This window comes from Kitasatospora sp. NPDC114501 (genome assembly GCF_055633695.1).
This window is the reverse complement of sequence record NZ_JBVKDS010000024.1, coordinates 1-90,007: the sequence shown is the minus strand read 5'-3', so window position 1 is coordinate 90,007 and position 90,007 is coordinate 1. Positions and strand designations below refer to the sequence as shown.

Annotated in this window: 77 protein-coding genes; 39 read left to right on the top strand and 38 right to left on the bottom strand. The window is 74.3% G+C overall.

Features of this window, described 5'->3' with window-relative positions; all coding sequences use genetic code 11:
- Nucleotides 1-530: 530 nt before the first annotated feature.
- A complete protein-coding gene (locus ACZ7RU_RS34510) occupies nucleotides 531-980 on the top strand; it encodes a PTS sugar transporter subunit IIA (protein WP_470344937.1) in 450 nt (149 codons plus the stop codon).
- Between the two features lie 96 nt (nucleotides 981-1,076).
- Nucleotides 1,077-2,747 carry a phosphoenolpyruvate--protein phosphotransferase gene (gene ptsP / locus ACZ7RU_RS34505; RefSeq protein ID WP_470344936.1) on the top strand — a complete coding sequence of 557 codons (1,671 nt, stop codon included), beginning with the start codon at nucleotides 1,077-1,079 and terminating at the stop codon, nucleotides 2,745-2,747.
- A 63-nt stretch (nucleotides 2,748-2,810) separates the two neighbouring features.
- Here ptsP and ACZ7RU_RS34500 read toward each other — a convergent pair whose 3' ends face one another.
- The 3 genes from ACZ7RU_RS34500 to ACZ7RU_RS34490 all read right to left on the bottom strand — a co-directional run bounded on the left by ACZ7RU_RS34500 (nucleotide 2,811) and on the right by ACZ7RU_RS34490 (nucleotide 6,482).
- On the bottom strand, nucleotides 2,811-4,829 hold the full coding sequence (locus ACZ7RU_RS34500) for an acetoacetate--CoA ligase (RefSeq protein ID WP_470344935.1): 2,019 nt from the start codon (nucleotides 4,827-4,829) through the stop codon (nucleotides 2,811-2,813).
- Between the two features lie 129 nt (nucleotides 4,830-4,958).
- Nucleotides 4,959-5,525, bottom strand: a complete 567-nt coding sequence (locus tag ACZ7RU_RS34495) for an NUDIX domain-containing protein (protein WP_470344934.1) — start codon at nucleotides 5,523-5,525, stop codon at nucleotides 4,959-4,961.
- A 51-nt stretch (nucleotides 5,526-5,576) separates the two neighbouring features.
- Nucleotides 5,577-6,482, bottom strand: coding sequence for an NUDIX hydrolase (locus tag ACZ7RU_RS34490; protein WP_470344933.1), 906 nt, complete (start codon nucleotides 6,480-6,482; stop codon nucleotides 5,577-5,579).
- Nucleotides 6,483-6,656: 174 nt separating this feature from the next.
- On the opposite strand from ACZ7RU_RS34490, the gene mmuM reads away from it, so the two are divergent.
- From mmuM to ACZ7RU_RS34465, 5 genes are all read left to right on the top strand, one after another.
- Nucleotides 6,657-7,610 (top strand): homocysteine S-methyltransferase, encoded by a 954-nt coding sequence (mmuM, locus tag ACZ7RU_RS34485; RefSeq protein ID WP_470344932.1) that lies wholly within the window; start codon nucleotides 6,657-6,659, stop codon nucleotides 7,608-7,610.
- Nucleotides 7,611-7,851: 241 nt separating this feature from the next.
- Nucleotides 7,852-8,616, top strand: a complete 765-nt coding sequence (locus ACZ7RU_RS34480) for an IclR family transcriptional regulator (protein WP_470344931.1) — start codon at nucleotides 7,852-7,854, stop codon at nucleotides 8,614-8,616.
- Between the two features lie 325 nt (nucleotides 8,617-8,941).
- The gene (locus ACZ7RU_RS34475) at nucleotides 8,942-9,661 is read left to right on the top strand and encodes an MIP/aquaporin family protein (RefSeq protein WP_470344930.1); all 720 of its coding nucleotides are present in this window, start codon (nucleotides 8,942-8,944) and stop codon (nucleotides 9,659-9,661) included.
- Between the two features lie 97 nt (nucleotides 9,662-9,758).
- Nucleotides 9,759-11,279, top strand: a complete 1,521-nt coding sequence (glpK, locus tag ACZ7RU_RS34470; protein ID WP_470344929.1) for a glycerol kinase GlpK — start codon at nucleotides 9,759-9,761, stop codon at nucleotides 11,277-11,279.
- 173 nt (nucleotides 11,280-11,452) lie between these two features.
- A complete protein-coding gene (locus tag ACZ7RU_RS34465) occupies nucleotides 11,453-13,045 on the top strand; it encodes a glycerol-3-phosphate dehydrogenase/oxidase (protein WP_470344928.1) in 1,593 nt (530 codons plus the stop codon).
- Nucleotides 13,046-13,253: 208 nt separating this feature from the next.
- On the opposite strand, the gene ACZ7RU_RS34460 is transcribed toward ACZ7RU_RS34465, so the two are convergent.
- A complete protein-coding gene (locus ACZ7RU_RS34460; RefSeq protein ID WP_470344927.1) occupies nucleotides 13,254-14,648 on the bottom strand; it encodes a GntT/GntP/DsdX family permease in 1,395 nt (464 codons plus the stop codon).
- Nucleotides 14,645-15,199, bottom strand: coding sequence for a gluconokinase (locus ACZ7RU_RS34455; RefSeq protein ID WP_470344926.1), 555 nt, complete (start codon nucleotides 15,197-15,199; stop codon nucleotides 14,645-14,647). The genes ACZ7RU_RS34460 and ACZ7RU_RS34455 overlap by 4 nt, the downstream gene beginning before the upstream one ends.
- A gap of 170 nt (nucleotides 15,200-15,369) precedes the next feature.
- On the opposite strand from ACZ7RU_RS34455, the gene ACZ7RU_RS34450 reads away from it, so the two are divergent.
- Nucleotides 15,370-16,065, top strand: coding sequence for a FadR/GntR family transcriptional regulator (locus ACZ7RU_RS34450; RefSeq protein WP_470344925.1), 696 nt, complete (start codon nucleotides 15,370-15,372; stop codon nucleotides 16,063-16,065).
- A gap of 207 nt (nucleotides 16,066-16,272) precedes the next feature.
- A complete protein-coding gene (locus ACZ7RU_RS34445) occupies nucleotides 16,273-16,749 on the top strand; it encodes a hypothetical protein (protein ID WP_470344924.1) in 477 nt (158 codons plus the stop codon).
- Nucleotides 16,750-16,769: 20 nt separating this feature from the next.
- Here ACZ7RU_RS34445 and ACZ7RU_RS34440 read toward each other — a convergent pair whose 3' ends face one another.
- The 4 genes from ACZ7RU_RS34440 to ACZ7RU_RS34425 all read right to left on the bottom strand — a co-directional run bounded on the left by ACZ7RU_RS34440 (nucleotide 16,770) and on the right by ACZ7RU_RS34425 (nucleotide 24,768).
- On the bottom strand, nucleotides 16,770-17,549 hold the full coding sequence (locus tag ACZ7RU_RS34440) for a metallophosphoesterase (protein ID WP_470344923.1): 780 nt from the start codon (nucleotides 17,547-17,549) through the stop codon (nucleotides 16,770-16,772).
- Between the two features lie 19 nt (nucleotides 17,550-17,568).
- The gene (locus ACZ7RU_RS34435) at nucleotides 17,569-22,131 is read right to left on the bottom strand and encodes a hypothetical protein (RefSeq protein ID WP_470344922.1); all 4,563 of its coding nucleotides are present in this window, start codon (nucleotides 22,129-22,131) and stop codon (nucleotides 17,569-17,571) included.
- A 118-nt stretch (nucleotides 22,132-22,249) separates the two neighbouring features.
- Nucleotides 22,250-23,125 (bottom strand): hypothetical protein, encoded by an 876-nt coding sequence (locus ACZ7RU_RS34430; RefSeq protein WP_470344921.1) that lies wholly within the window; start codon nucleotides 23,123-23,125, stop codon nucleotides 22,250-22,252.
- A 104-nt stretch (nucleotides 23,126-23,229) separates the two neighbouring features.
- On the bottom strand, nucleotides 23,230-24,768 hold the full coding sequence (locus ACZ7RU_RS34425; protein WP_470344920.1) for a hypothetical protein: 1,539 nt from the start codon (nucleotides 24,766-24,768) through the stop codon (nucleotides 23,230-23,232).
- Between the two features lie 185 nt (nucleotides 24,769-24,953).
- On the opposite strand from ACZ7RU_RS34425, the gene ACZ7RU_RS34420 reads away from it, so the two are divergent.
- The 5 genes from ACZ7RU_RS34420 (at nucleotide 24,954) to ACZ7RU_RS34400 (ending at nucleotide 29,336) form a co-directional block, all read left to right on the top strand.
- Complete coding sequence (locus tag ACZ7RU_RS34420) at nucleotides 24,954-26,024, top strand: IPT/TIG domain-containing protein (protein ID WP_470344919.1); 1,071 nt, start codon at nucleotides 24,954-24,956, stop codon at nucleotides 26,022-26,024.
- Between the two features lie 260 nt (nucleotides 26,025-26,284).
- The gene (locus ACZ7RU_RS34415; protein ID WP_470344918.1) at nucleotides 26,285-26,809 is read left to right on the top strand and encodes a hypothetical protein; all 525 of its coding nucleotides are present in this window, start codon (nucleotides 26,285-26,287) and stop codon (nucleotides 26,807-26,809) included.
- Nucleotides 26,810-27,003: 194 nt separating this feature from the next.
- Complete coding sequence (locus tag ACZ7RU_RS34410; protein ID WP_470344917.1) at nucleotides 27,004-27,780, top strand: LamB/YcsF family protein; 777 nt, start codon at nucleotides 27,004-27,006, stop codon at nucleotides 27,778-27,780.
- Nucleotides 27,777-28,460, top strand: coding sequence for a 5-oxoprolinase subunit PxpB (gene pxpB / locus ACZ7RU_RS34405; protein WP_470344916.1), 684 nt, complete (start codon nucleotides 27,777-27,779; stop codon nucleotides 28,458-28,460). Before ACZ7RU_RS34410 ends, pxpB begins: the two co-directional genes overlap by 4 nt.
- A gap of 12 nt (nucleotides 28,461-28,472) precedes the next feature.
- Nucleotides 28,473-29,336, top strand: a complete 864-nt coding sequence (locus ACZ7RU_RS34400; protein WP_470344915.1) for a 5-oxoprolinase subunit C family protein — start codon at nucleotides 28,473-28,475, stop codon at nucleotides 29,334-29,336.
- Nucleotides 29,337-29,356: 20 nt separating this feature from the next.
- Here the strand turns inward: ACZ7RU_RS34400 and ACZ7RU_RS34395 are convergent, their stop codons facing one another.
- Nucleotides 29,357-30,280, bottom strand: coding sequence for an aminoglycoside phosphotransferase family protein (locus tag ACZ7RU_RS34395; RefSeq protein WP_470344914.1), 924 nt, complete (start codon nucleotides 30,278-30,280; stop codon nucleotides 29,357-29,359).
- A 101-nt stretch (nucleotides 30,281-30,381) separates the two neighbouring features.
- Nucleotides 30,382-31,152, bottom strand: a complete 771-nt coding sequence (locus ACZ7RU_RS34390; RefSeq protein ID WP_470344913.1) for an alpha/beta fold hydrolase — start codon at nucleotides 31,150-31,152, stop codon at nucleotides 30,382-30,384.
- 168 nt (nucleotides 31,153-31,320) lie between these two features.
- Between ACZ7RU_RS34390 and ACZ7RU_RS34385 the strand changes: the two genes are divergently transcribed.
- A complete protein-coding gene (locus ACZ7RU_RS34385) occupies nucleotides 31,321-31,854 on the top strand; it encodes a PadR family transcriptional regulator (RefSeq protein ID WP_470344912.1) in 534 nt (177 codons plus the stop codon).
- Nucleotides 31,855-31,994: 140 nt separating this feature from the next.
- Here the strand turns inward: ACZ7RU_RS34385 and ACZ7RU_RS34380 are convergent, their stop codons facing one another.
- Nucleotides 31,995-32,600 (bottom strand): DUF4396 domain-containing protein, encoded by a 606-nt coding sequence (locus tag ACZ7RU_RS34380; RefSeq protein WP_470344911.1) that lies wholly within the window; start codon nucleotides 32,598-32,600, stop codon nucleotides 31,995-31,997.
- A gap of 145 nt (nucleotides 32,601-32,745) precedes the next feature.
- On the opposite strand from ACZ7RU_RS34380, the gene ACZ7RU_RS34375 reads away from it, so the two are divergent.
- Both ACZ7RU_RS34375 and ACZ7RU_RS34370 read left to right on the top strand, forming a co-directional pair.
- Nucleotides 32,746-33,441, top strand: coding sequence for a class I SAM-dependent methyltransferase (locus ACZ7RU_RS34375; RefSeq protein WP_470344910.1), 696 nt, complete (start codon nucleotides 32,746-32,748; stop codon nucleotides 33,439-33,441).
- 229 nt (nucleotides 33,442-33,670) lie between these two features.
- Complete coding sequence (locus tag ACZ7RU_RS34370; protein WP_470344909.1) at nucleotides 33,671-34,516, top strand: undecaprenyl-diphosphate phosphatase; 846 nt, start codon at nucleotides 33,671-33,673, stop codon at nucleotides 34,514-34,516.
- Nucleotides 34,517-34,639: 123 nt separating this feature from the next.
- Here ACZ7RU_RS34370 and ACZ7RU_RS34365 read toward each other — a convergent pair whose 3' ends face one another.
- Nucleotides 34,640-36,151 (bottom strand): HEAT repeat domain-containing protein, encoded by a 1,512-nt coding sequence (locus ACZ7RU_RS34365; protein ID WP_470344908.1) that lies wholly within the window; start codon nucleotides 36,149-36,151, stop codon nucleotides 34,640-34,642.
- Nucleotides 36,152-36,439: 288 nt separating this feature from the next.
- Between ACZ7RU_RS34365 and ACZ7RU_RS34360 the strand changes: the two genes are divergently transcribed.
- Entirely contained in the window at nucleotides 36,440-37,021 is a 582-nt protein-coding gene (locus ACZ7RU_RS34360; RefSeq protein WP_470344907.1) for a hypothetical protein, read from the top strand.
- Between the two features lie 38 nt (nucleotides 37,022-37,059).
- Here ACZ7RU_RS34360 and ACZ7RU_RS34355 read toward each other — a convergent pair whose 3' ends face one another.
- Nucleotides 37,060-38,541: a DNA-binding protein NsdB gene (locus ACZ7RU_RS34355; protein ID WP_470344906.1), complete on the bottom strand. Its 1,482-nt coding sequence runs from the start codon at nucleotides 38,539-38,541 to the stop codon at nucleotides 37,060-37,062.
- Nucleotides 38,542-39,292: 751 nt separating this feature from the next.
- Between ACZ7RU_RS34355 and ACZ7RU_RS34350 the strand changes: the two genes are divergently transcribed.
- Nucleotides 39,293-40,288 carry an aminoglycoside phosphotransferase family protein gene (locus ACZ7RU_RS34350; RefSeq protein WP_470344939.1) on the top strand — a complete coding sequence of 332 codons (996 nt, stop codon included), beginning with the start codon at nucleotides 39,293-39,295 and terminating at the stop codon, nucleotides 40,286-40,288.
- A 36-nt stretch (nucleotides 40,289-40,324) separates the two neighbouring features.
- Here the strand turns inward: ACZ7RU_RS34350 and ACZ7RU_RS34345 are convergent, their stop codons facing one another.
- The 4 genes from ACZ7RU_RS34345 to ACZ7RU_RS34330 all read right to left on the bottom strand — a co-directional run bounded on the left by ACZ7RU_RS34345 (nucleotide 40,325) and on the right by ACZ7RU_RS34330 (nucleotide 43,659).
- The gene (locus ACZ7RU_RS34345) at nucleotides 40,325-41,770 is read right to left on the bottom strand and encodes an acyl-CoA dehydrogenase family protein (RefSeq protein ID WP_470344905.1); all 1,446 of its coding nucleotides are present in this window, start codon (nucleotides 41,768-41,770) and stop codon (nucleotides 40,325-40,327) included.
- Between the two features lie 168 nt (nucleotides 41,771-41,938).
- Nucleotides 41,939-42,022 (bottom strand): putative leader peptide, encoded by an 84-nt coding sequence (locus ACZ7RU_RS34340; protein WP_350526312.1) that lies wholly within the window; start codon nucleotides 42,020-42,022, stop codon nucleotides 41,939-41,941.
- A 95-nt stretch (nucleotides 42,023-42,117) separates the two neighbouring features.
- Nucleotides 42,118-42,612, bottom strand: coding sequence for a hypothetical protein (locus tag ACZ7RU_RS34335; protein ID WP_030288620.1), 495 nt, complete (start codon nucleotides 42,610-42,612; stop codon nucleotides 42,118-42,120).
- 783 nt (nucleotides 42,613-43,395) lie between these two features.
- Complete coding sequence (locus ACZ7RU_RS34330; protein ID WP_470344904.1) at nucleotides 43,396-43,659, bottom strand: DUF397 domain-containing protein; 264 nt, start codon at nucleotides 43,657-43,659, stop codon at nucleotides 43,396-43,398.
- 380 nt (nucleotides 43,660-44,039) lie between these two features.
- On the opposite strand from ACZ7RU_RS34330, the gene ACZ7RU_RS34325 reads away from it, so the two are divergent.
- The gene (locus ACZ7RU_RS34325) at nucleotides 44,040-44,579 is read left to right on the top strand and encodes a PTS-dependent dihydroxyacetone kinase phosphotransferase subunit DhaM (protein WP_470344903.1); all 540 of its coding nucleotides are present in this window, start codon (nucleotides 44,040-44,042) and stop codon (nucleotides 44,577-44,579) included.
- Nucleotides 44,580-44,680: 101 nt separating this feature from the next.
- Here the strand turns inward: ACZ7RU_RS34325 and ACZ7RU_RS34320 are convergent, their stop codons facing one another.
- The 3 genes from ACZ7RU_RS34320 to ACZ7RU_RS34310 form a co-directional block, all read right to left on the bottom strand.
- Complete coding sequence (locus ACZ7RU_RS34320; RefSeq protein WP_470344902.1) at nucleotides 44,681-45,169, bottom strand: NUDIX hydrolase; 489 nt, start codon at nucleotides 45,167-45,169, stop codon at nucleotides 44,681-44,683.
- Nucleotides 45,170-45,180: 11 nt separating this feature from the next.
- On the bottom strand, nucleotides 45,181-45,732 hold the full coding sequence (locus tag ACZ7RU_RS34315; RefSeq protein ID WP_470344901.1) for a sugar transferase: 552 nt from the start codon (nucleotides 45,730-45,732) through the stop codon (nucleotides 45,181-45,183).
- 290 nt (nucleotides 45,733-46,022) lie between these two features.
- Nucleotides 46,023-46,295 (bottom strand): hypothetical protein, encoded by a 273-nt coding sequence (locus ACZ7RU_RS34310; protein ID WP_387759770.1) that lies wholly within the window; start codon nucleotides 46,293-46,295, stop codon nucleotides 46,023-46,025.
- A 406-nt stretch (nucleotides 46,296-46,701) separates the two neighbouring features.
- Between ACZ7RU_RS34310 and ACZ7RU_RS34305 the strand changes: the two genes are divergently transcribed.
- The gene (locus tag ACZ7RU_RS34305) at nucleotides 46,702-47,931 is read left to right on the top strand and encodes a polysaccharide deacetylase family protein (RefSeq protein ID WP_470344900.1); all 1,230 of its coding nucleotides are present in this window, start codon (nucleotides 46,702-46,704) and stop codon (nucleotides 47,929-47,931) included.
- A gap of 1,022 nt (nucleotides 47,932-48,953) precedes the next feature.
- On the opposite strand, the gene ACZ7RU_RS34300 is transcribed toward ACZ7RU_RS34305, so the two are convergent.
- The gene (locus tag ACZ7RU_RS34300; protein WP_470344899.1) at nucleotides 48,954-49,724 is read right to left on the bottom strand and encodes a glutamate racemase; all 771 of its coding nucleotides are present in this window, start codon (nucleotides 49,722-49,724) and stop codon (nucleotides 48,954-48,956) included.
- Nucleotides 49,725-49,781: 57 nt separating this feature from the next.
- On the opposite strand from ACZ7RU_RS34300, the gene ACZ7RU_RS34295 reads away from it, so the two are divergent.
- Both ACZ7RU_RS34295 and ACZ7RU_RS34290 read left to right on the top strand, forming a co-directional pair.
- Nucleotides 49,782-50,930, top strand: coding sequence for a glycosyltransferase (locus ACZ7RU_RS34295; protein WP_470344898.1), 1,149 nt, complete (start codon nucleotides 49,782-49,784; stop codon nucleotides 50,928-50,930).
- 43 nt (nucleotides 50,931-50,973) lie between these two features.
- A complete protein-coding gene (locus ACZ7RU_RS34290) occupies nucleotides 50,974-51,723 on the top strand; it encodes an SAM-dependent methyltransferase (protein WP_470344897.1) in 750 nt (249 codons plus the stop codon).
- 37 nt (nucleotides 51,724-51,760) lie between these two features.
- Here ACZ7RU_RS34290 and ACZ7RU_RS34285 read toward each other — a convergent pair whose 3' ends face one another.
- The 3 genes from ACZ7RU_RS34285 to ACZ7RU_RS34275 form a co-directional block, all read right to left on the bottom strand.
- The gene (locus ACZ7RU_RS34285) at nucleotides 51,761-52,636 is read right to left on the bottom strand and encodes an alpha/beta fold hydrolase (RefSeq protein ID WP_470344896.1); all 876 of its coding nucleotides are present in this window, start codon (nucleotides 52,634-52,636) and stop codon (nucleotides 51,761-51,763) included.
- 115 nt (nucleotides 52,637-52,751) lie between these two features.
- Nucleotides 52,752-53,426 (bottom strand): thiol:disulfide interchange protein DsbA/DsbL, encoded by a 675-nt coding sequence (locus ACZ7RU_RS34280; RefSeq protein ID WP_470344895.1) that lies wholly within the window; start codon nucleotides 53,424-53,426, stop codon nucleotides 52,752-52,754.
- A gap of 129 nt (nucleotides 53,427-53,555) precedes the next feature.
- Nucleotides 53,556-54,482, bottom strand: a complete 927-nt coding sequence (locus tag ACZ7RU_RS34275) for a glycosyltransferase family 4 protein (protein ID WP_470344894.1) — start codon at nucleotides 54,480-54,482, stop codon at nucleotides 53,556-53,558.
- Between the two features lie 798 nt (nucleotides 54,483-55,280).
- Here ACZ7RU_RS34275 and mscL point away from each other — a divergent pair.
- From mscL to ACZ7RU_RS34255, 4 genes are all read left to right on the top strand, one after another.
- Entirely contained in the window at nucleotides 55,281-55,727 is a 447-nt protein-coding gene (mscL, locus tag ACZ7RU_RS34270) for a large conductance mechanosensitive channel protein MscL (protein WP_470344893.1), read from the top strand.
- Between the two features lie 395 nt (nucleotides 55,728-56,122).
- On the top strand, nucleotides 56,123-56,905 hold the full coding sequence (locus ACZ7RU_RS34265; RefSeq protein ID WP_470344892.1) for a DUF6643 family protein: 783 nt from the start codon (nucleotides 56,123-56,125) through the stop codon (nucleotides 56,903-56,905).
- Between the two features lie 199 nt (nucleotides 56,906-57,104).
- Complete coding sequence (locus ACZ7RU_RS34260) at nucleotides 57,105-57,980, top strand: MOSC domain-containing protein (protein WP_470344891.1); 876 nt, start codon at nucleotides 57,105-57,107, stop codon at nucleotides 57,978-57,980.
- A gap of 354 nt (nucleotides 57,981-58,334) precedes the next feature.
- Nucleotides 58,335-60,827, top strand: a complete 2,493-nt coding sequence (locus ACZ7RU_RS34255; protein WP_470344890.1) for a right-handed parallel beta-helix repeat-containing protein — start codon at nucleotides 58,335-58,337, stop codon at nucleotides 60,825-60,827.
- Between the two features lie 43 nt (nucleotides 60,828-60,870).
- On the opposite strand, the gene ACZ7RU_RS34250 is transcribed toward ACZ7RU_RS34255, so the two are convergent.
- Nucleotides 60,871-61,989, bottom strand: coding sequence for a PLP-dependent cysteine synthase family protein (locus ACZ7RU_RS34250; protein WP_470344889.1), 1,119 nt, complete (start codon nucleotides 61,987-61,989; stop codon nucleotides 60,871-60,873).
- A gap of 100 nt (nucleotides 61,990-62,089) precedes the next feature.
- Nucleotides 62,090-63,370, bottom strand: coding sequence for an ROK family protein (locus ACZ7RU_RS34245; RefSeq protein ID WP_470344888.1), 1,281 nt, complete (start codon nucleotides 63,368-63,370; stop codon nucleotides 62,090-62,092).
- A 17-nt stretch (nucleotides 63,371-63,387) separates the two neighbouring features.
- Between ACZ7RU_RS34245 and ACZ7RU_RS34240 the strand changes: the two genes are divergently transcribed.
- Entirely contained in the window at nucleotides 63,388-64,752 is a 1,365-nt protein-coding gene (locus tag ACZ7RU_RS34240; RefSeq protein ID WP_470344887.1) for an MFS transporter, read from the top strand.
- Between the two features lie 115 nt (nucleotides 64,753-64,867).
- Nucleotides 64,868-65,443, top strand: a complete 576-nt coding sequence (locus ACZ7RU_RS34235; protein ID WP_470344886.1) for a HutD/Ves family protein — start codon at nucleotides 64,868-64,870, stop codon at nucleotides 65,441-65,443.
- Nucleotides 65,444-65,563: 120 nt separating this feature from the next.
- Here the strand turns inward: ACZ7RU_RS34235 and ACZ7RU_RS34230 are convergent, their stop codons facing one another.
- Complete coding sequence (locus ACZ7RU_RS34230; RefSeq protein ID WP_470344938.1) at nucleotides 65,564-66,454, bottom strand: esterase/lipase family protein; 891 nt, start codon at nucleotides 66,452-66,454, stop codon at nucleotides 65,564-65,566.
- A gap of 218 nt (nucleotides 66,455-66,672) precedes the next feature.
- Here ACZ7RU_RS34230 and ACZ7RU_RS34225 point away from each other — a divergent pair, with 218 nt between their 5' ends.
- Nucleotides 66,673-68,007: a PucR family transcriptional regulator gene (locus tag ACZ7RU_RS34225; RefSeq protein ID WP_470344885.1), complete on the top strand. Its 1,335-nt coding sequence runs from the start codon at nucleotides 66,673-66,675 to the stop codon at nucleotides 68,005-68,007.
- A gap of 143 nt (nucleotides 68,008-68,150) precedes the next feature.
- Here the strand turns inward: ACZ7RU_RS34225 and ACZ7RU_RS34220 are convergent, their stop codons facing one another.
- Nucleotides 68,151-68,906, bottom strand: coding sequence for an acyltransferase (locus tag ACZ7RU_RS34220; protein ID WP_470344884.1), 756 nt, complete (start codon nucleotides 68,904-68,906; stop codon nucleotides 68,151-68,153).
- A 106-nt stretch (nucleotides 68,907-69,012) separates the two neighbouring features.
- Here ACZ7RU_RS34220 and ACZ7RU_RS34215 point away from each other — a divergent pair, with 106 nt between their 5' ends.
- Entirely contained in the window at nucleotides 69,013-69,819 is an 807-nt protein-coding gene (locus tag ACZ7RU_RS34215) for a maleylpyruvate isomerase N-terminal domain-containing protein (protein ID WP_470344883.1), read from the top strand.
- Between the two features lie 196 nt (nucleotides 69,820-70,015).
- Here ACZ7RU_RS34215 and ACZ7RU_RS34210 read toward each other — a convergent pair whose 3' ends face one another.
- Nucleotides 70,016-70,789: an enoyl-CoA hydratase family protein gene (locus tag ACZ7RU_RS34210; RefSeq protein WP_470344882.1), complete on the bottom strand. Its 774-nt coding sequence runs from the start codon at nucleotides 70,787-70,789 to the stop codon at nucleotides 70,016-70,018.
- 226 nt (nucleotides 70,790-71,015) lie between these two features.
- Here ACZ7RU_RS34210 and ACZ7RU_RS34205 point away from each other — a divergent pair, with 226 nt between their 5' ends.
- From ACZ7RU_RS34205 to ACZ7RU_RS34195, 3 genes are all read left to right on the top strand, one after another.
- Nucleotides 71,016-71,825: an ATP-grasp domain-containing protein gene (locus tag ACZ7RU_RS34205; protein ID WP_470344881.1), complete on the top strand. Its 810-nt coding sequence runs from the start codon at nucleotides 71,016-71,018 to the stop codon at nucleotides 71,823-71,825.
- A gap of 63 nt (nucleotides 71,826-71,888) precedes the next feature.
- Nucleotides 71,889-72,293, top strand: a complete 405-nt coding sequence (locus ACZ7RU_RS34200) for a RidA family protein (RefSeq protein ID WP_470344880.1) — start codon at nucleotides 71,889-71,891, stop codon at nucleotides 72,291-72,293.
- Nucleotides 72,294-72,576: 283 nt separating this feature from the next.
- Entirely contained in the window at nucleotides 72,577-74,880 is a 2,304-nt protein-coding gene (locus ACZ7RU_RS34195; protein ID WP_470344879.1) for a glycosyl hydrolase family 18 protein, read from the top strand.
- A gap of 69 nt (nucleotides 74,881-74,949) precedes the next feature.
- On the opposite strand, the gene ACZ7RU_RS34190 is transcribed toward ACZ7RU_RS34195, so the two are convergent.
- Entirely contained in the window at nucleotides 74,950-76,206 is a 1,257-nt protein-coding gene (locus ACZ7RU_RS34190) for a geranylgeranyl reductase family protein (RefSeq protein WP_470344878.1), read from the bottom strand.
- A 240-nt stretch (nucleotides 76,207-76,446) separates the two neighbouring features.
- Between ACZ7RU_RS34190 and ACZ7RU_RS34185 the strand changes: the two genes are divergently transcribed.
- The gene (locus ACZ7RU_RS34185) at nucleotides 76,447-77,811 is read left to right on the top strand and encodes a M20/M25/M40 family metallo-hydrolase (RefSeq protein ID WP_470344877.1); all 1,365 of its coding nucleotides are present in this window, start codon (nucleotides 76,447-76,449) and stop codon (nucleotides 77,809-77,811) included.
- Here ACZ7RU_RS34185 and ACZ7RU_RS34180 read toward each other — a convergent pair.
- Together ACZ7RU_RS34180 and ACZ7RU_RS34175 are read right to left on the bottom strand one after the other, a co-directional pair.
- The gene (locus tag ACZ7RU_RS34180; RefSeq protein ID WP_470344876.1) at nucleotides 77,787-78,647 is read right to left on the bottom strand and encodes a DUF4184 family protein; all 861 of its coding nucleotides are present in this window, start codon (nucleotides 78,645-78,647) and stop codon (nucleotides 77,787-77,789) included. The genes ACZ7RU_RS34185 and ACZ7RU_RS34180 overlap by 25 nt on opposite strands.
- 167 nt (nucleotides 78,648-78,814) lie before the next feature.
- A complete protein-coding gene (locus ACZ7RU_RS34175) occupies nucleotides 78,815-79,882 on the bottom strand; it encodes an NUDIX hydrolase (RefSeq protein ID WP_470344875.1) in 1,068 nt (355 codons plus the stop codon).
- 428 nt (nucleotides 79,883-80,310) lie between these two features.
- Between ACZ7RU_RS34175 and ACZ7RU_RS34170 the strand changes: the two genes are divergently transcribed.
- On the top strand, nucleotides 80,311-81,225 hold the full coding sequence (locus tag ACZ7RU_RS34170; RefSeq protein ID WP_470344874.1) for a PfkB family carbohydrate kinase: 915 nt from the start codon (nucleotides 80,311-80,313) through the stop codon (nucleotides 81,223-81,225).
- Between the two features lie 123 nt (nucleotides 81,226-81,348).
- On the opposite strand, the gene ACZ7RU_RS34165 is transcribed toward ACZ7RU_RS34170, so the two are convergent.
- The 5 genes from ACZ7RU_RS34165 to ACZ7RU_RS34145 all read right to left on the bottom strand — a co-directional run bounded on the left by ACZ7RU_RS34165 (nucleotide 81,349) and on the right by ACZ7RU_RS34145 (nucleotide 86,565).
- Entirely contained in the window at nucleotides 81,349-82,218 is an 870-nt protein-coding gene (locus tag ACZ7RU_RS34165; protein ID WP_470344873.1) for a C40 family peptidase, read from the bottom strand.
- A gap of 299 nt (nucleotides 82,219-82,517) precedes the next feature.
- On the bottom strand, nucleotides 82,518-83,936 hold the full coding sequence (locus tag ACZ7RU_RS34160) for an acyl-CoA synthetase (protein WP_470344872.1): 1,419 nt from the start codon (nucleotides 83,934-83,936) through the stop codon (nucleotides 82,518-82,520).
- A 232-nt stretch (nucleotides 83,937-84,168) separates the two neighbouring features.
- Nucleotides 84,169-85,131, bottom strand: a complete 963-nt coding sequence (locus tag ACZ7RU_RS34155) for an electron transfer flavoprotein subunit alpha/FixB family protein (protein WP_470344871.1) — start codon at nucleotides 85,129-85,131, stop codon at nucleotides 84,169-84,171.
- A gap of 45 nt (nucleotides 85,132-85,176) precedes the next feature.
- Nucleotides 85,177-85,962, bottom strand: a complete 786-nt coding sequence (locus ACZ7RU_RS34150) for an electron transfer flavoprotein subunit beta/FixA family protein (protein WP_470344870.1) — start codon at nucleotides 85,960-85,962, stop codon at nucleotides 85,177-85,179.
- A gap of 276 nt (nucleotides 85,963-86,238) precedes the next feature.
- Nucleotides 86,239-86,565, bottom strand: coding sequence for a thioredoxin family protein (locus ACZ7RU_RS34145; RefSeq protein ID WP_470344869.1), 327 nt, complete (start codon nucleotides 86,563-86,565; stop codon nucleotides 86,239-86,241).
- Between the two features lie 295 nt (nucleotides 86,566-86,860).
- On the opposite strand from ACZ7RU_RS34145, the gene ACZ7RU_RS34140 reads away from it, so the two are divergent.
- From ACZ7RU_RS34140 to ACZ7RU_RS34130, 3 genes are all read left to right on the top strand, one after another.
- Nucleotides 86,861-87,286, top strand: a complete 426-nt coding sequence (locus ACZ7RU_RS34140; protein ID WP_470344868.1) for a DUF4395 domain-containing protein — start codon at nucleotides 86,861-86,863, stop codon at nucleotides 87,284-87,286.
- Between the two features lie 223 nt (nucleotides 87,287-87,509).
- Entirely contained in the window at nucleotides 87,510-88,280 is a 771-nt protein-coding gene (locus ACZ7RU_RS34135; RefSeq protein WP_470344867.1) for a lysophospholipid acyltransferase family protein, read from the top strand.
- Between the two features lie 175 nt (nucleotides 88,281-88,455).
- Nucleotides 88,456-89,901 (top strand): hypothetical protein, encoded by a 1,446-nt coding sequence (locus ACZ7RU_RS34130; RefSeq protein WP_470344866.1) that lies wholly within the window; start codon nucleotides 88,456-88,458, stop codon nucleotides 89,899-89,901.
- Nucleotides 89,902-90,007: the final 106 nt, after the last annotated feature.

The window sequence follows — 90,007 nt, the reverse complement described above, 5'->3', positions numbered from 1 at the left end:
CCGAGGCCGGGGATGTCAACATATCTGGCGTTGACTTTTGGCACGCTGTTGAGTTCTCAAGGAACGGACGCTTCCTTCGGACTGCCTTCCAGCAGACCCTCGGGGCTTCGCTCTTTCGTGTTTCCAGCCTACCAGACGCTTTCCGCTCCGTTTACCGGGGCTTTTCGCATCTGAAATCTGGTGTTAACCGCGGAGTCGCGGCGACTCGACCAACCATAGCCGGTCGGCAGCCGGAGCGCGAATCGGGGCGCGCCGGGGACTCCCCCGGACGGCGGCATGATTTGTTGCTCTCGCGAGCATATACAGCAATGGTCCCGATTCGCCAAGATGCCTGTAGAGTGCGGCGCATCGGCCAAGAGGACTAGACCACTCGCGGGCCGGTGAGTCGCCGGCCGGTGAGGTGGGCGCGGGCGGGGCCTTCGCCCGAGAATGTCAGCAGATGTCCGAAGTTGACATGATTTAGGCTTCAGTTGATCGTCGTGCCGCTCCTCGCGGCCGCTCGCTGTACTGCGCACTTGGGAGGCACAACCATGACCACTGTGACGTCGCCGCTGACCGGCAAGATCGTGGGGCTCGCGGGCGTGCCCGACCCGGTGTTCTCGGGTGCGATGGTCGGCCCGGGCACCGCGATCGACCCCGTTCGCGAGCAGACCACGGCGGTCGCTCCGGTGGACGGTGTCGTCGTCTCCATGCACCCGCACGCGTTCGTCGTCGTGGATGCCGAGGGTCACGGCGTGCTGACCCACCTCGGGATCGACACCGTCCAGCTGAACGGCGAGGGCTTCGAGCTGCTCGTCAACAAGGGCGACACGGTGACCCGCGGTCAGGCCGTCATCAAGTGGAACCCGGCCGCCGTCGAGGCCGCCGGCAAGTCGCCGATCTCGCCGATCGTGGCGCTGGAGGCCACCGCCGAGTCGCTCGGTGACCTGCGGGAGGACGGCGACGCCAAGGCGGGCGAGCAGCTGTTCGGCTGGCACTGACCCCTTCCTTCCGACACCCGCCCCGGACGAGATGACGGGGCGGCCCCCACTCAGCGGTTCCCGGCGGGGCCGCTCATCTCAGCGGAGACAGGTGACATGGAGAAGACGCTGCGCGGCGTGGGCGTGAGCCACGGGGTCGCGATCGGCCAGGTGCGGCACATGGGGACGGCGGTGCTGGAGCCCCCGGCCACCCAGATCCCGACCGAGGACGCTCCGCGCGAGCAGGCCCGCGCCCAGGCCGCCGTCGAGGCGGTCGCCGCCGACCTCGTCGCGCGCGGCAACCTCGCGGGCGGCGAGGCCCAGGCCGTGCTGGAGGCCCAGGCGCTGATGGCGCAGGACCCGGAGCTGATGGCCGACGTGTCCCGCCGGATCGCCGTCGGCAGCAGTGCCGAGCGCGGTGTCTACGACGCGTTCGCGGCCTACCGGGCGCTGCTCGCCTCCGCCGGGGAGTACCTGGCCGGGCGGGTCGCCGACCTGGACGACGTGCGCAACCGGATCGTGGCCCGGCTGCTCGGTGTGCCGATGCCGGGCGTGCCGGACAGCGACGAGCCGTACGTGCTGTTCGCGCGGGACCTGGCGCCGGCCGACACCGCGCTGCTCGACCCGGCCCTGGTGCTCGGCTTCGTGACCGAGGAGGGCGGGCCGACCAGCCACAGCGCCATCCTGGCCCGGGCGATGGGCGTGCCGGCCGTCGTGGCGCTGCCGGGGGCGATCGACGTCGCCGAGGGCACCGTCGTCGCGGTGGACGGCAGCTCCGGCGACGTGCTGCTGGAGCCGTCGCAGGAGAAGCAGGACGAGCTGCGGGCGGCCGCCGCCGAGCGCAGGGCCGCGCTGGCCGCCTCCTCCGGCCCGGGGCAGACCTCGGACGGGCACCGGGTACCGCTGCTGGCCAACGTGGGCGGCCCGGCCGACGTGCCGGCCGCGCTGGAGAACGGCGCCGAGGGCGTCGGCCTGTTCCGCACCGAGTTCCTGTTCCTGGACGACTCGGCGAAGGCGCCCACCGCGGAGAAGCAGGTCGAGGCGTACCGCAAGGTGCTGGAGGCGTTCCCCGAGGGCCGGGTCGTGGTCCGGGTGCTGGACGCCGGCGCCGACAAGCCGCTGGACTTCCTGACGCCCGCCGACGAGCCGAACCCGGCGCTGGGCGTGCGCGGTCTGCGCACCCTGCTCGAACACCCCGAGGTGCTGCGGACCCAGCTCGAGGCACTGGCCGCGGCGGCCGAGGGCCTGCCGGTGCACCTCGAGGTGATGGCCCCGATGGTGGCCGACCGCAAGGACGCCAAGGACTTCGCGGCCGCGTGCCGTGAGGCCGGGCTGAACGCCAAGTTCGGTGCGATGGTGGAGATCCCCTCGGCCGCGCTGCGCGCCAGGGCGATCCTCCAGGAGGTCGAGTTCCTGTCGCTGGGGACCAACGACCTCGCGCAGTACACCTTCGCGGCCGACCGTCAGGTCGGTGCGCTGGCCCGGCTCCAGGACCCGTGGCAGCCGGCCCTGCTGGACCTGGTCGCCTCGGCGGCCGACGCCGCGCGGGCGAGCGGCAAGAGCTGCGGCGTCTGCGGCGAGGCGGCCTCCGACCCGCTGCTGGCCGTGGTGCTGACCGGTCTGGGCGTCACCAGCCTGTCGATGGGCGCGGCCTCGATCCCCTACGTGCGGACCACGCTCGCCAAGTACACCCTGGCGCAGTGCCGCCGGGCGGCCGAGGCGGCCCGGGCCGCGGACAGCGCCGAGGACGCGCGGGCCGCGGCGCAGCAGGTGCTCTCCGGCGAGTGACCGCGTAGCGACGCGAAGGGGCGCCCCCACTCGGGGGCGCCCCTTCCGTGTGCCTCGGGCCGGTCAGGCCTGGCGGTCGAGGCGGAGCTGCTCGAAGAAGCGCAGGTGCTCGATGCGGTCGACGGAGCCGGGGTTGACGGCCTGCTCCAGCGGGGTGCCGGAGAGGATGCGCTTGACCGGGACCTCGATCCGCTTTCCGGTGAGGGTGTGCGGGAGGCCGCGGACGGCGATGACCTCGTCCGGCACGTGGCGCGGGGAGAGCTCGGTGCGCAGTGCGGTGCGGATGCGGGCGATCACGTCGTCGTCCAGCTCCGCGCCGGGGGCGAGGACGACGAACAGCGGCATCCAGTAGCCTCCGTCGGGCTCCTCCAGGCCGATGACCAGGGACTCGGCGATCTCCGGGAGGCGCTCGACGACCTCGTAGATGTCCGAGGAGCCCATCCGGACGCCCTGGCGGTTGAGGGTGGAGTCGGAGCGGCCGTGGATGACGACGGTGCCCCGGGAGGTGACGGTGATCCAGTCGCCGTGGCGCCAGATGCCGGGGTACATGTCGAAGTAGCTGTCGTGGTACCGGGTGCCCTCGGGGTCGTTCCAGAAGCCGGTGGGCATCGACGGGATCGGCTTGGTGACGACGAGTTCGCCGACGGCGTCGGTGAGCGGCTCGCCCTGGACGTCCCAGGACTCGACGGCTGCGCCGAGGCAGGGGGCCTGGATCTCGCCGAGGTGGACGGGAAGGGTGGGGACGCCGCCGACGAAGCAGGAGCAGACGTCGGTGCCGCCGCTGACGGAGGCGAGCCAGACGTCCTCCTTGACCTCGTCGTAGATCCAGCGGAAGCCGTCGGGCGGGAGCGGGGAGCCGGTGGTGCCGATGCAGCGCACGGCGGAGAGGTCGAGGTCGCGGCCGGGGTGGAGGTCGGCCTTCCGGCTGGCGATCACGTAGGCGGCGGAGGTGCCGAGGACGGTGGCGCCGGTACGGGCGGCGACCGACCAGAGGGCGCCGGTGTCGGGGTGGCCGGGGCTGCCGTCGTAGGTGACGATCGTGGACCCGACGAGGAGGCCGGCCAGCAGGAAGTTCCACATCATCCAGCCGGTGGAGGTGTACCAGAGGAAGCGGTCCCGGGGGCCCAGGTCGAGGTGGAGGCCGGCCTGCTTGAGGTGTTCGAGCAGGATGCCGCCCTGGCTCTGGACGATGGCCTTGGGCAGGCCGGTGGTGCCGGAGGAGTAGAGGACCCAGAGCGGGTGGTCGAAGGGGACCGGCTCGAAGACGGGCTCGACCTCGTCGGCGACCAGGTCGTCCCAGTGCAGGGTGCCCTCGGGGGCGGGGGCACCGAGCAGCGGGACGTGCACGACGGTGTGCAGGCTGGGGAGTTCGCGGCGCAGTTCGGCGACGACGTCGCTGCGGTCGTGGTCCTTGCCGCCGTAGTGGTAGCCGTCGATGGCGAAGAGGACGGCGGGTTCGATCTGCTGGAGGCGGTCGAGGACGCTGCGGGCGCCGAAGTCGGGGGCGCAGCTGGTCCAGACGGCGCCGACGGCGGCGGTGGCGAGCAGGGCGACGGCGGCCTGCGGGACGTTGGGCAGGTAGGCGCTGACCCGGTCGCCGGGGCCGATGCCGCGGGCGCGCAGGGCGGCGGCCAGCGAGGCGACCTGGCGGCGGAGCTCGGTCCAGGTGAGCACGGCCGGCTGGTCGGTGGTCTCGTCGAGGTGGAGGATCGCGGGGCGGTCGGCGTTGGCCGGGTCCTCGGCGGCGCGCAGGGCGTGCTCGGCGTAGTTGAGACGGGCGCCGGGGAACCAGCGGGCGCCGGGCATGGCCGGGTCGGCGAGGACGGCTTCGGGGGCCCGGGTGAAGCGGACGTCGAACCACTGGGTGACCGCGGTCCAGAACCGGTCGAGGTCCTCGGTGGACCAGGCGTGCAGGTCGGCGTACCGCTGGGCGGCCTGCTGGTCGTCGGCGGCCGGGGCGAGCGGAGCGGCCGGGGCGCCGTGGTGTTCGGCGGCCCAGGCCTGGAAGGCCACCAGGGTGGTGGCGGCGGCGCGAGCGGGATTCGGGCGCCAGAGCGGCTGGTCCTGCGGTGGGGTGCTCACGGTGGTGGTCTCCCGGCCGGTGGTGGGGACGGGAGCGCTCGTGGCAGACCCGTCCGGTTGGGCTGTCGGTGCAGACCATGCCATGTGATCGCCCGCCGCGCCAGGGTCGGCCGACGGGTGGGCGGGAGCTCAGCGGGCGGTGAACTCGCCGCTGAACCAGCGGCGCAGGATGCCGTTGTGGAAGTCCCAGACCAGCGGGGTTTCGACGGTGGCGAGCAGCCAGCCGTCGGTCTCGTCGGTGGGGCGCGAGGGCGGGAGGTCGGCGAGCGGGCGCGCCGGGAGCAGTCCGCAGAGCATGACGAAGCGGCCGTTGGGGTCGGAGGCGGTGTGGATCAGGGTGACCTCGGCCGGGTCTGCGGAGATGCCGGTCTCCTCGTGCAGTTCCCGCACGCAGGCCTGCTGCCAGCTCTCGCCGTAGTCCATGTAGCCGCCGGGGAAGGCGAGTTCGCCGTAGCCGGGTTCGATGGTGCGGCGGATGACGACCAGGGCGGGGTCGGCGTCGGGGCGGGTGACGGGGAGGACGGTGACCGCGACGGGCAGCGGGTTGCGGTAGCTGATCTCGGCGCAGCCGGGGCAGGTGCGCGGCCAGAGTCGGGTGCCGGGCGGGTAGGGCGTGCCGCAGAAGTGGCAGTGGGAGAACGGCCGGTGGGCGGTCTGCTGCGCTTCCTCGAGGGGCGTCGTTTCGTCGGTGGTCATGGCCGGATGGTAGCCCGGGGCGCCGGCGGTGTTGCCGCGAGCGGCGGAACCTCAGGGGGTGCCGCTGTCGTCGGCCGTGCCGTCGCGGGTGGGACGGAGCAGCGCGGGGTGGAGCAGTCGGGCGTCGCCGGCGTGGTAGGTGCGGGCGCGGGGGCCGCCGCGGGCGCCGCCGCGCTCGGTGGTGGTGCCGGTGCTCTCGACGAAGCCGGGCACGGACAGCACCTTGCGGTGGAAGTTGCCGGGGTGGAGCTTCTCGTCCCAGACCGCCTCGTAGACGGCGCGGAGGTCGGGGATGGTGAAGTCGTACGGCAGGAAGGCGGTGGCCAGCGGGCTGTACTCGAGTTTGGCGCGCACCCGGTCGAGGCCGTCGGAGAGGATCCGGGCGTGGTCGAAGGCCAGCGTGAGCGGGCCTGGGCCGGTGCGCCCGTCGACGCCACCCCCGTGGGTGTCGGCGGGCGCACCGGCGGCTCGGGACCGGCCGTGGGGCCGGAGGTCCAGGTCGGAGACGGGGTGCCAGCCGGCGGCCGCGGCGTCCGTCCCCGCCCGGGGGTCGGGCAGGTCTGGGGCGAAGGCGAGGTAGGCGACGGAGACGACGTGCATCCGTGGATCCCGCTCGGGGGCGCCGTAGGTGCCGAGCTGTTCGAGGTGGAGGCGGCAGGGCCGGTTCTCGGCCTCGGAGGCGCTCCGCAGGCCCGTCTCCTCGGCGAGCTCGCGGGCGGCGGCCTCGTCCAGGCCTTCCTCGCCGGCCCGCAGGAAGCCGCCGGGCAGCGCCCAGCAGCCCTGGTAGGGCGGGGCGCCGCGTTCGACGAGCAGGACGTGCAGGCTGCCGTGGCGCAACGTCAGGGCGACCACGTCCACGGTGACGGCGATCGGGGCGTAGGCGCGCGGGTCGTACGCGGCGAGCCACTCCTGCTCGGCGCCGGGCCCGGTGGAGGGCGGCTGGTCGTCCGCTGCCATCGCCGGGCTCCTTTCCGTGCTCACCGTCACTGACCTGCCCCGCCGGTGCCGTGTCGTTCTTCTCGGACTGAGCACAACGTAGCGATTGCGTTCCCCTGCGGCAAACGGTTTTCCCGCTCGGCCGGGGCTTCCGCCTCTAGGCTGTGACCAGGAACTCTGCCAGAGGAGACCCACATGCCCACTGCTCCCCCGCCGGACTTCGCCGCCGCGCTGGCCGCCGGGCCGCTGGTGCTCGACGGTGGGATGTCGAACCAGTTGGCGGCGGCCGGGCACGACCTCTCGGACGGGCTGTGGTCGGCGCGGCTGCTGGCGGACGACCCGCAGGCGGTGGTGGCGGCGCACCGGGCGTACTTCGCGGCGGGCGCGGACGTCGCGATAACCGCGAGCTACCAGGCGAGTTTCGAGGGTTTCGCGCGCCGCGGGGTGGACCGGGCGCAGGCCGCGCGGCTGCTGGCGAGCAGCGTGGAGCTGGCCCGGGAGGCGGCGCGCCCGGAGCCGGGCGGGCGGCGGCGCTGGGTCGCGGCCTCGGTGGGCCCGTACGGGGCGGTGCTGGCGGACGGTTCGGAGTACCGGGGCCGGTACGGGCTGAGCGTCGCGGAGCTGGCGGACTTCCACCGGCCGCGGCTGGAGGTGCTGGCCGCGACCCGGCCGGACGTGCTGGCGCTGGAGACGGTGCCGGACGCGGACGAGGCCCGGGCGCTGCTGGGGCTGGTGCGCGGGCTCGGGGTGCCGGCCTGGCTGTCGTACAGCGTCGAGGGCGACCGGACCAGGGCCGGGCAGCCGCTGGCGGAGGCCTTCGCGCTGGCCGCCGACGTGGACGAGGTGGTCGCGGTGGGCGTCAACTGCTGTACGCCCCGGGACGCGGACCGGGCGGTGGCGGTGGCCGCCGAGGTGACCGGGAAGCCGGTGGTGGTCTACCCGAACAGCGGGGAGAGCTGGGACGCCGCCGGGCGGGGCTGGTGCGGCGAGCCGACCTTCCGCTCGGCCCGGGTGGGCGGCTGGCTCGCGGACGGGGCGCGGCTGGTGGGCGGCTGCTGCCGGGTCGGGACGGACGGGATAGCGGCGCTGGCGGCGGAGGTGGCGGTGCTCCGGGCGCAGCGGGCGGGCGCGGTGGGCACGCACGGCTGACGACGGACGGCTCACGTCACGGCCGGAGGCCAGCGGTCGGCGGCTTGTGGTCGGCGGCTTGTGGTCGGCGGTCGGCGGCGCGGACGCGCCGAGGCCGAACCGCAGGCCGCACCGTGGGTGAACAGGGGGCGGAGGGCGGGTTACCCGGGGGGAAGGTGCACGGAGTCAGCGCGGCCTGGCAGACTCGTCCCGTCACCACCGCGGTCGACAATGTCGACCGCCTGTCAGCGCGGAGGTTCCCATGCCCGGCCCGATCCAGTCGCTTTCCCGGGCCGCCGCGATCATGCGCCTGCTGGCCGGCGGCGAACGCCGGCTGGGCCTGTCCGAGGTCGCGACGGCGCTGGACCTCGCCAAGGGCACCGCGCACGGCATCCTGCGCACGCTGCAGCAGGAGGGGTTCGTCGAGCAGGATCCGGAGACCGGCAAGTACCAGCTGGGCGCCGAACTGCTGCGGCTGGGGCAGAGCTACCTCGACGTGCACGAGCTGCGGGCGCGGGCGCTGGTGTGGGCGGACGACCTGGCCCGGGCGTCCGGGGAGACGGTCTACCTGGGGGTGCTGCACCACCAGGGCGTGCTGATCGTGCACCACGTGTTCCGGCCGGACGACACCCGGCAGGTGCTGGAGGTCGGCTCGATGCAGCCCTTGCACAGCACCGCGCTGGGCAAGGTGCTGGTGGCCTACGACCCGGTCGCACGCGGGGAGTTGGGCGACGGGCCGTACGAGTCGTACACCGTGCGGACGCTGACCGGGGCGGCCGACGTGGACGCCGAGTGCGCGCTGATCCGGGAGCGCGGCTGGGCGGACTCGATCGAGGAGACCTGGGAGGGCGTGGCCTCGATCGGCGCGCTGATCCAGGACCGCCGGCGCAACCCGGTGGGCGCGGTGTGCCTCAGCGGCGCGGTCGAGCGGGTCTGCGAGGACGGGTTCGTGAAGCCCTCGCTGGTGGCCTCGGTGCGCAGCGCGGCGCGGGCGATCTCCCGCGACCTGGGCGCCGGGCGGTTCTGAGCACATCCACGGACGGCTCGCGGAGAGCCGTCGATTCGTCACGCTGAGGCGCGGACGGGCGGGAGGCCTGTCCGCGCCTCTGGCGTTTTGTCCCGTTTCGGGGCGCTCCGCTCGGTAACGTCGACGGACCCGCCGAGGTGAGGGTCACAGCTGCGTAACCCTGCCTTGACGTGGGGGCGACCTGGGGAGGAAGCTTCCGCATGACGGTCGACATTGTCGAACGATGGCCGGAGAGATCACTCCCACAGTGCGCTCACCCGCACAGTGATCGACCGGCCGCCCGCCCCCACCCCACCCTCCGGGCCATATGGACAAGGGAGTCTTTGTGTCCGCGTTCTCCAACGGCGACGTCTTCGTCGGCGAAACCCTCGGCACCGCCGCCCTGATACTTCTCGGCGGTGGCGTCTGCGCCGCCGTGACCCTCAAGAAGTCGAAGGCCGTCAACGCCGGCTGGCTGGCGATCACCTTCGGCTGGGGATTCGCGGTCCTCATCGCCGCCTACATGTCGGCTCCGAAGTCCGGCGCCCACCTGAACCCGGCCGTCACCCTCGCGCTCGCGGTCAAGAGCGGCGAGTGGGGCCAGGTGCCGCTCTACCTCGGTTCCCAGCTGCTCGGCGCGATCATCGGCGCCGTCCTGGTCTGGGCCACCTACCTGGGCCAGTTCAACGCGAACGAGGAGCCCACCCTCGGCATCTTCTCGACGGGCCCCGAGATCCGGAACCCGCTCCAGAACGTGCTCACCGAGGTCATCGGCACCTTCGTGCTCTGCTTCGCGATCCTCACCATCGGCACCAACTCCGGCCTCTCCCAGTCCGGCACCAGCACCCTGATGGTCGCCTTCACCGTGGTGGGCATCGGCCTCTCGCTGGGCGGCCCGACCGGCTACGCGATCAACCCGGCCCGCGACCTCGGCCCGCGCATCGCGCACACCCTGCTGCCGATCCCGAACAAGGGCGGCTCCGACTGGTCGTACGCCTGGATCCCGGTCGTCGGCCCGGTCCTGGGCGGCCTCGCGGCCGGCGGCGTCTACAACGCCATCTTCTAAAAGGACGGGTTCGCCCCCGCCGCACACGGGGACTGACCGAGCAGGCGTCAGGCCCACCCACCCCGTATCCCCCGAACCCGAGCCGAGGACCCTCCCCATGACCTCCACCGGTAACTACATCGCCGCGATCGACCAGGGCACCACCTCCAGCCGCTGCATCATCTTCGGCGCCGACGGCCGGATCGTCGCCGTCGACCAGCAGGAGCACCGGCAGATCTTCCCCCAGCCCGGCTATGTCGAGCACGACGCCGCCGAGATCTGGACCCGGGTGCAGTCGGTCGTCCGCGGCGCGCTGGAGAAGGCCGGCCTGACCAAGGACGACATCCGCGCGATCGGCATCACCAACCAGCGCGAGACCACCGTCCTGTGGGACAGGAACACCGGCGAGCCGGTGCACAACGCGCTGGTGTGGCAGGACACCCGTACCGAGGCGCTCTGCCGCGAGCTGGGCCGCAACGTCGGCCAGGACCGCTTCCGCCGCGAGACCGGCCTCCCGCTGGCCAGCTACTTCGCCGGCCCGAAGATCCGCTGGCTGCTGGACAACGTCGAGGGCCTGCGCGAGCGCGCCGAGGCCGGCGACATCCTGTTCGGCACCATGGACACCTGGGTGATCTGGAACCTCACCGGCGGTGTCAACGGCGGCAAGCACGTCACGGACGTCACCAACGCCAGCCGCACCATGCTGATGAACCTCAAGACGCTCGCCTGGGACGAGAGCATCGCCGAGTCGATGGGCGTGCCGATGGCCGTCCTGCCGGAGATCCGCTCCTCCGCCGAGGTCTACGGCGAGGCCGTCGGCGACCTGGCCGGCGTCCCGGTCGCCTCCGCGCTCGGCGACCAGCAGGCCGCGCTGTTCGGCCAGACCTGCTTCGACGAGGGCGAGGCCAAGTCCACCTACGGCACCGGCACCTTCCTGCTGCTGAACACCGGCGAGAAGATCGTCAACTCGTACCACGGCCTGCTGACCACCGTCGGCTACCGGATCGGCGACCAGGCCCCGGTGTACGCCCTGGAAGGCTCGATCGCCGTCACCGGCTCGCTCGTCCAGTGGCTGCGCGACCAGCTCGGCATCATCTCCACCGCCGCGGAGATCGAGACCCTCGCCAACACCGTCGAGGACAACGGCGGCGCCTACTTCGTCCCGGCGTTCTCCGGCCTGTTCGCCCCGTACTGGCGCTCCGACGCCCGCGGTGTGATCGCCGGTCTGACCCGGTACGTCACCAAGGGCCACCTGGCCCGGGCCGTCCTGGAGGCCACCGCCTGGCAGACCCGCGAGGTCGTCGACGCCATGCAGAAGGACTCCGGGGTCGAGCTCACCGCCCTCAAGGTCGACGGCGGCATGACCAGCAACAACCTGCTCATGCAGAACATCGCCGACGTCCTGGACGCCCCGGTCGAGCGCCCGTACGTGGCCGAGACCACCGCCCTCGGCGCCGCCTACGCGGCCGGACTCGCCGTCGGCTTCTGGAACGACCTCGACACCCTGCGGGCCAACTGGCACCGCGCCGCCGAGTGGACCCCGCGCATGGACGAGGCCACCCGGGAGCGCGAGTACAAGAAGTGGCTCAAGGCCGTGGAGCGCACCATGGACTGGGTGGAAGAGGAAGAGGAGAACTGATCGAACAGCCGGTCGGGGCCCCGTGCCCCGGCCGGCCGCCCGCTGTTCCGGCAGCGGGTGTCACCGTGTTTCACCGGCCCGCCGCACCGGGCCGACCGGCCTCTCCCGAGGGGCCGCACCGCACACGAGAGGAGTAACGGCGCCGCCGGACCCGCGCGCCGTACACAACCACCATGGCAACCATCCCGACCCTCGGCGCCGAGCGCACCGCCGGCCACACCGCCTCCCGCGCCGAGACCCGTGAACTGCTCGGCAAGGCCACCTACGACCTGCTGGTGATCGGGGGCGGCATCCTCGGCACGGCCGTCGCCTGGACCGCGTCCCAGGCCGGCCTGAAGGTCGCCATGGTCGACGCCGGCGACTTCGCCGGCGCCACCTCCAGCGCCTCCTCCAAGCTCGTCCACGGCGGTCTGCGCTACCTGCAGACCGGTGCGGTCAAGCTGGTCGCGGAGAACCACAAGGAGCGCCGCGCGCTCTCCACCGACGTGGCCCCGCACCTGGTCAACCCGCTGACCTTCTTCGTCCCGGTCTACAAGGGCGGCCCGCACGGCGCCGCCAAGCTCGGCGCCGGCGTCTTCCTGTACTCGGCGCTGTCCGCCTTCCGCGACGGCATGGGCCGGGTCTCCACCGCCGCTCACGCCGCCCAGCAGGTGCCCGCGCTGCGCACCGAGGGCCTGCGCTCGGTGGCCGTCTACGGCGACCACCAGATGAACGACTCGCGCGTCGCCGTGATGACCGTGCGCGCCGCGGTCGACGCCGGCGCCGTGGTGCTCAACCACGCCGAGGTCACCGGGCTGCGCTTCACCGGCGGCCGGGTCACCGGCGCCGAGCTGCGCGACCGCCTGGACGGCACCGAGTTCGGCGTCGACGCCCGCCTGGTGCTCAACGCCACCGGCCCGTGGGTGGACCACCTGCGCAAGATGGAGGACGCCGGCGCCGCGCCGTCGATCCGCCTCTCCAAGGGCGCGCACGTGGTCGTCAAGCGCCGCTCGCCGTGGCGCGCCGCGCTGACCATCCCGATCGACAAGTACCGCGTCTCCTTCGCCATCCCGTGGGAGGACCACGTCCTGCTCGGCACCACGGACGAGGAGTACACCGGCGACCCGAAGGACGTCCGGGCCACCGACGCGGACATCGACCAGATCATGGGCGAGGCCGCGCACGCGATCCGCGACGAGCACCTCGACCGCGACCTGATCACCTACTCCTTCGCCGGCCTGCGGGTGCTCCCGGGCGGCCCGGGCGACACCGCCGCCGCCAAGCGCGAGACGGTCGTCACCGAGGGCCGCGGCGGCATGCTGTCGGTCTCCGGCGGCAAGTGGACCACCTACCGGCACATCGGCCGGGCCGTGCTGGAGAAGCTGGCCCACGTGCCCGGCACCAGCCTCGGCGAGGACATGTCCCCGATCGCCCCGACCGTCCCGCTGCCGGGCGTCGGCGCGCCGAACGCGGTGGCGCACCGCCTGCTGATCGACCGCGAGCCGGGCTCGCGGATGGAGCCGCTGGTGGCCAAGCACCTGGCCAGCCACTACGGCACCCTGTCCTTCGACATCGCCCGCATGATCGACGAGAACCCGGAGCTCGGCCGGCCGATCCACGAGGACGGCCCGGACGTCTGGGCGCAGGTCGCGTACGCGGCGGACAACGAGTGGGCGTACACCGCGGACGACGTGCTGCGCCGCCGCACCACGATGACGGTGCGCGGGCTGGACACGCCGGAGATCAAGGCCGAGGTCGAGGCCTTCCTGGCGACGCGCAAGAAGTAGGACGTAGGTCGGACCGCTCGCGGAGGGCGGGCGTTCGGGGTCTCCCCCGGGCGCCCGCCCTCCGGCGTGCCGGGCGGCCGCCCGCCGGTTCGGGCGGGGATACGCCGAGGGGCGGCACCCGTACGGTACGGGTGCCGCCCCTCGGCGTTGCTGCTTCGTGCGTCGACTGCTTCGTGCGTCGACTGCTTCGTGCGTCGACTGCTACGCGCTAGATGACCAGGCTGAGCGGCAGGATCAGGGCGATGGCGACCACCGAGATCACCGTCTCCATCACCGACCAGGACTTCAGCGTCTGGCCGACGCTCATCCCGAAGTACTCCTTCACCAGCCAGAAGCCGGCGTCGTTGACGTGCGAGAGGAACAGCGAACCTGCGCCGATCGCGAGCACCAGCAGGGCCGCGTGGGTCGAGGACATGTTCGCGGCGAGCGGGGAGACGATGCCGGCCGCGGTGATCGTGGCGACCGTCGCCGAGCCGGTGGCCAGGCGGATCAGCACGGCGATCAGCCAGCCCAGCAGCAGCGCCGAGATGTGCCACTTGCCGGACCACTCGCTCACCGCGTTGCCGACGCCCACGTCGATCAGGGTCTGCTTGAAGCCGCCGCCCGCGCCGACGATGAACACGATGCCGGCGATCGGCCCGAGCGACTTGCCGACGGTGTCGGAGATCCGGGCCCTGTCGAATCCGGCCGCCCTGCCGAGGGTCACCATGCCGAGCAGGGTCGCGGCGAGCAGCGCGATCAGCGGGGAGCCGACGAAGTCGAACACCCGCTGGCCGATCGCCTTCGGGTCGTCGATCACCACGTCGGCCAGCGCCTTGCCGAGCATCAGCACGACCGGCAGCAGGATGGTGGCCAGCACCGCGGCGAAGGACGGGGTGCGGTCGTGCTTGGCCGTCTCCGCGGGGGCGGTGGGCGCCGGGAGCTCCAGCGGGCCGACCCAGCGCTCGGCCAGCCGCGCGAACAGCGGACCGGCGATGACCAGGGTCGGGACGGCGATCAGCAGGCCGAGCGCCAGGGTGATGCCGAGGTCGGCCTTCAGCGCGTCGACGGCGACCAGCGGGCCCGGGTGCGGGGGCACCAGGCCGTGCAGCACCGACAGTCCGGCCAGAGCCGGGATGCCGATCCGCATCAGCGGCACGTTGCCCCGGCGGGCGACCAGCAGCACGATCGGGATCAGCAGGACGACGCCGACCTCGAAGAACAGCGGCAGGCCGAGCACGGCCGCGATCAGCGCCATCGCCCAGGGCAGCGCCTTGTTGCCGGTGCGGGAGAGCACGGTGTCCGCGATGATGTTGGCGCCGCCGGAGTCCGCCAGCAGCTTGCCGAGCATCGCGCCGAGGCCGATCAGCAGGCCGACGCCGGCGACGGTGGAGCCGAAGCCCGTGGAGAAGCTGCTGAGCAGCTTGTCGAAGGGGGCGCCCGCGACGGCGGCCAGCAGACCGGAGCCGAGCGTGAGGGCGAGGAACGGGTGCAGCTTCAGCTTGGTGATCAGTACGACGATCGCACCGATGCTGAGCAGCACCGCGATCAGCAGCTGGGAGTCGCTGCCGGTGTGCGGCAGGGCCGGTGGGGCGGCCGCCAGCAGAGTGGGGGCAATGGTCACGCGAGGTCTCCATTGACGGGCCGCAGCAGCGCCACGGCCATCTCGACGAGTTCTTCGGGGGACGGGCCCACGTCCAGGACGGCCCCGCGCTCGTCCGCCTCCAGGGGTTCCAGGGCGGCGTACTGCGAGTCGAGCAGCGAGGACGGCATGAAGTGCCCGGTGCGGTGGTTGAGCCGGTCCTCGACCAGCTCGTGGCCACCGCTGAGGTGCAGGAAGAAGGCGCCCGGGCAGGCCGCGCGCAGGGTGTCGCGGTAGCGGTGCTTCAGCGCCGAGCAGGTGACCACACCGCCGCTGCCGGACTCGGTCCGCTCCGCGAGCCAGGCGCCGATGGCGCGCAGCCAGGGGGCGCGGTCCTGGTCGCCGAGCGGGATGCCGGCCGACATCTTGGCGATGTTGGCCGGGGGGTGGAAGTCGTCCGCCTCGGCGAAGGGGAGGGCGAGGCGGTCCGCCAGCAGACGGGCCAGGGTGGTCTTGCCGACGCCCGAGACGCCCATCACCACCACGGTGAGGGGGGCCTGGGGGAGGTCGTGGATCTCGACGCTGAGAGCCATGGGTGGTGCTCCTTCGTTGCCTGGCCGCCACTATCGCCTCAAAGATATGACGTATTCAAGTGACGGAAACCAAATCGTCATACTTTTGCGGTGTGGCCTGGATCGCAGGGCGGCGTCAGCGCCCGCAGGGCGGCATGAGGGCTCGGCGGGCCGGCGTCTAGGCTGGGCGGATGGAGATCCAGGGGCTGCCCGGGCGGCTGCTTGACGAACTCGGGCCGGCGATCGCGTCGGGGGAGATTCCCGAGGGGGCGGTGCTGCGCGGCGAGGAGCTGGAGGCCCGGTTCGGGGTGTCCCGGACGGTGGTCCGGGAGGCGGTGCGGATCCTGGAGGGGATGCGCCTGGTCGCCTCCCGGCGGCGGGTCGGGATCACCGTGCAGCCCAGGACGCTCTGGGACGTCTTCGACCCGATGGTGATCCGCTGGCGCCTGGCCGGCTCGGACCGGCCCGCCCAGCTGCGCTCCCTCGGCTCGCTGCGGATGGCCGTCGAACCGGCCGCGGCCGCGCTCGCCGCCACCCATGCGAGCGACGACGAGCGGCGCGAACTCAGCTCACTGGCCGTGGATCTGACGGTCACCGCACGGGCCGCCGACCTGACCGCCTTCCTCAGGCACGACATCGCCTTCCACTCCCTGGTGCTGCGGGCCTCCGGCAACGAGATGTTCGCCCACCTCGGGGACACCGTCGCGGCGGTGCTCACCGGCCGGACCGAGTACCATCTGATGCCCCATCAGCCGGAGCCGTACGCCATCCGGTTGCACCGCGAGGTCGCGGAGGCGATCTGCGCCGAGGACGCCGTCCACGCCGAGCAGGCGATGCGGACGATCGTGACCGGCGCGCTGGAGGAGCTCAACCTCCAGCTCGGCTGAGCCCTGGTCCACCCGACCGCCGGGCCCGCCCCTCGCGGCCTGCCGGGACTACCGGGACTGCCCGGATGGCACGTTTTGGCGGGAGTTCGACGGTTTCGGACGCATAGTCCCGGTTCGGCTGGGCAGAGTGAGGCGAAGGGGCGTGTTTCGTGTGCGCCCGTTCCGTATGCTTCACCGAACACGCGCCACGCGCCTGGGGGTCGCTCGATGTCCGTGCCACGCCGCCGTCGTCGTCGCCGCCTGCCCGACGAGGTGCGCGCCGCCGCAGTCCGGGCGGTGCTCTGCCTGTCCTTCACCCTGGTGGGTGTCGTGGTGGCGACCCTGGCCTCGTACGCGGGCAGTTGGCTGCTGACGCCCGCGCTGCTGGCGATGGGGCTCGGGGTGTTCGGCACCATGTGGTGCCTGCTGGAGATCCTGATCTCCCGCCAGATCGCGGCCCAGCGGATGCGGGCGCCGGGCTCCGGGTACCCGATGGCGGGCAGTCGGACGCCCTCCGCGCCGCCGGCCGCGCGGCCGCTCCCCCGGCCCGGCTCCTCCTCGGTGTACCGGCAGCCGTACGAGTCGGCCCAGCCGCAGCCCCAGCCGTACGGCCCCGGGCAGCAGCCGTACGCACCGGGGCAGCAGCCGTACGGGCCCGGGAAACAGCCGCCGCGCCAGGCCCGGGTTCGGCCCAACCACCCGTAGCGGCGGGCGGGTCGGGTCGGTCAGTCCCGCACCGGCAGCGCCCGGTAGTGGGTGGTGAGCCGGCGGTCCCCGTCCAGGACGTGGAAGGCCAGCATCGGCGGGTGGTCGAAGGCGATGTCGCTCCCGCTCTCGAAGGGCAGCGTGACGGTGGAGACCACGCCGGGCGCGACCAGCAGCGGCAGGCCGGCGAAGGTGGTGGCCGCGGCGGTGTGGGCGTGGCCGCAGAGCAGGGCGGCCACCCGGGGGTGCTCGCGCAGCACTCGCGCCAGCCGTTCCTCGCCGAACTGGCGGATCGGGTCGACGTACGGCAGGTGCAGCTCCACCGGCGGGTGGTGGAAGGCCACCAGCGCCGGCAACTCGGTACGCCCCTCGGTGAGTTGCGTGTCCAGCCAGTCAAGCGTCCGCTCGTCCAGCAGGCCGTCGTCCTGCCCGGGTATCGACGAGTCGAGCATCAGCACGTCGGCGCCCGGCAGTCGGTGCAGCCGGTTGACCGGCCCGTCCGCCGGCGCCTCCCCCGGTTCCTCGCCGAGCAGCACCTCCCGGTACGGCGCCCGGGAGTCGTGGTTGCCGGGGCAGATCAGCACCGGGTGCCGGGACTTCAGCACCTCGGCCACCTGCCGGTACTCCTCGGCCAGGCCCTGGTCGGCGAGGTCGCCGGTGACCAGCACCGCGTCCAGCGGGCCGGGCAGGGTGTCGAGGTACGCCATCACCTGCTCGGCCCGCCGCCGGGCCCGCTCGCCGCCGTCCCCGCGGTGGACCTGGCCGAGGTGGATGTCACTGAGGTGCGCGATCGTCAACATGACGATCACGCTATCCACTTCACGGCTGGGCGGGAACCTCCGCGGGGCGCTTGAACATCCGGGTGGCGGTGATCTCGCCGTGGATGGTCGGGCCGTCCGGGTCCGGCGCGGCGGGCAGGCCCGGACGCAGGTGCTCCTCGACCGAGATGTACTTGAGGCCGGCCCGCAGGTCGGCGTCGTTGCGCAGTCGGATCACCAGCGGGAACTCGGCGAGCGCGGTGGTGTCGAACAGGCCGGTGGTGTAGATCAGCTGGACGCCGAGCGCGTCGGCCACGGCCCGCTGGAGCTCCAGCAGGTAGGTGGCGTTGGCGCGGCCGATCGGGTTGTCCAGGAACAGCGTGCCCGCGTGCCGCAGCTGGGACTGGCCGCGGTCGTTGGCGCGCAGCGCGGCCATCGTGCAGTACAGCGCGATCGCCGCGGTGAGCAGCTGGCCGCCGGAGAAGACGTCGGACATCTGACCGACGCCGACCCGCTCGGCGCGCAGCACCGCGTCGGGCTTGAGGATCTCGACGCTGACGCCCTTGGGGCCGATCGCGGCGGCGACCCCGCGCAGCAGCAGGGACATGCCGTCGCGGCGCAGGTCGCTGTTCTTCCTGACGGCGGCGCGGGTGGCCTCGTCGATGACCTCGCCCAGGCGCTCGACCAGGGTGGCGTGGTCCGGGTCCTCGAAGCGGATCCGGAGGAACTCCTGGCCGGACCACTCCCCCAGGCCCTCGGGCAGCCGGGACAGCCGCTGGGCGGCGCGCAGCGTGGTGAGCGAGGACTCGACCAGGCCGCGCAGCCGGTCCACGATCGAGCCGCGGTTCTTCTCCAGCTGGGCGAGCTCGTCGGTGAGCACCCGCAGCCGGGGCGCGAAGGCGGCGGCCCAGGCGGCGGCGTGCTCGGGCAGCGCGGAGGCGGGCAGTTCGCGGATCTGCTGGCGGGCCGGGGTGCGGACGGCCTCGTAGCGGGCGGCGTTGGCGTGCCGGACCAGGGCGTCGGAGGCGTCGCGGACGGCCAGTTCGGCGGAGGACAGCTCGCCGGCGGCGGTGCGCAGGGCGCGGCGTGCCTCGGTGGCGCCGGTACGGGCCTCGGTCAGCGAGCCCAGGTACGGCTCGACCGGGTCCTCCGGGTCCTCCTGGTGGTCGCGCAGGCCGTCGCGCAGCTGGCCGGCCAGCTCGTCGAAGTCGGCGGCGGCGGCCTGGGCGGTGTCGAAGGTGCGCTGGAGGTCGGCGTGGGCGGTGCGGGCGGCGTCCAGGGCCTCGCGGCGCTCGGCGAGCCGGCTGGTGGCGGTGCGCAGCAGGGCCTGGGCGTGCTCCGGGTCGGTGGGGACGAGGTCCTCGGGCAGCTCGGTGTGCGCCTCGCCGTCGGCGGGGGCGGAGCGTTCGGCCTCGCCGCGCAGCCGGCCGAGCTGCTCGCTGGCAACGGCGGAGCGGGCCTCGATGGTGGCGACCAGCTCCTCGGCGCGGGCGGCGGCGGCCTGCCGGGCCGGGCCGTCGGCGCCGTCGGGGCTGCCGAGCAGTTCCTCGGCCCGGGTGCGCACCTTGTTGGTGAGGCGGTCGAGTTCGGCCGCGGCGGCGGCCTCGTCGCCCTCGGCGCGGGCCTGTTCGGCGCGCAGGTCGGCGCCGACGCCGACCTTCTCGTACAGCTGGGAGGCGGCGCGGTAGGCCTCGCGCAGGGCGGGCAGCGCGGCGGGGGCGGTCTCGGCGGGCTCGTCGGTGTGCTCGGCGGCGGGGATCTCGGCGCGTTCGGCGCGCAGCGCGCGGGCCGTACGGCGGGCGTCGTCGGCGGCGCGCTGGGCGGCGCGGCGGTCCTCGTCGCAGGTGCGGGCGCGCTCGGCGCACAGGGCCTGGCGGCGGTCGCACTCGGCGGCGTCCTCGGCGAGTTCGCGCTGGCGGCGGGCCCAGTTGCCGCGCTCGCGCAGCCGGAAGGCGAGGCCGGAGAGGGCGTCGGCGCGGCGGCGGGCGCGCTGGGCGGCCTCGCGGTGCTCCTCGTGGGCGGCGGCGGCCGCGGCGTGGTCGGTCTCGGCCTCGTCGTGGTCGGCGCGCAGGGTGGCCAGGGCGGCGGCGGCCTGCTCGGCGTGCTCGCGGGCGGCCTCGGCGGCGGCGGCGAGTTCGGCGAGGGTGCCGGGCGGGCAGCTGGCGTGCCAGGAGGCGAGGCGGGCGGCCAGGGCGCGGTCGGCGCCGAGGCGGCCGGCCAGTTCGCGGATGTGCTCCTCGCGGGCGCTCGCCCGGGCGCGCAGGTCGCGGCGCTCGCCGTCGGCGGCGGACTCGTCGTGCATGGCCGGGTTCGGCGGGACGAGGAAGAACGCGGGCTCGTCGGTGATCGGGGCGATCAGCGAGGCGGCGGCGCCGACGGCGACGGTGGAGCGCGGCAGCAGGGCGGCAGCCTGCAGGGCCTCGCGGGCGCGCTCCAGCGAGGCCGGGTCGGTGACGACCACGCCGTCGACCAGTTCGGGGCGGGCGGCGAGGATCGCGTCGTGGTCGGCCGGGTCGACGGACTGGGCGAGGTAGCGCCAGCCGGGCAGGGCCGGGATGCCGTGCTCGGCGAGGTACTCGACGGTGGCGAGCACGTCCGGGCCGGGCGGCAGCAGGCCGCCGTCGCCGAGGGCGGCGAGGATGCGGGAGTCGTCGGCGGCGGCCGTCCGGAGGTCGAACAGGGTGCGTTCGGCGGTGGCGATGGACTCGTCGAGGAGTTCGCGCAGGTACTCGGCGTTGCGGTCGAGCACGGTGGGGGTGAGGAAGCCCGCGTCCTCGTCGGCGCCGTCCTGGTAGGGGGTCAGGGAGAGCAGGTCGGCGAGGCGCTGTTCGGTGGCGAGCAGGGCGGCGGTGCGCTGCTCGGCGGCGAGGGCCCTGGCGGCGTCCTTGCGGGCGTCGCCGGCCCGCTCGGCGGCGAGTTCGGCGCGCGAGGTGGCGGCGGCGGCCTCGCGGAGCCGGGCGGCGGAGGCCTCTGCGGCGGCGCGGGCCTGGGCGAGCGCGGCGGCAGCGGCCTTCTCGACGTCGGCGGCGTGCAGCGCGGCGCGGGCCGGGTCCACGTCGCCGTCGGCGTCGATGAAGCCGGCCGAGACGGCGGCCTCGGTCTCCTGCTCGACCTCGGCGAGGCGCTGGCGCAGGTGCTCGGCCTCGCTGCGGGCCTTCTGGGCGGCGGTGGCGGCCTCGGTGGCGTCGGACTGCGCCTTGCCGCCGTCCTGCTGGAGTTCGCCCGCGCGCTCCTCCTCGGTGTCGGCGCGGGACTCGGCGGCCGCGGCGGCGGCCTCCAGGGCGCGGGCCAGGGCGGTCGCGGCGCGGGCGCGGGCGGCGAGCGCGGGGGCGGCGTCCAGTTCGGCCTCGCGGATCGCGGCGGCGACCCGGGCGACCCGGTCGGCGGCGGCGCGCTGGCGCAGCACCGCCTCGGCGGCCTGCCAGGCGGCGTGCAGGGTGCGGGCGTCGATGAGTTCGCGGCGCAGCGCGGCGGCCTCGGCGGTGGCGGCGGTGAGGCTCAACGTGGCGTGCCGGTGGGTGAGTTCGTCGGTGATCAGGCTGTGCCGGGTGCGGTCGGCCTCGGCCGCGGTGACGGCGCTCGCGGCGGCGGCGACCTCGATGGCGAGGTCCTGGGCGCGGTCGCGTTCCGCGGCCGCGCGCGAGGTGAGGGCGTGGGCGAGCCGGCGGGTGCGGCGCTCGGCGGTGCGGTGGGCCTCGCGGACGGTCTCGCGGGCCGTGGTGGCCTCGGCGATGCGCTCCAGCAGGTCCAACGACCCTGCGGTGAAGTCACGTTCGGCGGTGAGTTCGGCGCGGCGGCCGAGCTTGGCGGCGAAGCCGTGCACGAGGTCGGCGAGGCCGTCGGTGTCCCGGGTGTCGGTGACGGCGCGCAGCAGGAGGTCGGTGAAGTCGCTGTCGTGCTTGACCGCGAAGAGGCCGGCCGCCTCGCCCTCGTCGGCGTTCATCTCGCGCTGGTAGCGGAAGAGTTCGGGGTCGAGGCCGAGCTCGCCGAGGTGCTCGGTCCAGCGGTCGTGGCCGTCCTCGAAGACCAGGTCGAGGTGGGAGTGGGCCTTGCCGGCCTCGGTGAGGGCGTCGCGGAAGCCCTTCATGGTGCGCCGGCGGCCGCGGGCCTTCTGGTCGCCGGCCAGGCTGACCCGCTCGGCGACCGGCAGCGAGTCGAGGGTCAGGCCGGGGCCGGGGCGGAAGGAGTACCAGGTCTCGGCGAACTTGCGCGGGTCGGAGGAGACCTGGCGGCCGCGCCACTCGCTGACCTTGCCGACCACGATCAGCTCGCCGGTGACGGTGTGCTGCCACTCCAGGGCGACGTGGCCGCAGTCGTCGGCGAGCAGGAACTTGCGCAGCACGCCGGAGCTGGCGCCGCCGAGGGTGTTGCGGTGGCCGGGGAGCATGACCGAGAAGATCAGCTTGAGCAGGACGGACTTGCCGCCGCCGTTCTCCAGGAAGAGCACGCCGGCCGGGGCGGGGCGGCGGACCGGGCCGTCGGGGTCCTCGCCGAACAGGCCGATCTGCTGCGGGGCCGGGTCGGCGACCGGCTCGCCGACGCCGCGCAGGTCGAGCACCGTGTCGGCGTAGCGGGCGCCGGCCGGTCCGATCGAGTAGAGGCGGACCCGGTTGAGCTCGTACATGTGCGGCGGTTCTCCGTGGCTTGCGTGGCGTGAGGGATGGGCGGCGGGCCGGCGCGGGGCGGGTGGGCCGCGGCCGGCGCGGTGGGGGCTCGGGGCGGGTGGTCCCGGAGCCCCGGGCTCAGAGCGAGTGGAACGGCAGCCCCGCGTCGGCGACCAGTTCGTCGCCGGTGTCCGGCGGCAGCAGGCTGGCGGTGCCGTCGGAGACCGCGACGATGCCGAGGTCGAGCAGTTCGGCCATGGCGGCGCTGCCCGCCAGGTCGCGCACCTGGAGCTGGTAGCGGGCGGTGGTGCGGTAGGTGCCGCCGGAGTCGTCGGAGACCTTCTGCAGGAAGCCGGAGTCGACCAGGAACAGGACGGCCTTGGCGACGATGCCGATGGTGGAGCCGGAGAGCCGGCGGGCGTCCTTGGTGGCGCCGGTGGCGGTGCGCCGGGCCCACACCCGCCACGCCGCCTCCAGGCCGGGGGCGTCGGAGGCCGGGTCGGTGTTGGCGCCCTCGGCGTCGGCCTGCTCCTCCAGGCGGCGGCAGGCCTGGCGGACGAAGGAGTCGACGCCGTTGACGGTGATCCGGCCGAGGTAGCCGTCGTCGGCGAGGTCCTCGGGGCGGGGGAAGGCCATCGCGGCGACGGCCAGGTGGGCGAGGCCGTGCAGGAAGCGGTCGGTGGACTCGGAGGCGGCGCGGCGCGAGTAGTCGCCCATCCGGACGGCGAACAGCGAGTCCTCGGCGGCGGCCACGGCCATGCCGGCCCGCGGGGAGACCTCCAGGACGACCAGGCCCATGCCGGTGGCGATGGCGTCGGCGAGCCGGGCGAACGGCGGGTCCTCGCGGTGGCGGCGCACCAGTTCGGCGTACTCGGCGTCCCGGGCGGGCAGCAGCTTGGCCTGGAGGCCGAAGGAGACCAGCCGGGCGGCGTCCGCGACGTCGGCCGGGGTGATCGGCGCGGGGGCCGCGGGTTCGCTCTCGGCCGCCCAGGACGTGTCGTGGTGGGTCGTCACGGGCGGTGCTCCTCGGGGGTGGCGCGGCGGTTACGGTTCGTCAAGGTGGGTTCCGGCAAGGTCTGGTCCCGGCGGGTGTGGTCCCGGTGTGTGCTTCCCGGCCGTCAGCCGGCGTCCTTGCGGTCGGCGGCCATGCCGACCGCGTCGAGCAGGGCGCTGCCGACGATCAGGTCGGCGCCGCCGAACTCCTGGTCGCGCAGCGGGGTGCCGTCGTCCACGGCGAACAGCAGCCGCTCCTCGCCCTGGCGGTAGGCGGTGCCGACCGGCGGGCTGGCCGCGTGCACGGCGAGCAGGGCGACCAGGTACGGCAGGTCGGGGTCCTGCTCGCGGGCGTCGGCGAGCAGGCCGGAGAGCCGGCGGGGGGCGTCCGGGGGCAGGTCGAGCAGGACCATCGCGGACTCCAGCTGGGCCTCGGAGAAGCGGCTGTCGTCCGGGGTGGCGACCAGGTCCGGGTCGGGCAGCTCGGCGCCGAGGTGCTCGCGTTCGACCGGCGGGGTGAGCAGCAGGTCGACCAGGTCGGCGACGCGGACCGAGACGGGGGTGCGCAGACCGGCGCCGCGGGCGAAGAACGCGCCGGTGGGGCGGACGGCCTGTTCCACCGGCAGCCGCAGCACGGGGGCGAGCAGCTGGCCGTAGAGGTCGATGCCGCTGCGGGCGCCGGGGGTGGCGAAGGCCTGCCGGTCCTGCTCGGCGCGGAACAGCGGGCCGGCCTCCAGCAGGCGGGTCTGGAGCTGGGTGTGGCGCCGGATGCAGTCCTTGACGATGTCGACCAGCTCGGCGGCGCGGCGCTTGTGCTCCGGCTCCTCGGCCTCGTCGCGGGCCTTGCGGATGTTGGTGAGAATCGCGTTCTCGTGCCGGTAGCGGTCCGCGATGTGGTCCAGCGCCTCCTCGATGAGGTCCGGAACGGCGCGCATCCAGTCGACCGCCCGCACGTTGCGGCGGGTGGCGTCCAGGGCGCGGCGCAGCGTCTCGGCGTACTGGACGGTGCGGTAGCGGGCCTGCTCGGCGGCGAGCTGGGCGTCGGCCAGGCGGCCGCGGCGGATCAGCACCTCCAGCTTGACCTCGGCGGCGATCTGGGCCGAGGTGACGTCCGTGTCGAGCGCGCCGACCAGGACGTTGACCGCCTCGTCGGTGGTGCGCAGGTAGACGCCGCCGTCGGGGCCGGGGACCTCCTCGATCAGCTTGAAGTCGTAGTCGCGGCGGACGTACTCGCCGTCCGCGCCGAAGGTGCCGTAGACGGCGCGGAAGCCGCGGTCCACGCTGCCGACGTTGATCAGCGACTCCAGCACCCAGCGGGCGACTCGCTCGTGCTCGGTGGCGGGGCGGCCGGCGGCCTGGGCGGCGACCCGGGGCAGCAGCCGGGCGAGCACTATCTCGCGGTCGGCCCCGGTGTCGAAGTCCATGTGCAGGGTGACCAGGTCGATCGCGGCGAGGCCCACCTCGGCCATCGCGTAGCCGCCGTACTCGCCGGCCAGGTTGACCTTGCGGTTGTCCAGGTCGTGCAGCGGGGCGGTGCAGGCCAGCGCCTTGAGCCGGCGGGCCAGGCCCTCGTCGGCGGCGGGGCCGGGCGCGGGGCGCGCGGCGGCCGGACCGGCGGGCGGTCGGAGGCCGGGCTCGGTGGGCGGGTCTGCGATGGCGGTCACGGAGGACAAGATTAGAGGTTCGCACCGACATCGACCGAAACGGACCTTGCGGGCGGGCGGAGCGGCAGGTGGGCGGCGGTGCGAGGGGCCGGTTCAGAACGTGGTTTCGACGGGATTCCGCCATTCCCGAACCCGCATTCGAGAAAACCGTGAGGGCTGCGCGTCGGTTCGGTGATGATCGACCCATGATCACCCGACTGGCCAAGGCGGGCCTCGCCGCAGCGCTGTCCGCGACCACCCTCGCCGCCGGCGCCGTCCTCGCCACCGGCGCCGCGGCCGCACCGGCCGCCCTGACAGGGACGTCCGCCGTGCAGACGTCGACGTCCGCCCAGCACGTGACCGTGTCGCAGAACGGGAACTACCCCGGCGGCTTCTTCACCTCCGGCAACATGTCGGCCGCGTGGGTGTCGGCCGGCACCGCGGACCTCACCGGCCCGACCCACTTCACCGTCGACCTGCCGCCCGGTGTCACCACCGGCGGCGCGATGTTCTACTCCACCCCGTACGACTACACCTTCACCGAGACGCTGTCGCCCGACGGCCGCCACCTGGAGGCCGTGCTCACCGGCACCCGGGTGGTCGGGAAGAGCGAGTTCATGAAGCTCAACCTGGCCACCACGCCGGGCGTGCCGATCACCGGCGTGATCACCGTGACGGCCGCCAACCCGAACGACACCGACCCGACCGGCCACATCTCCCGCTACGACCTCGGCAGCCGCAGCTACCTGCCGGCGACCGTCCAGGCCGCCCCGACCGTCACCGGCCTCGACACCGCCGGCGGCCCGGGCGCGGGCGGCACCGCCGTGACCGTCAGCGGCACCGACCTCGCCAACGGCATGGTGCTGGTCGGCGGCGTCCCGGCGCCCGGCACCTGCACCGACACGGCCTGCACGGTGACCACCCCGGGCGGCTCGGGCAGCGCCCCGGTCAGCGTGGTGACGCCCGGCGGCACGGCCGCGGCCCCGGCCGCCTTCGACTACACCGGCGCCCCGCCGCCGGCCCCGGCCGCACCGGTGGTCAGCAGCCTCTCCCCCACCTCCGGCCCGGCCGTGGGCGGGACCAGGGTGAACGTGATCGGCAGCAACCTGACGTACGGGACGGTGGCCTTCGGCGGGGTGCCGGCCACGCACGTCTCCTGCGGGCCGTCCTTCTGCACGGCCACGGCCCCGGCGGGCGCCCAGGCCGGACCGGTGGGCGTCACGGTCACCACGGCGGGCGGGACCAGCGCGCCGGTGACCTACACCTACACGGCGTAACGGCCGGACGCGGCGCAGCGGCCGCACGGGCGTACCGCCCGCCATCGGTGCCCGGGCTCCGCGGAGCCCGGGCACCGTCGCGTTGCGGGGCCGCCCGTCGCCGCCGGCCCGGCCGCGCCCGACCTCGGCCTCACCCCCTCGCCCGGCTTCGCCACAGCATGGAGTTGAACACGTTCAAAAGATAGGTCTAGAGTCGCTTCCGCGCAGGCGGGACAAGGCTCCGCCCGCACTTCGGCATGCTCGGCTTGGAGGTGTGCGAGATGGACGGCGACTCGGCGGTCATCCTTCGCAAGGTCCGACGGTGGCTCTGGTTCTTCCTGGTCTGCCTGGTGCTCAGCGGGCTGACCGCGTTCCCGCTGGAGACCGAGACCCGCTGGCTGGTCGACCTCGCCGCCGGCCCGGCCGCCCCGCTGAGCGACCGCCTCCCCGGCGCGACGGCCTGGCTCGAACGGGTCCACACCGGCATCGCCGAGACCAACGAGCGCCACCCCTTCCTGGCGTACGGCACCGACTGGCTGGCCTTCGCCCACCTGGTGATCGCCGCCGCCTTCTGGGGGCCGCTCAGGGACCCGGTCCGCAACGTCTGGGTGATCCGCTGGGCCGTGCTCGCCTGCGGGGCCGTCATCCCGCTGGCGCTGATCTGCGGGCCGCTGCGCGGGATTCCGCTGGCATGGCGATTCATCGACATGTCGTTCGGGGTCGTCGGCGTCATCCCGCTGCTGGTCGTGCTGCGGGCGCTGCGTCCGCTGGAGCGTTCCTGGCGCGAACCGGCGACGGCCGGCTGAGCCCGGCGCCGACGCGACCCGCCCACGGACCGGCACGGGCCCGGGCGGACCGGCACGGACCGCGCGGCGCCGCCCCGGGGCGCGCGGTCCCTGGCACACGCCGCGGCGCTCGCGGGGCGCCCCGGGTCACGGACAACGCCCTTCATCCGCAGGCCCTACCATCTGGCTCAACAGCTGCTGGGAGGCGGACGGGCGTGGCCGATGCGGTGATCGATCTCAATGCGGACCTCGGAGAGGGGTTCGGACGCTGGACCCTGACCGACGACGAGGCCCTGCTGTCCGTGGTGACCAGCGCCAACGTCGCCTGCGGGTTCCACGCCGGGGACCCGTCGACGATGCGCCGGGTCTGCGCGCTGGCGGCCGAGCGCGGTGTCCGGATCGGCGCCCAGGTCTCCTACCGCGACCTGGCCGGTTTCGGCCGCCGCGCGATGGACGTGCCCCCCGAGGAGCTCGCCGACGAGATCGCCTACCAGATCGGCGCGCTCCAGGTGTTCGCCCGCGCGGCCGGCTCCAGGGTCTCCTACGTCAAGCCGCACGGCGCCCTGTACAACCGGGTGGTCGGCGACTCCGAGCAGGCCGAGGCCGTGGTCGCCGGCGTGCTCCGGGCGGGCGCCGTCTGCGACGGGCCGCTGCCCGTGCTCGGCCTGCCGGGCTCCCTGCTGCTGGAGGTCGCCGAGGGCGTCGGGCTCCCGGTGGTCTCCGAGGCCTTCGCCGACCGCGCGTACGCCCGCACCGGCGCCCTCGTCCCGCGCCGCGAGCCGGACGCGGTGGTGCACGACCCCGAGTCGGTGATCACCCGCGCCGTCGGCATCGCCCGGGACCGCACGGTGGAGGCCGCCGGCGGCGAGCGGATCGCCGTCGAGGCCCGCTCGCTCTGCGTCCACGGCGACACCCCCGGCGCCGCCCAGCTCGCCTGGCGGATCCGCGGCGCCCTGGCCTCCGCCGGGGTCCGGGTGGAGGCCTTCACATGACGGGACCGCACCTGACGGCGGGAGCGGTGCACCCGGCCGCAGGGCCGCTGCACCCGACGGCGGGGACGGTCCGCCTGGTCGGTGACCGGGCGCTGCTGGTCGAGCTGCCCGGGACGGCCGAGGTGGCGGCGCTGTACGGCTGGCTGGCCGAGCGCCGGGAGGCGGGGGAACTCGGCGCGGTCGAGGAACTGGTGCCGGCCGCGCGCACCGTGCTGCTGGACGGCGTCGCGGACGTCGACGCGGTGGCGGCGCTGCTGCGCACCGCCCGTCCGACGGCGGCCGGAACGGCGCACGGGCCGCTGGTGGAGGTCCCCACCGTGTACGACGGCGCCGACCTGGCCGAGGTCGCCGCGCTGTGGGGGGTCTCCGAGGAGGCCGCCGTCCGGATCCACACCGAGCCCGGGTACGTCGTCGCGTTCTGCGGCTTCGCCCCCGGCTTCGGCTACCTCACCGGCCTCCCGGCCCGCTACGAGGTGCCGCGCCGGTCCACCCCGCGCAGCTCCGTCCCGGCCGGCTCGGTGGCCCTGGCCGGTCCGTACACCGGCGTCTACCCGCACCCCTCCCCCGGCGGCTGGCAGCTGATCGGCCGGACGGCGCTCCCCCTCTGGGACACCGACCGCGAGCCGCCGGCCCTGCTGGCCCCGGGCACCCGGGTCCGCTTCACGGCGGAACGGGGCTGAGGGGAGGCGGAGTTGAACGAGCTGGTGGTGGAGCGGCCGGGACCGCTGACCACGGTCCAGGACCTCGGCCGGCGCGGGGTCGCCCACCTCGGGGTGCCGAGGGCCGGGGCACTGGACGAGCCCGCGCTGCGGGCGGCCAACCGGCTGGTGGGCAACGAACCCGGGGCCGCCGGGCTGGAGACCACGCTCGGCGGGGTGGCGCTGCGGGCCGTCGGTCCGGTGCTGGTCGCCGTCACCGGCGCGCCCTCGCCCGTCCGGGTGGACGGCCGCCCGGCCGCCTGGGGCGCGCCGTTCGTGGTGCCGGCCGGATCGGTGGTCGACGTGGGGGCGGCGACGGCCGGGGTGCGCGGCTACCTGGCGGTGGCGGGCGGGATCGCCGTCCCGCCGGTGCTCGGCAGCCGCTCGACGGACCTGCTCGCCGGGCTCGGGCCGGCCCCGCTGACCGCCGGGGACCGGCTGCCGGTCGGCGCCCCGCCGCCGCACCGGCCCCGGCCCGAGCTGGTGCCACTGCCCGCTCCCCCGGCCGAGTTGGTGCTACGGCTGCGGCTCGGACCGCGCGCGGACTGGTTCACCCCGGAGGCGGTGGCCCGCCTCGGCCGCGACCGGTACCTGGTCTCGCCGACCGGGAACCGGGTCGGGCTGCGCACCGAGGGCCCGCCGGTCGCCCGCGCCCGGGAGGGCGAACTGCCCAGCGAGGGCATGGTGTTGGGCGCGGTGCAGATTCCTCCGGACGGGCAGCCGGTGGTGTTCCTGGCCGACCATCCGACCACCGGCGGCTATCCGGTGATCGGCGTCGTGCCGGTCGGCGACCTCGCGGCCGCCGCCCAGGCACGGCCGGGGACGCCGGTGCGCTTCACGCCCCTGCGAGAACGCTGAACGACGCGCGGGGTCCGTGCTCATCGCCCCAACAACAGCTCGGCGACGACGCGTTGGGCCGGGTCCAGCCGTGCCTCGCCCTCCTCGGCCGCCCAGACCGCGTTCTGCAGCACCCGGGCGAGCGTCCAGGCCGCCGCCACCTCGCGGTCCAGCTCCAGCGTCTCCGTCAGCAGGTCGAAGCGCCGCCGCAGCGACCGAGCGGGATCACCGGCGGCCACCACGTCCGCCCAGCGGTTGCGCAGCGCCGGGAGCAGCTCGAAGCCCGGGTGTCCGGCCAGCGGCTTGGGGTCGATGGCCAGCCAGGGCGCCCGGCCGCTGCCCGGGAGCGGGGCCAGTACGTTGCCGTAGTGCAGGTCCCAGTGCAGCAGGCGGTCGCCGGGCTCGGCGCGGACCGCGCTCAGGGCGGCCGCGCAGTCGGCGAGCAGGAGCCGCTCGGCCGGGTCGGCGAGGCAGGCGACGGCCGCCGGGAACCGCTCCAGCAGCCGGGCCGATCCGTCCGCCAGGGTCCGCAGCCCGGGCGGTGCCTGACGTAGCGTCAACTCCCTCAGCAGCTCCGCGATCACGCGCAGCGCCGCGAGGCCGTCGGGCAGGTCGAGCAGGGAGCGCCCGGGGTCCAGCCGCTCCAGCAGCAGGGAGCCGGTGGCCGGCTCGTGGTCGAGCAGCCGGACGGCGCCGCGGCCGTCCCAGCTCCGCAGGGCGAGCGGTTCGCCCACCGTCTCCTCGCCCACGGGCTGGAGCTTGAGCACCGCCGGTGCGCCGTCGGCCCGCAGGACGGGCAGCACCAGCCCGACCATGCCGTGCGCGACCGGACCGTCCGGACGCAGCTCCCATCGGTCCAGCAACTCGCCGGCCACGGTGGGCAGTCGGGCAGCCCAGTCCCGGCCCTCGGCGCCGAGGAACTCCTCCAGGGACGCGGCCAGCGCGGGCGGGACCTCGACGGGCATCGGGCGGGCTCCTCTCGGGCGGTCCGCCTCAGCCTACGGCGGGCCCGGAGCGGGTCGGCCGGGGCCTGTCCGGGTCGGGCCGGGCCGAAGCCGGGCCGCACTCACCCCCGTCCGAGCGCCTCCGCTGCGGCGGCCGCGAAGCCGTCGGGGTTGTCGAGCATGATGTTGTGCCCGCAGTCCGGCACCGCGACCACCCGTACGCCCGCGGCGCGGAGGGCGTCGGCGCCCGTCGGCTCGCCGTCCGCCTGCGGGTGGAGGAAGGTGCGCGGGAGGTCGAGGCCGAGCAGCGTCTCCCGCATCGTCGGGACGGTCGCCCGGGCGAGGTGGCGGGCGCTGCGGTAGACCGCCTCCGGGCCGGCCAGCCGCATGGTGGACCACCAGAACGGGCCGACCCGCTCGGCGACCTCGTCCCGGCCGCCGGCCAGGAACTCCTCCTCGGTGTGGGCCGCGATGCCGCTGCTGCCGGGGTTGCGCCGGTCGAGGTCGATCCGGTCCAGGTTGGCGTCCACCAGGAGCAGCCGCTCGACCAGGTCCGGGTGCCGCTGGGCGAGGACGATCGCGACCGCCCCGCCCATGCTGTGGCCGACCACCTCGACCCGGTCCGGCCCGGCGGCCGTCACCGCCGCCGCGACCGCGTCCGCGTGCTCCTCCAGCGTGTAGCCGAAGTCCGCCGGCCGGTCGCTGAGGCCGAAGCCGAGCAGGTCCAGCAGCAGCGACCGCCGCCCGGCGAGCAGGGGATGGGCGGCGGCGGCCGCGAAGTAGGCCGGCGAGCTGGCGCCGAGCCCGTGCAGGTAGAGCCGGACCGGCTCGGCGCCGGGCAGCTCGACCCAGCGGATCCGGTCGCCGTTCGGGGTGACGGGGGCCTCGCGCATTGCTCTCTCGCTCCTCTTCCAGGGGTGGCCGTTCCCGGTCGTCGGCTCCCGAAGGTCGAGGAAGCGGCTCCGGGGTTCCGGCGGACGACCAGGACAATACATCGGATTCGAGGTATCGCGGAAACGATATACCCACACCCCGAGGGAATGATCTGAGAGAGTGGCCCCATGCTGAAGCTCGCCATCCTCGGGTTCCTGTACGACCGCCCCCTGCACGGCTACGAGCTGCGCCGCCACCTCGCCGCGCTCACCGGCCACGTCCGCCCGATCAGCGACGGCACGCTCTACCCCGCGATCAAGCGCCTGGAGGCCGACGGCCTGCTGGTCCGCGAGACCGAACCGGGCAGCGCCGCCGCGCCCCGGCACACCCTGCACCTCACCGAAGCCGGCCGTGCCGCGCTGCTCGACCGGCTGCGCGGGCCCGAGCCGCTCGACGTCAGCGACGAGAACCGCTGGTTCACCCTGCTCGCCTTCCTGCGACACCTCGCCGACCCCGCCGCCCAGGCCGCCGTGCTCCGCCGCCGGCTGGCCTTCCTCGCCGAGCCGGCCAGCTTCTTCTACGAGGGCGACCGCCCCCTCGGCGCCGAGGAGTTCGCCGACCCGTTCCGGCGCGGCCTGCTGCTGGTCGCCCGCGCCACCACTGAGGCCGAACTCGCCTGGCTGCACGCGACCCTGGCCGACCTGGAGGACGGCCCGCGGTAGACCGCACCCGAGGATTCGCGCAACGGCGGGAACGCCGGACCGGCCCCGGCCCGACCCCCGGACGCGCCGCGGCCCGCGCCGACCGTCGAACGGTCGGTGCGGGCCGCAGGCGAAAGGGGGTCCGGCGCCTCGGGGCGGGATCAGTGCTGGTGGTAGGCGTGGACCACGGCGTGGCCGCGCCCCCGGCCGATCATCCACTTGTTGACCGGGACGGTCAGCACGAAGGCCAGGACCAGCGCGCCCGCCAGCGCCACCCAGAACAGCAGGTCCCCGAGGCCGGCGTCCATCGCCCCCGGGACGGTGACCATCACGGTGTTGTCGATCAGCTCCATCACCAGGATCGACACGGTGTCGGCGGCCAGCGCGACCTTGACCGCGGCGCCGACGTCGAGGCCGGCCCTCAGCACGCCGCGCATGGTCAGCGCGTAGCCGAAGACGAAGGCCAACAGGACCGAGAGCACCACGGTAGCGCCGTTGTGCAGACCGAAGGCGGTGCCGAGCACCAGGCCGAGGATCTCGCCGATGGCGCAGCCGGTGAGGCAGTGCAGGGTCGCCTGAGCGGCCGTCCGCCAGCCGGTGCCGCCCGCGCCCTGGCCCTGGTGGTGGCCGGCGTGCGCCCCGTGGCCGGCGCGGTCGTGCCCGTGGTGCTCGTGGCCACCGTGCTGCCCGTGGTGCCCGTGGTGCCCGTGACCGGCGTGCTGCTGGTCGGTGTGCTCGTGCTGCTCGTGCCGCGCGGGGTGCGCCATGTCGTCCTCCACTTGCCCCGGCGCCCCGTTCGGCGCCACTTCCCTCGTTCCGTCGCTGGTCGAACATATACCCCCATGGGGTATGTCGCAATCCCTCTCCGGCGCCCTCTTCCGCCGCGCACCCGTCCGTGTTCCGATGAGCGGCATGGCAGAGGAACGACGTGAGGGCTACGACGGAACGGGCGCGGGCGCGATCACCCCGGACGGCTGCGCCGTCGAGGTGTGGAGCCGCCTCCCCGCGGGCGAGGCACCGGACGTGATCGAGGCCGCGGTGCCGCCCGGCGCCCGCATCCTCGAACTCGGCTGCGGCGTCGGCCGGATGACGCACCCGCTGACCGACCGCGGCTTCACCGTGACCGCCGTGGACGAGTCCGCCGAGATGCTGGCCCGGGTCCGCGCGGACGTCCGTACGGTGCGCAGCCCGATCGAGGACCTGGACCTCGGCGAGCGCTTCGACGTCGTCGTGCTCGCCTCCTTCCTGGTGCACGCCGGTGACGAGACGGTCCGCCGGCGCCTGCTGGCGACCTGCCGCCGGCACGTCGCCGAGGACGGCTGCGTCCTGGTGCAGCGCGAGGGCGAGGACTGGCACCGGAACGTGCCGCGGGAGAGCTCGATCGGCCCGGACGCGCGGGCCCGGCTGGTCTCGGTCACACCGGTCGGCGACGGCGTCGACTCCGTGCGCTTCGAGTACGTCTTCCCGGACGGCACCTGGACGCAGACCTTCCTGTCCCGCCCGCTCGGTACCGAGGCGTTCGAGCAGGCGCTCGGGGAGGCCGACCTGGTGGTCGAGCGCTACCTGACCGCGGACCGCACCTGGGTCCGGGCGCGGCCGGCGCCGTAGCGCGCGTCCCGAAAGGGCTCCGGACCGAGGGGGACCCCGGCCGCGGAGCCGGAACAAAGGGTGAACGGAAAGCCGTCACCTTCACCCCGTACCATCAGCCGCGCGCCGGGCTCGCGCGCGGCCCGTGGGCCGGTCGGGTCACGGCGGTCCCGCACGCCCTTCCGACCCGCAAGGACCAGCCCATGCCGCCCCTGTTCCACGCCCGACGGATACCCCCGGCGGGTGCCCGGTGACCGAATGGTTCCACGGGGCCGTCCTCGGCCTGATCCAGGGACTCACCGAGTTCCTGCCGATCTCCTCCAGCGCCCACCTGCGGGTCTTCTCCGCCCTGTTCGGCTGGGCGGACCCGGGCGCGGCCTTCACGGCCGTCACCCAGCTCGGCACCGAGACGGCGGTGCTGATCTACTTCCGCAAGGACATCGCGTCGATCATCAGGACCTGGGCGCTGTCGCTGTTCCGGCCGGCACTGCGTTCGGACCCGGACGCGCGGATGGGCTGGTTCGTGATCATCGGCACCCTGCCGATCGGCATCCTGGGCAAGCTGTTCCAGGACACCATCGAGACCCACCTGCGCGACCTGCGGATCATCGGCACCACCCTGATCGTCTTCGGCCTGGTCCTGGCCTTCGCCGACCGCACCCGGGCCGTCCGGCACGCCCGCCCGATCACCGACCTGACGCTGCCGCACGCGGGCGTCTACGGCCTCGCCCAGGCGCTGGCGCTGATCCCCGGCGTGTCCCGCTCCGGCGGCACGATCAGCGCGGGCCTGCTGCTCGGCTACAGCCGGGAGGCGGCGGCCCGCTACTCGTTCCTGCTCGCCATCCCGGCGGTGCTCGCCTCGGGGGCGCTGGAGCTGTTCAAGATCGGTGAGGGCCCGGCCCCGGCCTGGGGGCCGACCATCCTGGCCACCGTGATCGCCTTCGTGGTCGGCTACGCGGCGATCGCCTGGTTCCTGAAGTACATCTCGTCCCACAGCTTCATGCCGTTCGTGGTCTACCGGGTGCTGCTCGGCGTTCTGATCATCGGTCTGGTCATCGGCGGCATCCTGACCCCGGACGCGGGCGCGGTGAAGTAGAACCGGGTTCCAGGAACGGGGACCCACGGACTGCGGGGACCGCGGAAGACGAGTGGGCCGGGACACCGACAGGGTGTCCCGGCCCACCGAACGTCGAGGCCCCGGGGCGGCTCTGACACGGCCCTAACGCCCGAACTCCCGGGCGGCGGTCAGTCGGCCGCGTACGGCGGCGTGGACCTCGGCCTCCTCGGCCGGGTCGGCGGCGAGCCTGCGCAACCGCTCCAGCACACGCGCGTCGCCCGTGGTGGCGACATGGCGCGCGGCGAGCTCACGCGTGGACTCCTCGCAGTCCCAGAGGCACTCGACGGCGGGCCCCTCCGGGAAGTGCACGTCGGTCGCGGCCAGCGCCTGGGCGGCGCGTCCGCGCAGTTCCGAGGAGGCGGCCTCCCCGTAGATGTGGCGCAGGACCGGTACGGCCTCGGCGGCGGCCAGCCGCCCCGCACCGTCCACCAGGGACCCGAGCCCGGTACCGCCGACCCCGCGCACCGAGACCCAGCGGCGCAGCCCGGCCACCACCAGCGGCGCGTCGGCCGGCTCCCCCGCGTCGGCGAGCAGCTGGACGGCGGCCTCGCCGAGCGCGCTGTCGGCGCCGCCGCTGGCCGGGTCGGCCCAGCGGCGGGCGTGCGCCAGCACCTCGGGGCCGCGCATCCGGCCGAGCAGTTCCAGGGCGGCGCGGACCATCCGGTCGTCCACGTCCGCGGCGGCGGCCTCGATCAGCTCGACGGCGGCCGGGTCGCGCTGGTCGACCAGGTGGCGCAGGGCGGCCCGGCGGGCGCCGGGCAGGCCGTCGCGGGCCGCCTCCAGCAGCAGCGGGCGGTCCTCCGGCCGGACGACGGCGGTCAGGCAGCGGGCGGCCGCGGCGGCGCGGCGGTCCACCGCGTCGGGGCCGGACGGCGGTTCGGTGCCGCGCGCGGGCTCCGGGCGGGTGTCCGGCCCGCCGAGGAAGGCGCCGGCGCCGAGGCCGCCGAGTTCGCCCTGGTCGGCCCAGGCCAGCACGTCGGCGGTGGACCAGCCGGGGGTGACGCCGCTGCGGTTGATCTGGCGTTGCCACAGGTCGAAGGGGGACTGTTCGCTGGCCGCCGCCACTCTGGGGTGGTAGGCCGCCCACAGCCGCCAGGGCCGGGGCTCGTACGCGTTGCGGATGAACTCGCGCAGCTCGGCGTCGCCCTCGGGGCCCGGCGCGAAGCGGTCCAGCACGGCGGTGCCGAGCAGCAGCAGGCCGCGGTCGTCGTCGCGCAGGGCGAGCTCGTCGAGGGCCCAGGACCAGTTGGCGCCGGTGGCGGCGTACTCGCGCAGCATCAGCAGCGCGTCGCGCCGGCCGTACGCGGCGAGGTGGCCCAGGACGGAAAGGGCGAGGCCGGTGCGGCTCTCGTCGTCGGTGACCAGGTCCTCGGCGGAGTGGAGGTGGTCCTCGATGCCGTCGAGGGGGGCTTCCAGCTCCATGTAGATGCGCGCGTAGTAGAGGGAGCGGCTCTCGACCTGCCAGTCGGCTCGCGGGTCCCTGGTGACACACTCCTCCAGCGCGGCGATGGCCTCGGCACGGTCGGCGGCCAGCGCGTGGAGCTGCCCGTCACCGCGGCCTCGCTGAAGGAGGCCTAGGAGGCTGGCACTGGGTGCTATCACTGGCTCGAACATGAGGTCAGCATCCGTTGCGGCGGTCGTAGTGGCAACGGGATTTCCGTCGCCGGGGTCTCTGGTCGGTACTGCGGTGGGCGCCCGGGCGCCGGAATCACCGAAGGTTACCGCCTCGGGCCCCCGTCCGCACACAGGGCGACGAACGCTCCGGCCACAGTGGCATATGCCAGAGGAATTTTGCCTGCGTTCTGTCCGAATCGCCCACAAGGATGACGACGCTGTGCGACAGTCTTCTCACTGTCCGAACGGTCCGCACCCCGCGGGCCGCACCCGAGCGATGGATCCGCCATGAACATGCCCTTAGGCGCCACCCGCCCTCCGGGAGCCGGCGCGGTGGACGGCGCCCCGACGGGCGGGAGCAGCGCGGCGGGCGCCGGGCGCGCCAGCCGCGGCACCACGGCCGACGCGCCGGGCACCGCGGGCGGGGCGGGCGCGGGCGACGCCGACGGCGGAACGGACGGCAGTGTGGACGGCACGGCGCGGGAGCCGTCCGGCCCCTCCCTCGGCGACACCGGCGACCACCACGGGGCCGGGGTCGACGACGGCCCGGTCGGCTCCGCCGAATGGGACCTGCTGACCGACGGGATCCTCTGGAGCCCGGAGACCTACCTCCTCCTCGGCTGCGACCCGGGACACGGCCCGCTCAGCCTCGACCGGCTGCCCGACCGCCTCCCCGAGGCGGACCGCCCGCTGCTGCGGCGGATGATGACCGACACCCTGGTGCACGGCCGCCACGCCGCCGGCACCCTGCGGGTCCGCCGGCCCGACGGGCGGCACGACGGCGTCGAGTGCGCGGGCGAGCCCGTCCTCGGCACGGACGGCACCGTCGTCGCACTGCGCATGCTGCTCCGCCCGGCCCCGCAGCTCTGAGCCGACGGCCCGGCCGGGGGCCGCACCCCGGGGACTCCTCAGGTCAGCCGGGGCCGGTTCTTGGCGTCCGCCGCCCGCAGCTGCCGGCCCAGCACCTCCCGCAGCTCGTCCACCGCCGGCAGCCCCCGGTACTGCGCGGTCAGCCGGTACATCTCGCGCAGCCGGTCCCAGGTCCGGTGCGAGGAGTTCTGGCCGATCAGGTTCATCACCATCTTGGCCTGGAACTGCGCCGCGTCCGGCTCACCGGTGAGCAGGTGCACCGAGGCCAGGGTGATCCGGTCGAACAGCGCCGAGCGCAGCTGCCCGGTGCCCTCCCGCAAGGTGATCACCCGCTCCGCGTGCCTGCGGGCGCCGGGCGCCGCCCCCGGGTCGTGCTCGGACAGCGTGCGCAGCACCAGGGCCTGCATGCCGCGCAGTTCGGCCTCGTCGAACACCTGCATCCACGAGGGCGGCGGCTCCGGCGCCTCCTCGCCGAACAGTTCCTCGGCCTCCCCGAGCAGCCGGTAGGTGTCCTGGGAGTGCCCGATCGAGGCGTGCGCCCAGGCCTCGACGGTGTTGAGCATGGCGCGGGTCCTGGGCATCAGCCGCCCGCCGGTCGCCTTGGCCGCCGACATCAGGTCGAGCGCGTCGTCGGCCCGGCCCAGGTGCACCATCTGCCGCGCGGCCCGGGAGATGGCCTCGCCGGCCCGCGGCCGGTCGCCGGCCTCCTTGGCCGCGTCCGCCGCGATCATGAAGTACTTCTGGGCGGTGGGCTCCAGGCCCACGTCGTGCGACATCCAGCCCGCCAGCACCGCCAGGTTGGCCGCGACCAGCCACAGCCGCCGCTCCACGGCGGGCGCGTGCCGGTGCGTCAACAGCCCGCCGACCTCGTTCAGTTGACCGACCACCGCCTTGCGCTGCAACCCGCCGCCGCGGGCCGCGTCCCAGGCCCGGAACACCTGCACCGAGTGCTCCAGCGACTCCACCTCGTCGAGCCCGACCGGGCCCGCGTCGTACACGTCCACCACCGGGTGCGCTCCGCCCCCGGTGACCACCTGTCGCGGCCCGGGGACGGAGGCCGCGTAGGCGACCGCGTCCCCGCTCAGCCAGCCCTTCAGCGAGTCGGCGATGACCGCCCCGGCCGTGAGCGCGGCTCCGGCGCCCACCAATCCACGTCGGTTCAGCATGAGGTCCATTCCCGTGAACTCGGTGAGGACCGCGGCTGTTCGATCCGGCGACCATGGCACTGCTGCGGGCGCTTCCGCTCCGGACCTGGTGGGCCGGTGTCGTTCCAGACCGAGGTCCTCAGTGGTGACGACACGTCCGAGCCGCTCCGTGAACACGGCCGCCAGCACCCTCGGCACCGGATCGCGCGGGATCTCCCCCTGCTCGATCCAACGCCGTACCCTCGAGGTGTCGGTGGACAGTTGCAGCTGTCCCATCGCGGCACCCCGACGGTTGACCAGCCGCGCCAGCTCGCCCTTCGACCATCCGGTCAGGACGAACAGATCGGCCAGTCGGGTGTTGGGTTCCCTGCTCAACGAAGCCCCCAGGTTCCTCGGCTGATCCGAGGCTAGAGGCTCGGGCAAGTGCCAGGCGAGCATTCGCCACCGTTCGCCAGGGCCCGCCAGACTACTAAGCCAGTGCCCGACGGGTGTGTTGTAGAGGTGCGCCACCTCGCCCCCCGGGTCGGGCGGCGTCCCACCAGCGTCGGGGCATGTCCCCCGACGGTGGCACGGGGCGCTCCCGGTCCTCACCCGAGGGGGTGGCGCGGCCGGGTGGCGCGGGAGCGCCGGGCACGGCCACGGCAGCCCGGCCGACCGCATTCCCCAGGGTGCGGACGGCCGGAGCACCGCCGAACAGGGGTTTCCTGACCCCGCGTCCGTGCCCGGCGCCCGTGCACCACCCACCGCACGAAGCACCGCATGACGTACCGCACCACCCGCAGGGCCGCCGTCACGCCAGGAAGCACACGGCACCGGCCCTCCCCCGCCCCCGCGGGGCAGCACCCGCCGACGGACCGGAAGGGACCACCCTCAGCCCATGTACTCCTCAGCGACGACCCCCACGCCCACCGCGACCCGCCCCGCGCTGCGCCCCCCCACCGCGGCCGTCGGCCGCACCGGCCCCCGGGCGGTGCCTCCGGCGGTGCGGCCCGCGGCGCCGCGCGGCGCGGAGGGCCGGGCCACGGACACCCGGGTCATCCCGACCGGCCGTACGGCGCTGGGCCCCGCCGGCCGTAGCGCGCTGGGGCTGCGCGGCCCCGAGACCGCCCTGCCGGCCGGTGGCCGGATGCCGCTCGCCCGGCAGGCCGACGGCCAGGTGCTGCGGGCCCGGCGGCCCGGCCAGCCCGGCGTCGGCGGCCCGGAGCGGATCGACCCGTCGGCGCTCCAGACCCCGGCGGTCCGGGCGGCGCTCGCCGGCGTCTCGCGGATATGTCCCGCGTTCACCCCGCGCCAGGTCCTGCGCGAGGGCAGCCGCCACATCCTGGTGGCGGGCACCATCGGGCGGGCTCCGGTGGTCGCCAAGTGCCTGGCGCCGCAGGCGGTGCGGAGTGAGTACTTCGAGCAGCTGGTGGCCGACTTCCACCACGAGGTGGCGGTGTACCGGGCGTTCGTCCGGCACCGTCCGCCGGTACGGCTGCCCCGCCTGGTGGCGGCCGACCACGACCGGTGCGTGCTGGTCATGGAGCGCGTGCCGGGGCGCCCGGCGGCCCGCGAGCGCCACCCGGTCAACGCGCCCACCCCGGGCGAGGTGCGGGCGCTGCTCAACTCGGTCCGTACGCTCAACCTGTGGCGGCCGCCGACCGACGTCTTCCGGCCGCGCCTGGACTACCAGTTGGAGATCTCCCGCTACCACTCGGTGGGCCAGCTCACCGACCGGGACGCGGGCGACCTGCGCGGCCTGCTGCACGGCCTCGGCCACATCCCGCTCCAGCTCTGCCACGGCGACGCCCTGCTCAGCAACATGCTGCTGGCGCCGTCCGGGCCGGTGCTGGTCGACTGGGAGCAGGCCGGCTGGTACCTGCCCGGCTACGACCTGGCGGTGCTCTGGAGCGTCCTGTCCGGGGACACCGCGGCGCGCCGCCAGATCAGCCAACTCGCCCAGAGCGGCGGCACACTGGCCCGGGACGCGTTCCTGGTGAACCTGGTGCTGGTGCTGATGCGGGAGATCCGGCTGTACGACGTGCCGGGCGCCGGCGAGGAGCAGCGGATCATGATCCGCCGGCTCTACGACGACGCGGCGCTCGCCCGCCGGGCCGTCCGCGCCGCCGTCGGGACGCGCTGACCGCGGGCGCGCTGCACCGCGGGTCCGACGGCAGGCCTACGGCCGGGCTCCCCGTTCGAGGGCGGCCCGGCCGGCGGCCTCCAGGACGGTCTCGTCCGGGGCCAGGTGCACCCGGCTGCTGAGCACGTCCCGCAGGTAGCGCTCCAGCGGGTGGCGCCGGCTCAGGCCGGGGTTGCCGGTGAGCGCGACGGCCTGCTGGACCACCGCCGTCGCGGCCCGGGTGGCCAGCAGGTGGGCCGGACCGGTCCGGGCGACGGCCTCCGGCTCGCCCCGGTCCACCCGGAGGGCCAGGCCCTCGACCAGTTCCTCGGCGCCGATCAGCTGGGCCTCGATCTCGCCGAGGGCGGTCCGGTAGCGGGGCAGGGCGCCGAGCGGCTCGGTCAGGTTGGCCGGGGTCCGCTGGTTGAGGAAGCGGATCAGCCACGCCTCGGCGGCCCGGGCGACGCCGATCGCCACCGCGGAGAGGGCCAGGTCGTGCCAGGCCAGCGAGAGTTCCGCCTCGGCGTCGGCATCCTGACGATCCGTCCGGCGACCGGCCGTCAGACCGAGCGCGAGGTCGGCCTGCACCCGGACCCCGTCCAGCACGACGTCGTGGCTGGCGCTGGCCCGCAGACCGAGCTGGTCCCAGGTCGGGTCGATCTCCAGGCCCTCGCTCTCGCCGCGGACCAGGAAGGTGCCGACCCGCGGTTCCTCCTCGTCGGTCCGCGCGGTCACCGCCATCCAGGCGAGCGCCTCGGCGCCGGTGCAGTACGTCTTGCGGCCCGTCAGCAGCCAACCGTCGCCGTCCCGTCGGGCGACCGTCCCGGGCAGCTCGCCCGCGACGGCGCCGGGCTCCGCCCGCAGCGTGTTGACCAGTGCCGGACCGCGCCGGGACTCGGTGAGCAGCCGCCGGTAGCCGGCCGTCGGCCAGTCGGCCCGGCGGGCCTGCTCGGCGTGCCGGAGCAGGGTGAAGGCGGTGACCACGGCCACCGAGGCGTCCCCGCGGCCGAGTTGGGACAGCACCCGGACGGTGTCGGCGAGCGTACCGCCCGGCCCGCCGTACCGCTCGGAGACGGTGAGGGTGAGCAGTCCGGCCTCGTGGACGGCCTCGATCCCCTGGTACGGGAAGGTCGCGTCGCGGTCGTGCTCCTCGGCCCGGGCGGCCAGCAGGTCGACCACCCGGGGCAGGCCGGCCAGGGCCGTCTCGACCGCGGTGCGGTCGGGGGCGGGGCTGGTGGGACCGGCGGGGGCGCCGGGCGTGGAACCGGGGCCGCGGGAACCGGTAGGCGTGGAACCGGTGGCTTCGAGATGGCCGGAATCCGACCGGCCGGAACCCGCCGACGGCGGAGCGGTCCGGGAACGGCGCCGGACGGCGGCCTCCTCGACCGGCGCGCTGTCGGCGGACGCGTTCTCGGGCGAACGATCGACGCTCGAACCACTGGCGGTCGAACGATCGGCGGTCGAACGGTTGGCGGTCGAACGGTTGGCGGCGCGGGTCGTCATGATGCGGTGCCTCCGGGCGGCAGCGTGGGCTCGGCGAATGCGGGCGGCACGCCGTACGGGCGCGCGGTTCCGATCGGCGGCCCCGGAGGTCGGTTCACGGCCCGCCCCCTGGTGTCGGCGCCGACCGGACACCCGGCCGACCACCCGCCGCCGGGGGACGGATCCCCCTCAGCGGCCCGGACACGCCGCGCTGGCGGTGCGCCGCAGATCCAGATGCCTGCGACGGGTCAGCAGCGGAAGACGGCACGGCATGTCCGCGACTGTACGAACCGTTGATCGATACCGTCAAGCAGCGTCCGGACCCCGGGCGGAACCGGTCGGCCTCGCCTGGATCCACCCCGCCGGGCTCAGCCCTGCTGGAACATGTCCGCCGGGAGCGGCTTCAGCAGCTGATACAGGTCGTCCGAAATCGGTCGGTCCCAGGACGCGATGGTGACCAGGACGCCGTCGCTGCGGCCGAACTGGGCGCAGAACACGCGTTCCTCGCTGACCTTGACCTTCTTCACGATCAGCAGGTCGTCCCCGAGCATCACCGGGAAGTCCTCGGCCGAGACGAACTCGACCGGCTCGTCGTTCTCCAGCGCCGCGAGCAGCTGCCGCACCTCGAAGGGCACCTCGTCGCCGGTCTCCCGGGCGGGCGAACCCTCGGGGAGGTTGCCGATGAACATCGCCGGGCCTCTGCCGCCGAACAGGTCGTAGCGCAGGAAAATCCCCTGGCAGGAGCCGTCCGGGCCGGTCATCATGGCCGCACCGAAGTCACCGGGCCAGTCGCCCGGGTCCATCGCGAGCACGTCGAAGTCCGGGCCGGCGGGCTGTCCGGAGCGACGGCGGAGAAAAGACATGGGAACATCGTACGTGTCCGGCACACCACGCTCGCGAGGTGGGTGGGGCGCCACCGGGGGACGAGCGGGAGATCGACGCTCAGAGACCAATGTTGACTCTGAGCAACCGTCCGGGCTACGTTCGGTTCAGCACGACAGCCGTTCTGGGTTTCACCCTTCGGGGGGACGGCATGTCGCAACGCGGCCCTACACGCGTTTCCCTCACTGTGCATTCGTCGTGCCGAACTGCCGAGCACCCAGCTTCGTCATCGCACACCGCACGAACACACAAGCCAACAGTTCCAATGCATCACAAGCCAGATCCGCGGGGCCCCGGCCCGTCGCTCCCGTGGATCTGCTCGGGACGCCGCCGCGTGGGGGCGTGCGGGTCCCGAGCGTCGGTGCCGTCGTCCGAGTCGCTCTCGGCTTCGGCACCAGCCTCCCGGCGACTGCCGGCCCCTTCGTGGGGCCGGGACCGGCCGACGCACCCCGGTGCGCAGGGGATGACTGGGAGGATGGCCTGGCAACACTGCCGGGCCGCACAGCAGGCGCCGTGTCTGGCCGCGTGGGGGCGGTGGGCACGGCGTCTGCCCGTGCTCATACTCTGAGCTGCGTTTGTCTAACAGTCAACAGAAATTCTGACGGGGCACGCTCAATAGATCATCAGTTGTGATGTTCGGACCCGAAAGACCACCTGCGGAGCGGACCCCCTTCGATCGGGGTCCGCTCCTGTGGTGACGGGCCCGGCGGGCCTGCTCAGCAGGCCTCTCTGCGGGCCTTCGCGGCGGGCCTTCCCGGCAGGCCTCAGGTGAGGTCGAACTCGCCGTCCCGGGCGCCGAGCACGAAGGCCCGCCACTCCGCCGGCGTGAAGACCAGGACCGGCCCGTCCTCCTGGCGGCCGTCCCGCATCCCGATGTAGCCGTCCACGAAGGCGATCTGCACGTCTCCGACGCCCTGGCTGCTGCACAGCCACTCCGCCCCGGTGAAGTCCACCTTGGGCTTCCCGTTCGGCGCCAGCTCCGGCTGTGCCCCGCCGACCTCCGTGTCCGTCCCGCTGTTGGATCCCACTGACCGATCTCCTCCCGACGGCGTTCCGGGGCCAGCCTAGCCACACCGCCCGGCCCCGGTCAGCGGGTTGACGAGGACTCCTCCAGGCGGGGACGGACACCGCCGGAGGAACGCTTGAGGCGTGTCCCGACCGGCGGGGGCGGCGGGCAGCTGCCAGAGTGCTGCCAGGACGCCGCCCGACCGCCTCCCCGGCCCGGGAGGCGTGGGAGGGCCCGGCGGCGCGGGAGGACGGGCCCGCCGGCCGTCCGGGAGTCCCCGGCGGGTCCGCATGGGTCCGCGTGGGCCCGGGCCGCTCGGTCCTGCTCCCTGACTGCTTCGCCCGTTCCGCCCGACCGCTCTGTCCGAACGATCCCCCACCGATCCGCTCAAGGGAGCAGCCGATGAGCCGCCGGGACGGCACCCGCGCCGATGTCATCCCCATCTCCGACGCCCCCTCGGCCCATCCCCCCGCACCCCGTACCCCTCCCTCGCCCACCCCGTTGCCCCGACCGACCCCCGCCCGGCCGGCCGCGCACGGGCGGGTCGGGATCGTTCTGGTCTCGCACAGCCAGGAACTGGCCACCGCCGTACGCTCCCTCGCGCTCGTGTTGACCGGATCCGACTCCCCCGCGCCGGTCGCCGCGACCGGTGGCGACCCGTCGGACGGACCGGGCATCAGCGCCGTCCTGGTGGCCGCCGCGACCCGCCGGGTGGACCAGGGCCACGGCGTGGTGGTGCTCGCCGACCTGGGCGGAGCGGTCAGCACCGTCCGCGCGCTGCTGTCCGAGGCGGACGAGCACGGGCTGCCGTTCCCGGTCCGGTTCGCCAACGCCCCGTTCGTCGAGGGCGCGGTGGCCGCCACCGCGACCGCCACGGCGGGCGGGGACCTGGCCGCGGTGCTGGACGCGGCGGAGGAGGCCTACCGGCAGCACAAGGGCTGACCCGGCTCGGGCGGGCCCTGGCGGGGCGCTGTGGCCTCCGGGGCGCTGTGTCCTCGGTGGGCGCTGTGGCGAGGTGGGCGGGGCGGGCGTACCGCCCGGGGTCAGGGGCGCTCCTTGCCCTCCCAGGTGAAGACCGCCGGGCCCTCGCACTCCAGCGCGTGCCGCAGCCGCTCGTGCTCGCTCTCGATCATCGGCGGCAGCTCGTCCAGCCCGAACCAGCCGACCTCCAGCGACTCGTCGTCGTTCACCCGCGCCTCGCCGCCGACCGCGCGGCAGCGGAAGGTCAGCACCAGGTACTGCGTCACATCGCCGTTCGGGTAGGTGATCTGCGGCGAGACCGTGACGGAGGCGAGCAGTTCGGGTACGACCACCACCCCGGTCTCCTCCTCGCACTCGCGCACCACGCCGTCGGCGGGCTGCTCGCCGGGGTCCAGGATGCCGCCGATCGGCGCCCACCGGCCGTCGTCCGTCCGCCGGGCGAGCAGCACCCGGTCGCGGTCGTCCAGGACGACGGCGACGACGGCGCTCAGCCAGAGCGGACGGGTGCCCACGAGGGCGCGGAGTTCGGCGAGGAAAGGGGGAATGGCCATGGGGCCGGAGCCTATCGGGGCGGTTCCGGGCCGGTCCGACGCGCGCGGCCGGTGTCGGGCCGCAGCAGGGCGAGCACGGTGAGCCCGAGGATGTGCAGGTCGAGCCCGAGCGAGCGGTGCTCGACGTACCAGAGGTCGAGCTCGGCCCACTCGGGCCGACTGAGCGGGCGGAGCGTCCGGCCACGGCTCACGGCGTGCAGCTGGGCCCACCCGGTGAGGCCGGGCCGTACGGCGAGCCGAGCGCGCTCGCGGCGGGAGTAGCGCACCACCTGGTCGGGGCCGACCGGCCGGGGTCCGATCACGCCCATCTCGCCGCGCGCCACGTTCCACAGCCGCGGCAGCTCGTCCAGGCCGGTGCGGCGCAGCAGGGCGGCGAGCCGGTCGTCCCCGCCGGTCCGGAAGCGGAGGAGCTGGAACTCGTGGCCGTGCCGGCCGGTCCGGGTCTGTCGTTGGAGGACCGGGCCGCCGGTGGTGCGGCGGAGCAGGACGGCGATCAGCAGGGCCAGCGGCAGTGCGACGACGGCGGCCAGGACGACGACGGCGAGGTCGCCGGCCCGTCTCATGAGGCGGCCACGGCACAATCCGGTCTACCGCCCATCGCTCCTCCTCCCCGGCGCTTCGAGCCGGAAGAACGCATTCACAGTAGAGGCGGGATGGAGCCTTCGTCCGGGAATGGTGAAAGAAGCGGGCCCAATATTGTCAGACTGGATGATATTCAGTCGATCTGACCAATTTCACTCGATCGGCGTTTCGAAATGCCGAGAGCGATCGACGTGACGGGTGGGGGGACCCTCCGGACGGAACCCGGCTTGCCGTACGGCTCGGCGGCCCTGCACACCGGCCGGGGGTGCCGTCAGAGCGCGGCGCGACGCCGGTCGCGGAACACGCCGAAGGCGATCCGGCCGAGCAGCAGGACGCCGGCGGCCAGGCAGCCGGCCACCGCCATCGCCCAGGCCGGCCCGTCACTGTCCGGAACGAACACGGCCACGACGATGCCGAGCGCCAGGCAGGCCAGGCCCACCACGGCCAGCGGGAGCTGGTGGGTGACCAGGGCTCCGCCACTGCACGCACGAGCCATCCGGGAGGCCCCGTGGAGGTGGAAGGGGTCACGGTCCGCATCTGCCATGAGCCCAAGGTACCCCGGGGCGGGACGGCGGGCAGCCCGCAGGGAGTGAAGGTTCGAGCACTCTGTGCGACCGGGGGATCCCAGCTGGTCAGGGGCTCGCGGGGGCCGCTCCGAGGTGTGTGTCCGAGACGTCCGCACGGGCATTCCGGCTCCACAATCAGTCCACGAAAAATCCTCGTCCCCCCGGTACAACCATCCGTCCGGTGCAGCGGTCTCAATGGCATTGAGTGATCCAGGAGCCGTTCGAGGGACGGGTGTGAACCCCCCACCGAGAACAGGAATATCCAGGAGCGGAGCCGCCGCCCCTGGAGTCGGAGGCCGGGCTCCGTCCTCCGGCGGTACCGCCACGCCGCTCGGCGAACGAGGGGGAACCGTGCCGCAGTCCCAGTCCAGTACATCGACCTCCATGGCCCGCGCGCGGCCGACACCCGGCGTGCGCGCGCTGCCGCCGCCGGGCGGGTGGCCGGCGGGCCGGCGCGACACCGGCCGGCCCGGCGACCGCCTGCGCGCCGACCGCCCGCACGGTGAGCGTCTGCGCGGTGAGCGCTTGCTCGGCGACCGCGTACACGACGAGCTCCTTCACGACGAGCGCCGACGTGACAAGCACCGACACGACGAGCACCGACACGACGAGCGCCGACATGGCGAGCACGGGCACGGCGAGCCCCACGGTACGCACCGGGGCGGCGGGGGCCGTCACCGGGCGGCCGTCGATACGGAACAGCAGGACGCTCGGGGCGAATGGCTGCGGTTCGCCCCCGTCCAGCCGCTGTTCCGCGCCCTGGCCGCCCAGCGGCTCGCGGTGCTCGCCTACCACGGGGTGACCGACCACCGTTCCTTCGGCGCCCAGCTCGACCGGCTCCAACGGCTCGCCACGCCCGTCTCGCTCGACGCGGTCCTCCAGGCCGTGGCCGAGCGGCGGCCGCTGCCGCCCCGGAGCGTCCTGGTCACCTTCGACGACGCCGACCGGAGCGTGCTCACCCACGCCCTGCCGGCCCTCGACGCCCGGGGCATTCCGGCCACCGCGTTCGTCATCTCGGAGCTCATCGGCACCGAGCGGCCGTTCTGGTGGCACGAGGCCGACTTCCTCGCCCGGCACGGGGGCCGGGCCCGGTCGCTCGACTGCGGACACCCGTCCCAGCTGCTCCCACGACTCAAGGCCATGCCGGACCCGGACCGTCGACGCAGTCTGCACGAGCTGCGGGTCAGCGCCGACCGCCGGCCGCCCCGTCAGGAGCAGCTGACGCCGGCCGACCTGCTCGCGCTGCGGGACGGGGGCGTCGCCATCGGCAACCACACCCAGGGGCACCCGTGCCTCGGGCGCTGCGACGACGACACCGTGCGCACCGAGATCACCGGCGCCCACGAGGCGCTCACCCGGTGGCTGGGCGAACCACCGATCGCGTTCGCCTACCCGGACGGCGGCCACGACGTCCGCGCCGAAGCCGTCCTCCAGGAACTCGGCTACCGCCTCGGCTTCCTCTCCGACCACCGCCTGGGGCCCCGGCTCCCCTCCCACCCCCTCCAGATCAGCCGCCTCCAGGTCGACTCCACCACCAGCACCCGCCGCTTCGACACCATCCTCTCCGGCCTGGAACCCGCCTACCGCCGCTGGCGCCGCCAAGCCGTCGCATAGCCGGAGGGCGCACGCCTCCCGGAGCCCAATTCCGCACCAGAAGTCGGCCAGGCCGACTTCTGGTGCGGCCAACATTCGAGCCACCAGGCCACCGGGCCACTGCGCGAGAAGTCGACCAGATCGACTTCTCGCGCACCCGGCCAGATCATTTCCAGCGCCAGAGAATTCAGAGAGCACCCATACCCTCCAACTCCCCGTCGATCTACGCGAGTAGAGGGACTCCTGCGGCACTCGGCCCGCACGCCCATCACCCCCGCACCAAAAGTCGACCCGGCCGACTTCCTGCACACCCGACCGACCCGAAGCTCCGCCCGGCGACGATTCTATGCGCGTAGACGCTACTGGGGCAGTCGATCGAGGAAGGAAGGGGCAGCACCTCCTGCCGCACCAGAAGTCGGCCGGCCCGACTTCTTGTGCGCCCCTGGGCCCGACGAAAGGGTTGCCAGGCCACCCCTGACCTCCACCGTGGCGACGACCAACGCAGTACAGGAAGTCGACTGCGACTTCCTACTGCGCGCCAGAGGGAGAGAGGGTCATCTATGCGCGTAGAACCAGACCGCCAGGCCCAAGACTGAGGCCGACCACTGCGCGAGAAGTCGACCTGGTCGACTTCTCGCGCGCCGCAACGCCCGACTGGCGACCGGCAGGCCTCGAAGGTGACCGCGTCCACGGGCGATGACGCCCGGGCCCCTGCGCAGGAAGTCGGGCTGATCGACTTCCTGCGCGCCGCGCGAGAAGTCGGGCGTTCGCCGACCTCGGGCGCGAACAGGAAGTTCGCGCGGTCGCTGCGCCGGAAGTCGGCCGGGCCGGCTTCTCGCGCAGTAGGAGTCCGCGCCGTGTACAGGGAGGCCGGGGCGGGTTGGCTACTGGCTCATGCCAAGCCCGCAGGGCTCGCACGTGAGAAGTCGGCCGGGTCGACTTCCCACGCGCGGAGCTTGGCTCGACCCTCGCGGACGCCATGGTTCTATGCGCGTAGATACGGAAGGTCGGGTGGGCCGACTTTCTGTGCGCCGGTAGACGGGTCAGGCGATGAGGGTGGCGAGGGTGGCGCCCTGGGGGTAGAGGGCGGCAGCCGGGGGGAGGGTGGCGGGGGCGCCGGCGTGGAGGACGGTGAGGGTTCCCGTGCCGGGGCGGGTGGGGTCGGCGACGCGGCGGAGGGCCTGGGCGGCGACGGCGCCGGCGGAGCCGAGCAGGGTGAGCGCCGGGGAGGCGGTCGGGGCGACGGCGGCGCGGATGCGGTCGTCGACGAGCTCGTAGTGGGTGCAGCCGAGCACGATGACGTCGGTGCCGGCCGGCGTCCGCGCGGCGGCGTCGGCGATGGCGGCCGTGACGGCCTCGTCGTCGCCGTGCTCGACCGCGTCGGCGAGGCCCGGGCAGGCGACCTCGGTGACGTCCGCCGAGCCGCCGAAGTCGCGGATCAGCCCGCGCTGGTAGGCGCTGCCGGTGGTGGCCGGAGTGGCCCAGATGGCGACCCGGCCGCCCCGGGCGGCGGCGGGCTTGATCGCCGGGACGGTGCCGATCACCGGCAGCCCGGGCTCCAGCTCGGCCCGCAGGGCGGCGAGCGCGTGGACGGACGCCGTGTTGCAGGCGATCACCAGCGCGTCGGGCTCGAGCGCGGCGGCGGCCCGGCAGCAGCCGAGGGCCAGCTCCGTGACCTCTTCCGGCGTACGCGGCCCCCACGGCATCGAGGCCGGGTTGGAAGAGAGCACCAGATCCACGTCCGGGCGCAGCTTCCGAAGGGCGGCGGCGGCAGCCAGCAGGCCGATTCCGGAGTCCATCAGTGCGATCTTCACGGGTCAAGACTTTAGTCGATCCGCCCACCCGGCCCGGTTCTGCGGCAGACTGCCGACGTGACCGTCCTGCTGTGGATCGCCGCGTTCTCCCTGCTGGTCTGGCTCTGGCTGGCGTGCTGCCACGGCTCGTTCTGGCGCACCGACGTACGGCTGCCGCCGCGTCGTCCGCCGGTTCGCTGGCCACGGGCGGCGATCGTGGTGCCGGCCCGGGACGAGGCGTCGGTGCTCCCGGTGAGCCTGCCGACGCTGCTCGCGCAGAAGTACCCGGGGCAGGCCCGGGTGATCCTGGTGGACGACCACAGTTCGGACGGCACCGGCGCGCTGGCGGCCGAGCTGCGGACGATCGACGGACTGGAGCTGACCGTCACCACTCCTCCCCCGCTGCCGCCGGGCTGGACCGGCAAGCTGTGGGCGCTGCGGCACGGCGTGGCGCTGGCCGGTCCGGACGTCGAGTACCTGCTGCTGACGGACGCCGACATCGCGCACGGCCCGGACTCGCTGGCCGAGCTGGTGGCCGCCGCCGAGAGCAACGGGCTGGACCTCGTGTCCCAGATGGCCCGGCTACGGGTGGAGACCGGCTGGGAGCGGCTGGTCGTGCCGGCCTTCGTGTACTTCTTCGCCCAGCTGTACCCGTTCCGCCGGAGCAACCGTCCGGGGGCCCGGACGGCGGCCGCGGCCGGCGGCTGCTCGCTGGTGCGGCGCGAGGCGCTGGAGCGGGCGGGCGGGGTGGCGGCGATCCGGGGCGCGGTGATCGACGACGTGTCGCTGGCCCGCGCGGTCAAGTCCACCGGCGGCCGGACCTGGCTGGGCCTGGCCGGCGAGGTGGACAGCGTGCGCCCGTACCCGCGGCTGGAGCAGCTGTGGCGGATGGTGTCGCGCAGCGCGTACGCCCAGCTCAGGCACTCGCCGCTGCTGCTGCTCGGGACGGTGCTGGGGCTGGGACTGGTGTACCTGGTGCCGCCGGTGGCGACGGTGGCCGGGCTGGTGGCGGGGGCGCCGGCGGTGGCGGCCGCGGGCGGGGCGGCGTGGGCGCTGATGGCGGGCACGTACCTGCCGATGGTCCGCTACTACGGGCAGCCGGCCGCGGCCGTCCTGCTGCTGCCGTTCACCGCGGGGCTGTACCTGTTGATGACGGTCGACTCGGCGGTGCAGCACTGGCGCGGCCGGGGCGCGGCGTGGAAGGGCCGGACGTACTCCGGGGCCTGAAAAACCCCCTGCGCGACGGGCCGACCGGATCCATACTGCTCGGATGGACCGTCAGCAGATCTCCCGCCTTGCCCATGCCCACCACCCGATCGCGGCTCCGCTGACGGACGAGGCGGTGGCCCGCCTGCTGGACCGCGCCACGGCCGGGACGGAGCAGGGCCGGGCCCTGGACCTCGGTTGCGGTGAGGGCGCCTGGCTGCTCCGGGCCCTGGCGGCCAACCCGGGCTGGCGTGCGGTGGGTGTGGACCTGGACGCGGCGGCGCTGACCAAGGCCCGGGAGGCGGCGACGGCGCTCGGTGTGGTCCGCCGGATCGGTCTGCACCACCTGGACGCACGGAAGTTCACCGCGCGCGAGCCCTTCGACCTGGTGCTGTGCGTCGGCGCCACCCACGCCTTCGGCGGTCTGCTGCCGACGCTCGCCGCGGCCCGCGAACACCTGGCCCCGGGCGGCCGGTTGCTGGTCGGCGAGGGTTTCTGGCAGCGCGAGCCCTCGCAGGCGGCGCTGGACGGGCTGGGCGGGACGGCGCGGGAGGACTACGCGGACCTGGCGACGACCACCGACCGGATCCAGGCGGACGGCTGGACGCCCGTGTTCGGGTACGTCAGCAGCGAACAGGAGTGGGACGACTACGAGTTCTCCTGGACGGGCTCGTTGGCCGAGTGGGCGCTGGAGCACCCGGACCACCCGGACGCGGCGGACGCCCGGGAGGCCGCGGACCGGCACCGCACCGAGTGGCTGCGCGGCTACCGGGGGACGTTCGGCTTCGTCACGTACCTGCTGCGCCGCGACTGAAATCGGCCGGACCGGGCGAACTCACCTTGTCGATCGGCTACTTAACGGCCCGAGCGAGGAAGTCGTCGATCAGCGGCGCGATTTCGGCCAGCTTCTCCTCCAGTGCGAAGTGCCCGGTGTCGAACAGGTGCAGCTCGGCCCCGGGCAGGTCGCGCAGGTAGGCACGGGCGCCGGCCTCGGTGAAGAACGGGTCGCCCACTCCCCAGAGCACCAGCGTGGGCGGCTGGTCGGCGCGCAGCCAGGCCTGCCAGTCGGGGTATAGCTCGACGTTGGAGAAGTAGTCGAGGGCGAGTTCGACCTGGATGTCCTTGCGGCCGGGCAGGTCGAGGAAGTGCTGGTCGAGCGTCCAGCCGTCGGGGGCGACCAGGCTCGGATCACCGGTTCCGCCCTCGTACTGGGCGCGGGTGACGTCCGGCGTGAGGATCGAGCGGGCGACCTGCTCGGCGCCCGGCACACCACGCCTGTTGGCGATGAACTCCCGCGCCTGGTCGGACAGCCCCTCCTCGTAGGCGTTGCCGTTCTGGACCACCAGGCCGGTGATCCACTCCGGGTGCCGGGTGGCCAGGCGCAGGCCGACGGGGGCGCCGAAGTCGAAGACGTACAGCGCGAAGCGGTCCAGGCCGAGGGTGAGGCAGAAGCCCTCGACCACGTCGGCGAGGGTCTCGAAGCGGTACGTGAAGGCGTCGGGCGCGGGGCTGTCGCTGTGGCCGAAGCCGGGATAGTCGGGGGCTATCAGGCGGTAGCGGGTGCCGAGCGCGTCGAGCAGCCGGGCGTACTGGTGGGAGGCGGACGGGAAGCCGTGCAGCAACAGGAGCACGGGGGCGTCGGCCGGGCCGGTTTCGCGGTAGAAGACGCGCAGGCCGTTGACGTCGACGTGGCGGTGGTGGACGTGCGGGATCGTCAGCTCGCTCATGCTAACCATTAAACAGCATCTGAACGGTTAGGCAAGGCATTTGCCGGACAACAGGCCTGCCCGGTGGGACACATGAGCGAGCTGATCCGCCGTCACCGCGAGCGCCGGAGCGCTCTCAGTGGTTCTTCGCCTGCTCCTGCCGCACCAGGTGGTCGAGCACCTCGGGCATCGCCTCGACCCCTCCGGCCTGGGTCGGCGAAGTGCGGTACTCGCCCTGGACGATGACCGTCGGCAGCTCGTTGATGCCGTAGCGGGTGAAGGCGGCGGCGGCGTCCTCGACCGACTGGGCCACCGCGGCGGAGCGGTACGTCCGGCCGAACGTCCGGGCGTCGACGCCGTGGCGCGCGGCCCACTTGGTGGCGGTGGCCTCGGTCGTGAGGTCGAGCCCCTCGTTGTGCACGGCGCGGAAGACGCCGGCCTGGAGGCGGTCGACCAGCCCGAGGCGCTCCAGCGTGTAGTACAGCCGGGCGTGGCCGCGCTGTACGGCCTCCTCCCGGCTGCCGGGCCAGATGGCCGGGATGCGGTGCAGCGCGACATCGGCGCGGTGCTTCTCCGCCCAGGCCTGCAAGGGCTGTTCGAGTGCCTGGGAGTGGCCGCAGTCGTACCAGAAGAACTCGACCGCCTCGGTCCGGGCGCTCTCGCGGACCGGTTGCGGATGGTCGAGCTTCACGAACTTGGCGCCCTCGGAGGGAACTTGGTGGGTCATCGCGCCAGCCTGGACGGGGGACGCGGCGATCCCGACGGTGACGGCGAGCAGAACGGTGGACCGCAGGAGAGACTTCGAGTTCACACCGGGCAGTGTGCTGGCGGCGGTTCGTTACCGACCGGTTGCCAACGCACGGCCGGGCCGGATTCGCCCGAACGGCGCAACCGGCCGCGCCCGCGGACGAGGCGGACCACCCCGGCGGGGTCGACGCGGTCAGTCGGCGCTCTCGGTGCCCGCCGTCCACACCTCGGTGACCAGTCGCTGCCAGGCGTCCACGACGGCGCCCACCTCGAAGTGCGCCAGCGCGTGCGCCCGGGCCGCCGCGCCGAGGCCCGCCCGGTTGACCGCGAGCACCTTGCCCAGCGCCTCCGCGAGGGCGAGCGGGTCCCCGGGGGCGACCAGCGCGCCGGTGGCGCCGTCCCGGACCACCTCGCGCACCCAGCCGACGTCGGTCGCCACGGCGGGCACCCCGGCCAGTGCCGCCTCGATCAGCGCTCCGGGCACGCCCTCGCTGTCGCTGGTCAGCAGCAGGGCGTCGGCGGCCCGGTAGAGCGGGGCCGGGTCGGGCAGCGGGCCGAGGAAGTGGGCCCGGGCGGCGGCCGGGTGGCGGGCCAGCGTCTCGCGCAGCGGCCCGTCCCCGGCCACGGCCAGCCGGACGTCGGGCAGCCGGTCGAGCACGTCGAGGGCGAGGTCGAGCCGCTTCTCCGGAGCTATCGCCCCGATCCAGGCGACCAGCAGCACATCGGCCGGCAGGCCCAGCGCGTGCCGTGCGGCTCGCCGGTCGTCCCGGCCGTCGGCGGGCGGATAGCTCTCGGCGGCACGGGAGTTGGGGATCACGTGGACCTTGCCGTCGGGCAGCCGGAACTGCTCCTCCAGGACGACGCGCGCCTCGTCGGTGAGCGTGGTGACGGCGGCCGCGCGATGCATCAGCGCGCCGCCGCGCACCCGGCGCAGCCGGTTGGCGGTCCAGTAGCGCGGGTGCCCGACCGAGACGTAGACGAAGGGCGTTCCGGTGCCGGCCAGGGCGAGGGCGCAGGCGGCCAGGGTGTCCGAGCCGTGGGCGAGCACCACGTCGGCGGCGCGCGCGGCGGAGCGCAGCGCCCGCAGGGTGCTCGGGTGAAGTCGGCCGGGGCCCAACACGGCGGCGGAGCGCAGCCCGGAGGCGGCCGAGCAGTCGGCAGGGGCCCGGCGCGCGGCCCCGGAATCGGGCCCCGGGGAATCCGCACCTGCGCAGCGCGGGCCCGTGGGAGCCGGCCCCTCGGGATCCGGGCCCGGGGAACCCAGGCCTGTGGAATCCGGGCCCACCCCGACGGGGCCGAACCGGACCGCCGGATGCGGGGCGAGGGCGCACAGCGCGGAGGGCTGCCCCCGGCGGCCCAGTTCCCGGTGGAGGTCACGGGCGAAGTTCTGTGCTCCGCCACGGCGTGAGTCGCTGATCAGATGCAGGACACGCGGACGGTTTCCGGCCGGATCGGCCGACAAATGGTCGGGCATGGACCGACCTTGGCACAGTGCTCCGTCCGGTACATCCCCTTCGCGCAACCTGATGGTGGCCCATCCGCCCGCGCCCGTACACCGGATGTGCGCCACCGGGCCGCCGTCGTGCGCCGGATGCGACCGCCACGCGCCCCGCCTCGCCCCCTGCCGCGCTCCGGTCCACCCCGTCGCGCCGGGTCGGCGCCGCTCCGGACCGGCGCATGCCGGTGTCAAGTGCGGTGTCACACCGTCGATTCGGGCCGTATGTTCGACCGCCGAAAGGCCGGTACGCGGAGCGCCCGCGCCACGCCCGGCCGCCGAGCGCCGGCGCCGGTGGCGGTTACCCGTGCGGGTGAACGCGGTTGGACCTCGGCCCCGGCCGCTCGGCAGGATGTCCGGCCGGGGCGGCACCCGCCGTGCCGCCCCATCTTCCCCTCCCCCGTACGGATTTGGAGTCACCCGGTGTTCAAGGGATTCCGCAGCTTCCTGCTGCGCGGCAACGTGGTGGACCTCGCGGTCGGCATCGTGATCGGCGCGGCCTTCACCGCCGTCGTCACCGGGTTCGTCAGCGCCTTCCTCACCCCGCTGGTCGGCGTCGCGTCCGGTGCCGTCGGCGACTTCAGCCAGAAGACCTTCGACGTGGCCGGCACCCGGTTCCCGTACGGCGTCTTCGTCAACGCGGCCATCGGCTTCGTGCTGACCGCCGCCGTCATCTACTTCGCCGTGGTGCTGCCGGTCGGCAAGCTCCAGTCCCGCTTCGAATCGGCCAAGCCCGTGCCGGCCGCGAAGGTGGACTGCCCGGAGTGCCTGAGCTCCATCCCGGCCGCCGCGACCCGGTGCTCCTTCTGCACCTCCGAGATCGGCAAGCCGGGCCTGCCCGCGCAGGCCCAGGCGCTGCAGTCGCACTGACCGCCGGCACCGGGCCGCCACCGGGCCGACGGCGCAGGTCACAGGCCTGAACGGAACGCCCGGAGAACTGACGGGAATTTTATTCCCGAAACATTCACGAGCCCCCGTCGCCTCCCCGGCGGGGGCTCGAATGCGCCCGCGCACGCCCGGCCGGGAAAAGTTTCTCCGCAAGGCCCCCGACCGTCCACCGACCGGACACCCCAAGGCCTTCCGGAGGCTCCGTCCGGCTGCTGTTCGATCACTGACGGAGCGCCAAGGTTGTCCGGAACCCGACGCCGGAATGTCCGTCTTTACTACTTTCGAAACCTTTGTGCGAGCGAAGACTGTGTAAACACTCGAACTGCTCCCCCTCCCGCTCTCCTCAGCAGGCGCGTTGTGGGCTTACCGTATGCCCCATGACCTCGCCCCGCTCCTACGACGGAGTCGGCTACCCCTCTCCGTCCTTCTCCTCCGGCACGCCGATTTACGACAGCCTCGTGGCTGAGCGCGGCGTCCCCCAGATCGCACCCATCAACGTTCCGGCCGCCCTGCCGCCGGCACTGTCGTCCGGTTACGGATCCGGCCTCGGCCAGTCCTACGAGAACCGCTACGGCAACGGGTACGAGAGTGCAGGCAGCAACCTCCCCGCGCTGCCGCCCGCCCGCCTCGCTCTGGGCCCCGGCCCGAGCAGCGGTCCGTCCGCCGGCCCCGCCACGGCGTACATCCCCGCGCAGCCCGCGCCGGCGTACGCCGCCCCCCAACCCTCGGTCCCCGGCTACGGCGCCCCCCAGCCGTACCAGCGACCGCAGCCCGGCACCCCGTCCTTCGCCCAGACCAACGGCGGCGGCTACCAGCCGTCCGGCGGCCAGAGCTTCGGCGGCCAGAACACCTTCATCGGCGCCCAGGGCGGCCAGCAGACCTTCGGCGCGCAGCCGGCCGGCGGCCCGGGCGGTTTCGGCCAGGGCCAGCCCACCGGTCCGCAGGGCTTCGGCGGCCAGCAGTCCTTCGGCGGTCCGACCGCCGCCGGCGGCCCCGGCTTCCAGGGCCAGGGCGGCGACCAGTCCTTCGGCGGCGCCCAGCTGCGCCCGGCCATGGCGCCGGTCGCACCGGTCCGCCCGACGCAGCCGCAGCGCCCGGGCCAGTACGGCGAACCCGGCCAGTTCCAGGGGGGCTACCAGCAGCAGGGCCAGGGCTACTGAGCCACCGTCACCCCGAGGCCGCCCCCCACGCGGCCCGCACCCGCACCACCTGAGCAGCACCCGGCGCCCCCCGTACGCCGGGCGAACGGAGAAACGGGTCATCCACGGACCGCCCGGCACGCCCCCCACGGCGTGCCGGGCGGTCCGTGCGCATCCGGGGGCCTGCCGGTGGGCCGGGGGCGGCTGGCAGGATGGGGGGATGCAGCTCACCGGACTCCATGTCTACCCCGTCAAGTCGATGTACCGCCTGAGCCCTGACTCCGCAGTGGTCCAACCCTGGGGTCTGGCCGGAGACCGCCGTTGGATGCTCGCCGACCCGACCGGCCGCTTCGTCAGCCAGCGGGAGAACCCGGCCCTCGGACAGATCCGGGCCGGGCTGCTGCCCGACGGCGTGCTCACCCTGACCGCCCCCGACGGCTCCCGGATCGAGGTCGCCGCCCCCGCCGTCGCGGCCGGCGACCCGCTCACCGACGTCGAGGTGTGGGGCACCCGCTTCCACGCAGCGGAGGCCGCCAAGGAAGCCCACCAGTGGATCGCCGAACACCTCGGCGACTACCGCCTGGTGCACCTGGACGACCCGCGCGCCCGACCGGTCGACCCCGACTACAGCGAGCCCGGCGACTCCGTCTCGATGGCCGACGGCTTCCCGCTGCTGCTCACCACCACCGCCTCGCTGGACCGGCTCAACGAGCTGATCGCCGCCGAGGATCCGGAGGAGCACGAGCCCCTGCCGATGGAGCGCTTCCGCCCGAGCGTGGTGGTCGGCGGGGCCGAGCCGTGGGCCGAGGACACCTGGCGCCGGATCCGGATCGGCTCGGTCATCTTCAAGGTGGTCAAGCCCTGCGGCCGTTGCGTGGTCACCACCCTCGACCCGGAGACCGGCGAGCGGCGCGGCAAGGAGCCGCTGCGGACCCTGGCCCGGCACCACCGGCTGCTGCGCAAGGCCGCGTTCGGGCAGAACCTGATCCCCGAGCGGCCGGTCGGCGTCGACGGCGACGCGCTCGGCACGCTGCGGCTGGGCGACGAGGTCGAGGTCCTGGAGGACGGGGCGCACTGGCCCGCCGACGGGCACTGATCGCTCGGGGCGGGGGCGAAGTACCGCACGTGCCGCCTCCCGCCCCGGCCGCAACCGCGCCGGTCGCCCCGCCGACGACTCGTGCCGGACGGCGGGGCGCACCGGCCCGCGGAGCCGCGCTCATCGCGTTCCGAGCGCTGGAACCGGCGCGTCCCGCACGGAACCACCGCTGTGCGCGCTCGTTGAAACAAGTGGTCGGAACCTGTGGCGGCGTTGAGCGCTACCGGTGTCCGCGCGACCGCGGGCGGCCGGACCACCCACGTGGGCGCGCTACGGTGGGCGGACGGCCCGCGCACCCCCGCGCGTTCGGCCCGATGATCGCCGGCTCGACGAAGGTGGGGACGACAGACCGTCATGGCTGAGCACAGGGTCCGGGTCACCCAGGACAGCGCATCCCGCTGGCGTCGCCGCGCGGGCGAGTACGACACGCTCGCGGAGGCCCTGGCCGCCGCCGAACCGGGCGACACCGTGACCGTGCGGCCGGGCACCTTCCGGGAGAACGTGCTGCTGGACAAGCCGGTGACGATCGTCCCGGCCCAGGGCCCGGGGACGGTCCGGATCGACCCGCCCTCCGGGGTGGCGCTCACCGTGACCGCCGCCGCGACCGTGCGCGACCTGGTGGTCGAGGGCGGCGACAGCTCCACCCCGGCCGTACTGATCACCGGGCCGGAGGCGGCACCCGCCTTCAGCGGCTGCCGGATCGAGACCCGCTCGGCCACCGGCGTCGAGGTCACCGGCGGCGCCCGGCCGACCCTGCGCGGCTGCGTGGTCACCAACCCGGGCGGGCTCGGACTGCGGCTGCGCGGCGCGGACACCGCCGCCGCCTTCGAGGACTGCGAGGTCGCCGCCGCCGGGCAGGCCGGACTGGCCGTCCTCGGCGGCGCCACCGCGGCCCTGGACCGCTGCCGCGTCCACCACGCCTCCGGCGCCGGCGTCCTGCTCTCCGACCCCGGCAGCGCGGCCGAACTGACGGGCTGCGAGATCTACGAGATCCGCGGCAGCGGCGTGCAGGCCGAGGCGCACGCGGGCGGGCGGCTGGTCGACTGCGACATCCACCGGGTCACCGGCAACGGGCTGACCCTGGACGGCGAGGCGGAGCTGGTGCTCACCGGCTGCCGGGTGCACGACCTGCCCGAGAACGGCGCCGACCTGCGCGGACGCGCCCGGCTGAGCCTGGTGCACAGCACCGTCCGGGACTTCGGGCGCGGGGCGCTGTCGGTCTGGGACCAGGGCACCGAGGCCGTCGCCGAGTCCTGCCAGATCCACGGGTCGACCGGCGAGTACCCGGCGCTGTGGGTCAGCGACGGCGCCCGGCTGACCCTCACCGACTGCTCGCTGCACGACCTGCCGGACGCCCTGTTCGTCCTCGACCGGGACTCCGCCGCCACCGCCGAGGGCTGCTCGTTCAGCCGGATCCGCAGCTCGGCGGTCTCGGTCAGCGGCGGGGCCACCGTCTCCCTCGCCTCCTGCCGGGTGCAGGAGGCGGGCACCGGGCTCTGGTTCCGCGACCACGGCAGCGGCGGGCTGCTCACCGACTGCGAGATCTCCGACGTGGCCACCGGCGTGATCGTCACCAAGGGCGCCGACCCGGTGCTGCGCGACTGCACCGTACGGGCCAGCACGGACGCCGGGGTGTACGTGTCAGCGCAGGGGCGGGGCACCTTCGAGGACTGCCGGGTCTCCCAGGGCAAGGGCTTCGGCTTCCACATCATCGACGGCTGCCGGACCCAGCTCACCCGGTGCCGGGCGGAGCACAACCAGCGGGCCGGGTTCGAGTTCTCCGAGCCGGGTCCGGTCACGGAGGGGTGCATCTCGGACGACGTCGCGGCCGCTCCGGCGCCGACCGCTCCCCCCGGTGGCGGGGCGGGGCCCGGGCTGGGGCCGGCGTCCGGGCGGCGCGGCCCGGGGCTGGGCTCCCCGTTCGGTCCCACCGACGTGCCTGCGCCGCGAGCGGCCCAACTGGCCTCCGCCGCCAAGGTGTTGGCACCTTCCGCGGCAACGTCCTCGGCGATCTCGCCGATCCCGGACTGCCGACCGGCCGACGAGGCGCTCGCCGAGCTGGACGCCCTGGTCGGGCTGGCCACGGTGAAGCAGGAGGTGCGCACGCTGATCGACCTGATCTCGGTCGGCCGGCGCCGCCGCCAGGCCGGGCTCAAGGCGCCCTCGCTGCGCCGGCACCTGGTCTTCACCGGGGCACCGGGCACCGGGAAGACCACCGTCGCCCGGCTCTACGGCGAGATCCTCGCCTCGCTCGGGGTGCTCCAGCGCGGACACCTCGTCGAGGTGGCCCGGGTGGACCTGGTCGGCGAGCACATCGGCTCCACCGCGATCCGTACCGCGGCCGCCTTCGACCGGGCCCGCGGCGGGGTGCTCTTCATCGACGAGGCGTACGCCCTCGCACCCGAGGACGGGGCGCGGGACTTCGGACGCGAGGCGATCGACACCCTGGTCAAGCTGATGGAGGACCACCGGGACGAGGTGGTCGTCATCGTGGCGGGCTACACCGCCGAGATGGAGCGCTTCCTCTCCGCCAACCCCGGTGTCTCGTCCCGCTTCTCACGCACCATCGGGTTCCCCGACTACTCGGCGGACGAGCTGCTGGAGATCGCCCGGGCGCAGTGCGCCGAGCACGAGTACGCGCTCTCCGCGGACGCCGAGCAGGCGCTGCTGGAGCACTTCGGCGGGCTGGAGCGCGGACCCAACTTCGGCAACGGGCGCACCGCGCGACAGGTCTTCGAGACCATGGTCGAGCGGCACGCCGTCCGGATCGCCCACCTCGCGGACCCGTCCACGGAGGAGCTTCAGCTGCTCGTCCCGGCCGACCTGCCGACGGTGCCGCTGCCGTAGGGCCGCCGGCCGGGGGACCCGGCTGCGGCGACGGGCCGTCGGGTCAGCCCGTCCAGGCGCCACCGGCCAAGAAGGACTCCAGCGCCGCCCGGTAGGGCGCGATGTCGATCCGCTCGCCCGCCAGCCAGTCGTCCGAGTAGTACTTGTCCAGGTAGCGGTCCCCCGGGTCGCAGATCAGGCCGACCACGCTGCCCGTCCGTCCGGCCTCCCGCATCTCGGCGACGATGCGCAGCGCGCTCCAGAGGCCCGTCCCGGTGGAGGCGCCCGCCTTCTTGCCGAGCACCCGCTCCAGCACCCGCACGGCGGCGATCGACGCGGCGTCCGGCACCTTCATCATCCGGTCGATCGCCCCCGGGACGAAGCTCGGCTCCATCCGCGGCCGTCCGATGCCCTCGATCCGCGAGCCGCTCTCGCAGACGGCCTCCGGGTCGTGGCGCACCCAGCCGTCGAAGAAGCAGGAGTTCTCCGGGTCCGCGACGCAGATCCGGGTGTCGTACTGCATGTAGCGGACGAACCGGGCGATGGTCGCCGAGGTGCCTCCGGTACCGGCGGTGGCCACGATCCAGGCCGGCTCCGGGTGCGGCTCCAGGCGCAGTTGGGCGAAGACCGACTCGGCGATGTTGTTGTTGCCGCGCCAGTCGGTGGCCCGCTCGGCGTAGGTGAACTGGTCCATGTAGTGCCCGCCGGTCTCCTCGGCGAGCCGGGCGGAGGCCTCGTACACCTCGTCCGAACGATCGACCAGGTGACACTCGCCGCCGTGGAACTGGATCAGGTCGATCTTGGCCTGGCTGGTGCTCTTGGCCATCACCGCGATGAAGGGCACGCCGATGAGCTGGGCGAAGTAGGCCTCGGAGACGGCGGTGGAGCCGCTGGAGGCCTCGATCACCGGCTTGCCGGGCCGGATCCAGCCGTTGCAGAGCCCGTAGAGGAAGAGCGAGCGGGCCAGACGGTGCTTGAGCGAGCCGGTCGGGTGGGTGGACTCGTCCTTGAGGTAGAGGTCGATCCCCCACTCCGCGGGCAGCGGGAAGCGCAGCAGGTGGGTGTCGGCGGAGCGGTTGGCGTCGGCCTGGACCCTGCGCACCGCCTCCTTGAGCCAGACGCGGTACTCCGGGTCGGAGCGGTCGACGTCAACGGTGGGCTCGATGCCGGGATGGGTGCTCATTGGTCGCTGTCTCCCTCGTGGTGGCCCCCGCTGCTCACTACGAGTGTATGAGAGTCACGATAAGTGACCGTTTCCGAAGCACCAGCTTCCGCTTATCCCCTCAGGGCAGCACCGGCACCGACTGCGGGTCCGCCAGGTACGGGCCCCAGCCCAGCTCGGCCGCACCCGCGAGCGCGCCGTGCGCCAGCTCCGCGCCGACGATCGGCACCCGGCCGCTGCGCCCCCACAGGCTGCGCTCGGCGACCACCGACCGCAGCCGGTCGGGCGCGGCCTCCAGCAGGTGGAGGTGCAGCCCGCTGAGGACCACCCGGTCGGGGTTGAGGATGTTGGCGACGCCCGCCAGGCCGAGCCCGAGCCGGTCGATGACGTGCTCCACCGCGGCCCGCGCCCGATCGTCCGTCGCGGCCGCCCGGCACAGCTCGCGCGCCTGGTCGAGCAGCGGGCGCCCCGGCTCCGGGGTGAGCCCGGCGGCGGCGAACAGCGCGTCGGGATCGGTCTCGGAGTTGAGGCAGCCCCGGTTTCCGCACATGCAGGGGCGGCCCTGCGGGTCGACGGTGAGGTGGCCGACCTCCAGGGCGAGGCCGGCGCTGCCGGTGTGCAGATGGCCGTCGATGACCAGGGCGCCGCCGACGCCGCGGTGGCCGGAGGTGACGAAGAGCAGGTGGCGGGCGCCGCGGCCGGCGCCGTGCCGGTACTCGGCGAGCGCGGCCAGGTTGGCGTCGTTGGCGATCGCGGTGGGCAGCGGGCGCAGCGCGTTCGGGCCGTGGTCGGCGCGGCCGACCTCGACGTCGTACAGGTCGGCGACCGGGGTGCCGCTGGGCCAGGCGAAGTGCAGAGCGGCGAGGGCGGTGCCGTCCGGCTCGGTGACCGGGTTGGGCAGCGCGAGCGCGGCGGCCAGGCAGCGGCGGTCGGTCGCACGGGCGAGCTCGGCACCGGCCACCGCGACGGCGCGCAGCATCCGGACCGGGTCGGTGGCGGCGGGCAGCGGCAGGTGGAGGGGCGGGTCGAGCAGCCCGCCGAGGCCGGCCAGGGTGACGCTCAGTCCGTCGGCGTGGATCTGCCCGGCGACCACGACCGGGCCCTGCGGGTCGATCGCGAGCCGGTGCGAGGGACGGCCGCGACCGCCGCCGGCCGGGCGCGAGTCGACGGTGATCAGACCGAGCGCCTCCAGCTCGGCGGTGACCGCGCCGGCGGTGGCCCGGGTGACGTCCAGCGCGCGGGTGAGCGCCGAGCGGGTCGGCGTCTGACCGGTGTGGATCAAGGAGAGCGCGGGACCGAGCAGCGTCCGGCCCCGGTCGGGAGCCGCGCGGCGGTGGCCGTCGCGCTGCGCGTCGGAGTCGTTCCCGGTACCGGGCCTCGGGCTTGATGGTGAGAGCTGCACGCCCCTATTGTGACTTTGTGCCGCTTCGAAACAAAATCGCTTCACGCACCCGCCCGCACCAACCCGCACCCCAGTCTCGCAGCACACCCCCGGCAACCGACAGCCCCTGGGGTCCTGCACGTGTCGCCCTCACCGCGTTCTTCGCCGTCGACGGCTTCCTCTTCGCCGCCTGGGTCGTCCGCATCCCGGACATCCGCCGTCAGGTCGACGCCTCGCACAGCGCCCTCGGGCTCGCCCTGCTCTGCCTGTCCGTCGGCGCCGTCCTCACCATGCCGGCGGTCGGCCGGCTCTGCCTGCGGTACGGCTCGCGCCCGGTGACCGTCGGCTCGCTCGCCCTGCTCAGCCTCGCCGTACTGCTGCCCGCGCACGCCCACTCGGTCACCGCGCTCGGCGGGGTGCTGCTGCTGTTCGGCGCGGGGTACGGCGGGGCCAACGTCGCGATGAACAGCGCCGCCGTCGACCTGGTCGCGCAACTGCGGCGGCCCGTGATGCCCAGCTTCCACGCCGGGTACAGCTTCGGCGGGCTGGCCGGCACCGGCGTCAGCGGCCTGCTCGCCGGTCCGCTGAGCACGGCGTGGGCGCTCGCGCTCAGCGCCGCTCTGGGCGCGGCGGTCACCGTCGGCGCGGGCGTCGTCCTGCTGCGCAGCCCGGCGGCGACGCCGGACGCGCCGGGGCGTGCGGGCGGTGCGGGTGTACCGGGGCGGGCCGACGGGACAGGTGCGCCGGGGCGGGCGGGCTCTTCGGGGCGTGCGGGCGGTGCGGGTGGTGCGGCCCGCCCGGTGGAGACGTCCGGCAGGGCGGGGGCGGACCCGGGCTCGGCCCGTCGTGCCCGCACCCGGCTGCTCGTCCTGCTGCTCGGCCTCACCGCGCTCTGCACCGCGTACGGCGAGGGCGCGATCGCCGACTGGACCACCCTGCACCTCACCGACGACGTCCATGCGAGTTCCGTGGTGGCAGCCGCCGGGTACGGCGCGTACGCGTTCGCGATGGCCGGCGGGCGGGTCGGCGGCACCTGGCTGTCCATCAGGCTCGGCCAGACCCGGCTGATGCTGCTGGGCGGGCTGACGGCGGCGGTCGGCATGCTGATCGCCGCCCTGGCACCGGCGGTACCGGTGGCGATCTGCGGGTTCGTCCTGGTCGGCCTCGGCCTGGCCAACCTCTTCCCGCTCGCCATCGCCCGGGCCGGCGCGGCCGGCGGACCCCAGGGCGTCGCGCTCGCCTCCTCGCTCGGGTACGGGGGGATGCTGATCGGCCCGGTGGTGATCGGCTTCCTCGCCGACGCGGCCGGACTGCCGCTGGCCCTCACCACGGTCGCGCTGGCGGCCACGGTCGCGGCGCTGCTGCCGCTGGCGGTCAGGGGCGGGACGGCGGACGACAGATGACGGACGACCGGTGACAGCCGACAGGTAACAGATGACAGCTAACAGATGATGAAATCTGTCATCTGTTAGCTGTCGTCCGTCCTCTGTCCTCCGTCGTGTGACAGGATGCGGGGCCATGACGACCAGCGAACGCTTCCAGGTACTGCGGGCGAGCGAGCGCCCGGCGACGGCGTGGCTCAACGGGGGCGGGGTGACCAGGGAGGTCGCCGGGTTCCCGGCCGGAGCCGGACTGGACGCCTTCGACTGGCGGGTCAGCCTCGCGGACGTCGCCTCGGCCGGGCCGTTCTCCCCGTTCCCCGGGATCGACCGGGTGATCACCCTGGTCGAGGGCGCCGGCATGGCGCTCATCGTCGACGGCGCCGAGCGGCTGGTGGACGCGCCGTTCCGGCCGTTCGCCTTCTCCGGCGACGCCACCACCGACTGCCGCCTGCTGGCCGGCCCGGTGGTCGACTTCAACGTGATGACCCGCCGCGGGCGGGTCGAGGCCACGGTGGACCTGGCCACCGCACCCACCACGGTCGGCGTCCCGGACGGGAGCACCGCCCTCCTGGTCTGCCTGGCCGGCACCGCCACCCTCAACGGCGTCGAACTCACCCGCTACGACGCCGCGTTGATCGACGGCTCGGGCGCGTACGAGCTGCACCCGGACGGCACGACCGCCGTGGTCACCTTCCGCACCGCCGCCCACTGACAGCCGACAGACCGGCGCCCCGCCGAAGCCGACACATCGGCGCACCGACGCTCCGACGCACCGACACAGGACGGCGCTCCCGCCTCCCGGACCACCGGAGACGGGAGCGCCGTCACCGCATCAGCCGCAGAACACCGGCGTCGCGTGCGCCGGGTCCAGGGCGTTGGTCACCAGGTGCAGCGCCGTCGGCGAGAACGCGATCCCGACGTGTTCCACCAACGAGACCGGGCAGTGCTCCTGCACCACCTCGTTGTCCACGCCCGGGCCGCTGAGGAACTGGGTCCGCCACGGGGTGACGACCTCGTCGAGGACCGTCGAGACCACCGTGTAGCTCACGCCCGGCACGGTGTCCGGCCGGGAGGCCATCACCTTGTTGAAGTCGGAGCCCACCGCCTGGTCCCGGCAGGCCTGGCAGACCGTGAAGATCAGGTCCGCGACGCCCGGGAAGTAGGGCACCAGGTTGGTGATCCCGTCGAGCGTCGTGCCGTGGTTGGACGGCGCCAGCCCGACCAGCCTGCCGACCTTGGATCCACCGCCGAGGAACTTGAGGTAGTAGTTCGGCAGCATGCCGCCCTGCGAGTGCCCGACGATGTCGACCTTGGCAGCCCCGGTCGCGTTCCGCACCAGGTCCACGAACCAGGCGAGTCGGGCCGCCGACTCCGGGACCGGCCCGAGGCCGCCGATCGGCAGCAGGAGCCCGCTGCCGCTGGAGGTGACGCCGGGGACGGTCCCGTAGTCGAGGGCGAAGACGCAGTACCCGAGGCTCTTCAGCAACGGGGAGAGCGCCAGCCAGTTCTCGTAGCGGTTGGCGAAGGTGCCGTGCACCAGGACCACCGGGTCGGGGTGCGCAGCGCTCGGCCGGCAGGTCCAGTCGTTGGCGCCGGGCGGCGAGGCCACCGTGTCACCGTCGGGCGGCAGTTCGGCGGACACAGCGGACACGGAAGACACCGTGGACGCGGCGGACACGCCGGACACCGTGGACGCGGACGCGGCGGCGCCCGCCGGCGACACCGTCGCACCGAGCACCAGCGCCCCGGCCAGCAGCAGCACGCCCAGCGCGCCGCCGACCCTGCCGCGTACGGGAGTTGCGGAGAAGCGGAGAAGTGGGGTTCTCAACTGTTGCCTCCACAGCGGAAGTTTGTTACCAACAGGTAACCCGAGGGCTCCATCATGCGGTCGCCCCTCCGGCCCGGCCCTTGGGCGTCCCCCAGACCTGGACGGTGTTCTCTGTGACCGGTCACAACGCGCCCCACCCCACGCCCCCGACCCCCCACCGAACGGCTCCGACCGCCTCCCACCGGACGCCGGACTGGCGCGTCCCGGTGATCGGCGGCCTCCCCGCCGACCAGCGGCTGCTCGGCGGTGTACGGGAGTTGGCCGAGGCCGTGGTCGCCGCCCTGCTGGAGCGGGTGCCGGTCTACCACCGGCTCCCCCGCGAGCAGCTCACCGGCGAGCTGACCCGGGACACCGAGCGCCGCATCCGCGCCCTCGCCCACACCGTGAGAACCGGCCTCCCCGCCCCCGCCGAGGAGTTCGCCGCCGTCCGGGAGTCGGCCGCCCGGCGCGCCGAGGAGGGCCTGCCGCTGGACGCCGTCCTGCTCGCCCACCACCTCGGGCTGGAGGTCTGCTGGGAGTTCGCCACCCGGCACGCCGGGGACGGCGACGCCGCCGACCTGCTCGTCCTCAACCGGCTGCTGCTCGACCAGCTCCGTCAGGCCGCCACCGCCGCCGGGGCGGGCTACCTGGACGGACGGCGCCCGAGCGCCGACCGCCAGGGCGCGGCCCGGCGCTCGCTGCTCGGTGCACTGCTCGCGGGCACCCCCGCGGACGAGGCCGCCGACCGCGCCGGGCTCCGGCTGCCCACCGGGTACGCCGTGCTCTGCCTGTCCGTCTCCGACCACCCCGACGAGCACTCCCCCGGTGTCGACCCGGGCATCGCCGCCCGCCGCAAGCTCCGCCGCTTCGAGGCCGAACTCGGCCACCGCACCCGGCAGTCGACGCTCACCGCGCTCACCCCCACGGGCGGCCTGGTGCTGATCCCCTTCGGCCCTTCACCCCACCCGGACGAGGACGACACCGACGGGGCACCCTGGCCACTGCTCACCGCCACGCTCGCCGCGGCGGCCCGGGCATCCGGTGCGGCCGTACTGGCGGGGGCCGCCGCGGCCACCCCCGCCGAGGTGCCCGCGGCGGCCGCCCTCGCCTACGAAGTCCTGGAGGTGGCACGGTCGTTCGGCCGACCGCCGGGGCTGCACCGGCTGGACGACGTCCTGCTGGAGTACCAGCTCACCCGGCCCAGCCAGGCCCGGTCCCGGCTCGCCGCGCTCCTCGAACCGCTGGCCGACGCCGGGGAGTTGCTCATCACCCTGCGCACCCACCTGGCCGGAGGCCTGAACCGCCGGCACACCGCGAGTGCCCTGCACCTGCACCCGAACACCGTCGACTACCGGCTGCGCCGGATCGCCGCGCTGACCGGCCTGGATCCGACACGCCCCGCCGACATCCCCCGGATCACCGCCGCCATCGCCGCCCGCACCGCCGAGCAGACCTCCCTCGCCGGGTAGTCCAGGACACCTACGGATGCCGGGCGCGGCGGGCTTCGGGCGTCGCCCGTCGGGTGTCGGGCGTAGGCCGTCAGGCATCAGGCGTCAGGCGTCCGGCGTCGGCAACGAGGTCGTCGTGGTCGAGCGCGACGTCGCCGGCGGCGTCAGCCCTGCTCCCCCGGCAGCCGCAGGTCCCAGCCGACCAGGGCGCGCAGCTGCTCCGCGGTCACACCGTCCGGCACCGGCTGCGGAGCGTCGTGACGCAGCGGCGGCTGCCAGCCCTCGTCCTCGGTCCACCGGCGCACCACCTTGGCCGGCGCCCCGGCGACCACGCTGTGGTCCGGCACCTCACCGCGCACCACGGCGCCCGCCGCGACCACCACGTTCCGGCCGATCCGCGCCCCCGGCAGGATCACCGAGCCGGTGCCGATCCAGCTGCCCGCGCCGATCTCCACCGGCTCGTTGCGCGGCCACTGCTTGCCGATCGGCAGCTCGGTGTCCCGGTACTCGTGAGCCTGGTCGCTGATGTACACGCCGGGCCCGGTCCACACGTCGTCGCCGATGACGATCGACTGGTGGCCGACGATGTGGCTGTCCCGGCCGATCACGCAGCCACCACCGATCCGCACGATCGGATCGGGCCCGAGGTCGAGCCCGGGCAGGAACCCGGCGCTGATGGTGACCCGCTCGCCGATGATCGAGAACGGCCCGATGGTGATCCACTGCTCGTTGAACACCGCCCCGAGCGGGAAGCTGAGCGTCGTGCCGTCCCCCAGCTCGCCGAACCGGTACGGGCCGGGGTTGCGGTTGGTGACCGCACCGGTCCGCTGCACCCAGCGCCAACCCCGGTGAACGAGGCGCCCGGCGGCACGGCGGCCACCGGTCCGGACGGCTGAGACGAGGGAACGGGTTATCGGCATGCGCTCACGTTACCGGCCCGTAGCGTCCGCCCGTTCGCCGGGAGGCGTCCGGCGGAACGTCCGAAATCCGCGACCGACAGCCGACCGCGATGGAAGACTCCGCCTCATGGAGATCACCGAGCACATCGACGCGCTGCGCCGCGAGGGCACCCGGCTCGCCGAGGCCGCGGCCCGTACCGAACTGTCCGCCCCCGTACCGACCTGCCCGGAGTGGCAGCTGGCCGACCTGCTGCGACACACCGGCTCCGTCCACCGCTGGGCCACCGCCATCGTCTCCCGGGGCCTTCGGGCGCCGCTGGACGAGGCGGGCGAACAGGCAGCCATCGGGCCGCTGCCCCCGGACGCCGCGCTGCTCGACTGGTACCGCGAGGGCCATGCCGCCCTGGTGGACACGCTCACCGCGGCGCCCGCCGACCTCGAGTGCTGGAGCTTCCTGCCCTCGCCCGGCCCGCTGGCGTTCTGGGCCCGGCGCCAGGCGCACGAGACCACCATCCACCGCCATGACGCCGACGCGGCCGCCGGGGCGCCCGGTCCGGTCGTGGACACCGCGCTCGCCCTGGACGGCATCGACGAACTGGTGTGCGGCTTCCTGCCCCGCGGCCGGTCCGCGCTGCGCAGCGACCTGCCGCGTACCCTCCAGGTCCGGGCCACCGACGGTGCCGGGGCCGGAGCCGTAACGGGAGCCGCAGCCGCGGCGGACGCCGGCTCCTGGCGACTGACGATCACCCAGGAGCCGCCGACCGTCACCACCGGCGAGAGCCCCGAGCCGGCCGACCTGACCCTCACCGGCCCCGCCCACGAGCTCTACCCGCTGCTGTGGAACCGGCTCTCCCCCGAGCGGGCGGAGAAGGTCGAGGCAATCGGCGACCGGGACCTGCTCGGGCTCTGGAACGACGCGACGGCGGTCCGCTGACCGTCACACCCGCGAGGGCCCGAAGCACCCGCAAGGACCCGTGACACCCGTGACACCCATAACACCCGTGAGGACCTGAGGCGCCGACGAGGACCCGTGACACCGGCGAACGGTGGCGGCGTCCGAGCGGGCCCTGACGCCCGGGGACGGCGACGTCCCCGGGCGATCGGGCGCGGACACCCGGGAAGCCCCGCCGTCAGCGCACCCAGCGCGCGGGCCGCTTCTCCAGGAACGACCGCATGCCCTCCTGCGCCTCCTCCGAGCCGAAGAGCCGCGCCGACAGCTCCACCAGCTCGTCCGCGTCCCGCTCGAAGGAACGCACCACCTCCGCGTTGGCCAGCCGCTTCGACTCCGCCAGGCCCTGCGGGGAGCCCAGGCGCAGTGCGTCCAGCAGGCCCTTCAGCACCACGCCGGTGGACTCGGCGGAGTCGGTGGCGCTGGTGATCAGCCCGATCCGGGCCGCCTCGGCGGCGTCGAACACCTCACCGGTGAGGTAGTACCGGGAGGCGGCGCGCGGGTCCAGCTTCGGGCGCAGCGGCAGCGAGATGACGGCGGGCGCGAGACCGAGCCGCACCTCGGTGAAGGCGAAGGTCGAGGCGGGTCCGGCGACGGCGAGGTCCGCCGCGCCGACCAGGCCGAGGCCGCCGGCCCGGACGTGGCCGTCGATGACGGCGATCACCGGCTTCGCACAGTCCACGATCGCCCGCTGGAGCTCGACCAGACCGCGCGGGCCGACCGTCGGGTCCGCACCGGTCGCCTCGGAGAGGTCCGCGCCCGCGCAGAACACCTTGCCGGTGTGCCCGAGAACGACCGCGCGGACCTCGGGGTCGGCCGCGGCGGCGGCCAGCCCGGCGCGCAGCTCGGCCATCAGCCGGGTGGAGAGCGCGTTGCGGTTGTGCGGCGAGTCGAGGGTGAGCGTGGTGACGGCGTCGGCGGTGCTGACGTGGACGAGGGGCGCTGCGCTGGTCATCGGCGGGCCTGCCTTCCGGCTGAGGGTGGGTCGGACTGCGGGCGTCCGTCCGGAAGCTGCCCGGACGACGCCCGCACGACTCTGGCACGCCCACCCGCCCCTCGGCCAGAGCCGACCGCCCTGGTGGCCGGAGACGTTCCCCTCCTCCGGGCCGGGACCCGAGCCGTGAACCCGGGCTGGTAAATCCGGTGGTGGCGGTCCCCGCATCCACGGCAGCATCGTCGCCATGACCACCTCCGCCCCCGTCCTGCTGCTCGCGCCGCGCATCAACGAGACGGGCCTCCAGCTGCGCACCGCCGCCGGGCGCCGGGGCCTGCGGGCGTACACCGCGAGGTCCTGGCAGGCGCCGCCCGAGCTGCTCGACACGACGGTGCACCTCTACGGCGGACCGCTGTTCGGCGACGCCGTCGGGCGGGAGTTCGGCCTCGGCCTGCTGGAGCCGGCCGCCGACTGGCTGACCCGGCTGCCGCGCGGCCTGACCGGGCGGCGGGTCTCCTTCACCACGCTGGCCGAGGCACGCCGTCTGCGGCACCCGGCCTTCGTCAAGCCTCCGGTGGACAAGCTGTTCGCCGCCCGGGTCTACCCCGACGGCGGGGCGCTGCCGGGGCCCGCCGTCCTGGACGATGACACGCCGGCGCTGGTGAGCGAGGTGGTGCGGTTCGTGGCGGAGTACCGGCTGTTCGTACTGGACGGCGAGGTGCGGGCCGGCTCCCGGTACGCGGTCGACGGCGACCTGTCGGTGGCGCCGCTCGGACGGGAGCCCGGCGAGGCCGCCGACGCACTCGCGTTCACCGTCGACGTCCTGGCCGCGTCGGCGTCGGACGCGCCCTTGCCCAGTGCCGCCGTGGTCGACGTCGGGCGTACGGAGGAGGGCCGTTGGGCCGTGGTGGAGGCCAACGCGGCCTGGGCCAGCGGTGGGTACGCCGCCGATCCGGACGCCGTCCTGGACGTGGTGCTTCGTTCGGGTGGCCCGGCGACCCGGCTCCCCGCCGCTGACCGCCCGTTCCTGCGCGACCTGCCCGACGTGGTGCGCTGAGGGCGGCCCGCCACCGGGGCCGGGGCTTGCGGCCCCGGCGGATCGTGGCAGAGGATCCGCGCCATGACCACCTCCCACCTCACCCACATCACCGAGCCGCCCGGGGTTGCTCCGGGTACCGGCTACACCCAGGTCGTCACCGGCACCGGTCGGCTGGTCCTGGTCTCCGGCCAGGTCGCCTTCGACGAGCAGCGGAACCTGGTCGGCGAGGGAGACCCGAAGGCCCAGGCGCTACAGGTCTTCGAGAACCTGCGGCGCTGCCTGGCCGCCGCCGGGGCCGGGTTCGAGCACGTCGTGAAGCTCACGTACTTCATGACGGACATCGCCCACCTCCCGGCCATCCGTGAGGCCCGCGACGAGCACCTGGGTCCGCTTCCGGCGCCGGCCGCCTCCGCGATGCAGGTGGCGGCCCTGTTCCAGCCCGAGGTGCTGATCGAGATCGAGGCGTTCGCGATCGTCCCCGAGTAGTCGGCGCGGGCGGACAGCAGACAGGTAACAGCCGACCGATAACAGATAACAGATGACAGCTGACAGATTTCAACATCTGTCAGCTGTCATCTGTCATTCGTTCGCCCGCCCCACCCGACCTCACAGCCCGTCAATTCCCGAGTGGTACAGACCTGTTGACGCATTGGTCCAGTCCTCCTACAGTTCCCCTGCCTCGCCTCCCCACGGCGCAGGCATCGATCGCCCACGGATCAACCAAGGTTCTACGTCACCCTGTTCAACCCCCACAGCCACAGGGAGAACCATGTCCGCTCGATCCCGGGCCGGGCGCCCGCGCGTGCGCAGCAGACTGCTGGCACTGCTCTCCGTCCTGCTCCTGCCCCTCGCCGCGCTCACCGCGCTGGCCGTCCCGGCGAACGCCGCCGGAAAGCTCACCGCCACCTTCACCACCGCCGACAACGGCTCCTGGTGGCAGGGCACGTACATCGTCCGCAACGACAACGCGACCGCGGTGAGCGGCTGGACCCTGGAGTTCGACCTCCCGACCGGCGTCACCATCGGCAACAGCTACAACGGCACCGCCACCGTCAACGGCCGGCACGTCACCGCCACGGCCGCGTTCTACAACTCCACCGTCAACGCCCACAGCACCACCGAGCCGTACAGCTTCTGGTTCGTCGGCAACGGCCCGGTCTCGTCTCCGCTCAACTGCCGTGTAAACGGCGACAAGTGCGACGGCACGGCGGACGTCCCACCGTCCGCACCGGGCACCCCGACGGTCACCGAGTCCACCGCGCACACGCTCGCCCTGAGCTGGCCGGCCGCCACCGGCGGGGACTTCCCGGTCGCCTCCTACGACGTGCTGAGCGGCAGCACCGTGCTCGCCTCCGGCCCGTCCACCAGTGTGCTGGTCACCGGTCTCACCCCGGCCACCTCCTACACCCTGACCGTCCGGGCCAAGGACAGCCGCGGCAACACCGGCCCGCTCAGCGCGTCCGTCACCGCTTCCACCTTCGACCCGTCCACCGACACCTCGCCGCCCACCGCACCGGCCGACCTCCGCACGGCGGCGGTCGGTTCGTCGGAGGTGAAGCTCGCCTGGAACGCCGCCACCGACAACGTCCGGGTCGCCGCGTACGACGTCTACCGGGGCGACGCCCTAGCGGCCACGGTCACCGGCGGCACGCTCGGCGCGACCGTCGGCAGCCTCTCGCCGTCCACCACCTACACCTTCACCGTGAAGGCCCGGGACGCCGCCGACAACGCCTCGCCCGCCTCCGCCCCGCTCACCGTGACCACCTCGGACCTGGTCGGCGCCGGGAAGTACGCCCGGGTCGGCTACTTCGTCCAGTGGGGCATCTACGGCCGCCAGTACTTCGTCAAGAACCTGGACACCTCGGGCGCCGCGGCCAAGCTCGACGTCATCAACTACGCCTTCGAGAACATCGATCCGGTCAACCTGACCTGCCTGGCGGGCGTCACCAAGGGCACCAGCGGCAACCCGCAGGACCCGGACCAGGGCACCGGCGCCGGTGACGCCGACGCGGACTACGGCCGGGCGATGAGCGCCGCCCAGTCGGTGGACGGCGTGGCCGACGACGGCTGGGGCAAACTCCGCGGCAACTTCAACCAGTTGAAGAAGCTCAAGGCCAAGTACCCGAACCTGAAGGTGGTCGTCTCGCTCGGCGGCTGGACCTACTCCAAGTACTTCTCCGACGCCGCCGCCACCGACGCGTCCCGCCAGAAGTTCGTCAAGTCCTGCGTCGACACCTGGATCAAGGGCAACCTGCCGGTCTACAACGGTGCCGGCGGCGACGGCGTGGCCGCGGGGATCTTCGACGGCATCGACCTCGACTGGGAGTGGCCCGGTTCCGGCGACGGCCACCCGGGCAACCACTGGAGCGCCGACGACAAGGCCAACCTGACCCTGCTGCTGGCCGAATTCCGCAAGCAGCTGGACGCGTTGGGCGGCTCGCACAAGCTGCTCACCGCCTTCACCCCGGCCGACCCGGCGAAGGTCGCCGCCGGCTGGGACCTCTCGAAGATCTTCACCTCGCTGGACATCGCCAACGTCCAGGGCTACGACTTCCACGGCTCGGGCAGCGACAACTCCTGGGAGCCGAACCGCACCGGCCACGCCTCCAACCTCTACCCGGACCCGAACGACCCCTACACCACCCACTTCAGCGTGGACACGGCCGTCCAGACGTACCTGAACGCCGGGGTCAACCCGCGCAAGCTGACCATCGGCTTCCCGTTCTACGGGCGCGGCTGGCAGAGCGTCGCGGACGGCGGTGCGAACGGCGCCTGGCAGTCCGCGAACGGCGCCGCACCGGGCCAGTTCACCGACGAGGCCGGTACCCGCGGGTACCAGAACCTGATCACCAGCCTCTCCGGCCTCAAGGTCTACCACGACCCCAAGTCCATCGCGACGTACGGCTACACGGGAGCCGGCGGCCAGTGGTGGAGCTTCGACGACGCCTGGGCGATCTCGCAGAAGACCGCCTACCTGAAGTCGAAGAACCTGCTCGGCGGCATGATCTGGGAGATGTCCGGCGACACCCCGTCCGGCACCCTGATGTCCGCACTGGACACCGGGCTCAGGTAGTCGAAACGGGGCCGGCGCCCCTCCCCGCACTCGGGGGAGGGGCGCCGGCCCCGCGTCACGACCGCCGTCCTACCGCGAGGCCATCGACGTCAGCCGCCGCGCCGCCCGGTACTGCCGCAGCACCTGGGAGAAGGAGGTGTGCCCCTGGGTGGTCCGGGCGAAGGCCCGCCAGGCCGCCGGCACCAGGCAGACCGCCGCGTGGAACAGGTACGGCCGCCGCTCGAAGGCGCCCAGCAGCTGCTTGCCCGCGCGCATCTCCACGCCCAGCCCGGCCTTGACCGCGAACGCGTAGTTCAGCGCCTCGCGCCGCACCGCCGTCGCGTCGCCCGCCTCGGCGATCCTCACCGCCCACTCGCCGGCCAGCCGGCCCGAGCGCAGCGCGTACGAGATGCCCTCGCGGGTCCACGGCTCCAGCAGTCCGGCCGCGTCCCCGGCGACCAGCACCCGGCCGCGGGAGAGTGGCGAGTCCTCGGTCCGGCAGCGGGTCAGGTGCCCGGACTCGACCCGGGGGGTGAACCCGGACAGGCCCAGCCGGCGGATGTAGTCGGCGAGGTACTGCTTGGTCCGCTCACCGTCGCCACGGGCCGAGATGACCCCGACGGTCAGGCTGCTGGTCTCGGTCTTCGGGAACACCCAGCCGTAACTGCCGGGCAGCGGGCCCCAGTCGAGGTGGATCCGGCCCGACCAGTCGGCGGCGACCTGCGCCGGCACCGGGATCTCCGCCTCCAGGCCGAGGTCGATCTGGTCGAAGGTGACGCCGACGTGCCGGCCGATCCGGCTCGCGCTGCCGTCCGCGCCGACCACCGCGCGGGCCTCGAAGGTGCGCCCGTCCGCCGCCGTGACCAGCGCCGTCCGGTGCTCGCCGCCGCGCTGCTCGACACCGGTGACGGTCACTCCGGTGACCAGCACCGCTCCGGCCTGCTTGGCCGCCTGCACCAGGCGCAGGTCGAACTCGTCCCGGTTGACCAGGCCGAACAGCATCCGCTTGGACCGCCGGGTGCGGGTGTACCGCCCGTCGTAGGCGAAGGTGACGGCGTGCACCCGGTCCTGCAGCGGCAGCCGGAAGTCCGGCGGGAGGCTGTCCCGCGAGGGGCCGATGATGCCGCCGCCGCAGGTCTTGTACCGGGGGTGTTCGGCCTTGTCGAGCAGCAGTACCCGGCGGCCCTGGGCCGCGGCGGCGTGCGCGGCCGAGGAGCCGGCCGGTCCGGCGCCGACCACCACGACGTCCCAGACGCCGTCCAGCGGCCCGGCCGCGTCGTCGGTCGGACCGCCCTCGGCCGGGCTGTCGAGCGGGCTGCGGGAATCGGAGCTTCCGGAGTCAGTCACGTCGAGCAATCCTATGTGTCCGGCCGCGCCGGTCGAGCACGCCGCCCCCTTCACCGGCCGCCCGATTCCCCGCGGACCGGAAGGGGACCGCCGGCGTCCGACGGCGTCCGACAGGGTCCGGAAGGGTCCGCCCCGCACCCTCGGAACACCCCGTTCCGCTCCGCCTATGATCGGCATTACCGCAACCCGCCTGCTCCGCCCGCACACCACCCCTGGGCGGACCGTCTCCCCGGAGCCCCGATGTCACAGCCCCTGGCCGACGCCGTCCGGTCCCTGATGGACCGCGCCCGCACCGACCTCGCCGAACTGGTCGCCTTCCCGTCGGTCGCCGACCCGCGCCAGTTCCCGGTCGAGGAGTGCGAGAAGGCCGCGCGCTGGGTCGCCGACGCCTTCGCCGCCGAGGGCCTGACCGGCATCCGGCTGCTGGACACCCCGGACGGCACCCAGTCCGTCTACGGCGAGCTGCCCGGCCCCGAGGGCGCGCCGACCGTCCTGCTCTACTCCCACTACGACGTCCAGCCCCCGCTGGACGAGGACGCCTGGCTCAGCCCCGCGTTCGAGCTGACCGAGCGCGACGGCCGCTGGTACGGGCGCGGCGCCGCCGACTGCAAGGGCAACATCCTGATGCACCTGACCGCCCTGCGGGCGCTGCGTCAGGTCCACGGCGACGCCTACCCGGTCAGCCTGAAGATCATCGTCGAGGGCTCCGAGGAGCAGGGCACCGGCGGTCTGGAGCGCTACGCCGAGGCCCACCCCGAGCTGCTCGCCGCCGACGCCATCGTCATCGGCGACACCGGCAACTTCGCCCCCGGCCTGCCCACCGTGACCGCCTCGCTGCGCGGCATGACGATCGTCGAGGCCACGGTCACCACGCTGGCCGGCAACCTGCACTCCGGTGCCTTCGGCGGCGCCGCCCCGGACGCGCTGCAGTCCCTGGTCCGGATGCTGGCCTCGCTGCACGACGAGAACGGCGACGTCGCGGTGGCCGGTCTGACCGCCGACCAGACCTGGGAGGGCGTGCAGTACCCGGAGGAGCAGTTCCGCGCCGACGCCAAGGTGCTCGACGGCGTCGCCCTGACCGGCACCGGCACCATCGCGGACCGCCTCTGGGCCCGCCCGGCCGTCACCGTCCTCGGCATCGACGCCCCGCCGGTGATCGGCGCCACCTCCTCCGTCCAGTCCACCGCCAAGGCCCTGATCAGCCTGCGCGTCGCGCCGGGCACCGACCCGGGCGCCGCCCAGGACGCGCTGGTGGCCCACCTGGAGGCACAGGTCCCGCTCGGCGCCCACCTGACGATCGAGCGCCAGGGCAACGGCGCCCCGTTCCGCGCCGACACCAGCGGCCCGGCGTACGAGGCGATGGGCGAGGCGATGGCGGAGGCCTTCGGCACCGCGATGGTCGCCTCCGGCGAGGGCGGCTCGATCCCGCTCTGCAACACGCTGCGCTCGCTCTACCCGCAGGCCGAGATCGTGCTGATCGGCGTCGAGGAGCCGACCACCCAGATCCACGCGGTCAACGAGAGCGTCGACCCCCGGGAGCTGGAGCGGATGGCCCTCACCGAGGCGCTGTTCCTCCGCCGCTACGCCGAACTGCGCTCCGTCTGACGGACGTTCGGGGCGAGGTCCCGAGGGGCCTGCGAAGGGACGTCCGGCCGCCCGCCCCGCAACCGGCGGGCGGCCGCCAGCACCGCCGCGTAACCGACCGCGCCCACCGCGAGCCCGGCCCCGGCGCCGAAGCAGACCTCCGGCACCAGGTTCCGCCGCAGCGGGCCGAGCCGGTGCAGCACTCCGGCGGCCGTCGCCGCGCCCAGCACCGCGACGGCCGCCCGCCGGGCCCGGGGCGCGAGCCGCACGGCCGGCCGCACCGGCTCGACGGCCCGCACCGCACGCGCCCCCCAGCCGCCCAGCGCCGCCAGGGCGAGCGCCGAACTGCCGTACTGCAACGCCTCGTACAGCGGAACCCCGGCCACCTGCCGGTCCAGTACGGGCAGCAGCCGCGACCCCAGCCGGCCGCCGTGGGTGAACGCGTCCCAGCCGACGTGGGTGGCCGCGCCGATCGCCGCCGACACCGCGAACCACGCCGCACCGCCGGCCGCTCCGGTTCCTCCGAGGCCGTGGACGCCCCCGGCCCGCCGGGCGGTCAGCGCCTCGACGCCGCCCGCCCAGCGCTCGGGCAGCAGCGCCACCAGCGGCCCGCGCAGCAGCCCGTGCCAGCCGGCCACCAGCGCGCCGGCGATCGCCACGTCCAGCGTCGGCACCGCCCACCAGCGGTGCGTCAGCCCGCCGTGGCCGTACACGCCGGGCAGCAGGGACTCCGCGAAGAACGGCACGTCCGGCGCCATCGACCCGGCGACCAGCGCCGACGCCACCAGGCGCCCGCGCGCCCCGGCGGCACCCAGCAGGGGCAGGACGGCGGCGGGATGGCTCAGCGTGAACGGCATGCCTCCATCCTCCCGCCCGGGACCGCGGCGCCGCGCACCGGGAGGCGCACCACGGACCGCTCCGCCGCGACCGCCCCGAACCGGCCGCACCAGGCCGGCCACGCCGGCCGCGCCACCCGCCCGCTGCGAGCCCGCACCACCCGCCCGCTACGCGCCCGGGCCGCCCGCTACGCCGCGTCCGCCGTGCTCGCCAGCCCGACGGCCACCCGGCTCCCCGCCTCCAGGTACCGCAGCTCGCCGGTCCGCCGCGCGTCCAGCGCGGCCGCCAGCCGCCGGTACCGCCCCGGGGGCAGCAGTTCGCCGGCCTCGTCCAGGGTGACGAAGCGCCAGCTGCGCAGCTCCTCCTGCTGGAGCAGCAGGTTCTGCCGGCCCTCCGCGTCCAGCAGGCCGCCGTCGTACATCAGCCGCAGGCCGCCGCGGCGCGGGCCGGTGCGCGGCTCCCAGTCGACGGCGAGCAGGCGCAGCGTGGACGGGTCCAGACGCAGGCCCAGCTCCTCGGCGGTCTCGCGCAGGGCGGCGTCGGTCGGGGCCTCGCCGCGCTCGACCACGCCGCCGGGGAAGTCCCAGTCCGGCTTGTAGACCGGGTCGACCAGCAGCACGCGGTCCTGCTCGTCGAAGAACAGGACGGCGGAGGCCACGGTGTCCCCGGTCGGGTCCGGGGTCTGGACGATCGGACAGCGGGCGGCGCCGACCCGGACCAGTTCGGCGATCCGGTGCGCGGTCTCCCGGGGGGAGAGCTCGCTGGTGTCGATCATGCGGGCGTCGCCGACCAGCCAGCGGCGGGCGGCGCGGTACTGGGGCAGGTGTTCGAGGCACCAGGCGCGGACCCGCTCGCTGCCCTCCGGATCGCCCGGGCACTCCTCGCGGTGGGCGATGCGGTCACGCAGGATCGTTTCTTCAGGGTCCAGCACGAAGTGGTGCACCGTGATCCCGTGCGAGGCCAGGTCGCCGAAGATCTCGTCCCGGTAGTCCTCTCTCAGCAGGGTCATCGGGACCACCAGCGGGCCCCCGACCTCACCGAGCAGCGCCGCCGCCGTCTCGGGGACGAGCCGGCGCCAGGCCGCCAGGTCCTGGAAGTCGGACACCGTCGCCAACCGGTCGACCGGAAGCATCCGGCGCAGGCCGAAGCCCACCAGCTCGGGATCGAAGAGCACGCTCCCGGGCAGCAGTTCCACCAGCTCGCGGCAGGCGCTCGTCTTGCCCGCCCCGAATGTGCCATTGACCCAGACGATCACAACGTCCCCTGCCCTCGACTTCCCCCGATGCGGTTCGCACCGGGCAGCGCCCCCGTTGGTCGAACCAGCGCCACCCGTGGTGGTACCCGCGCCACGCCGCTCCCCATGCCTCGTCGGCGCGCCCGCCCGCACGCCCCGAGCTGCCCCGTGACAGCGGCATGTGCCCAGGTCAGGCGCCCGTGGTCTGAATATGCAGACCGGTCTACATCAAAATTGCACCCCTTCACTACCGCTAGGGCACAGGGCGCCTGACGGGCCGACCTACCGCGCACGCCCCGCTCGTACGCTCCGCACGCCCCCACCCGTACACCCCGTGCCCCCGTGTGCGCGCCCCGCACCGCCCCGCACTCGTCCCGTGCTCGCGCTGCGCCCGCCCGCCACCGCCCGACGGCTTGCGCCGCCCGCTCCCCGCCGCGTACAGAGGAGCGATGAAGCTGCTCCCCGTCGGTCGCGTGATCGTCATCGGCTCGGTCAACACGGACCGCGTCCTCCGCTGCCCCGTACTCCCCTCCCCCGGCGAGACCGTCCTGGCCACCGCCGCCACCCGGGGCTTCGGCGGCAAGGGGGCCAACCAGGCGGTGGCGGCGGCCCGGATGGGCGCGGCGACGCACCTGGTCGCCAAGGTCGGGCTGGACGCGGAGGGCGAGGCGGCGCGTGCCGATCTACACAGCGCGCAGGTCGAGACTGGCGCCGTGCTCACCCACCCGGACGCGCCCACCGGTCAAGCGATCGTCATGGTCGACCCGTCCGGGGAGAACAGCATCGTCGTCGTGCCCGGCGCCAATGCCCACCTCACCCCGGAGGAGGTCACCGCCGCCCTCGGCCGCCTCCGCCTGCTCCCCGTCGACGTGATCCTGACCAGCAATGAGGTCCCCGAGGAGTGCATCCGGGCGACCGCCGCCGCCCTGCCCGCCGCGGGCCCCTCCGGCGGCACCCTCTGGCTGCACGACACCGCTCCCGCCGGCGCCCTGCCGGAAGCCGGCCCCACCGGACGCCGTCCGTTGATCGTCGCGAACGCCGTCGAGGCCCGCCGGCTCACCGGAGCCCCCGACGTCACCGAGGCCGCCCGGGTCCTGGCCCTACGTGCCGAGGGCGCCGTGGTCACCCTGGGCGGTGAGGGCGCGCTGGTCGCCGTGGACGGGACGACGGCCCACCTGCCCGCCCCGGCCGTCCGGGTGGTCGACACCACCGGCGCCGGCGACGTCTTCTGCGGCGCCCTCGCCGCCGGGCTCGCCCGCGGCGCCGAGCTGCCCGACGCGGCCGCCACCGCCGTCGCGGCCGGCGCCTTCGCCGTCACCGGCCTCGCCGCCCGCGGCGCCCTGCCCCGCCCGACGGACCTCTGACCACACGTCGGCGGCACGACGCCCGTCAGGGACGCGCCCCTCGGAACGTCGAGGTACCCCCCGGAATGCCCGTCGGGGGCACCCGGCGGACCCGGTGCCCCCGACGGGCGGACGACGGCCCCGCTACGGACGCCCCATGAACGACGGGTAGTAGCCGCTGCTGATCGCCGAGGTCCGGACGTTGGTCCCGGGCCGCGCGGCCTCGACGTACCGGTTGCCGCCCAGGTAGATCGCCACGTGCTGGATGCCGCGCGCGGTCCCGTCCGGCGACCAGAACAGCAGGTCACCGCGGCGCAACTGGCTCGCGCTGACCGGCGTGGTCGCCGCGTACTGGTCGTTCGCCACGCGCGGCAGGTCGATCCCGCCGCGCCGGAAGGACTGCTGCACCAGGCCCGAGCAGTCGTAGCCGTCCGGCCCGTTGCCGGCCCGGCGGAACGGTACGCCCAGCTGGGAGAGCGCGAACTGCACGGCGGTCTCGACGTCCCGGTCCTCCGCGACCGAGTCCTCGGAGTGGCCCGAGCCCGCGGACCCCGAGGAGGAGCCGCCACCGGTTCGATCCAGGTAGACGTCGTAGTGCGAGGTCCAGCGCCACTCGCCCTTGCTGTTGCGGAACCAGTAGCGCGAGCCGTCCCAGCCCTGCTTGATCCCGCCGGAGGACCTGGTGCCGGCCTTGGCGGCGGACGCGGAGCCGCCCCCGGTCCGGGCCGCGTACACGTTGTAGTGCGAGGTCCAGCGCCACTGCCCCTGACTGTTCTTGAACCAGTACCGCGAGCCGTCCCACCCGGCGTGCGCCGGGGCGGGCTCGGCGGCCGCGGGGCTGACGCCGGTGCCGAGGCCGATCACGCCCGCGCCGGTCGCGATCACGGCCACCATGCCTATCCCCCGACGGAGCCGCGCGGGGCGGGACGGACGGGAGGAGCGGACGGCGGCAGCGTCCTGCTGCCCGGTCGGTTCGCCGGCGGCCTCCGGCGCGCCGGTGTTGACGGTGGTCATCGTGCTGACTTCCTTCACTGCTGCGGATCGCTGCGGACTGCAGCGGGTTCTGTGACCGGCCACGAATGGCCGTGCTTGTCGGCAGAGCCCCCGCCCGGCACGCTGCGGTTTCCGGTCCTGCGACCGGAAGCCGCGGCGTGTCGTCCGGGGGGTTCGGTTCTGCCTGCGTGTCACGTTAGGCACGCGTCCGCTCACCGCGCGCAGTGGAGTGCGCCAATGGAAGGGTCACGGGTGGTGAGCACCGACGGCGCATCAGGGTGAACACCCGTCATCCGAGGGGCCGTCCGGAGCCCCCGCCGTCAGCGGCCGCCGGCCTCCGCCAGCAACTGCTTCTTCAGCACCTTTCCCAGCGCGTTCCTGGGCAGTTCGGGCACCAGGACGACCCGGCGCGGCCGCTTGTGCACCGAGAGCCGCTCCGCCACGAAGGCCGTCAGCTGGTCCCCCGTCACGGCGCCGTCCGCGATGACGTACGCGACGATCGCCTGTCCGAGGTCCTCGTCCGGCACGCCGACCACGGCCGCGTCGGCGACCGCCGGGTGGTCGCGCAGCGCGGCCTCCACCTCGCCCGCGCCGATCCGGTAGCCGCCGCTCTTGATCAGGTCCACCGAGGCGCGGCCGACGATCCGGTGGAAGCCGTCCGCCCCGATCACCGCGACGTCGCCGGTGCGGAACCAGCCGTCCGCCGTCCACGCCTCGGCGTCCGCGTCCGGCCGGTTGAGGTAACCGCTGAACAGCGTCGGGCCGCAGACCTGGAGTTCGCCCACGCTCTGCCCGTCGCTCGGCACCGGCGCGCCGTCCTCGCCGACCAGCCGGGTACGGACCCCGTCCACCGGCAGCCCGACGCTGCCGGGGCGCCGCTCGCCGTCCGCCCGGGTGCTGACGGTGATCAGCGACTCGGTCATCCCGTACCGCTCGATCGGGGCGTGCCCGGTGAGCGCCGCCAGCTTCTCGAACACCGGGACGGGCAGCGGCGCGCTGCCGGAGACCAGCAGCCGGGCCGGGGCGAGCCGGGCCGCCGCCTCCGGGTCCGCCGCCAGCCGGGACCAGACGGTGGGCACCCCGAAGTACAGGCTGCCGCCCGCCGCCGCGTACCCCTCCGGGGTGGGCCGCCCGGTGTGCACCAGGGCGCTGCCGGTGCGCAGGGCGCCGAGCACCCCGAGCAGCAGCCCGTGCACGTGGAACAGCGGCAGGCCGTGCACCAGGGTGTCCTCGGCGGTCCACTGCCAGGCGGCGGCCAGGGCGTCCAGGTCGGCGGCGACCGCCTCGCGCCGGATCACCACGCCCTTGGGCGCGCCGGTGGTGCCGGAGGTGTAGAGCACGAAGCCGGTCGACCCGGGGGCCGGCTCGGCGAAGGTGGTGGCTGAGCGCTGCGCGGGGTCGACCGGCAGCCCCGCCACCTGGGTGTCCGGCGGCGCCTCCCCGACGGCGTGCGCGAGCAGCGCCGCGCCCGAGTCGCGCAGGATGTGCTCGCGCTCCTTGGACCCCGAGTCGGGCGGCAGCGGCACCACCGGGACGCCCGCCAGCAGGCCGCCGACCACGGCGGTGACGGTCTCGACGGTGGGCCGGGCGAGCACCGCGAGCGCCGGGGCACCGGCCACCCGGTCGGCGACGGCGGTCGCCGCGCCCAGCAGGTCCTCCCGGGAGAGCGTCCGACCGTCGATCCGCAGCGCGTCCGCCGCGTCGCCGAAACCGCCCTGAAGTGCCGTCAGCAGTGCCATGCCACCGTCCTCGCCTCGTCCCACGCCACCGCGCCCGGTCGTCCCGGAGCGCGCTCGCCTCACGCGTCCGCCTCCGCGTCACGCGTCGGCGCCGACTCTACGGGCCGCCGCCCCGCCCGCCGCGTCCCGGGAACGACGGGCCGGGCCGCGGAGGAGGGCGAACCACCGGGTACGCCGGAGGGCGTGGCACCGAGTCCCCCTCGGTGCCACGCCCTCCGTCGTCGTCCGGAGATCAGGCCTTGCGGGCCTTCACCTCGGCGGTGAGCTGCGGCAGCACCTGGAAGAGGTCGCCGACCACGCCGTAGTCGACCAGTTCGAAGATCGGGGCCTCGGGGTCCTTGTTGACGGCCACGATGGTCTTCGAGGTCTGCATGCCGGCCCGGTGCTGGATCGCACCGGAGATGCCCGCCGCGACGTAGAGCTGCGGGGAGACCTGCTTGCCGGTCTGGCCGACCTGGCTGCTGTGCGGGTACCAGCCGGCGTCCACGGCGGCGCGCGAGGCGCCGACGGCCGCGCCGAGCGCGTCCGCGAGCTCCTCGACCACGCCGAAGCCCTCGGCGGCACCGACACCGCGGCCGCCGGAGACCACGATGGCGGCCTCGGTCAGCTCGGGACGGCCGGAGGACACCCGCGGGGTGCGGGAGGTGACCTTGGCGGCGTTGCCGGTGAACTCGACGGCGACGTTCTCCACGGCGCCGGCGGCCGGAGCGGCCTCCGGGGCGACGGCGTTCGGCTTGACGGTGATGACCGGCGCGCCCTTGGTGACCTTGGACTTCACCTGGAAGGACGCGGCGAACACCGACTGGGTGGCGACCGGACCGCCGTCGCCGGCCTCCAGGTCGACGGCGTCGGTGATGATGCCGGAGCCGATCCGCAGCGCGACGCGGGCGGCGACCTCCTTGCCCTCGCCGGAGGAGGTGACCAGCACGGCGGCGGCGTCGCTGGCCTTGGCGATCTGGGCCAGGGCGTCCACCTTGGGGACGACCAGCTGGTCGGTGAACTCGGCGCCGTCGGCGACGTACACCTTCGCCGCGCCGAACTCGCCGGCCTTGGCGGCGATGTCGGCCGCGGCCGCACCGGCGCCCAGGACGACGGCGGACGGCTCGCCGATGCGGCGGGCCAGGGTCAGCAGCTCCAGGGCCGGCTTGCGGACCACACCGTCGGCGTGGTCCACCAGAACCAGGATCTCAGCCATGATTCGTTGCTCCTGATCGATCGTTGGATGCGCGAACGGGTGGGACTAGATGAACTTCTGGTCGGCGAGGAAGGTCGCGAGCGCCTTGCCGCCCTCGCCCTCGTCCTTGACGACCGTGCCCGCGGTGCGCGCCGGGCGCGCCGCCACCGACTCGACCGCCGTCCACGAACCCGCCAGGCCGACCTCGTCCGCCTCGATGCCCAGGTCGTCCAGGTCCAGCGACTGCACCGGCTTCTTCTTCGCCGCCATGATCCCCTTGAACGACGGGTAGCGGGCCTCGCCCGACTGGTCCGTCACCGAGACCACGGCCGGCAGCGGAGCCTCCACCAGCTCGGTCGCCGCGTCACCGTCACGACGGCCCCTCACCACGCCGCCCTCGACCGACACCTCCGACAGCAGCGTCACCTGCGGCACGCCCAGACGCTCCGCCAGCAGCGCCGGCAGCACACCCATCGTGCCGTCCGTCGACGCCATACCACCGATCACCAGGTCGAACCCGGTCCGCTCCAGCGCCTTCGCCAGGATCGCCGACGTCCCGATCACATCGGAGCCGTGGATGTCGTCGTCGTTCACGTGCACGGCCTTGTCCGCACCCATCGACAGCGCCTTGCGCAGCGCGTCCTTGGCGTCGTCCGGCCCGACCGTCAGCACCGTGACCTCGGCACCCTCGTTCGCCTCCGCGATCCGCAGCGCCTGCTCCACGCCGTACTCGTCGAGCTCCGACAGGAGGCCGTCCACACCCTCCCGGTCGGTGGTGTGGTCGTCCGCGAAACGACGGTCACCCGTCGCGTCCGGCACGTACTTCACACAGACAACGATCCTCAAGCTCACGGCCTTGTCTCCTGTACTGGTCTCGTCCGGCGGCTGCGGCGGTGCAAGCGGGCGCGAACACGGCACGCACCCGCTCCGGGCAGCGAATTCCCGTGCCGGTCCGGAACTTCCTGGCAGCATACTCGCCATAGCGCAGTGGTCACTACTGGCCAGTAGCTTATGCCGTACGGCTGCTCCCGCCGCCTGCGCCCATCCTGCCCCAGCCGGGGGCCGACTCCACCCGACGGGGCGCAACACGTGCGGCCGGACCGCTCACACCGCGGCCCTCACCACGCCTCACACCACGCGGCCGAGCGCCGCGATCACGTCCACCCTGCGCGGCTGACCCGCCGCCCGCCGCACCACCCGGCCCGACCCGTCCAGCACCAGGACGGTCGGCGTGCGCCGCACCTCCAGCCGACGGACCAGCTCCAGCCGCTCCTCGGCGTCCACCTCGACGTGCTCGACCCCGTCGACCATCCCGGCCACCTCGGAGAGCACCCGCCGGGTGGCCCGGCAGGGCTGGCAGAACGCCGTCGAGAACTGCACCAGCGTCGCCCGCGCGCCGAGCGGCCCGCCCAGCTCGGCCTCCGACAGCCGTACCGCCCCGTCCTCGCTGCTCAACCCCGACCCTCCTGTCGCTCCCGGCCCACGTCCGGCCGGTCCCGGCCGCCGTCGAGCCACCACAACGCACGCCGCGGGCCGGGTCATCCCTCCAGTCTGCGGCAGCGCCGGCGGGGCCCGAAACCCGGTCGACCACCGGGGCAGGGCCGCGTACGATCGGCCGGTGGACTCCGACTGTCGCCCAACGCCGCTTCCGGTCCGCCGACGCGTCCTCGGCCCGGCCCGGGCCACCGTCCACCGACGACGCTGACGCCCCACCGCTGCCGCTGTCCGTCGCGACCCCCCGGAGCCCCCGTTGCAGACCGATACTCGCGGCCCCCGCTTAGCCGCAGCGCTCAGCTCGATCGTCCTCGCCGTCGTCCTGCGCACCGGCAACTGCCCCCTGCTGGCCGCCCAGACACTGGTCTTCGCGCTCGGCGCGTTCGGCGGCCTGCGCCTGGCCCCCTACGTCCGGCTGTTCCAACTGCTGGTGCTCCCCCGGCTCGCGCCGCCCTCCGCGACCGAGGACGAACGCCCGCTCCGCTTCGACCAGGGCGTCCTCGCGGTGTTCGCCGCGGTCGGCGCCCTCGGCTACTACGCCGACGTGACCTGGCTCGGTGTGCTGGCCGGCTCGGCCGCCCTCGCCGCCGCCTTCGCCAACGCGGCGTTCGGCTACTGCGTGGGCTGCGAGCTCTACCCCCTGGTCCGGCGCGCCCAGGGCCGCCTCACCGCCGGCGCCTGATGCGCGGCACGGAAAAAGTTCCCGTGGGAATTCATCACGGACATCACACCGCCAAAATTCGCTTGACCGCACGCCTCAGGTGACAGCGGGCACTCGTTCGGGGGATCATCTCCGTGAATCACCCGTGACCGCCGCGGCGTGCCGTGCTCCGGTCGGCACCGCCCGCGCAACGGAGCGGGTACCCGCCGAACCGGGCTCCGGCCCGTGGAAGTCAGGACTGACCGTGGCAGAGTTCGTGTATCCGCCGGTGATCGGCGCCGCACTCACCGCCTTCCGCGCGCTCGACGTGCGGATCAAGATCGTGGGCGCCGAACACATCCCCGCCAGGGGGGGAGCAGTACTGGTCAGCAACCACATCAGCTACCTGGACTTCCTCTTCGCGGGCCTCGGCGCGTACCGCGGCGGCAAGCGCAAGACCCGCTTCATGGCCAAGGACGACGTCTTCAAGCACCGGATCTCCGGCCCGCTGATGCGCGGCATGAAGCACATCCCGGTGGACCGCACCGACGGCCAGCCCGCGTACGAGGCCGCCGTGCGCGCCCTCAAGGCCGGCGAGGTGGTCGGGGTGTTCCCCGAGGCGACCATCAGCCGCTCGTTCATGCTGAAGAAGTTCAAGACCGGCGCCGCCCGGATGGCCGCCGACTCCGGCACCCCGCTGCTGCCCGTGGTCCTCTGGGGCACCCAGCAGCTCTGGACCAAGGGCCGCCCGAAGACCCTCACCAAGCGGCACGTCCCGGTCACCATCATGATCGGCGAACCGATCCACCTCGGGCCGGACGACAAGCCCGTGATGGTCACCCGGCGGCTGCGCGCCGCCATGAGCGAGATGCTCGACAAGGCCCAGCGCGAGTACCCCGGCAAGCCCTCCGGCCCGGACGACAGCTGGTGGCTGCCCGCCCAGCTCGGCGGCACCGCGCCCACCCTGGAGGTCGCCGAGGCCGAGGAGGAGGCGGAGGCCCTCGCCAAGGCCGAGCGCCGCGCCGCCCGGGACTGACTCCTCCTCTCCGCCCGCCACGCCTACTCCGTGCGATCGAGCGAGCGCGCTCCGTCGCGTGTCGCCCGGCCGCCGACGCTCCCCGTCTGACACAGTGACAGCTCCTTTCAGGGGCCTTCGTCCTGAATCCGCGGCGGGGGCACACGTCGGAGTGGTCGAAGGCTCGGAGGCGGAGATGGCACCTATCACCACCGGAACACGGCAGTCACCAACGGGCAGGGCCCGCACCCGCGCGAGCGCCGGTGCGGGCCTTCTGCTCCTGGGCACCCTGCTCACCGGCTGCGGAGCCGAACCCGGGGAGATCCCGCTCTCGGAGATCCGGCCGGAGATCCCCAGCGCCACCCCCGAGGCGACAGCCGCAAGCCCCGGAGCGATCCCCGGGGTGATCGGCGCGGCCGACGGAGTTCCCGCGGCCGCCGTGCACAACGGTCTGATCGTCAGCCGCGCCTACACCGACGCCTCCCGCACCAGCAGCGCGATCGTCACCTTCTCCCCCGACGGCACCGGCCAGCACCAGGTCACCCAGCCGCCGGCCCGCGCCCTCGACGACCGCCCGGACTGGTCCCCCGACGGCGCCACCATCGCCTTCGACCGCACCGACCCGCAGACCGGTGCTGCCCGGCTCTGGACCGTCCCCGCCACCGGCGGCACCGAGCACCAGGTCAGCCCGCTGTGCGAGAGCGGCACCGCCGACTGCGCCAACGAGGACGAGCGCGCCCCCGCCTTCTCCCCGAACGGCAAGCAGGTCGCCTTCAGCCGTTCGTGGGGCGCCGTGGACGCGGCCGGCAGCCACCAGATCCAGTACTCGGACCTCTACCTGATGAGCCCCGAGGGCACCGACGTCCAGCGGCTCACCTTCCTCACCAACGACAAGCCCTACTCCGGCGCGGTCAGCAACCCCAGCTGGTCCCCCGACGGCAAGCAGCTCACCTTCGAGTACCGGACCAGCGCCACCGGGCAGCCCGCCAACAGCCGCGCCATCTACGTCGTCAGCGCGGACGGCACCGGCCTGCGCCAGCTCACCCCCTGGGAACTGCGCGCCGGCGACCGGGCGGACTGGTCCCCCGACGGCACCCAGATCCTCTTCACCACCTACCCGGCCGGCCCCGACAACGCCCCCGGCGGCGGCATCTACACCGTCCACCCCGACGGCAGCGCCATCGGCGCCCTGACCCCCGCGCCCTCGGACGTCTTCTACGGCACGGCCGCCTACGCGCCCGACGGCAAGTCCATCGTCTTCGCCCAGGCCCCCGCGGGCGCCGGGGCCGACCTCTACAGCATGCGAGCGGACGGTACGGGCGTCGTCCGCCTCACCAACAGCGCGGACAAGTGGCTCAGCCGGCCGGCCTGGGGGACGGCGGACGGCTCGGCCGCTCCTGCCGAACAGGCTCAGGCAACGGGCCAGGCGTCGGCCCGCCCCTCGGATCGGCCTTCCGACCAGCCCTCGGGTCAGGCTTCGAGCCAGGCGTCCGAAGCACCCCAGGCGCCCCGGCCCGGTGCCCAGCAGCCCGCGCAGGCCCAGGGACAGGGGGCCACCGAACAGCCGCGGCCCGGGACGGAATCCGAGTCCGAGTCCGATTCCGGAGCCGATTCCGGAGCCGGCTCCGAGTCCGACGAATAGATCGTCCGGCTCCGGAAACGCGAAGAACCCCCATCCGGAAACCGGATGGGGGTTCTTCAGCAATGATTGTTCGGCGGCGTCCTACTCTCCCACAGGGTCCCCCCTG

What these genes read in the sequence shown, in the direction of transcription:
- ACZ7RU_RS34510 (WP_470344937.1), top strand. Translation starts at nt 531, where the DNA reads ATGACCACTGTGACGTCGCCGCTGACCGGCAAGATCGTGGGGCTCGCG.
- ptsP (WP_470344936.1), top strand. Translation starts at nt 1,077, where the DNA reads ATGGAGAAGACGCTGCGCGGCGTGGGCGTGAGCCACGGGGTCGCGATC.
- ACZ7RU_RS34495 (WP_470344934.1), bottom strand. Translation starts at nt 5,525, where the DNA reads ATGACCACCGACGAAACGACGCCCCTCGAGGAAGCGCAGCAGACCGCC.
- ACZ7RU_RS34490 (WP_470344933.1), bottom strand. Translation starts at nt 6,482, where the DNA reads ATGGCAGCGGACGACCAGCCGCCCTCCACCGGGCCCGGCGCCGAGCAG.
- mmuM (WP_470344932.1), top strand. Translation starts at nt 6,657, where the DNA reads ATGCCCACTGCTCCCCCGCCGGACTTCGCCGCCGCGCTGGCCGCCGGG.
- ACZ7RU_RS34480 (WP_470344931.1), top strand. Translation starts at nt 7,852, where the DNA reads ATGCCCGGCCCGATCCAGTCGCTTTCCCGGGCCGCCGCGATCATGCGC.
- glpK (WP_470344929.1), top strand. Translation starts at nt 9,759, where the DNA reads ATGACCTCCACCGGTAACTACATCGCCGCGATCGACCAGGGCACCACC.
- ACZ7RU_RS34465 (WP_470344928.1), top strand. Translation starts at nt 11,453, where the DNA reads ATGGCAACCATCCCGACCCTCGGCGCCGAGCGCACCGCCGGCCACACC.
- ACZ7RU_RS34455 (WP_470344926.1), bottom strand. Translation starts at nt 15,199, where the DNA reads ATGGCTCTCAGCGTCGAGATCCACGACCTCCCCCAGGCCCCCCTCACC.
- ACZ7RU_RS34450 (WP_470344925.1), top strand. Translation starts at nt 15,370, where the DNA reads ATGGAGATCCAGGGGCTGCCCGGGCGGCTGCTTGACGAACTCGGGCCG.
- ACZ7RU_RS34445 (WP_470344924.1), top strand. Translation starts at nt 16,273, where the DNA reads ATGTCCGTGCCACGCCGCCGTCGTCGTCGCCGCCTGCCCGACGAGGTG.
- ACZ7RU_RS34440 (WP_470344923.1), bottom strand. Translation starts at nt 17,549, where the DNA reads ATGTTGACGATCGCGCACCTCAGTGACATCCACCTCGGCCAGGTCCAC.
- ACZ7RU_RS34435 (WP_470344922.1), bottom strand. Translation starts at nt 22,131, where the DNA reads ATGTACGAGCTCAACCGGGTCCGCCTCTACTCGATCGGACCGGCCGGC.
- ACZ7RU_RS34420 (WP_470344919.1), top strand. Translation starts at nt 24,954, where the DNA reads ATGATCACCCGACTGGCCAAGGCGGGCCTCGCCGCAGCGCTGTCCGCG.
- ACZ7RU_RS34415 (WP_470344918.1), top strand. Translation starts at nt 26,285, where the DNA reads ATGGACGGCGACTCGGCGGTCATCCTTCGCAAGGTCCGACGGTGGCTC.
- pxpB (WP_470344916.1), top strand. Translation starts at nt 27,777, where the DNA reads ATGACGGGACCGCACCTGACGGCGGGAGCGGTGCACCCGGCCGCAGGG.
- ACZ7RU_RS34395 (WP_470344914.1), bottom strand. Translation starts at nt 30,280, where the DNA reads ATGCCCGTCGAGGTCCCGCCCGCGCTGGCCGCGTCCCTGGAGGAGTTC.
- ACZ7RU_RS34390 (WP_470344913.1), bottom strand. Translation starts at nt 31,152, where the DNA reads ATGCGCGAGGCCCCCGTCACCCCGAACGGCGACCGGATCCGCTGGGTC.
- ACZ7RU_RS34385 (WP_470344912.1), top strand. Translation starts at nt 31,321, where the DNA reads ATGCTGAAGCTCGCCATCCTCGGGTTCCTGTACGACCGCCCCCTGCAC.
- ACZ7RU_RS34380 (WP_470344911.1), bottom strand. Translation starts at nt 32,600, where the DNA reads ATGGCGCACCCCGCGCGGCACGAGCAGCACGAGCACACCGACCAGCAG.
- ACZ7RU_RS34375 (WP_470344910.1), top strand. Translation starts at nt 32,746, where the DNA reads ATGGCAGAGGAACGACGTGAGGGCTACGACGGAACGGGCGCGGGCGCG.
- ACZ7RU_RS34365 (WP_470344908.1), bottom strand. Translation starts at nt 36,151, where the DNA reads ATGTTCGAGCCAGTGATAGCACCCAGTGCCAGCCTCCTAGGCCTCCTT.
- ACZ7RU_RS34360 (WP_470344907.1), top strand. Translation starts at nt 36,440, where the DNA reads ATGAACATGCCCTTAGGCGCCACCCGCCCTCCGGGAGCCGGCGCGGTG.
- ACZ7RU_RS34350 (WP_470344939.1), top strand. Translation starts at nt 39,293, where the DNA reads ATGCCGCTCGCCCGGCAGGCCGACGGCCAGGTGCTGCGGGCCCGGCGG.
- ACZ7RU_RS34345 (WP_470344905.1), bottom strand. Translation starts at nt 41,770, where the DNA reads ATGACGACCCGCGCCGCCAACCGTTCGACCGCCAACCGTTCGACCGCC.
- ACZ7RU_RS34340 (WP_350526312.1), bottom strand. Translation starts at nt 42,022, where the DNA reads ATGCCGTGCCGTCTTCCGCTGCTGACCCGTCGCAGGCATCTGGATCTG.
- ACZ7RU_RS34335 (WP_030288620.1), bottom strand. Translation starts at nt 42,612, where the DNA reads ATGTCTTTTCTCCGCCGTCGCTCCGGACAGCCCGCCGGCCCGGACTTC.
- ACZ7RU_RS34325 (WP_470344903.1), top strand. Translation starts at nt 44,040, where the DNA reads ATGAGCCGCCGGGACGGCACCCGCGCCGATGTCATCCCCATCTCCGAC.
- ACZ7RU_RS34320 (WP_470344902.1), bottom strand. Translation starts at nt 45,169, where the DNA reads ATGGCCATTCCCCCTTTCCTCGCCGAACTCCGCGCCCTCGTGGGCACC.
- ACZ7RU_RS34315 (WP_470344901.1), bottom strand. Translation starts at nt 45,732, where the DNA reads ATGAGACGGGCCGGCGACCTCGCCGTCGTCGTCCTGGCCGCCGTCGTC.
- ACZ7RU_RS34310 (WP_387759770.1), bottom strand. Translation starts at nt 46,295, where the DNA reads ATGGCAGATGCGGACCGTGACCCCTTCCACCTCCACGGGGCCTCCCGG.
- ACZ7RU_RS34305 (WP_470344900.1), top strand. Translation starts at nt 46,702, where the DNA reads ATGGCCCGCGCGCGGCCGACACCCGGCGTGCGCGCGCTGCCGCCGCCG.
- ACZ7RU_RS34290 (WP_470344897.1), top strand. Translation starts at nt 50,974, where the DNA reads ATGGACCGTCAGCAGATCTCCCGCCTTGCCCATGCCCACCACCCGATC.
- ACZ7RU_RS34285 (WP_470344896.1), bottom strand. Translation starts at nt 52,636, where the DNA reads ATGAGCGAGCTGACGATCCCGCACGTCCACCACCGCCACGTCGACGTC.
- ACZ7RU_RS34265 (WP_470344892.1), top strand. Translation starts at nt 56,123, where the DNA reads ATGACCTCGCCCCGCTCCTACGACGGAGTCGGCTACCCCTCTCCGTCC.
- ACZ7RU_RS34260 (WP_470344891.1), top strand. Translation starts at nt 57,105, where the DNA reads ATGCAGCTCACCGGACTCCATGTCTACCCCGTCAAGTCGATGTACCGC.
- ACZ7RU_RS34255 (WP_470344890.1), top strand. Translation starts at nt 58,335, where the DNA reads ATGGCTGAGCACAGGGTCCGGGTCACCCAGGACAGCGCATCCCGCTGG.
- ACZ7RU_RS34250 (WP_470344889.1), bottom strand. Translation starts at nt 61,989, where the DNA reads ATGAGCACCCATCCCGGCATCGAGCCCACCGTTGACGTCGACCGCTCC.
- ACZ7RU_RS34235 (WP_470344886.1), top strand. Translation starts at nt 64,868, where the DNA reads ATGACGACCAGCGAACGCTTCCAGGTACTGCGGGCGAGCGAGCGCCCG.
- ACZ7RU_RS34220 (WP_470344884.1), bottom strand. Translation starts at nt 68,906, where the DNA reads ATGCCGATAACCCGTTCCCTCGTCTCAGCCGTCCGGACCGGTGGCCGC.
- ACZ7RU_RS34215 (WP_470344883.1), top strand. Translation starts at nt 69,013, where the DNA reads ATGGAGATCACCGAGCACATCGACGCGCTGCGCCGCGAGGGCACCCGG.
- ACZ7RU_RS34210 (WP_470344882.1), bottom strand. Translation starts at nt 70,789, where the DNA reads ATGACCAGCGCAGCGCCCCTCGTCCACGTCAGCACCGCCGACGCCGTC.
- ACZ7RU_RS34205 (WP_470344881.1), top strand. Translation starts at nt 71,016, where the DNA reads ATGACCACCTCCGCCCCCGTCCTGCTGCTCGCGCCGCGCATCAACGAG.
- ACZ7RU_RS34200 (WP_470344880.1), top strand. Translation starts at nt 71,889, where the DNA reads ATGACCACCTCCCACCTCACCCACATCACCGAGCCGCCCGGGGTTGCT.
- ACZ7RU_RS34195 (WP_470344879.1), top strand. Translation starts at nt 72,577, where the DNA reads ATGTCCGCTCGATCCCGGGCCGGGCGCCCGCGCGTGCGCAGCAGACTG.
- ACZ7RU_RS34185 (WP_470344877.1), top strand. Translation starts at nt 76,447, where the DNA reads ATGTCACAGCCCCTGGCCGACGCCGTCCGGTCCCTGATGGACCGCGCC.
- ACZ7RU_RS34180 (WP_470344876.1), bottom strand. Translation starts at nt 78,647, where the DNA reads ATGCCGTTCACGCTGAGCCATCCCGCCGCCGTCCTGCCCCTGCTGGGT.
- ACZ7RU_RS34170 (WP_470344874.1), top strand. Translation starts at nt 80,311, where the DNA reads ATGAAGCTGCTCCCCGTCGGTCGCGTGATCGTCATCGGCTCGGTCAAC.
- ACZ7RU_RS34165 (WP_470344873.1), bottom strand. Translation starts at nt 82,218, where the DNA reads ATGACCACCGTCAACACCGGCGCGCCGGAGGCCGCCGGCGAACCGACC.
- ACZ7RU_RS34160 (WP_470344872.1), bottom strand. Translation starts at nt 83,936, where the DNA reads ATGGCACTGCTGACGGCACTTCAGGGCGGTTTCGGCGACGCGGCGGAC.
- ACZ7RU_RS34155 (WP_470344871.1), bottom strand. Translation starts at nt 85,131, where the DNA reads ATGGCTGAGATCCTGGTTCTGGTGGACCACGCCGACGGTGTGGTCCGC.
- ACZ7RU_RS34130 (WP_470344866.1), top strand. Translation starts at nt 88,456, where the DNA reads ATGGCACCTATCACCACCGGAACACGGCAGTCACCAACGGGCAGGGCC.